This is a genomic window from Robiginitalea aestuariiviva (assembly GCF_029537735.1).
Taxonomy (GTDB): Bacteria; Bacteroidota; Bacteroidia; order Flavobacteriales; family Flavobacteriaceae; genus Robiginitalea; species Robiginitalea aestuariiviva.
Genome location: NZ_JARPUQ010000002.1, coordinates 542703 through 658045 on the forward strand (window position 1 = coordinate 542703; position 115343 = coordinate 658045).

At 56.1% G+C, this 115343-nt stretch carries 105 protein-coding genes and 1 tRNA gene (1 of these 106 only partly in view); 42 read left to right on the plus strand and 64 right to left on the minus strand.

Going from position 1 to position 115343, the window contains the following annotated elements:
• Positions 1 to 110: 110 nt before the first annotated feature.
• From OZ410_RS09245 to OZ410_RS09310, 14 genes are all read right to left on the minus strand, one after another.
• A complete protein-coding gene (locus tag OZ410_RS09245) occupies positions 111 to 452 on the minus strand; it encodes a hypothetical protein (RefSeq protein ID WP_277707667.1) in 342 nt (113 codons plus the stop codon).
• Positions 453 to 698: 246 nt separating this feature from the next.
• A complete protein-coding gene (locus tag OZ410_RS09250; RefSeq protein ID WP_277707668.1) occupies positions 699 to 1112 on the minus strand; it encodes a DUF6326 family protein in 414 nt (137 codons plus the stop codon).
• A 1298-nt stretch (positions 1113 to 2410) separates the two neighbouring features.
• Positions 2411 to 2824 carry a YxiG-like protein gene (locus OZ410_RS09255; RefSeq protein WP_277707669.1) on the minus strand — a complete coding sequence of 138 codons (414 nt, stop codon included), beginning with the start codon at positions 2822 to 2824 and terminating at the stop codon, positions 2411 to 2413.
• A 606-nt stretch (positions 2825 to 3430) separates the two neighbouring features.
• The gene (locus OZ410_RS09260; RefSeq protein WP_277707670.1) at positions 3431 to 4084 is read right to left on the minus strand and encodes a DMP19 family protein; all 654 of its coding nucleotides are present in this window, start codon (positions 4082 to 4084) and stop codon (positions 3431 to 3433) included.
• 642 nt (positions 4085 to 4726) lie between these two features.
• Positions 4727 to 5176, minus strand: coding sequence for a hypothetical protein (locus OZ410_RS09265; protein ID WP_277707672.1), 450 nt, complete (start codon positions 5174 to 5176; stop codon positions 4727 to 4729).
• Positions 5177 to 5800: 624 nt separating this feature from the next.
• Entirely contained in the window at positions 5801 to 6331 is a 531-nt protein-coding gene (locus OZ410_RS09270; RefSeq protein WP_277707673.1) for a hypothetical protein, read from the minus strand.
• A 210-nt stretch (positions 6332 to 6541) separates the two neighbouring features.
• Positions 6542 to 6916 carry a hypothetical protein gene (locus OZ410_RS09275; protein WP_277707674.1) on the minus strand — a complete coding sequence of 125 codons (375 nt, stop codon included), beginning with the start codon at positions 6914 to 6916 and terminating at the stop codon, positions 6542 to 6544.
• Between the two features lie 180 nt (positions 6917 to 7096).
• Positions 7097 to 7444: a hypothetical protein gene (locus OZ410_RS09280; RefSeq protein WP_277707675.1), complete on the minus strand. Its 348-nt coding sequence runs from the start codon at positions 7442 to 7444 to the stop codon at positions 7097 to 7099.
• 267 nt (positions 7445 to 7711) lie between these two features.
• Positions 7712 to 7978, minus strand: coding sequence for a hypothetical protein (locus OZ410_RS09285; protein ID WP_277707676.1), 267 nt, complete (start codon positions 7976 to 7978; stop codon positions 7712 to 7714).
• A gap of 208 nt (positions 7979 to 8186) precedes the next feature.
• Positions 8187 to 8624 carry a DUF4844 domain-containing protein gene (locus OZ410_RS09290; protein ID WP_277707677.1) on the minus strand — a complete coding sequence of 146 codons (438 nt, stop codon included), beginning with the start codon at positions 8622 to 8624 and terminating at the stop codon, positions 8187 to 8189.
• 152 nt (positions 8625 to 8776) lie between these two features.
• Entirely contained in the window at positions 8777 to 8983 is a 207-nt protein-coding gene (locus OZ410_RS09295) for a hypothetical protein (protein WP_277707678.1), read from the minus strand.
• 188 nt (positions 8984 to 9171) lie between these two features.
• Positions 9172 to 9561 (minus strand): helix-turn-helix domain-containing protein, encoded by a 390-nt coding sequence (locus OZ410_RS09300; RefSeq protein WP_277707679.1) that lies wholly within the window; start codon positions 9559 to 9561, stop codon positions 9172 to 9174.
• Positions 9562 to 9641: 80 nt separating this feature from the next.
• Positions 9642 to 10793: a tyrosine-type recombinase/integrase gene (locus OZ410_RS09305; RefSeq protein WP_277707680.1), complete on the minus strand. Its 1152-nt coding sequence runs from the start codon at positions 10791 to 10793 to the stop codon at positions 9642 to 9644.
• A gap of 54 nt (positions 10794 to 10847) precedes the next feature.
• Positions 10848 to 11279 carry a GNAT family N-acetyltransferase gene (locus OZ410_RS09310; RefSeq protein WP_277707681.1) on the minus strand — a complete coding sequence of 144 codons (432 nt, stop codon included), beginning with the start codon at positions 11277 to 11279 and terminating at the stop codon, positions 10848 to 10850.
• Positions 11280 to 11467: 188 nt separating this feature from the next.
• Here OZ410_RS09310 and OZ410_RS09315 point away from each other — a divergent pair, with 188 nt between their 5' ends.
• A complete protein-coding gene (locus OZ410_RS09315; protein WP_277707682.1) occupies positions 11468 to 14314 on the plus strand; it encodes a TonB-dependent receptor in 2847 nt (948 codons plus the stop codon).
• A 60-nt stretch (positions 14315 to 14374) separates the two neighbouring features.
• Here the strand turns inward: OZ410_RS09315 and OZ410_RS09320 are convergent, their stop codons facing one another.
• A complete protein-coding gene (locus OZ410_RS09320) occupies positions 14375 to 14809 on the minus strand; it encodes an iron chaperone (RefSeq protein WP_277707683.1) in 435 nt (144 codons plus the stop codon).
• Between the two features lie 195 nt (positions 14810 to 15004).
• Positions 15005 to 15077: transfer RNA gene (locus OZ410_RS09325), tRNA-Lys, on the minus strand.
• A 143-nt stretch (positions 15078 to 15220) separates the two neighbouring features.
• Here OZ410_RS09325 and OZ410_RS09330 point away from each other — a divergent pair.
• Positions 15221 to 15736: a shikimate kinase gene (locus tag OZ410_RS09330; RefSeq protein WP_277707684.1), complete on the plus strand. Its 516-nt coding sequence runs from the start codon at positions 15221 to 15223 to the stop codon at positions 15734 to 15736.
• Here the strand turns inward: OZ410_RS09330 and OZ410_RS09335 are convergent.
• Genes OZ410_RS09335 through OZ410_RS09345 form a run of 3 tightly spaced genes read right to left on the minus strand, consistent with a single transcriptional unit; the run spans position 15728 to position 17174 of the window.
• The gene (locus OZ410_RS09335) at positions 15728 to 16225 is read right to left on the minus strand and encodes a phosphoribosyltransferase family protein (protein ID WP_277707685.1); all 498 of its coding nucleotides are present in this window, start codon (positions 16223 to 16225) and stop codon (positions 15728 to 15730) included. The two genes, OZ410_RS09330 and OZ410_RS09335, sit on opposite strands and share 9 nt — an antisense overlap.
• 6 nt (positions 16226 to 16231) lie before the next feature.
• On the minus strand, positions 16232 to 16816 hold the full coding sequence (locus OZ410_RS09340; RefSeq protein ID WP_277707686.1) for a methyltransferase domain-containing protein: 585 nt from the start codon (positions 16814 to 16816) through the stop codon (positions 16232 to 16234).
• A complete protein-coding gene (locus tag OZ410_RS09345; protein WP_277707687.1) occupies positions 16803 to 17174 on the minus strand; it encodes an RNA-binding S4 domain-containing protein in 372 nt (123 codons plus the stop codon). The genes OZ410_RS09340 and OZ410_RS09345 overlap by 14 nt, the downstream gene beginning before the upstream one ends.
• 74 nt (positions 17175 to 17248) lie before the next feature.
• Between OZ410_RS09345 and OZ410_RS09350 the strand changes: the two genes are divergently transcribed.
• The gene (locus OZ410_RS09350; protein ID WP_277707688.1) at positions 17249 to 18211 is read left to right on the plus strand and encodes an FKBP-type peptidyl-prolyl cis-trans isomerase; all 963 of its coding nucleotides are present in this window, start codon (positions 17249 to 17251) and stop codon (positions 18209 to 18211) included.
• 73 nt (positions 18212 to 18284) lie between these two features.
• Here OZ410_RS09350 and OZ410_RS09355 read toward each other — a convergent pair whose 3' ends face one another.
• The 3 genes from OZ410_RS09355 to OZ410_RS09365 all read right to left on the minus strand — a co-directional run bounded on the left by OZ410_RS09355 (position 18285) and on the right by OZ410_RS09365 (position 20776).
• Complete coding sequence (locus OZ410_RS09355; protein ID WP_277707689.1) at positions 18285 to 18872, minus strand: outer membrane beta-barrel protein; 588 nt, start codon at positions 18870 to 18872, stop codon at positions 18285 to 18287.
• An 82-nt stretch (positions 18873 to 18954) separates the two neighbouring features.
• On the minus strand, positions 18955 to 19911 hold the full coding sequence (locus tag OZ410_RS09360; protein ID WP_277707690.1) for a transketolase family protein: 957 nt from the start codon (positions 19909 to 19911) through the stop codon (positions 18955 to 18957).
• Positions 19912 to 19930: 19 nt separating this feature from the next.
• Positions 19931 to 20776 carry a transketolase gene (locus OZ410_RS09365; protein WP_277707691.1) on the minus strand — a complete coding sequence of 282 codons (846 nt, stop codon included), beginning with the start codon at positions 20774 to 20776 and terminating at the stop codon, positions 19931 to 19933.
• A gap of 144 nt (positions 20777 to 20920) precedes the next feature.
• On the opposite strand from OZ410_RS09365, the gene tgt reads away from it, so the two are divergent.
• The 5 genes from tgt to OZ410_RS09390 all read left to right on the plus strand — a co-directional run bounded on the left by tgt (position 20921) and on the right by OZ410_RS09390 (position 27201).
• The gene (tgt, locus tag OZ410_RS09370; RefSeq protein ID WP_277707692.1) at positions 20921 to 22069 is read left to right on the plus strand and encodes a tRNA guanosine(34) transglycosylase Tgt; all 1149 of its coding nucleotides are present in this window, start codon (positions 20921 to 20923) and stop codon (positions 22067 to 22069) included.
• 5 nt (positions 22070 to 22074) lie between these two features.
• A complete protein-coding gene (locus OZ410_RS09375; RefSeq protein WP_277708362.1) occupies positions 22075 to 23154 on the plus strand; it encodes an LptF/LptG family permease in 1080 nt (359 codons plus the stop codon).
• An 82-nt stretch (positions 23155 to 23236) separates the two neighbouring features.
• Complete coding sequence (locus OZ410_RS09380; protein WP_277707693.1) at positions 23237 to 24190, plus strand: acetyl-CoA carboxylase carboxyltransferase subunit alpha; 954 nt, start codon at positions 23237 to 23239, stop codon at positions 24188 to 24190.
• A gap of 169 nt (positions 24191 to 24359) precedes the next feature.
• Entirely contained in the window at positions 24360 to 25913 is a 1554-nt protein-coding gene (gene dnaB, locus OZ410_RS09385) for a replicative DNA helicase (protein WP_277707694.1), read from the plus strand.
• Positions 25897 to 27201, plus strand: a complete 1305-nt coding sequence (locus OZ410_RS09390) for an asparagine synthetase B (RefSeq protein WP_420917751.1) — start codon at positions 25897 to 25899, stop codon at positions 27199 to 27201. The genes dnaB and OZ410_RS09390 overlap by 17 nt, the downstream gene beginning before the upstream one ends.
• Here the strand turns inward: OZ410_RS09390 and OZ410_RS09395 are convergent.
• Both OZ410_RS09395 and OZ410_RS09400 read right to left on the minus strand, forming a co-directional pair.
• Positions 27198 to 27794 (minus strand): GNAT family protein, encoded by a 597-nt coding sequence (locus OZ410_RS09395; RefSeq protein ID WP_277707697.1) that lies wholly within the window; start codon positions 27792 to 27794, stop codon positions 27198 to 27200. The two genes, OZ410_RS09390 and OZ410_RS09395, sit on opposite strands and share 4 nt — an antisense overlap.
• A 12-nt stretch (positions 27795 to 27806) precedes the next feature.
• Positions 27807 to 28610, minus strand: coding sequence for an HAD family hydrolase (locus tag OZ410_RS09400; protein WP_277707699.1), 804 nt, complete (start codon positions 28608 to 28610; stop codon positions 27807 to 27809).
• A gap of 85 nt (positions 28611 to 28695) precedes the next feature.
• On the opposite strand from OZ410_RS09400, the gene OZ410_RS09405 reads away from it, so the two are divergent.
• The gene (locus tag OZ410_RS09405; protein ID WP_277707700.1) at positions 28696 to 29118 is read left to right on the plus strand and encodes a secondary thiamine-phosphate synthase enzyme YjbQ; all 423 of its coding nucleotides are present in this window, start codon (positions 28696 to 28698) and stop codon (positions 29116 to 29118) included.
• Between the two features lie 48 nt (positions 29119 to 29166).
• Here OZ410_RS09405 and rplT read toward each other — a convergent pair whose 3' ends face one another.
• The 5 genes from rplT to OZ410_RS09430 form a co-directional block, all read right to left on the minus strand.
• Positions 29167 to 29511 carry a 50S ribosomal protein L20 gene (gene rplT / locus OZ410_RS09410; protein WP_277707702.1) on the minus strand — a complete coding sequence of 115 codons (345 nt, stop codon included), beginning with the start codon at positions 29509 to 29511 and terminating at the stop codon, positions 29167 to 29169.
• Positions 29512 to 29601: 90 nt separating this feature from the next.
• The gene (gene rpmI / locus OZ410_RS09415; protein ID WP_277707704.1) at positions 29602 to 29799 is read right to left on the minus strand and encodes a 50S ribosomal protein L35; all 198 of its coding nucleotides are present in this window, start codon (positions 29797 to 29799) and stop codon (positions 29602 to 29604) included.
• 41 nt (positions 29800 to 29840) lie between these two features.
• A complete protein-coding gene (gene infC, locus OZ410_RS09420) occupies positions 29841 to 30353 on the minus strand; it encodes a translation initiation factor IF-3 (RefSeq protein WP_277707706.1) in 513 nt (170 codons plus the stop codon).
• Between the two features lie 71 nt (positions 30354 to 30424).
• Positions 30425 to 32365 (minus strand): threonine--tRNA ligase, encoded by a 1941-nt coding sequence (gene thrS / locus OZ410_RS09425; protein ID WP_277707707.1) that lies wholly within the window; start codon positions 32363 to 32365, stop codon positions 30425 to 30427.
• 78 nt (positions 32366 to 32443) lie between these two features.
• Complete coding sequence (locus OZ410_RS09430) at positions 32444 to 32683, minus strand: DUF6095 family protein (RefSeq protein ID WP_277707708.1); 240 nt, start codon at positions 32681 to 32683, stop codon at positions 32444 to 32446.
• A 109-nt stretch (positions 32684 to 32792) separates the two neighbouring features.
• Between OZ410_RS09430 and OZ410_RS09435 the strand changes: the two genes are divergently transcribed.
• Entirely contained in the window at positions 32793 to 33935 is a 1143-nt protein-coding gene (locus OZ410_RS09435; RefSeq protein ID WP_277707709.1) for a glycerate kinase, read from the plus strand.
• On the opposite strand, the gene OZ410_RS09440 is transcribed toward OZ410_RS09435, so the two are convergent.
• The 5 genes from OZ410_RS09440 to OZ410_RS09460 form a co-directional block, all read right to left on the minus strand.
• Entirely contained in the window at positions 33922 to 34818 is an 897-nt protein-coding gene (locus OZ410_RS09440; protein ID WP_277707710.1) for a DUF4249 family protein, read from the minus strand. The two genes, OZ410_RS09435 and OZ410_RS09440, sit on opposite strands and share 14 nt — an antisense overlap.
• Positions 34819 to 34826: 8 nt before the next feature.
• Entirely contained in the window at positions 34827 to 35726 is a 900-nt protein-coding gene (locus OZ410_RS09445; protein WP_277707711.1) for a DUF4249 family protein, read from the minus strand.
• Positions 35727 to 38129 carry a TonB-dependent receptor gene (locus OZ410_RS09450; protein ID WP_277707712.1) on the minus strand — a complete coding sequence of 801 codons (2403 nt, stop codon included), beginning with the start codon at positions 38127 to 38129 and terminating at the stop codon, positions 35727 to 35729.
• Positions 38130 to 38208: 79 nt separating this feature from the next.
• Entirely contained in the window at positions 38209 to 40431 is a 2223-nt protein-coding gene (locus tag OZ410_RS09455) for an NADP-dependent isocitrate dehydrogenase (protein ID WP_277707713.1), read from the minus strand.
• Positions 40432 to 41054: 623 nt separating this feature from the next.
• On the minus strand, positions 41055 to 42323 hold the full coding sequence (locus OZ410_RS09460; RefSeq protein WP_277707714.1) for a carboxypeptidase-like regulatory domain-containing protein: 1269 nt from the start codon (positions 42321 to 42323) through the stop codon (positions 41055 to 41057).
• Positions 42324 to 42477: 154 nt separating this feature from the next.
• Here OZ410_RS09460 and OZ410_RS09465 point away from each other — a divergent pair, with 154 nt between their 5' ends.
• The 3 genes from OZ410_RS09465 (at position 42478) to OZ410_RS09475 (ending at position 45969) form a co-directional block, all read left to right on the plus strand.
• The gene (locus OZ410_RS09465; RefSeq protein ID WP_277707715.1) at positions 42478 to 43740 is read left to right on the plus strand and encodes an aminotransferase class V-fold PLP-dependent enzyme; all 1263 of its coding nucleotides are present in this window, start codon (positions 42478 to 42480) and stop codon (positions 43738 to 43740) included.
• A 109-nt stretch (positions 43741 to 43849) separates the two neighbouring features.
• Complete coding sequence (locus OZ410_RS09470) at positions 43850 to 44338, plus strand: DoxX family membrane protein (protein WP_277707716.1); 489 nt, start codon at positions 43850 to 43852, stop codon at positions 44336 to 44338.
• Positions 44335 to 45969 (plus strand): Gfo/Idh/MocA family protein, encoded by a 1635-nt coding sequence (locus OZ410_RS09475; RefSeq protein WP_277707717.1) that lies wholly within the window; start codon positions 44335 to 44337, stop codon positions 45967 to 45969. The genes OZ410_RS09470 and OZ410_RS09475 overlap by 4 nt, the downstream gene beginning before the upstream one ends.
• Positions 45970 to 46559: 590 nt before the next feature.
• Here OZ410_RS09475 and OZ410_RS09480 read toward each other — a convergent pair.
• Positions 46560 to 49019, minus strand: coding sequence for a M14 family zinc carboxypeptidase (locus tag OZ410_RS09480; RefSeq protein WP_277707718.1), 2460 nt, complete (start codon positions 49017 to 49019; stop codon positions 46560 to 46562).
• Between the two features lie 124 nt (positions 49020 to 49143).
• Here OZ410_RS09480 and bshC point away from each other — a divergent pair, with 124 nt between their 5' ends.
• A complete protein-coding gene (bshC, locus tag OZ410_RS09485; RefSeq protein WP_277707719.1) occupies positions 49144 to 50748 on the plus strand; it encodes a bacillithiol biosynthesis cysteine-adding enzyme BshC in 1605 nt (534 codons plus the stop codon).
• A 54-nt stretch (positions 50749 to 50802) separates the two neighbouring features.
• Complete coding sequence (locus OZ410_RS09490; protein WP_277707720.1) at positions 50803 to 52176, plus strand: pyridoxal phosphate-dependent decarboxylase family protein; 1374 nt, start codon at positions 50803 to 50805, stop codon at positions 52174 to 52176.
• On the opposite strand, the gene OZ410_RS09495 is transcribed toward OZ410_RS09490, so the two are convergent.
• Positions 52165 to 52719, minus strand: coding sequence for a pyridoxamine 5'-phosphate oxidase family protein (locus OZ410_RS09495; RefSeq protein ID WP_277707721.1), 555 nt, complete (start codon positions 52717 to 52719; stop codon positions 52165 to 52167). The genes OZ410_RS09490 and OZ410_RS09495 overlap by 12 nt on opposite strands.
• A gap of 361 nt (positions 52720 to 53080) precedes the next feature.
• Here OZ410_RS09495 and guaA point away from each other — a divergent pair, with 361 nt between their 5' ends.
• The 4 genes from guaA to OZ410_RS09515 are packed head-to-tail and all read left to right on the plus strand — an operon-like array spanning position 53081 to position 57669.
• Positions 53081 to 54610, plus strand: coding sequence for a glutamine-hydrolyzing GMP synthase (gene guaA / locus OZ410_RS09500; protein ID WP_277707722.1), 1530 nt, complete (start codon positions 53081 to 53083; stop codon positions 54608 to 54610).
• A 1-nt stretch (position 54611) separates the two neighbouring features.
• Positions 54612 to 56753 (plus strand): LysM peptidoglycan-binding domain-containing protein, encoded by a 2142-nt coding sequence (locus OZ410_RS09505; protein WP_277707723.1) that lies wholly within the window; start codon positions 54612 to 54614, stop codon positions 56751 to 56753.
• On the plus strand, positions 56750 to 57154 hold the full coding sequence (locus tag OZ410_RS09510; protein ID WP_277707724.1) for an OsmC family protein: 405 nt from the start codon (positions 56750 to 56752) through the stop codon (positions 57152 to 57154). Before OZ410_RS09505 ends, OZ410_RS09510 begins: the two co-directional genes overlap by 4 nt.
• A 29-nt stretch (positions 57155 to 57183) precedes the next feature.
• Positions 57184 to 57669: a DUF922 domain-containing protein gene (locus OZ410_RS09515; RefSeq protein ID WP_277707725.1), complete on the plus strand. Its 486-nt coding sequence runs from the start codon at positions 57184 to 57186 to the stop codon at positions 57667 to 57669.
• 4 nt (positions 57670 to 57673) lie between these two features.
• On the opposite strand, the gene OZ410_RS09520 is transcribed toward OZ410_RS09515, so the two are convergent.
• Positions 57674 to 58543 (minus strand): hydroxypyruvate isomerase family protein, encoded by an 870-nt coding sequence (locus tag OZ410_RS09520; protein WP_277707726.1) that lies wholly within the window; start codon positions 58541 to 58543, stop codon positions 57674 to 57676.
• A 47-nt stretch (positions 58544 to 58590) separates the two neighbouring features.
• Here OZ410_RS09520 and OZ410_RS09525 point away from each other — a divergent pair, with 47 nt between their 5' ends.
• The 4 genes from OZ410_RS09525 to OZ410_RS09540 all read left to right on the plus strand — a co-directional run bounded on the left by OZ410_RS09525 (position 58591) and on the right by OZ410_RS09540 (position 63171).
• A complete protein-coding gene (locus OZ410_RS09525) occupies positions 58591 to 58836 on the plus strand; it encodes a DUF3820 family protein (protein WP_277707727.1) in 246 nt (81 codons plus the stop codon).
• A gap of 49 nt (positions 58837 to 58885) precedes the next feature.
• A complete protein-coding gene (locus tag OZ410_RS09530; RefSeq protein WP_277707728.1) occupies positions 58886 to 60505 on the plus strand; it encodes a CTP synthase in 1620 nt (539 codons plus the stop codon).
• A gap of 99 nt (positions 60506 to 60604) precedes the next feature.
• Positions 60605 to 62449, plus strand: coding sequence for a membrane protein insertase YidC (gene yidC, locus OZ410_RS09535; protein WP_277707729.1), 1845 nt, complete (start codon positions 60605 to 60607; stop codon positions 62447 to 62449).
• Positions 62450 to 62607: 158 nt separating this feature from the next.
• On the plus strand, positions 62608 to 63171 hold the full coding sequence (locus OZ410_RS09540; protein ID WP_277707730.1) for a DUF6515 family protein: 564 nt from the start codon (positions 62608 to 62610) through the stop codon (positions 63169 to 63171).
• A gap of 240 nt (positions 63172 to 63411) precedes the next feature.
• Here the strand turns inward: OZ410_RS09540 and OZ410_RS09545 are convergent, their stop codons facing one another.
• A complete protein-coding gene (locus OZ410_RS09545) occupies positions 63412 to 64806 on the minus strand; it encodes a fasciclin domain-containing protein (RefSeq protein ID WP_277707731.1) in 1395 nt (464 codons plus the stop codon).
• Positions 64807 to 64950: 144 nt separating this feature from the next.
• On the opposite strand from OZ410_RS09545, the gene mnmA reads away from it, so the two are divergent.
• Complete coding sequence (gene mnmA / locus OZ410_RS09550; RefSeq protein WP_277707732.1) at positions 64951 to 66141, plus strand: tRNA 2-thiouridine(34) synthase MnmA; 1191 nt, start codon at positions 64951 to 64953, stop codon at positions 66139 to 66141.
• Positions 66142 to 66159: 18 nt separating this feature from the next.
• Positions 66160 to 67104, plus strand: coding sequence for an NAD(P)H-dependent flavin oxidoreductase (locus OZ410_RS09555; protein WP_277707733.1), 945 nt, complete (start codon positions 66160 to 66162; stop codon positions 67102 to 67104).
• Between the two features lie 5 nt (positions 67105 to 67109).
• Here the strand turns inward: OZ410_RS09555 and OZ410_RS09560 are convergent, their stop codons facing one another.
• The 10 genes from OZ410_RS09560 to OZ410_RS09605 form a co-directional block, all read right to left on the minus strand.
• Positions 67110 to 68840, minus strand: coding sequence for a tetratricopeptide repeat protein (locus OZ410_RS09560; protein WP_277707734.1), 1731 nt, complete (start codon positions 68838 to 68840; stop codon positions 67110 to 67112).
• A 134-nt stretch (positions 68841 to 68974) separates the two neighbouring features.
• The gene (locus OZ410_RS09565; protein ID WP_277707735.1) at positions 68975 to 72409 is read right to left on the minus strand and encodes a HEAT repeat domain-containing protein; all 3435 of its coding nucleotides are present in this window, start codon (positions 72407 to 72409) and stop codon (positions 68975 to 68977) included.
• Positions 72406 to 74607: a M28 family metallopeptidase gene (locus OZ410_RS09570; protein WP_277707736.1), complete on the minus strand. Its 2202-nt coding sequence runs from the start codon at positions 74605 to 74607 to the stop codon at positions 72406 to 72408. Before OZ410_RS09570 ends, OZ410_RS09565 begins: the two co-directional genes overlap by 4 nt.
• A gap of 71 nt (positions 74608 to 74678) precedes the next feature.
• The gene (locus OZ410_RS09575; protein WP_277707737.1) at positions 74679 to 75953 is read right to left on the minus strand and encodes a Zn-dependent hydrolase; all 1275 of its coding nucleotides are present in this window, start codon (positions 75951 to 75953) and stop codon (positions 74679 to 74681) included.
• Between the two features lie 119 nt (positions 75954 to 76072).
• On the minus strand, positions 76073 to 77407 hold the full coding sequence (locus OZ410_RS09580; RefSeq protein WP_277707738.1) for a DUF58 domain-containing protein: 1335 nt from the start codon (positions 77405 to 77407) through the stop codon (positions 76073 to 76075).
• Between the two features lie 11 nt (positions 77408 to 77418).
• Entirely contained in the window at positions 77419 to 78438 is a 1020-nt protein-coding gene (locus OZ410_RS09585; RefSeq protein ID WP_277707739.1) for an AAA family ATPase, read from the minus strand.
• Between the two features lie 3 nt (positions 78439 to 78441).
• Complete coding sequence (locus OZ410_RS09590; protein ID WP_277707740.1) at positions 78442 to 79647, minus strand: DUF4350 domain-containing protein; 1206 nt, start codon at positions 79645 to 79647, stop codon at positions 78442 to 78444.
• Entirely contained in the window at positions 79631 to 80359 is a 729-nt protein-coding gene (locus OZ410_RS09595; RefSeq protein ID WP_277707741.1) for a DUF4129 domain-containing protein, read from the minus strand. The genes OZ410_RS09590 and OZ410_RS09595 overlap by 17 nt, the downstream gene beginning before the upstream one ends.
• Positions 80356 to 81309: a hypothetical protein gene (locus OZ410_RS09600; protein WP_277707742.1), complete on the minus strand. Its 954-nt coding sequence runs from the start codon at positions 81307 to 81309 to the stop codon at positions 80356 to 80358. The genes OZ410_RS09595 and OZ410_RS09600 overlap by 4 nt, the downstream gene beginning before the upstream one ends.
• Positions 81278 to 82258, minus strand: a complete 981-nt coding sequence (locus OZ410_RS09605; protein WP_277707743.1) for a stage II sporulation protein M — start codon at positions 82256 to 82258, stop codon at positions 81278 to 81280. The genes OZ410_RS09600 and OZ410_RS09605 overlap by 32 nt, the downstream gene beginning before the upstream one ends.
• 37 nt (positions 82259 to 82295) lie before the next feature.
• Here OZ410_RS09605 and OZ410_RS09610 point away from each other — a divergent pair, with 37 nt between their 5' ends.
• Positions 82296 to 83018: an RDD family protein gene (locus OZ410_RS09610; protein WP_277707744.1), complete on the plus strand. Its 723-nt coding sequence runs from the start codon at positions 82296 to 82298 to the stop codon at positions 83016 to 83018.
• Position 83019: 1 nt separating this feature from the next.
• A complete protein-coding gene (locus tag OZ410_RS09615) occupies positions 83020 to 83634 on the plus strand; it encodes a trimeric intracellular cation channel family protein (RefSeq protein WP_277707745.1) in 615 nt (204 codons plus the stop codon).
• Positions 83635 to 83637: 3 nt separating this feature from the next.
• Here OZ410_RS09615 and OZ410_RS09620 read toward each other — a convergent pair whose 3' ends face one another.
• Positions 83638 to 84369: a peptidylprolyl isomerase gene (locus tag OZ410_RS09620; protein WP_277707746.1), complete on the minus strand. Its 732-nt coding sequence runs from the start codon at positions 84367 to 84369 to the stop codon at positions 83638 to 83640.
• Between the two features lie 76 nt (positions 84370 to 84445).
• On the opposite strand from OZ410_RS09620, the gene OZ410_RS09625 reads away from it, so the two are divergent.
• Both OZ410_RS09625 and OZ410_RS09630 read left to right on the plus strand, forming a co-directional pair.
• Positions 84446 to 85009 carry an NUDIX hydrolase gene (locus OZ410_RS09625; protein ID WP_277707747.1) on the plus strand — a complete coding sequence of 188 codons (564 nt, stop codon included), beginning with the start codon at positions 84446 to 84448 and terminating at the stop codon, positions 85007 to 85009.
• Positions 85010 to 85034: 25 nt separating this feature from the next.
• Positions 85035 to 85847, plus strand: coding sequence for a lysophospholipid acyltransferase family protein (locus OZ410_RS09630; protein WP_277707748.1), 813 nt, complete (start codon positions 85035 to 85037; stop codon positions 85845 to 85847).
• Here the strand turns inward: OZ410_RS09630 and OZ410_RS09635 are convergent.
• From OZ410_RS09635 to xerD, 4 genes are all read right to left on the minus strand, one after another.
• On the minus strand, positions 85844 to 86494 hold the full coding sequence (locus tag OZ410_RS09635) for a hypothetical protein (protein WP_277707749.1): 651 nt from the start codon (positions 86492 to 86494) through the stop codon (positions 85844 to 85846). The two genes, OZ410_RS09630 and OZ410_RS09635, sit on opposite strands and share 4 nt — an antisense overlap.
• Positions 86495 to 86498: 4 nt before the next feature.
• Positions 86499 to 86993 carry an RNA polymerase sigma factor gene (locus OZ410_RS09640; protein WP_277707750.1) on the minus strand — a complete coding sequence of 165 codons (495 nt, stop codon included), beginning with the start codon at positions 86991 to 86993 and terminating at the stop codon, positions 86499 to 86501.
• A gap of 103 nt (positions 86994 to 87096) precedes the next feature.
• Positions 87097 to 88506, minus strand: a complete 1410-nt coding sequence (locus OZ410_RS09645; protein WP_277707751.1) for an amidohydrolase — start codon at positions 88504 to 88506, stop codon at positions 87097 to 87099.
• An 83-nt stretch (positions 88507 to 88589) separates the two neighbouring features.
• Complete coding sequence (xerD, locus tag OZ410_RS09650) at positions 88590 to 89492, minus strand: site-specific tyrosine recombinase XerD (RefSeq protein ID WP_277707752.1); 903 nt, start codon at positions 89490 to 89492, stop codon at positions 88590 to 88592.
• A gap of 122 nt (positions 89493 to 89614) precedes the next feature.
• Here xerD and OZ410_RS09655 point away from each other — a divergent pair, with 122 nt between their 5' ends.
• Positions 89615 to 90130, plus strand: a complete 516-nt coding sequence (locus OZ410_RS09655) for a porin family protein (RefSeq protein ID WP_277707753.1) — start codon at positions 89615 to 89617, stop codon at positions 90128 to 90130.
• A 98-nt stretch (positions 90131 to 90228) separates the two neighbouring features.
• On the plus strand, positions 90229 to 90645 hold the full coding sequence (gene aroQ / locus OZ410_RS09660) for a type II 3-dehydroquinate dehydratase (protein WP_277707754.1): 417 nt from the start codon (positions 90229 to 90231) through the stop codon (positions 90643 to 90645).
• On the opposite strand, the gene OZ410_RS09665 is transcribed toward aroQ, so the two are convergent.
• The 5 genes from OZ410_RS09665 to OZ410_RS09685 form a co-directional block, all read right to left on the minus strand.
• A complete protein-coding gene (locus tag OZ410_RS09665) occupies positions 90623 to 90919 on the minus strand; it encodes a DUF3817 domain-containing protein (RefSeq protein ID WP_277707755.1) in 297 nt (98 codons plus the stop codon). The genes aroQ and OZ410_RS09665 overlap by 23 nt on opposite strands.
• A gap of 13 nt (positions 90920 to 90932) precedes the next feature.
• A complete protein-coding gene (lpdA, locus tag OZ410_RS09670; RefSeq protein ID WP_277707756.1) occupies positions 90933 to 92324 on the minus strand; it encodes a dihydrolipoyl dehydrogenase in 1392 nt (463 codons plus the stop codon).
• Positions 92325 to 92435: 111 nt separating this feature from the next.
• The gene (locus OZ410_RS09675) at positions 92436 to 92975 is read right to left on the minus strand and encodes a DUF1572 family protein (protein WP_277707757.1); all 540 of its coding nucleotides are present in this window, start codon (positions 92973 to 92975) and stop codon (positions 92436 to 92438) included.
• On the minus strand, positions 92972 to 93463 hold the full coding sequence (gene msrB, locus OZ410_RS09680; RefSeq protein ID WP_277707758.1) for a peptide-methionine (R)-S-oxide reductase MsrB: 492 nt from the start codon (positions 93461 to 93463) through the stop codon (positions 92972 to 92974). Before msrB ends, OZ410_RS09675 begins: the two co-directional genes overlap by 4 nt.
• Positions 93464 to 93576: 113 nt before the next feature.
• Positions 93577 to 94140, minus strand: coding sequence for a collagen-like protein (locus tag OZ410_RS09685; protein WP_277707759.1), 564 nt, complete (start codon positions 94138 to 94140; stop codon positions 93577 to 93579).
• Between the two features lie 331 nt (positions 94141 to 94471).
• On the opposite strand from OZ410_RS09685, the gene OZ410_RS09690 reads away from it, so the two are divergent.
• The 6 genes from OZ410_RS09690 (at position 94472) to OZ410_RS09715 (ending at position 104699) form a co-directional block, all read left to right on the plus strand.
• Positions 94472 to 96406, plus strand: coding sequence for an alpha-1,4-glucan--maltose-1-phosphate maltosyltransferase (locus tag OZ410_RS09690; RefSeq protein ID WP_277707760.1), 1935 nt, complete (start codon positions 94472 to 94474; stop codon positions 96404 to 96406).
• Positions 96407 to 96412: 6 nt separating this feature from the next.
• A complete protein-coding gene (locus OZ410_RS09695; RefSeq protein ID WP_277707761.1) occupies positions 96413 to 98062 on the plus strand; it encodes a maltokinase N-terminal cap-like domain-containing protein in 1650 nt (549 codons plus the stop codon).
• A gap of 12 nt (positions 98063 to 98074) precedes the next feature.
• Positions 98075 to 99967 (plus strand): 1,4-alpha-glucan branching protein GlgB, encoded by a 1893-nt coding sequence (glgB, locus tag OZ410_RS09700; RefSeq protein WP_277707762.1) that lies wholly within the window; start codon positions 98075 to 98077, stop codon positions 99965 to 99967.
• Positions 99968 to 100066: 99 nt separating this feature from the next.
• Positions 100067 to 102466 (plus strand): glycoside hydrolase family 31 protein, encoded by a 2400-nt coding sequence (locus tag OZ410_RS09705; RefSeq protein ID WP_277707763.1) that lies wholly within the window; start codon positions 100067 to 100069, stop codon positions 102464 to 102466.
• A 45-nt stretch (positions 102467 to 102511) separates the two neighbouring features.
• Entirely contained in the window at positions 102512 to 103318 is an 807-nt protein-coding gene (locus OZ410_RS09710) for a M48 family metallopeptidase (protein WP_277707764.1), read from the plus strand.
• Positions 103319 to 103376: 58 nt separating this feature from the next.
• Positions 103377 to 104699 (plus strand): MFS transporter, encoded by a 1323-nt coding sequence (locus OZ410_RS09715; protein WP_277707765.1) that lies wholly within the window; start codon positions 103377 to 103379, stop codon positions 104697 to 104699.
• A 56-nt stretch (positions 104700 to 104755) separates the two neighbouring features.
• Here the strand turns inward: OZ410_RS09715 and OZ410_RS09720 are convergent, their stop codons facing one another.
• From OZ410_RS09720 to OZ410_RS09740, 5 genes are read right to left on the minus strand one after another with little or no spacing between them, the layout of a single operon-like run.
• Positions 104756 to 105487 carry a head GIN domain-containing protein gene (locus tag OZ410_RS09720; RefSeq protein ID WP_277707766.1) on the minus strand — a complete coding sequence of 244 codons (732 nt, stop codon included), beginning with the start codon at positions 105485 to 105487 and terminating at the stop codon, positions 104756 to 104758.
• Between the two features lie 25 nt (positions 105488 to 105512).
• A complete protein-coding gene (locus tag OZ410_RS09725; RefSeq protein WP_277707768.1) occupies positions 105513 to 106253 on the minus strand; it encodes a head GIN domain-containing protein in 741 nt (246 codons plus the stop codon).
• Positions 106254 to 106256: 3 nt separating this feature from the next.
• Complete coding sequence (locus OZ410_RS09730) at positions 106257 to 107357, minus strand: DUF4097 family beta strand repeat-containing protein (RefSeq protein ID WP_338156653.1); 1101 nt, start codon at positions 107355 to 107357, stop codon at positions 106257 to 106259.
• A complete protein-coding gene (locus OZ410_RS09735; protein ID WP_277707769.1) occupies positions 107329 to 107883 on the minus strand; it encodes a hypothetical protein in 555 nt (184 codons plus the stop codon). Before OZ410_RS09735 ends, OZ410_RS09730 begins: the two co-directional genes overlap by 29 nt.
• Positions 107880 to 108440 carry an RNA polymerase sigma factor gene (locus tag OZ410_RS09740; protein ID WP_277707770.1) on the minus strand — a complete coding sequence of 187 codons (561 nt, stop codon included), beginning with the start codon at positions 108438 to 108440 and terminating at the stop codon, positions 107880 to 107882. Before OZ410_RS09740 ends, OZ410_RS09735 begins: the two co-directional genes overlap by 4 nt.
• Positions 108441 to 108655: 215 nt before the next feature.
• Between OZ410_RS09740 and lon the strand changes: the two genes are divergently transcribed.
• On the plus strand, positions 108656 to 111106 hold the full coding sequence (gene lon, locus OZ410_RS09745; protein ID WP_277707771.1) for an endopeptidase La: 2451 nt from the start codon (positions 108656 to 108658) through the stop codon (positions 111104 to 111106).
• A gap of 53 nt (positions 111107 to 111159) precedes the next feature.
• Complete coding sequence (cmk, locus tag OZ410_RS09750; RefSeq protein WP_277707772.1) at positions 111160 to 111852, plus strand: (d)CMP kinase; 693 nt, start codon at positions 111160 to 111162, stop codon at positions 111850 to 111852.
• 48 nt (positions 111853 to 111900) lie between these two features.
• On the opposite strand, the gene OZ410_RS09755 is transcribed toward cmk, so the two are convergent.
• Positions 111901 to 112281, minus strand: a complete 381-nt coding sequence (locus OZ410_RS09755) for a LysM peptidoglycan-binding domain-containing protein (protein ID WP_277707773.1) — start codon at positions 112279 to 112281, stop codon at positions 111901 to 111903.
• 264 nt (positions 112282 to 112545) lie between these two features.
• Here OZ410_RS09755 and rpsA point away from each other — a divergent pair, with 264 nt between their 5' ends.
• The 3 genes from rpsA to OZ410_RS09770 all read left to right on the plus strand — a co-directional run.
• On the plus strand, positions 112546 to 114387 hold the full coding sequence (rpsA, locus tag OZ410_RS09760; RefSeq protein WP_277707774.1) for a 30S ribosomal protein S1: 1842 nt from the start codon (positions 112546 to 112548) through the stop codon (positions 114385 to 114387).
• Positions 114388 to 114536: 149 nt separating this feature from the next.
• Positions 114537 to 115076: a bifunctional pyr operon transcriptional regulator/uracil phosphoribosyltransferase PyrR gene (pyrR, locus tag OZ410_RS09765; protein WP_277707775.1), complete on the plus strand. Its 540-nt coding sequence runs from the start codon at positions 114537 to 114539 to the stop codon at positions 115074 to 115076.
• A 3-nt stretch (positions 115077 to 115079) separates the two neighbouring features.
• Positions 115080 to 115343, plus strand: partial view of an aspartate carbamoyltransferase catalytic subunit gene (locus tag OZ410_RS09770; protein WP_277707776.1) — the 5' end (the start) only. Its footprint extends 666 nt past the window's final position; only the first 264 of its 930 coding nucleotides appear in the window; its start codon is at positions 115080 to 115082; the stop codon falls past the right edge of the window.

The following is a 115343-nucleotide window of genomic DNA, read 5'->3' on the forward strand; positions in this document are numbered from 1 at the left end:
GTTAATATGCGTTAATTTTCGGTTTGGCACAGACGTTAGCAATTCCCAGTGGATTCGGACGTAGTCGAATCCGCTGTAATTGCGGTTATACATTGTTGGTTACAGTATTTTTATTTTTCAGCCAATTCTTTTTCATCAGTTTCATCAGGTGAGAATCGTGCAATTAACATTGGTGTCAAAATACAAACAATTCCAATTATTGATTTCAATCCGAAATCTCCTATGAAATTCATTACAATTAGATAAATTCCGCAAGTCAGAAAAATTATATTCACCAGTTTTTTGTCCCAAACAAAACCTCCAACCAAGTATGCGATTCCGATTAGAGTGAACATTCCAGCGTTCAGAATTTGATTCGTTACGTCACTGTAATTCAGAAACCAATTTGATATTTTTCCGATTAAAACAATTCCGATAAGTATTAGGAAAAAATTATGTAATATTTTTTTCATTTCGATTGCGTTTTGTTTTGATATTGTAGCCAACGCCCCAGGGTATGCATCCGTAGCGACTGCAGCGGAAAGGATTTGCCTTAAAAAGGCTCTGCGGCAAAACCCCATTGGGTTAGGATGTTTCCGGGCGTAAATTGATTATTCTTAAATGTAGGAATTTTTCGGGTGGGGAAGATGCAGCCATGGGGCATACCCATTGTTGGCTACAGGCTTTTATTCCTTTTGTAATCTAGCATTGGATTGTTCCTAAGCCTTTGATACTTCTTTAGGCCAATTCCACGCATGCCATACAATCATGGTCGTTAAAATACTTTCTAAAAAGGCTAAAAACACATAAAACAGATACCATTCATTTGTCGAAAGAACACCGATAATCACCATCATTATTGTAAATAATGAACCAAATATGATATTGAGAATTCGATTTATTTTCGATTGAAGTATCACTGAGCCTGCTACCATCACTGAAGAAATCGCCAGAATTATTGATGCTATCAGTAATTTGACTGGATTGTCTAGATTATTCTCACCTGAAATAAGACTTTCTACTTTATCTGGCGTATAAAGTTCGAAGTAGTCACCATATAAGTAGCATAAAGTAACGGAAGTCCACAACGCAGCGAGTTTGATTTTAATATTAATCTTTGGGTTCTCTAGCATATTTATTCACTTCTTAATATTCGTCTTTTAGTCTATATACTGAAATAGACCGCAAAACTTAAGAAATGGTTGCCTGAATTGTGAATTTAGTTGGATACTAGGCTTGTAGCCAACGCACCCGGGTATGCATCCGTGGCGACTGCGGCGGATAGGTTTTGCCTTAGAACGGCTCCGCGGCAAAACCCCGCTGGGTTAGGATGTTTCCGGGCGTAAATTGATTATTCTTAAATGTAGAAATTTTTCGGGTGGGGAAGATTCAGCCATGGGGCATACCCGATGTTGTGGTTAGTTTTTTAATTCATAATTGTATAAATCACTTGTCATATAAAATCTCCAATTCCAGAATTTAAAAGGATTCCTCTTAAACGTTCTATAGATTACAGTGTCTTTCGTTTGCGGATTGTTCTTTAAATAATCTTGAAAGCGATATTCCATTGATTCAACTTTATTCTTGTTATCAACAATCGTGTATTGAAACTCCGAGTTCTTCGTCTCAAAATGGTATTGCCTGAACATGCCCTCAATAAAGATTCTAACCGGAAGGATATTACTTAAGAGCATAATAATTACAGCTACAAGTACAAGATAACCAGTGTTTCTACGTCGACTCATTATTGGAAATTAACCACAACGCACCCGGGTATGCGACCGTTCCGGACTGGCTTGTTTTGCGCCCAGGGCGGCGCCTTTTTTCCTTTTGGGGGCCGCACTTCAGGTGGGATGAAAAAGATCCTACTGAAGGCGCCCAAAGGATGGCGAGCAAAACAAGCTTGGAATAGAAGCTTCCCAGGTTTGATTTAAGGTGAATTTAAAGAAAAATCTTTCAGGATAGGATGAAACCGGAATGGGGCATACCCGTTGTTAGCTGTAGGCATTAAAAAAAGGAAAAGACTTATCCAAAAAGCCAGATCACAAAAGCGAGTAATAGCACAATCGTGAGGGCACCTATAATAGAATTCCACTCCTGGCCTAATATCTGATTATAGGTAAACTTATTTCTTAAGAAAAGCCATTTGATTCGGGCGCCAAATCGATTAACATTATCAATAATGTAATCCTGGATTAGGGCAGCTATTAAATCGAGCATTCTTTATGGGGCTTACAGCTAACGCACCCGGGTATGCCCACGTGTAGGATTAAGGCTTATGTAGCGCCAATGGATGGAGCCGTACGGACGGCGAGCGGAATAAGCCAGGACGTGATCTTTCCGGGTTGATTACTCTTGAAAGTTAGGAAATTCTTGCCGATGGAAGACTACCGAAATGTGGCATACCCGGTGTTATGTACTGGCCGCGTCGCTAGGGGTAGAAAAAAGCTTTGTTGATCAGACTATCATTATTATTGATTTTTTGAAGTCCATATTCGGAATAAATGAATTTCATTCTATAGATCTCAGTCTCTAATTCAACGCTATAAAGCCTTATTCCAGAACCTTTTTCCCAGGATTTGGTCTCGTTATTATTTGGAATATCCTTAAACCCTGGGTATGCAAGAGTCCAATTACCATCCCAATCAAGATTCTCGAAGTCTTTGTGCTTTACTTCATAGGTAAGTTCAAAACAGTCCTTGAATTTGAGAATATATTGACCTGCTTTACCCTCAGTCCAATTTGTCTCGATTAGAAAAAAATAGTCTCGGTTATTTGAATGGAATCCATGACGAAGGATTGCCACATCAAAAATTTCATCTAACTTGATTTTAGGGCTGCTCATTTTTTGGCTTGTACATAACGCACCCGGGTATGCATCCGTGGCGTTTGCAGCAGGTAGGTTTTGCCTTAGAACGGCTCCGCGGCAAAACCCCGCTGGGTTAGGATGTTTCCGGGCGTAAATTGATTATTCTTAAATGTAGGAATTTTTCGGGTTGGGAATATGCAGCCATGGGGCATACCCGGTGTTGTGTGCAGTTTTAAATTTATTAATTGAGGTTTGAAATTTGAATTATCATTGAAATATCATAGATAATAGATATTAAGATAATTGCTCTCTTAACTCCTTTTCCATGCTTTTTTGTCCATTTCACATAATCTTTTTTTCGTTTTTCTGCTACGCTCCATTTTCCATCGGCATACCTAAAACCAAAATACGCGAGAAAGGAAAAAAAGATGATACCTATTATTGAATATATCAGATTTGGTTCCATTTTTTGGGGTTATACATTAGCACGTTTCAAATTGCATCACAACGGTCTCGGCTATGAGTAGTTGCGTGGTTTAGCACTAAACTTTGCAAGTACGCACCAAGTTGGAAATTCCGCAGGAATTTCCAAAGTAGGCGGGAACCAGCAATTACTTATAGCCATTGTTAGCCACTGTGTTTTTATTCCGTTATAAACTCGTTTTTATTTTCTCTAATGTACTTTATTCTTAATTCTCCAATTTTCTCGGAATCATAAAGGTTATAAAATTCAGTATCCAAATCATTGAGCGGATTGTCTTTATAGGATTCGCTAAAACTTTCCATTGTTCCATCGTCAAATTCTTCAAGTCGTTCCTTATTTTCAGAGTAAATTTTATTCGCTCGTTTTGTTAATTCCGAAAACTTTTCAGCTCCAATTGTCATAAATCCAACTTCCGCCATTTCTGCATATTGTCCGCTCGAATTAAAATAGAATTGGTTAAATCCACCATTATTGACTTCTCCTTCGATTATCCAAGTAGAGAAGAATGCTTGCTGTCCTTTTGAAAGTTTTTTTACATTATTTAATTCGTTTTCATAGTCATCTCCGATAATCTCGTAAATATTGTCAAAAATTGCTTGCTCAAGCTTGTCATCAGAAATTGAATCCAAAATTTCAGTTGTCAGTTCCTTATAGATTTTCCGATTTTTGAATTCATCAATACTATTTTTGGACTGTTCAAGAAACTGTTCAAATTCAGCATCTTTTTTAGTTTCAGGTTCATTCTTTCCTTTACAGCCAAAGAAATTTAAAATTGAAGTTAAAATCATTATCGTTATTATTCTTTTGCTCATTGATTGGCTTACATTGTGGCTAACGCACCAGGGTATGCGACCGTTCCGGACTGACTTGTTTTGCGCCCAGGGCGGCGCCTTGTTTCCTTTGGGGAATGTACTTCAAGCTGGACGAAAACATCCTACTGAAGGCGCCCATAGGATGGCGAGCAAAACAAGCTTGGAATAGAAGCTTCCCAGGTTTGATTTAAGGTGAATTTAAAGAAAAATCTTTCAGGATGGGATGAAACCGGAATGGGGCATACCCGTTGTTACCTAACGGACCTCCTCCAAGCCATCGCAAAGAATGGCATAAGTAAGGATTAAGCCAGGCCTACCAGATATAAGACCTGCCAGAATTATATGGTTTGCTTGAATTAGAAAAGCATCTTGCTTTTTGAGATGAAGCCTCTGTATAGGCTTCTTAAGTTGCCAGTACTTCAATGATGCCTAAAAGATGGAAGGTATGGTAGGTAACGCACCAGGGTATGCATCCGTGGCGACTGCAGCGGACAGGTTTTGCCTTAAAACGGCTCCGCGGCAAAACCCCGCTGGGTTAGGATGTTTCCGGGTGTAAATTGATTATTCTTAAATGTAGGGATTTTTTGGGTGGGTTAGCTGCAGCCATGGGGCATACCCGATGTTGGCACCAGTTAAATAAATTCAATCTGCACAAACCACTCGTTTGATTAGAAACCATTGTTCAGATTGAAGTTTAAAGTAATAGTATGCGCAAACGTTGGTTTCAGTTGCCTCAAAAGCTACTACCCGTTCTCCTGAATTCTCCATTTTAAGACTGAAATTGTCATAAATGGTTCTAATTGTTGTGGGGGTATGAGTAGTATCAATTAAAATCACTTGTTTCCAATCTTCTTTCGTCCAATAGATGCAATTTGAATCTTCATCACCAGGATAATCACAATCCGATAGAGGGAACTTAATTCTTGAAAGCTGGAATTCTTCAATTTTCGAAAAGTCTTCTAAGAAGATTTTGAAATTCTCTCCTTGAGGAACTTCTTCAAGTGATGAAACCTGCTTCAGTTTAGCCTTTTTTTCACTGCCTGAACATGAAAGAAGCAGAAGTAATAAAATGTGAAAAATGATGCTTCTCATATTGGTGCCAACGCACCAGGGTATGCGACCGTTCCGGATTGGCTTGTTTTGCGCCCATGGAGGCGCCTTGGTTCCTTTGGGGGATGCACTTCAATCTGGACGAAAAAAATCCTACTGAAGGCGCCCAAAGGGTGGCGAGCAAAACAAGCTTGGAATAGAAGCTTCCCAGGTTTGATTTAAGGTGAATTTAAAGAAAAATCTTTCAGGATGGGAAATTACCGGAATGGGGCATACCCGTTGTTACCTAACGGACCTCCTCCAAGCCTTCGCAAAGAATGACTTAAGTGTGGGTTAAGCCAGGCCTACCAGATATAAGACCTGCCAGAATTACATGGTTTGCTTGAATTAGAAAAGCATCTTGCTTTTTGAGATGAAGCCTCTGTATAGGCTTCTTAAGTTGCCGGTACCTCAACGATGCCTAAAAGATGGAAGGTATGGTAGGTAACGCTCCCGGGTATGCATCCGTGGCGACTGCAGCGGATAGGTTTTGCCTTAAAACGGCTCCGCGGCAAAACCCCGCTGGGTTAGGATGTTTCCGGGTGTAAATTGATTATTCTTAAATGTAGGAATTTTTCGGGTGGGGTAGTTGCAGCCATGGGGTATACCCGATGTTGTGGTTTGTTCTTAATGAAATGTCAAGGCTTGCCTTTTTTCCCTTATCCACTTCATATCCTCCAGGATGTACGTATCCAAAACATCGGCTCCAATCGCTTTCCCGCCTTGAGAATTCTTATTTCGAGTGGCAAATGAAAACACCAGGAGAGCCTTTGATTCCGAAATGAAAATTGGCTGCGAGCAGGTAATGATCTTATAGCTGTCTTCTAAGGCTCTTCGATTGTCGGTATTTACCATTTGAAGCAGGTCAGCGATATCCGGGCAACTGGTGCCATCCCAAGGGCTGGACAAAACTTTTTTGATTTGGTTTAACTGAGATTCCGTGAGGGCAGACACTTGATTGATGTCCTCAATAAGGAATGTACTTTCACCATTCCTTATTTGTACCACCAAAGTGTCCTGATAATTCTCAAGAAGATCCTGGAATGCGACTTTATAAATTTCTGACTCCTTGCATGATTCTATTTGCCCTTGTAAGTAGGAACCGAAAAGAAGCAAGAAGAAAAGGGAAATACATCTTATCGCATATGACTCCTTCACGTTTAACGGATCTAAAGAAATAAACCACAACGCACCAGGGTATGCATCCGTGGCGACTGCAGCGGACAGGTTTTGCCTTAAAACGGCTCCGCGGCAAAACCCCGCTGGGTTAGGATGTTTCCGGGCGTAAATTGATTATTCTTAAATGTAGGAATTTTTCGGGTGGGGAAGATGTAGCCATGTGGCATACCCGATGTTGGCAAATGTATTTTACCTATTCATTTTAAGCATTCCTACTGCGGCAATGCCCAAACCTCCCAAAGCAGGGCCATATGCAATAATGAATTGATCACCAAGGTCAATAACTCCAAAATAGGTAAGAAGAGTAAGCCCAACTCCAAGGATTGTTACTATAAGGCCTCCTAAGAACATTAATTTGCCTTTTGATTTTTCAGCGTCAGCTACCTCCATTCGATGTAGGTCACGATCAACGCGATTTACAATTATCTCGATGTCTTCGGGATCCATGATCCGTAGCTTTAATTCCTCCCTTAATTTGGAATACTCCAAGCTTCCTGAGCGAATTTTGTCACAGTATTCAGCTACATATTCCCTTCTAGACTTAGCCATATAAATATTTGCCAACGCACCAGGGTATGCATCCGTGGCGTTTGCAGCGGATAGGTTTTGCCTTAAAACGGCTCCGCGGCAAAACCCCGCTGGGTTAGGATGTTTCCGGGCGTAAATTGATTATTCTTAAATGTAGGAATTTTTCGGGTGGGGGAGATGCAGCCATGGGGCATACCCGATGTTGTAACACGTCTTTTAATCAGTCGTTAATGTGAATATTCTAATAATCATAAATATCCAAAATCCGATTGCAGGAAAGGATAGCCCTATTAAAGTCCATTTTTTATTCGAATCTTTCCAAGTATTCCAATGCTTTAATGTTCGCCCAATTACCGCTAATCCGAGTCCAAGTGCAGTAGCCAAAGAAGGTAGAAAAAAGATAAAGTTGAATGTGAAATTATGAGGTCCATAACCTTTGTTAAATCCGAGTAATGGTTCCCTGAAATAATTAACGACAAGAGCAATCGTAAGGATTCCCAGGCTTGCAATAGCCATTCGAGCTGTCCACTTAATCTTGATTAAATGTCTTTGAGCAAGTTCCAAAATAGGGTTTCGATAAATGTGTTACAACGCCCCAGGGTATGCGACCGTTCCGGACTGGCTTGTTTTGCGCCCAGGGCGGCGCCTTTTTTCCTTTTAGGGATGCACTTCAAATTAGACGAAAAAGATCCAACTGAAGGCGCCCAAAGGATGGCGAGCAAAACAAGCTTGGAATAGAAGCTTCCCAGGTTTGATTTAAGGTGAATTTAAAGAAAAATCTTTCAGGATGCGATGAAACCGGAATGGGGCATACCCGATGTTGGGCAATGTTCAAAGAAATAAGATTACTACAACGGCGGTTAGAATTACGATTGCCAGAATAATTAGATTGAGTCGGTCCTTTAATTGATTTTCAGCAACAAGCTTTTCTTTGATCTCTTGAACAACCTCTGGATCTGATTCTGGAAAATCTGAGCTCTTAAAATCTTCTTTGTTTTTACGCGCCCGGAAATAGGTGTTACGCGAACCTTTAAGTGCATCCCGATTTTCACGGGTTCGCTTCATTGCATCTCTAGAAAAACCTGCACCTCCGGTCATATCTGCTTAAACAATATTGCCCAACGCACCAGGGTATGCATCCGTGGCGACTGCAGCGGACAGGTTTTGCCTTAGAACGGCTCCGCGGCAAAACCCCGCTGGGTTAGGATGTTTCCGGGCGTAAATTGATTATTCTTAAATGTAGGAATTTTTCGGGTGGGGAACATGTAGAGCCATGGGGCATACCCGATGTTGTAGTACGTTGTTTTTATTCCTCGGAAGGGTCGAAACCATACAAGAACTTATTAAGTCTTCCGCCAGAACTTTCCAAACCAACAATGTCCATTAATTCTTCAAAATATAGACATACACGCTCACGATCCTCAGTATCTAATTCCAAGTAAATCTCCCGGAAACGATCCAGTCCTTGATCAATGGCTTTAAGATACTTCTCCTGTGTCGGATCCTTCCCTTCAGCAACTTTCTGAAAATCTTCGGCGGCAAGATTTATCTTTTCTGTAAATATTGGTCGAAGTTTTTCCTCTGCAATTCCAGGATAGTAAGAACCCTCTTCTTGGATAAATTTTTCCTTCATTTTGAACTCCTCAAACATTTCAGATTGACTTTTGGATGTCATCATAGAATCTTGGCTGTAAGAGGTATTGAAATAAGCAAATAGAACTAAAATAATTGTGAAGTTTCTCAAGTAATTTATTTAATGTACTACAACGGTTCCGGCTATGGCCCGGCGCCTCATAGCACAGACCAACCCCGGATTGATTAATAAACCCTAATGTAGGAAAATTTCCCAAGCCTTGGCCGGCGATGGGCTATAGCCGTTGTTGTACGCTGGCTTCTTTATTTTTTTGATTCCCTGAATTGATATTCATTCTCAACAAAAACCAAATAATGAGACATTCCCAGAACATCATTATTCCCTTTGATTTCCACCGAATACCATTTTTCATTTCTGACAGTATACGGGTTGTCCCAATCAATTTCCACATAATCAGGCATTGCTTCCCGTACACTTTCAATTTTCATTCCACTTTCAAGATTATCCATCCATTCAATTGTATCGTTATAGTAATCTTTACAACTGATGATTAACATAAATAAAAGCAAGAGGATGAGTAACTTGGTCCGATTCACATTTAAATAGCTTGCGTACAACTAGTTTTATGCAATTAAAGATAACGTTTATCCCCAAACCACCCCCTCGGGATAACGAAAGGATTAATGGTTGAAAACAGTTAGATGAATTGCAGGTCAGCGAGTTCTTTGCCAATACGTTGAATGCCTTCCAGGATGCGGCGCGTTTGCCGGGCCGAGGGTTTTTTAAGGCCACGCACATATTGGGAAAGCAGGGAGGGAGACATCCCAATGCGATGGGCTAAAAATGAAGCATTCAGTACCCGGTAGTACTGGAAGAACTGCTGCAGATCCAATTGCAGTTTAAGGTTCCGTTCGGTTACCACAAAACCCTTGTCATAATAGTAGAGGTTTAAAGCTTCCAGTACATGCTGGTACAATTCCCGTACATCTTTGCCTGTTGTAAAAACGGGAAGGTCTGTTGTATAGGCGGAATACCCCGTATCGGTACATTCCACCACAATATGGATGTTCTTCTTTAAGGGCTTCATAGGAGGTCCGTCAGTCGGGCTGGATTAAGCAGGCGAAGCGCTTGGCTACATTTCATACAAAGGTAAATAAAAATTTACTTTTATTCGTTCAGCCATAAGGGGTTTGAGGGAGTTTGGGTTGTTTTCGCTTCGTAGATACGGTCCAGCGGGCTGCGGATGTTCAGCAGGTCCTGACGGGAAACGTGGGTATAGACCATGGTGGTTTCCGGGCGGGAGTGCCCCAGCAATTCCTGAATGTAGCGGATGTCTACCCCCTGTTCCAGCAGGTGGGTGGCGTAGGAATGCCTCAGGGTATGGGGGGTGATGCGCTTCAGGATGCCCGCCCGCCGGGCGTTTCGTTTTAAAAATACCCGGATGCTGGTGGCGCTGTAGGCTTTGCCCCGTATGCCTTCGGCAAAATAGGTCTCAGGCTGGTAGGTGGCCAGGTAGTTTTCCAATAAGGGGACCAGCCGCTCAGCCAGTACCACCCGCCGGTCTTTGCGGCCCTTGCCATTCTGCACAAAGAGCTGGCGGCGGTGCAGGTCCAGGTGCTCCAGGCGCAGGGCCAGTACCTCGCCCACGCGCAGGCCGCAGCCGTAGATCAGGGCGGTGAGGGCACGATGCTTCAGGTTGCGGGTATGCTGCAGCAGGCTCAGGATTTCCGCCGTGCTCAAGACCGAGGGCAGTTTCCGGCTTTTTCGGGGCCGCACCAGGCCCTCCGGGTTCAGGGGGCAGTCCGGCAGGAATACCGAGAATTGCTTCAGGGCGCTAATGGCCTGGCGGTGGGTGCTGATGGAGATGCTGCGCTTCAGCACCAGCCATTCCAGGAAGGCTTCCGCATCCGTATTGGAGGCGGCTTCCGGGGGCTTCCCCTTTAAAAAAAGCAGGAACTGGGCCACCAGGGAGGTGTACGTGGCCACGCTACTTTCGCTATAGCGCCGGGCTTGCAGGAAATTGCGGAATTTCTCTGCCAGGGGTGGGTGCCTGGGCAGGGGTTTAGGAAGGGATTCAGGGGCCGGTCTGGCCCTGGGCGGCAGGCGGGATTCCACAGCATACCCGCCAGCCTTCAGGTGGCGGATCAGCTCCGGGGCACTCCCCGGGTCCGGCAAGTACCAGTGCCCCAAATCCGGGTCCCAGCGCGTACCGGGAAAGCTTTTGATGTATTCCTTAAGGGCGTGGGTATACCTGAAGGTGATCCGAAGGTGCTCCCGCCCTTCATACAGAAAGGCAGACAGGGTAACGGTATGGGCCATGGCAGCGCTTTGGCCCAAGATAGGCCCGGGCCCTGCAGGCCCATTGCAGGAAGGTTAATCCTGCAGGGGCAGGCGCATGAGTTTGCTGTCTTTTTCTAAAAAGCCCAATCCCGCGTAAAGCCGGTGGGCAGGCAGGCGGTGGTGCCCTGTATACAGGAGTATTTCCCGGGCCCCTGCCGCGCGGGCCACTTCAATGAGGTGTTCCATAAGCCGGCGGGCAATACCCTTGCCCCGGGCCTCGGTATCCACCACCACATCTTCTACCCAGGCCTTGCAGCCGGACAGGACGGTGTAGGTGCACAGGGTGGCCATGCCCAGAATGCGTCCCTGCTCCCGGCAGACCAACAAGGTAGGGGGGTGGGGGTGATCCAGTACGGCAGCCGGGTTTTGGGGGGTGAGTTTCGGGTTTAATTGCCGGAACAATGCCCGGATTTGTTCCCTATCCGCATCGGTCAGGTGTTCGGGGTGCAGTTGTTGGATTTCCATGCCCTAAGATACCTTATTTAAGCATAATCCGGGGGCTTTAGGGGGTTGTATAAGGCTTTAAGGCGCTTAACATCAAGTAGATGAATTTTTTTCAATATCTGTACGATTTAATTGACTATTTTGTTAACGAAAACTAAAAAAACTACTGTATGAGCAATGAAATTCTTAAAACAAGCCGCACAAATTTAATGGTGCTGGTCCTGTTCTGCCTGCCGTTTTTTGCGGCGGCGCAGGAGGTGACCGGTACCGTTACCAGTTCCGGAGACAACCAGCCCTTACCCGGGGTTAATATTGTCGAAAAAGGGACTCGCAACGGTACCACAACGGATTTTGACGGAAACTTCAGTATTACCGTTAGCCGCTTCCCGGCTACCCTGGTGGTTTCCTTCATCGGATTCTCTACCCGGGAGGTTATGGTAAACGGCCCGGGCAGCATTAGCGTTCAGCTGGATGAAGGTGTGGCCCTGGATGAGGTGGTCATGGTAGGGTCGCGTGCCGTGGCCCGGTCCAGTACGGACACCCCCCTGCCGGTAGATATGGTTGGGGTAAAGGAACTGCAGAACACGGGGCAGGTCTCTTTTGACAAGTCCCTGCAGTACAAGATCCCTTCCTTTAACACGGTGCAGACGCCGGTAAACGATGCCACCTCCCTGCTGGATCCGTACGAGATCCGGAATATGGGGCCCAGCCGGACGTTGATCCTGATCAACGGGAAGCGGAAGAACCTGAGTGCCCTGTTGTACACCCAGACCTCTCCAGGTCGTGGGGAAACCGGGGCGGACATCGCAGCCATCCCGACCGATGCGATCAAGCGGGTGGAAATCCTGCGCGACGGCGCCTCGGCCCAGTACGGGTCCGATGCCATTGCCGGGGTAATGAACATCATCCTGAAGGATAACGCAGAGGGCGGGTACGCCTCCCTGCGCACCGGGGTTTCCAGTGAGGGCGACGGGGAATCCTTTGCCTTTGCCATTAACAACGGCACCTCCATTTTTGACGACAAGGGCTATATCAACTACACCGTAGACCTCTCGTCCATCGGGCAGTACAACCGCCCCGGTACGGTAAACGCCGCGGGTGAGATTGCCGACTTTACCGGGGGCACCGCCGGAGACATTGCCTTTGTAAACGAGTTCCTGTCACGCAAGCCGGATGCAGGCAACATTAACGGGTCTCCCGAGACCACTGCCGCCAAGTTCCTGGTGAACGGGGGGGTAGACCTGGGCGAGGCTGCCGAGATGTACTTCAACGCTGCCTATGTTTACAAAAAGGTAAACAGCTTTGCCAACTACCGGACCCCGTACTGGAGAACCATTGAGTCTTTCCCATACCTGGGGAACTTTTTCCCGGGAGACAACCCCAACAACCAGGGTTCCTATACCGATGCCTATGGGAATACCTTCCAGGGCAATGGCTATGACGGGTATGTTCCCACCTTCGACGGAGACCTGAACGACTACAACGCCACAGTGGGCTTTAAGGCCAATAGCAATGGCTGGTATTACGATGCCAGCATGACCGTAGGGGGCAACCGCCAGACCTACCGGGTGCGCAACTCCCACAACCGCAACGAGGTGTTCTCCCCGGCCGTTTTTAACGACGCCAACGGCAATGGGGTGGTAGATGCCGGGGAACTGATCCCCAGCTCCCGCCTGTACCAGGAGAACTCCCAGATCAGCTTCGACCCGGGAGGGACCCAGTTTAACCACGTGGTGGGGAACATCGACATTTCCAAATCCCTCTCCGACCAGGTGAGTATTGGTTTCGGGGCCGAGTTCCGCAGCGAGAACTTTACCATCATTGAAGGGGAGCTTTCTTCTTACGACGGCGGGGGTGCAGACTCCTTTGCCGGGAACCGGCCGGAGAATTCCGGGAAATTCAACCGCTACAACTTCGGGGGATACTTTGACCTGGCCTGGGATGTGACGGAAGATTTCCTGCTGAACGGGACCATCCGTACGGAGAATTATTCCGATTTCGGGAATGCCTTTGTTTGGAAGGTGAGCTCCCGCTACAAGCTGGCAGACGACAAACTCACCCTGCGCGGGTCCTTGTCTACCGGTTTCCGGGCGCCCACCCTGCACCAGATCTTTACCCAAAAGGCCCAGTACAGCTTTGTGCCCGGGCAGGGGATCCAGGTAGGTGGCCTGGTGAGCAACGTCTCACCCCAGGCGCGTTTGCTGGGAATTCCTCAGTTGGATGCGGAGGAGTCCACCAACTTTACCGTTGGGGTAGGCGGAAAGATTTCCAACAACTTCAACTTTACCCTGGACTACTATAACATTTCCGTGAAGGATCGTATTGTGCTGGGTACCGAGATTGGCCCCTCCGGGGACGCGGGGAACCCGCTGGATGTGCTGCTGGCCAGCAACAACCTGAGCGATGTGAGCTTTTTCTCCAACGCCCTGGATACCAAAACCTCCGGGATTGACCTGGTGGCCAACTACCGGAACATTGGCCTGGGGGCTGGCACCCTTGGGTTTAACCTCTCTGGGAACTATACCATCCAGAACGAGCGGGATGGGGACGTGAAAAACATCCCCCTGGTGGAAAATGCCGGGCAGTCCGTGGTGAATGCCACCCAGGAAGCCCTGTTCTTTACTTCCCGCCCGCAGACCAAGTGGATTCTGGGGACCAATTACGACATCGGCAAGTTCGGGTTCACCCTGAACAATACCTATTTCGGAAAAACCACCTTTCGTCAGCAGGGGCTGGATTCCAACCTGTACACGGAGTTCACCCCCAAGATGGTAACGGACCTGAGCGTGAACTGGGATGCAACGGATAAGGTATCGGTGCTCTTCAACATCAACAATCTGTTGAACGTGCTGCCGGAATGGGAGTTTAAGGCGGATAATGCTGCAGGGCAGGCGATCATTGACGATACGTCTACCAATTCCCTGGGGATTACCCCCATCCAGGAACAGAGCAACCTGATTACGTTTAACCAGCGCTATTCTCAGATGACCTACGACGGCTACCATTTCAGCCAGTTAGGTACCCTGTTTAACCTGGCCATTACGTACCGGTTCTGATACCTTAGGGGGAAGCCCCTTACCAGAAGTAATAACCCGACAGGAAACTGTCGGGTTTTTTTATGGGTGTTCTCCAAGCTGGGCTGCCCGAAAGCGTACCATCCCGGAAATCAGGGCGTAGGGTATGGGCTGTTTCCAGGGGAATTGCACCGAGCCCTTCCCTTGTTTGTAAGGGCGGAGTTGCTTCGCAAAGGCCGTATGTCCGTTGGGGGTGGCATAGAAGCCCAGGTGATTTTTAAAGGCCGCAAAATACACCAGGGGCTTACCACCCAGTTTGTACGCCGGCATGCCGTAGGCTATCCCTTCCGTTGCCCCCGGTGCCGCTTGCCGGATGGTTTGGCGCACCTGCTCCAGGATGGCCCGCAGGGGCTCGGGCCGGGCCTGGATATATGCGGTTACGGTTTCGGGTTTGGCGGGCATATCGAGCAGGGTGGGAACGGAAAGATACGCGGAATTTTTTTGCAGATAGCCCATCTTCAAAAGCTCCCGTAGCATCGGTGGCTGGGGTTGGCCTCCCTTCGGTCGCCCGACCCAGCGGTCCCGTCCTGCAACCTCGTAGCTATTGGGGCAAAACCAGCACAGCCAATGGCTGTGCGGTTTTTTCGTTCCTTCCGCATCGCTCAAATAAATTTGGCGCTGCTCAGAAACGAAAAAACCCGCCTCATCTGAGGCGGGTTTTGCGCTTGATCGTGACCCGGCTGGGGCTCGAACCCAGGACCCTCTCCTTAAAAGGGAGATGCTCTACCAACTGAGCTACCAGGTCATGCTGTCAAAAAAAAGAACCGGGGTGCGGTTCCGAGGGTGCAAATATAAAATCATTTTGTCACATTTCAAGGCTGGGGCGCATAAATTTCACCTTTGCCCAAAAAGGCGGATATTTGACGCGGAAACGCAAACCTGAAAACCATGCTCATTGCCCTGGTAGGCTATATGGGAAGCGGAAAATCCACGGTGGGCCAGGCCCTGGCCAAAGACCTGGGGTTGCCCTTTCTGGACTTCGACAGCTTTATCGAAAACCGGCTTGGTCAAAGCATCCCGGAGATCTTTGCCGCCCGGGGAGAACTGTTCTTCCGACGCACAGAGCATGAACTCTTAAAGGAACTTCTGGCCGAGGGGCCCCAGCTGGTCCTGGCCCTGGGCGGGGGTACCCCCTGCTATGCCGGGAATATGGACCTGCTTCTGCAGCATACCCCCCATGTGGTATACCTGCAGCTCTCGGTAGGCGCCCTTACCCGGCGCCTGGAAACAGGGCAGGCCCAACGGCCGCTCATTGCCCACATATCGGCCGAAGAACTCCCGGAATTTATCGGGAAGCACCTCTTTGAGCGCGCCCCCTTTTATGCGCAGGCGCCCATTACCATACGCGTGGAAGGGCAGGGGGTAGCTGCCGTGGTGGCGGAAATCAAGAATTTGTTAGTCTAGGTACACCCCGTGGTTGCGGGGGGCAAAGTCTACCCGCACGTGCTCGTGCAGGGAGGTAGAGAGGGATACCCCTTTAAAATCGGCCTTAACCGGGTACCGCTTGTGGTTGCGGTTTACCAGCACCGCAGTTTTGATCTGTTTGGTAGGGGTCTTCAGAAAGTGGTGTACCGCGTAAATGAGCGTGCTCCCGGAATTCAGCACATCGTCTATGATCACCACGGATTGCCCGGCATACTGTTCGGGTTTCAGGGAGGTGGTTACCCCACTGGTCAGGGGGTCCTTTTTGTCCATCTCTACCTGGCACAGCAAAATGTCCGCGTCGGTAATCTGCTCCAGGGCTGCCTTGATCTTTTTGGTGAGTTCCAGGCCGCCCCCGCGAATCCCCGCCAGCACAATGACCGGTTCTTCCACATTGGACTCGTAGATCTGGTACGCCATGCGGCGGATTTTGTACTGGATTTGCTGGTGGGTCAGGATGCGGTTTTCCATGGGGCTCTATTGCTTCTCAAAGATAAAAAAGAGTTCGTTTCCCGCCCGGGGTGGAATGGAATTCGTGGCGGTTTCCAGCACTTTGATGCGAAACCCCTCCTGGAAGTACTCCCGGTACTCTGCCGCGGCCCCGCCAAAAGGCGGTCCCTGTTCGGTCAGGGGGAACTGAAACAGCAGCCCGGCCAGCTTGCCGCCGGGGGCGAGCAGCCCGTGCATATGGCGGGCGTAATCCGGGCGGCGCTCCGGGGGCAGGGCGCAGAAAAAGGTGTGCTCCAGAATCAGGTCGAAAGGCCCGCCTGCATAGGCGAAGAAATCCGTTTGCACCAGGGCGATTTCCGGCATTTCCGGCACCCGGGCCCGCAGCTGCTCCAGGGGCGGGCGGGCAATGTCCAGTACGGTCAGGTTTCGGAAGCCCTGCTGCCAGAGGTATTCAGCCTCGTACCCGTTCCCGGCCCCGGGGATCAGGATGCGCAGGCTGGGGTCTGCCAGCTGGTCCGCATAGGCGGTCAGGGCCGGGGCGGCGTACCCGATGTCCCATCCGGTGCGCCCGTCGGCGTACCGCTCTTCCCAGAAGGCCTTATTCAGCATCATCTGTAAACGATTCCAGGTCCCTGCGGTCTTTTTTGGTGGGCCGCCCCGTGCCTTTTTGGCGGTAGTACTCCTGGCTACTGCGAATCAGCCGGTGTTCCTCCAGGGTTTCGGCCGGGGTGGTGTCCTGCCGGTAGAGCCCCACCCATTTGGCTCCCACCCGCTGCTCCGGGATCTCCAGTACGGTGAGTTGCATTTCCAGCTGGTTTTTGCGCAGGGTAATCTTATCTGTGGGCAATACTTCCCGCGAAGGCTTGCAGGGGTCGCCGTTGATGCGGACCTGTCCTTTCCGGCAGGCTTCGGTGGCCTGGTTCCGGGTCTTGAAATACCGGGTACACCACAGGTATTTGTCAATGCGCATGGGCCAAATCTTTTGTTAAGGAGTTCCGCAAAAATAGGGGAAAATAGTATCTTGCGGCTCGAAAGAAATTGGCTATGACCTGGAAAACCTTTGGCTTGGGGCTTGTGGCTGCGGCCCTGCTGACCGGCTGCAAAAAAGATGAAAATAACGTTTTGCAGGGCGAAGTGGTGCCCCCGCGGGACCTGAGCGAGGTGGCTGCGGAAGACGAAGCCACCCTGCAGGAGTTTCTGCAGACCCACTTTTACAACTACGAGGAATTCCAGACGCCCCCGGCGGATTTTGACTACAAGATCCGTATCGATACCCTGGCCGGCGACAATGCCGGGAAGACGCCCCTGATTGACCAGGTGCAGTCCCGCAGCATACAGGTAACCGAACAGCAGATCGGGGTCGGAGACTCCGAAACCCCCATTTCCCATACCCTGTATTACCTCACTGCCCGCGCGGGTCAGGGGGTGAGCCCCACCATCGGGGATTCGGTGCTGGTGCGCTACGAGGGCACCTATCTGGACGGGCGTGGTTTCGATTCCAAACCCAATTTCCTCTGGCAGGAATTGCCGTATTTCCTGCGGGGCTACCAGCAGGGCATGACCGAACTGCGATCCGGAACCCTGGAACAGTTGGTGGTAAACCCGGACGGGACCAGCAATATTGAAAACCGGGGCATCGGGATGGTGATCCTGCCTTCCGGTCTGGGGTACTTTAACGATTCCGGTACCGGGATTGCGGCCTACTCCCCCTTGATCTTCAAGATTGAGCTGGGGCTGGTAGTGGAAAACACCGATGCGGACGGGGACGGCATCCCTACCTGGATGGAAGACCTGAACGGCAATGGCTACCTGTTTGACGACAATACGGACGAAGACGAGGAACTCAAGGCCTTTACCGCCATCCTCCGCTCCAATTTTGTGGATGCGGACGACGACGGGGATGGCACTCCCACCCGGGACGAGATTGTGATCGACGCCCAGGGGAACATCAGTTTCCCGGATACGGATGGGGACGGTACCCCGGATTACCTGGACAAGGATTCCTGATCTGCCCCCAGCTAAAGCATAAAAAAATCCCTGCCGCACGGCAGGGATTTTTGTTTTCAGATCCCGGATAGTTCTAGAGCTTCAGGGAGAAGCTCAGGATCAGCTGGTCCGGGCGGGTATCTACCCGGCTGTCGCTCACCTGGGTAATATTGGTATTGATAAAGCGGGCCTCGTTCTCGCTGAAGCCGCGCTCGTAGCGCAGGTCAATCCCGAGTTTCCCGAGGTTGATCCCGGCCCCCAGGTTCAGGCCTACGGTAAAGTCGTTTTCCACGTCGTTTATGGAGATGCCGTCAAATTCCGTGTCCAGGATTACCTGGAAGGCCGGCCCGCCAAAAACGTGCAGGGGGCCGATCACTTTAGCGCCCAGCAACACGGGCACATCCAGCTTGCTCATGTTGAAGTCGTCTCCCTCGTAATCGGACTTGGTGCGGGTGTAAATCAGTTCGGGGCGCAGGTAAATGTCGTTCCCCACCTTGCCCCAGACCCCCAGGTGGTACCCCACATTGCGGTCCGGGTTGCGCGCGGCTTCCCCGGCGGATTCAAAATAATCGCCATTGGCGTTGTAGTTCAGACCGGCTTTGATCCCGAATCCGGGCCCGGCTTGCGCGTGGGCTGCCCAGGTAAAGGCGGACAGCAGGCCTAGCAAAAGCATACGTTTCATAAGCATTTTCATTTAGCGGGCCCTGGCAATCGCTCCGGGCCCTGGGGTTACAGCCCCCTCATGCTCAAAAACGATACCAAAATCAGCCCTTCCGTTGTAAAGCTTTAAAAACGGCCGCTTCGATGGCTTTATTGTTCAACCCGTATTTCTCCATAAGCTGTTCCGGGGTCCCGCTTTCGCCAAAGCGGTCCTGTACAGCCACAAACTCCTGGGGGGCAGGGTGGTGGGTAGCCAGTACCCGGGCCACGCTCTCGCCCAGGCCGCCCAGCATATTGTGTTCCTCGGCCGTTACCACACAGCCCGTTTTGGCCACGGACTTCAGGATGGCCGCCTCGTCCAGGGGTTTGATGGTGTGGATGTTGATCACCTCTGCGGAAATACCCTGCCCTTCCAGGGCTTCGGCCGCAATCAGGGCCTCCCATACCAGGTGGCCGGTGGCCAGGATGGTTACGTCTTTGCCTTCCTGCAGCATCAGGGCCTTCCCGATTTCGAAGGTTTGGTCCGCCGGGGTGAAATTGGCCACCTTGGGCCGGCCAAAGCGGAGGTAAACCGGGCCGTGGTGCTCGGCTACCGCCAGGGTGGCGGCCTTGGTCTGGTTAAAATCGCAGGGGTTGATCACGGTCATGCCCGGCAGCATCTTCATAAGCCCGATATCTTCCAGGATCTGGTGGGTGGCCCCGTCCTCGCCCAGGGTAATCCCGGCGTGGGAGGCACAGATCTTTACGTTCTTGTCCGAATAGGCCACGGACTGGCGAATCTGGTCATAAACCCGGCCGGTGGAGAAATTCGCAAAGGTGGTGGTAAAGGGGATGTAACCGCCTATGGTAAGCCCGGCGGCCAGGCCAATCATATTGGCTTCGGCAATGCCCACCTGGAAGAAGCGCTCCGGGTTCTCGTCAATAAAGGTCTCGATCTTCAGGGAGCCCACCAGGTCTGCACACAGGGTAACCACTTTGGGGTTGGTGCGCCCCAGTTCGGTCATCCCGGCCCCAAAGCCGCTGCGGGTATCTTGTTTTCCTTGGTCTGTATAGCGTTTCATCGGTTGGTACGGGTTTGGATTAGTAATCGCCCAGGGTTTCCGGGTTTTGCGCCAGGGCGGTGGCCAGCTGCTCGTCGTTGGGGGCCTTGCCGTGCCAGGCGTGGGTGTGCATCATAAAATCCACCCCATTGCCCATTTCGGTGGTCATCACCAGGGCTACCGGTTTGCCTTTCCCGCTGCGGGTTTTGGCTTGCTGCAGGGCGCCTACCACGGCGGCCATATCGTTCCCGGCATCCAGTTCCATCACGTCCCACCCAAAGGCTTCCAGCTTGGGGCGCAGGTCGCCCAGGGCCATCACCTCCTCGGTGGGGCCGTCAATCTGCTGCCCGTTGCGGTCAATGGTGGCAATGAGGTTATCCACCCCCTTGCTGCCGGCGTACATAATGGCTTCCCAGTTCTGCCCTTCCTGCAGTTCCCCGTCTCCGTGCAGGCTGAATACCAGGTGGGGATCCTTGTTCAGTTTCTTGGCCAGGGCCGCGCCTATGGCTACGGACATGCCCTGCCCCAGCGAGCCGGAGGCAATGCGCACCCCGGGCAACCCTTCGTGGGTGGTGGGGTGGCCCTGCAGGCGGGAGTCGATCTTGCGGAAGGTATGCAGCTCTTCCACCGGGAAGTAGCCCTTGCGGGCCAGCACGCTGTAGAACACGGGCGAGATATGCCCGTTGGAAAGGAAGAAGACGTCTTCCCCAACGCCGTCCATATCGAATCCGGGTTTGAGTTCCATGATCTCGTGGTAAAGGGCCACCATGAATTCGGTACAGCCCAAAGACCCGCCGGGGTGGCCCGAGTTCACGGCGTGCACCATGCGGAGGATGTCCCGCCGCACCTGGGTGGCCAGGGCCTCCAGTGCTTTAATATCAGCCATAAAAAGGAATTTAACCCTTCAAAAGTAAGCGCATTCTGCGGCCCCTGCAACCGGAGTTTTTACAACTTATTAACGAACACCAGCCCCGGTAACTTTACCGATTTCTTAAGACGGTATGCCGGGGAGTTGTGTATCTTTGGCGCCATGTCCGCACCCGCATCCCCGGCATTTGAACTCCAGCATACGGACCCGGCCACCAAGGCCCGGGCCGGCCTGCTGCAAACGGCCCACGGCCCCGTGCAGACCCCAATCTTTATGCCGGTGGGCACCGTGGCCACCGTTAAAGGGGTGCACCAGCGGGAACTGCGGGAAGACATCAACCCGGACATTATTCTGGGCAACACCTACCATTTGTACCTGCGGCCGGGCATGGAAATCCTGGAACAGGCCGGGGGCCTGCACCGGTTTATGAATTGGGACCGCCCCATCCTGACCGACAGCGGGGGTTACCAGGTGTACTCCCTTTCCGGTACCCGGAAGATTGTGGAAGAAGGGGTGAAGTTCAAGTCCCATATTGACGGTTCCCGCCATTTTTTTACCCCGGAATCCGTGGTAGACCTGCAGCGCAGCATCGGAGCGGACATCATCATGGCCTTTGACGAATGCACCCCCTATCCCTGCGACCGCCGTTATGCCGAACGCTCCATGCACATGACCCACCGCTGGCTGGACCGCTGTATGGCCCACCTGGAAAAAAGCCCGCCCCGGTACGGGTTCGAGCAATTGTTTTTTCCCATTGTGCAAGGCTCCGTTTATACGGATCTGCGCCGGCAGTCCGCAGAATACATAGCCGAAGCGGGCGCCCCGGGCAATGCCATCGGGGGGCTTTCCGTGGGGGAACCGGCCGAGGAGATGTACGCCATGGCCGAGGCGGTCTGCGACATCCTCCCGGCGGATAAACCCCGCTACCTGATGGGGGTGGGCACCCCCTGCAACCTGCTGGAAAACATCGCCCTGGGGGTGGACATGTTCGACTGCGTAATGCCCACCCGCAATGCGCGCAACGGCATGCTCTTTACTTCCGAGGGTACCATTAACATCAAGAACAAGAAATGGGAGGCGGACTTTTCGCCCCTGGACCCCATGGGGCATACCTTTGTGGACTCGGAATACACCCGGGCCTACCTGCGGCATTTGTTTGCCGCCAATGAGTATCTTGGCAAACAGATTGCCACCATCCACAACCTGGGCTTCTACCTCTGGCTGGTGCGGGAAGCGCGCCGCCGGATTCTGGACGGCACCTTTGCCCCCTGGAAGGCGGAAATGGTGGCCAAATTGGATAAACGCCTATAGGCATGATGACCATCCTGGACTGGTACATATTGCGCAAATACCTGACTACCTTCGGGTTGCTGTTGCTGCTGTTTGTGCCCATCGGCATCATGCTGAACCTGGCCGAGCAGATCGGCAAGATGATCGACAACGAGGCGCCCCTGTCCGAGATCCTGGTTTATTACGGGAATTTCACCATCTATATCGGCAGCCTGCTGTTCCCCATCCTGCTGTTTTTGGCCATCATCTTCTTTACCTCCCGCCTGGCCAACAACACCGAGATTGTGGCCATCCTGAGCAGCGGGGTTTCCTTTGGCCGTTTCTTGCGGCCCTACTGGGTGGGGGCGGGCATCATTGCGGTGGCCATGTTCCTGCTGGGGATGTTTATTGTGCCCTCGGCCAGCAAGGGCTACAACGAATTTCGCTTTAAGTATTTGAAAAAAGGGGGGCAGGACCGGGAAACCAGCAACATCTTTACCCAGCTGGGGGATTCCGATTACATCTATGTGAGCAAATTTGACCCCGCCCGGCAGATCGGGTACAACTTTACCTATGAGCATTTCGGGGAAGACGGGCAGCTGGAATACAAGATAGCCGCGGCCAACATCCGCTGGGTGCCGGCAGACAGCCTGTACCGCCTCACTTCCTACAGCCGCCGGAACCTGCGCGGCAATACGGAGCACCTGGAAACCCGCCGCCGTCTGGATACCCTCTTTGCCTTCCGCATAGACGACCTGACGCCGGTCTCCTATATTGCCGAGACCAAGAACCTCTTTGAGCTGAACGAATTTATCGCGGACCAGAAACGCAAGGGAGCCTCCAACGTAAATACCTATGTGCTGGTGAAATACCGGCGCTGGGCCCTGCCCGTATCGGCCTTTATCCTGACCATTATCGGGGTGGCCGTCTCCTCCATGAAGCGTCGGGGCGGGCTGGGGGTAAACCTGGCCTTCGGGATCGGGGTGGCTTTTATTTACATCTTCCTGGACAAGGTCTTTGGCACCCTGGCCGAGCAGAGCGGCTTCCCGCCCCTGCTGGCGGTGATCCTCCCGAACATTTTCTTCGGATTGGTGGGGCTTTACCTGCTGCAGAAGGCCAAGCGCTAGTCGCTGATTTTACCCGCCTCCCTCCGGGAGTTTGGGAATATCCTTTATCTTTGCCCACACAACAGACCAAACGAGAACCTTCATGGAATACCTGGATTTTGAACTGCCCATCAAGGAACTGCAGGACCAGCTGGAGAAGTGCCAGCTGATCGGGGAGGAAAGCGACGTAGACGTAACCGAGACCTGCAAGCAGATCGAGAAAAAGCTGGACGAAACCCGCAAGGAGATCTTCAAAAACCTCACCCCCTGGCAGCGGGTACAACTCTCCCGCCACCCCAACCGGCCCTACACCATGGACTATGTGCGGGCCCTTTGCGGCGATAGCTGGCTGGAACTCCACGGAGACCGTACCGTGAAGGACGACAAGGCCATGATTGGCGGCCTGGGCAAGATTGGCGACCAGAGCTTTATGTTTGTCGGCCAGCAAAAGGGATACAACACCAAAACCCGCCAGTACCGCAATTTCGGGATGGCCAACCCGGAGGGCTACCGCAAGGCGCTGCGCCTGATGAAGTCCGCCGAGAAATTCGGCATTCCCGTGGTGAGCTTTATCGACACCCCCGGGGCCTACCCGGGTATTGAAGCCGAGGAACGCGGGCAGGGCGAGGCCATTGCGCGCAATATTCTGGAAATGACCCGCCTGAAGGTGCCCATCATTGTGGTGATTATAGGGGAGGGGGCCTCCGGTGGCGCCCTGGGCATTGGCGTAGGCGACCGCGTGCTGATGCTGGAGAATACCTGGTACTCCGTAATCTCCCCCGAATCCTGTTCCTCTATCCTGTGGCGGAGCTGGGAGTACAAGGAGCAGGCCGCAGCGGCCCTGAAACTGACCGCCACGGATATGAAGCGCCTGAAACTCATCGACGAGATTGTGCGGGAACCCGCAGGGGGCGCCCACAGCAACCGGGAGAAGGCCTTCGAGATCGTAAAGAACAAGATTGCAAAGCACTATCAGGAGCTGCAAAAGTTATCACCAGAAGAACTGGTTGCCCAGCGCATGGATAAGTATGGCAGTATGGGCGTCTTTAAGGACTGATGCCCGCGCCTGCGGCCCTTACCGTATGAACCGGAGCCCCATGCTCCGGTTTTTTTTCGGATATCAACATAAAAGCGTAACTTATTAACACCCCAATTGTGGATGGACGGTGGATATCCAAGAGGAAACCGCCGCCTGTGCCTCGGGTGAAATTCCTACTTTTAACCTCATGGAAAAATCGAGCCCCGTAACCGGACACCGCATCGGAAAACCCAGCATCATTCCGCTGGAGCGCGGCAAAATACCGCCGCAAGCCGTTGATTTAGAGGAGGTTGTTTTGGGCGCGATGATGATCGACAAAAAAGGGGTGGACGAGGTGATCGACATCCTGCACCCGGATGTCTTTTACAAGGAAGCCCACCGCTACATCTACGAGGCCCTGTTCAAGCTCTTTGAATCTTCCGAACCGGTGGATTTATTAACCGTTTCGGCCCAACTCAAGAAGGATGGGCGCCTGGAAGCCGTCGGGGGCGATTTTTACCTGATCAAACTCACCCAAAAGGTGGCCTCTTCGGCCCACATCGAGTACCACGCCCGGATTATCCTGCAGAAATACATTCAGCGCTCCCTGATCAAGATCTCCAGCGAGATCATCGAGGACGCGTACGAAGAGTCCACGGACGTCTTTGACCTGCTGGACAATGCAGAAGCCAAGCTCTATGAGGTAACCCAGGGGAACCTGAAACGGTCCGCCGAGACGGCTCAGAGCCTGGTCATGCAGGCCAAGCGGAAGATTGAGGAAATTTCCAACAAGGAAGGCCTGAGCGGGGTCCCGTCCGGCTTCGATAAGGTGGACCAGCTCACCTCCGGCTGGCAGCCCAGCGACCTGGTGATCATAGCGGCCCGCCCCGGGATGGGGAAAACGGCCCTCACCCTGTCCATGGCCCGGAACATTGCGGTAAACGCCAACATCCCCGTAGCCTTCTTTTCCCTGGAGATGTCTTCCGTACAGCTCATCACCCGTCTGATCTCCAGCGAAACCGGCTTGTCTTCCGAAAAGCTGCGGACCGGCCGCCTGGAAAAGCACGAATGGGAGCAACTGAACGTTAAGGTAAAGGCCCTGGAGAAGGCCCCCCTCTTTATAGACGACACCCCGTCCCTCTCCATCTTTGACCTGCGGGCCAAGGCGCGCCGCCTGGCCTCCCAGCACAAGATCAAGCTCATCGTAATCGACTACCTCCAGCTCATGACCGGGGGCGCCAGCCAGAAGGGCGGCAACCGGGAGCAGGAGATCTCCACCATTTCCCGGAACCTCAAGGCCCTGGCCAAGGAACTGAACGTACCGGTGATTGCGCTCTCCCAGCTTTCGCGGGCCGTGGAAACCCGGGGCGGCAGCAAGCGGCCTATCCTCTCGGATTTGCGGGAGTCCGGGGCCATTGAACAGGATGCGGACATCGTGTCCTTTATCTACCGGCCGGAGTACTACAAAATTGACGAGTGGGACGACGAGGAACGCACCCCCACCCAGGGGCAGGCGGAATTTATTGTGGCCAAGCACCGGAATGGCGGGCTGGATAATATTAGGTTAAAGTTCATTGGGCATCTCGGTAAATTTGATAATTTGGATGACTTTGATTCTCCGTTCGAGTTTCAATCCAAGATGAATGCCGAGGGTGAGAACCCGTTTGTGGCCAAGGATTTCCCCAATGCCGACCAGGCATTCGGCAGTTCCATGAACGACCACCCGGAGGCCGAGCCGGATGACAATGACGTACCTTTCTAAACTTCACTTTTTTCGCCCCCGCTTCTGCCGGGCAAGCCTTTTTCTTTTCATTTTCCTGCTGGCCTTCGGGTCGGTCCGGGCTTCAGTTTTGCTGATCCCCATGGATGCCGAAAGCCAGGAAAACCACCTGAAAGCCTACGGCATTACCTTCTGGGTACTTTCCCAGCAACAGAAGGTGCAGTGGCTGCTCAATTACCGGGGCGGGTCCTTCCTGCTCCCGGACGGGGAACTGATCCGCAACGAATGCCGCATTCGCGGGGTGTCCTTCGAGATCCTGCCGGATGCCAGCGCCCAGCAGATCCTGGATGAGATTTCCAGCCCCGCCCGCAACCAGGAAGCGGTGATCCTGGAGAAAGCCCCGCGTATTGCCGTGTATTCCCCCAAGGACAACCCGCCCTGGGACGATGCCGTAACCATGGCCCTGACTTATGCGGAGATCCCCTATGTGACCGTATACGACCGGGAAGTGCTGGAAGACAAGCTGCCCCTTTACGACTGGTTGCACCTGCACCACGAGGACTTTACGGGGCAGTACGGGAAGTTTTACGGGGCCTACCGGGCCACCCCCTGGTATATTGAAGGCAAGCAGCAGGCCGAGGCCCTGGCGGCCGAACTGGGCTACGCCAAGGTTTCGCAGGAAAAGGGGGCCGTGGCCGAGAAGATCCGGCAATATGTGATCGGGGGCGGGTTTATGTTCGCCATGTGTTCGGCCACGGATTCCTTTGATATTGCCCTGGCGGCCGCCGGGGTGGATATCTGCGAACCCATGTTTGACGGGGACCCTTCCACGCCCAACTACCAGCAGCGCCTGGATTTCTCAAGGACTTTTGCCTTTACGGATTTTGTGCTGGAGCGCAGCCCGGTGCGCTATGAGTTCTCCTCCATCGACATGACCAGCCGGCGGGACGACGTGCCCCCGGAATCGGATTATTTCACGCTTATGGACTTCTCGGCCAAGTGGGACCCGGTGCCCACCATGCTCTGTCAGAACCACACCGCTTTGGTGAAGGGTTTTATGGGGCAGACCACGGCCTTTAACCGGGGGCAGGTGAAGCCCACGGTGATGGTGCTGGGAGAAAACCGCCTGAACGGGGAGGCCCGCTACATCCACGGGGTTAAGGGGCGCGGCTTTTTTACCTTTTACGGGGGGCACGACCCGGAAGATTACCAGCACCGGGTGGGCGACCCCAAGACGGAACTCTCCCTGCACCCGAACTCCCCGGGGTACCGGCTCATTTTGAACAACGTCCTCTTCCCGGCAGCCAAGCAGAAAAAACAGAAAACCTAGGCCCCGTTTTTACACAGGCAGACCAGGGGGTACCCCAGGTCTTCGGTGCGGTGGGTCACCTTAAAGCCAAAGGCTTCGTAATAGCGCACGTTCTCCGGGGTGGTGGTCTCCAGGGCAATGGGTATATCTATATCCCGGTAGGCTTTCATGGCTGCCAGGGCCAGGCGCAGGCCCTCCCCGCGACCGCGGACTTCGGGGCGCACCCCCAGGATCAGCGGATAGATATGAGGGGCTGCAGGGCGCAGGCGCCGCAGCCGGCGTTGCCGGCGCAGGATTTGGGGCACCCGCCTTAACCCGATTACCCGCAAGGCCAAACCGGCCTTGGCCCAGGCCAGGCGCAGCCGCGGCCATAACCCGGGCTTTTGATCCGGGAATTCCACCAGCAGGCAGGCCTGTCGGCTGGGCGACAGCCATACCTTTCCCTGGTAAAACCCGCGCAGGAAGAGGTAGCGCATCAGGCGCTGCAGCCGTCTGTGGCGCCCGGGCCCTTCCCCGATCAGGTGGTTGATGGCATTGGGCATGGTCTCGCCTGAAAAGGCGCTTTCCAGGATGTCTGCCACCAGTTGCTCGTCTTGCAGGGTTGCCGTTTCCATAACTTTAATTCATCAGGAGTGCTGCCGCACCAGGGTTTCCAGCATCTGCTCCACCCCATAGGCATCATTGCTGGCGGTATGGAAGCGGGCCGCCTGTTTTACATTAGGGTGGGCGTTGGCCATGGCCACGCTGTAATCCGAAAGGGCCATCATTTCCAGGTCGTTATTGAAATCCCCGAAAACCATCACCTGGTCGCGGCCCAGGCCCCGTTCCGCCAGCAGGCGTTCCAGGGCGTGCCCCTTATGGGCCTCGGGGTGGGATACATCCACCCAGTGGTTGCCGGAGACCTTTACCTTCAATTCGGATTCCAGGTCCCGGAAGGCGGGGTAAATGTGGCGTTCCGAGCTTTCAAAATGGTAGATAGCCACTTTCAAAACCGGTTCTTCCACCGCAATCAGGGTATCCGTCAGGGTATAGTCCGTATAGTATTCCTTCAACAGGGTCAGGAAGTCTTCGGAGGTGCCCCGCACAAAGGCGCCGGAGGCGGCGCAGAGCACCGGGTGGGCATTCCCAACGCTATACGCCCGGTCCAGAATGGCCCGCAGGTGCTGGCGGGGCAGGGGGGTGGTGAGCAGGGTCTGTTCCCGGTACCGCATCAGGGCGCCGTTTTCGGCGATAAAGACAATGCGGTCCCTTAGGGGGTGCAGTTTGTCCACCATGCTGTGGTACTGCCGGCCGCTGGCGGCCACCAGCTCAATCCCCCGGGCTTCCAGTTCCTGGTACAGCCCAAAGAACCGGTCGCTCACCTCGTGCCGTGAATTCAGCAGGGTGCCGTCCATATCGGTAACTACCATTCGGATGTTGCTCAGGTCCATAGCAGGGGTTTGCGGGTGCAAAGGTATTTTTTATCCGTAACTTCAGGCAGGGAATTTAAAAATATCCCCCAGAACGCCCAACCCTATGGCCTGGATTCAGCGCGAATTCCGACTCCCTCCCTTTCGCAGGGGCTTCCACCTGATCACCGATGCGGTGACCGGGCAGCTCCCCGAATTGCAGGAATTTTCCGTGGGCTTGCTGCATGTCTTTGTGAAGCATACTTCAGCCAGCCTTACGGTAAACGAGAACGCGGACCCCACCGTCCGTATGGACTTTGAAAGCCATTTTAATGCCACGGTACCGGAGAACGCTCCCTACTACCGGCATACCCTGGAGGGGCCGGACGATATGCCGGCCCACCTGAAGGCCTCCCTGCTGGGCCACAGCGTGCAGTTGCCCGTGCGCCGGGGGCGGTTATGCCTGGGTACCTGGCAGGGGATTTACCTCTGCGAACACCGGGATGCCGCCAGTGGGAGGTACCTGGTGCTTACCCTTTGGGGGGAATAAAAAAACCCCGGCGCATGGCCGGGGTTTTCCGAGATATCCTGTTGGGATTTATTTTACCTTGTCCACAATGGCTTTGAACGCATCCGGGTGGTTCATCGCCAGGTCTGCGAGTACCTTGCGGTTCAGCTCAATGTCGTTCGCTTTCACTTTCCCCATAAACTCCGAGTAGGACATGCCGTGGAGGCGGGCTCCGGCATTGATCCGGGCAATCCACAGGGCGCGGAAGCTGCGTTTTTTGTTACGGCGGTCGCGGTAGGCATACACCATCGCTTTTTCTACCGCATTCTTGGCAACGGTCCAGACGTTCTTACGCCGGCCGAAATACCCCTTGGCCTGCTTCATCACTTTTTTGCGGCGGGCTCTAGAGGCAACTGAATTTACTGATCTTGGCATTTTGTGTTACGTTTTTTTGTAGCAGGCGCTCCCGGGGTTACGGGAATCTTTAGGGCCTGGCTCCAGGGTTAAACTTTTACCGGCTGCAGCTTACTTAAGCCGCAGTTGTTCCATGATGCTTTGCTCATCGGCCTTATCCACCAGGGTGCTGTGCGTGAGGCGCAGTTTGCGCTTCTTCGACTTCTTGGTAAGGATGTGGCTCTTGTAAGCGTGCTTCCTTTTGATCTTTCCAGAACCGGTAAGCTTAAAACGCTTTTTGGCACTGGATTTGGTTTTCATCTTGGGCATTGTCTCGCTTGTTACAAGTTACTATATCGGGATATCTCGAACTATTTCTTGTTGGTTTTGGGGGCGATGAACATGGTCATCCGCTTCCCTTCCAACTTGGGCATCTGCTCTACCTTGCCGAAGTCCTCCAGGTCCTGGGCCAGGCGAAGGAGCAGAATTTCCCCTTTCTCCTTATACACGATGGAACGTCCTTTGAAGAACACAAATGCCTTTAATTTGGCACCTTCCTTCAGGAATTTTTCCGCGTGTTTCTTTTTGAAATCGTAATCGTGGTCGTCCGTGTTGGGGCCGAACCGGATTTCCTTGACCACCACCTTGGTCGCTTTGGCCTTCATGGCCTTTTCCCGCTTTTTCTGCTCGTACAGGAACTTTTTATAGTCCATGATCTTGCAGACGGGCGGGTCCGCAGTGGGGGAGATTTCAACCAGGTCTGTCCCGATTTCCTCAGCTTTGCTCAGAGCTTCCTTAATGCTGTAAACACCCATTTCGACATTATCCCCGACCAGGCGTACCTTGGGCGCGGTGATCTTGTCGTTAATCTTGTGAGGGTTCATGTTTTCCCTCTGAGGTCTGGGCCGGAATCTTCTTCGTATTGCTATGGCTAAAGGGTTTTAAATTCTACCTGTTAAAATGTTTTTAGGGTACCGCTTATCTCCTTGGTGATCAAGTCGGCAAAGGCGTCGGGGGTTATAGCCCCGAGGTCTTCCCCGCCATGACGGCGTACGGAAAGGGTACCGTCCTGCATCTCCTGGTCGCCTACAATCACCATGAAGGGGTATTTCCCCATTTCGGCTTCCCGAATCTTTTTTCCCACGGTTTCACTGCGGGCATCCAAGAGGGCGCGAATTTCGTGATTTTCCAGCGATTTTAAAACTTTTTCGGCATATTTTTCATGCTTCTCACTGACGGGCAGTACAATAGCCTGTTCCGGGGTCAGCCAGAGCGGGAAATTCCCGCCGGTGTGTTCCAGCAGCAGGGCCACAAAGCGCTCCAGGCTGCCAAAAGGCGCACGGTGGATCATCACCGGGCGGTGCAGTTCGTTATCGCTGCCCTTGTAGGTGAGGTCAAAACGCTCGGGCAGGTTGTAGTCTACCTGTATAGTCCCCAGTTGCCATTGGCGCCCCAGGGCATCTTTCACCATAAAGTCCAGCTTGGGCCCGTAAAATGCGGCTTCCCCGGGTTCGATCACAAAGTCCAGCCCCTTTTCGGTGGCCGCATTGATGATGGCTTGCTCCGCTTTCTCCCAGTTGTCCGTATCCCCGATGTATTTCTCAGGGTTTTCGGGGTCGCGCACCGAGACCTGGGCCGTGAAATTTTCAAAGCCCAGCGACCCCAGCACATACAGGGAGAGGTCAATCACGTTTTTAAACTCCTGGTCCAGCTGCTCGTGGGTACAGAATATGTGGGCGTCGTCCTGGGTAAAGCCCCGGACGCGGGTAAGCCCGTGCAGCTCCCCGCTTTGTTCGTACCGGTATACCGTACCGAATTCCGCATACCGCTTGGGAAGTTCCCGGTAAGAGAAGGGTTTAGCCCGGTAGATCTCGCAGTGGTGCGGGCAGTTCATGGGTTTCAGCAGGAATTCCTCATCTTCCTTGGGGGTGTGGATGGGCTGGAAGCTGTCCTCCCCGTATTTGGCGTAGTGCCCGGAGGTCACATAGAGTTCCTTTTGGCCAATATGGGGCGATACCACCATTTCGTACCCGGCCTTTTTCTGGGCCGCCTTCAGGAACTGCTCCAGGCGTTCCCTGAGGGCCGCCCCCTTGGGCAGCCAGAGCGGCAGGCCCTGGCCCACGCGGGGCGAAAAGGTAAAGAGCTCCAATTCCCGACCCAGCTTGCGGTGGTCCCGTTTTTTAGCCTCTTCCAGCAGCTCCAGGTATTCGGTAAGTTCCTTCTGTTTCGGGAAACTGATGCCGTAGACCCGGGTGAGTTGGGGGCGGTTTTCGTCCCCCCGCCAGTAGGCCCCGGCTACGTTCAGGATCTTAAAGGCCTTGATCAGGCCGGTGTTGGGGATGTGGCCCCCCCGGCACAGGTCCGTGAAGGTATCATGGTCGCAGAAGGTGATGTCCCCGTCCTGCAGGTTCTCGATCAGCTCCAGTTTGTAGGGGTTCTCCTGTTTGCGGTAAAACGCCAGGGCATCGGTCTTGGAAACCTCACGCATCTTAAAATCGTGTTTGCCGCGGGCAATTTCCAGGGCCTTCTTCTCGATGGCCGGGAAGTCTTTTTCGGATACGGTGTGCTCCCCAAAGTCCACATCGTAGTAGAAGCCGGCATCAATGGCCGGGCCAATGGTGAGCTTGATCCCGGGGTAGAGTTCTTCAAGGGCCTGGGCCATGACGTGGGAAGAGGAATGCCAGAAGGCCTTTTTCCCCTCCTCGTCGTTCCAGGTGTAGAGCACCAGGGCCCCGTCTTCCTCCAAAGGGGTTACGGTTTCTACCTTGCGGTTGTTGAAACGGGCACTGATAACATTCCGGGCCAGGCCTTCGCTGATGCCCCGGGCCACATCCAGAGGGGTGCTCCCTTTGGGGTGGCTTACTTTCTTGCCGTCGGGCAGGGTGATTTCGATCATATCGGTAGGCGTGATGCGGCTCCAAAGATACGCTGCTCCCGCGTCCTATACAACCGCAAAAGGGATGGGTTTGGGGGGTTAGCGGCCCTTTGCGGGGGCGTCCGCAAAGAGGGCCCGCATCAGGGTGCGGATGCCGCGGAACCCCATAAAAATGGCACCTCCGGCCAGCAGCAGCCCGATTATCAAAACAGGAATAAATAACGGATGGTCCTCATTCTTAAAGGCCTGATACAGGAATACCGGCCCGGCAAAGAGCAACAGCAGGGTAATCAGCAGGCGGCGCAGGCCTTTCATCAAAAGGGTTTTGTCGGTGGCCAAGAAACAGGTTTTTCACAAAGGTAGGGGTTTTGTGCCAACGCCCTTTGCCCGCGGCGCGTTTCCTGCCGATAGGTTATCTTTAGGGGGCAACGCCAAACCCCATCGCCTTATGCATATTGTGCTGATCCCGGACAAATTCAAAGGTTCCCTCACCGCTGCCCAGGTACGAGAAGCCCTGATGGCCGGGGTGCGCACGCACCTGCCCGAGGCGCGCTTCACGGCTTTTGAAGCCTCGGACGGGGGAGACGGTTTCCTGGATGCCGTGGCAGCCGTACGCCCGCTGCAGCGGCTGGAGGCCACGGTTTCGGACCCGCTGGGCCGCCCTGTGAAAGCGGCCTTTGGATGGGACCCTGAACAGGGAGAAGCCTTTGTGGAAATGGCGGCTGCCTCCGGCCTGGTATTGCTTTCTGAAGCAGAGCGCGATGCGATGCGAACCCATACCCGGGGCACCGGGGAATTGATCCGGGCCGCTTTGGATGCTGGGGCGCATACGGTATATGTGGGCCTGGGGGGTAGTGCCACCTCGGACGGGGGTACCGGCCTGGCTGCTGCCCTGGGGTACGCCTTTCTGGATGCCAGCGGCAAAACGGTGGAACCCTGCGGGGGGAACCTCTCCCGTATGGTTGCCATCCGGCCTCCTGAAGGCCCGGTACTGCCGGAAGGCACCCGCATTTTTGCCGTAAACGATGTGTCCAACCCCCTTTGGGGGCCCAACGGGGCAGCCCGGGTCTACGCCCCCCAGAAAGGGGCGGGACCGGAGCAGGTACGATTGCTCGATGCAGGGCTGCGCCACCTGGACGCCCTGGTGCAAAGGGACCTGGGGTCCGACCAGGGGAAGTTGGCAGGCGCCGGGGCAGCCGGGGGTACGGCCTTTGGCCTGCGCGCCTTCCTGGGGGCCGAATTCCTGTCCGGGACCCATTACCTCTTCCGGATTACCGGCTTTGCGGAACACCTTACCGCAGCGCCGGTAGACCTGATCCTGACCGGGGAGGGCAAGATTGACGGGCAAAGTCTGCAGGGGAAACTACTGGATGGGGTATTACAGGAAGCGGCCCCCAGGGGGATCCCTGTGGTGGCGGTATGCGGGGCCTGCGATGCCCCGCTGGAAGACCTGAAGGCCCTGGGCCTGAAAGACCTCCTGGTTACGGCAGACCCCGGCAGGGACCTGGCCTGGAATATGGCGCACGGGTTTGAGCAGGTGCAACGCACCATGGCCGCCTATGCCAGCCGCCACCTGCCTATTGGATCGTAATCTGGGCGCGGTCCACTTCCACGATGGCAAAATAGCCCAGGGGGAAGGTGTCGGGCCGGCCGGTATTGTCAAAGAGGTCGCGGTTGTCGATATCGGTCACATCCACCAGGTTGCCCCGCACTGTAGCGGCCGGGGTCTGGAAGGGTCCCTGCTGGTCGCTTTGGACAATGAGTTCATCCATGTAGGCATAAAAGGCCGCATCCGCCCCCATCAGCTCCACCGTCTTTACCGTTCCCGGCTCAATGGGTTCCTCGTAGAAATATGAAAACTGGAAGAACTGCCCCTGGTAGAAAGTGTCCTCGGTTACCAGGAACAGGCCGGGGTCAAACTGGAACAGGTAATGGTCCACGGTAGTCCCGGGGTCTGTAAAGGCCACAATCACCTCGGTTTCGTCTCCCTCCAGCAGGGTAGCGCGCCCCTGCACCAGAAAATCGATGGGTGCCACGGGCTGGTACCAGGTTTGCGCCAGGTATTGCCGCCCCCGGTGCCGCAGCTGAAGGGTAAACCGCACCTCTGCATTCAGGAAAACCGTGGGGATGCGCTGGTCGAAGGTGGCGTTGGGGTCCGGGATGTACACCCCGCTACCCGGGGTTTCCTCGGCCAGGGAGGAGGTAAAGGATTCGATGAGTTGGTCCCCATCGAAGCGTTCTACCTGAATCAGGATGTTTTCGGCCTGGGTTACCGGTACCGGCTCGAAGAACCCAGCCGATTCCCGCAAGGTGATCCGGACGGGCACATAGGCTTCTGCAGGGTCCACCCGGATCAGGCCGTCCACAATCAGCCGGGGTTCGGCCTCCGGGGTGTCCACCTCGATCACGTCTTCGCAGCCACTGGCAAGGGGTAGCCAGAGCAAAAACAGCAGGAGGAAGCGTCTGGACAACATAAGGCGGGTTATGGAATAGTAATGGAATCCCGGAATTCCTGTACGATGGCAAAATAGCCCAGGGGGAAGACCTCGGGTTGCCCCGTACTGTCAAAGCGGTCGATGTTGTTCAGCCCGGTCACGTCAAACACATTCCCCCGTACCGTGGCCACGGGGGTCTGGAAGGGGTTGTTCTGGTCCTGAGATTGTTGTACCAGCAGGTTCATGTAGTTATAGAACTGTTGGTCCGCCCCCAGGATGCCCACCTCCAGGACGGTGCCCGGGGCAAAGCTTTGGTCGTAGAAATAAGAGAAGCCAAAGGTCTGCCCTTTGTAAAAGGTATCTTCCGTGGGCAGGTATTCCCCAAACCCCAGGTCCAGGATGTAGAAATTGTCCTGGTCCGGCAGGTCCGTATAGGTTACCTGCAGTTCCGTTTCGTCTGCTTCAAAGAGGGAATCCTCGCCCAGGGCCAGCTGGTCGATAGGGACGGAGGGCGCGTAACGGGTCTGTGCGGCATACCTTCGTCCGTTCCTGGTGATGACCAGGGTGTAGAGTGCGTCTTCATTCACGATACTGGTGGCAATGCGCTCGTCTACATCGCCGGGTACCACTACCGGGATGTAGACCCCGTTGCCTTCCGGACTCAGCTCCAGTTCCGAATTGCCCGTTTCCACGCTGCCGTCCGCCTTGAAGACCTGCAGGATGATGGTCACCTCCTCGGCATCGTCTACCGGGCGGATCTCCCCGAAGAAGGAAGCTGTTTCGCTCAGGCGGATGGCTACCGGCAGGTACTGCTGGGTGGTGTCTACCCGGATAAGCCCCTCCACGATCAGCCGGGTCTCGGTTTCCGGGGTTTCCACCTCGATCACGTCCTCGCACCCCGTCAGGCCCAACAGGGCCAGCACTGCTATCCCAATCCACTGTTTCATCTAAAAACGGAAATTATAGGTTACCGAGGGCACGATCCCGAAGATGGAGGTTCGGATGGCTTCGTTCCGCCCGGTATCCTGGTTTTGCCTGAAATTGATGGACGCCGCATTATAGCGGTTGTATACGTTGTAAATGCTGAACACCCACTCGCCCTTTACCTTCTTTCCCGGGCGGATGGGCCGCAGCGTGGCCGCTATATCCAGGCGGTGGTAGTCCGGCAGGCGCTGCACGTTGCGCAGGCCGTAGTAGGGTACCACCAGCCCTTCAAACTGGAATTGCCCCACCGGGTAATTGGTGGGTTGCCCGGACTGGTAGATGAAATTGGAGTTGAGGCTCCAGCGGTCGCTGAGGCGAAAGCTCCCGTAGACCGAAACGTCATGGCGCTTGTCATAAGGGGTGTAGTACCACTGCCCGAAGTTGATGCCGGGCTCCTCTACGGTGCGCCCGGTGTCCGTCAGGGTGTTGCGGCCCGGGGTGCGCTGTTCGGATTTGGACAGGGTGTAGGCCAGCCAGCCGGTAAACCGCCCCGTGTTTTTGCGCAGCAGCAGCTCCCAGCCATAGGCCCGGGCTTCCCCGTTCAGGATCACCTGCTCAATGGCCTCATTGGCAATCAGGTTGGCCCCGTCAATGTAATCGATGCGGTTGTCCACCGTCTTGTAGAACACTTCGGACTCCAGGCTGTAGGCGCCCCCGCCAAAATTCCGGAAATACCCCAGGGCGTACTGGTCCAGCAGTTGGGGGCGGGTATAGGGCCCGCTCGGGGTCCACACATCCAAAGGGGTAGGGGAGTTGGTGTTGGACAACAGGTGGAGGTACTGGGCCATGCGGGTGTAGCTGGCCTTCACGGAAGCCCGGTCACTCAGGGTATAGGCCACGGAGAGCCTGGGCTCCAGATTCAGGAATTTCTCCAGGGTTTGGAAGCGGTCGGCGCGTAAGGTATCTATCGGGGTACCCTCCTGGTAGACCAGGCTGAATTCGTCAAAATCCACCGGGTTGTCATTCGCATATACGTAGAACTCGTCCTGCCCCAGGCGGTTAAACTGGCTAATGCGCAGCCCATATCCCACACTCAGCTTTGGGGTCAGTTCCTGGGTTACATCGGCATAAATGGCATTTTCATTCGCGTATTTTTTGACCAGCTGTTCCTCCACAATCCCGGAGGAGGGCTTGTTGGGGCTGATGCGCCCCGGGTTAAAGACGTAGTAGGTGTTGTGCATCCCGTAATTCAGCTGGAAGCTGTCGCTCAGGTAGTGTTTCAGGTCGTATTTCAGGTTGAAATTCCGGATGCCCGAATTCCACTCAAACCCTACAAAATCCAGCTCCAGCCCATAGTAATAGTCGGAGTAGATCAGAGAGAGGTTTGAAAAGAGTTTGTCTGAAAACAGGTGGTTCCACCGGAAATTCACCACCGCGTTCCCGTAGGTGTTCACAAAGAGGTCGGCAATACTAAAGAGGTCCCGCCCGAAATACCCGGAGAGGTAGAGGTTGTTGCGGGCGTTGATTCTATAGTTCAGCTTGGTATTCAAATCGTAGAAATACGCCTTGTTGTCCAGGTCAAACAGGGGCAGGAACAAATGGGCGTAAGAAGCGCGACCCCCCACCAGGAAGGCGGACTGGTCCTGTACAATGGGTCCCTCGGCCAACAACCGGCTGGCCACAGCCCCGATCCCGCCATTCATCCGGAAGGCTTTGCTGTTCCCCTCCTTCTGGTAGATGTCCAGCACGGAGGAAACCCGCCCCCCGTACCGGGCCGGGATCCCGCCCTTGAAGAGTTTTACATCCTTGATGGCATCGGGGTTAAAGACGGAGAAAAAACCAAAGAGGTGGGAAGAGTTAAAGATGGTGGCCTCGTCCAGCAGGATCAGGTTCTGGTCTGCGGCCCCGCCACGCACGTTAAAACCGCTGGAGGCTTCCCCGGCATTGGTAACTCCGGGCAGCAGCAAAATGGATTTGATCACATCGGCCTCGCCCAGCACCACGGGGATGTTCTTGATGGTGGCCGCCTGCAGGGTGGCCACACTCATCTGGGGTTCCCGGATGTCGAGTCGCTCCGCGTCGTCGGTTACCACTACCTCCTCCAATTCCTCGGCCTGGGGTTCCAGGCTCAGGCTCAGGCGGCGGTCCTGGTCAAAAACGATCTCCCTGCGCACCTCCTGGAAGCCCAGGTAGCGGAAAACCACCTGGTAGGTGCCTTCCGGCAGGGTCAGGGAATAAAAGCCATATTCGTTGGTAACGGCCCCGGATCGCAGTTCCGGGACCAGGATGCTCACCCCGATCAGGGTCTCGCCCGTGCCCGCTTCGGTCAGGGTGCCACTTAGGGTATACCGGTTCTGGGCCAGCAGGCCTGTGGAGAGCAGGAGCATAAGCCCGGGCAGGAGTTGGTTGCAAAGGAAGCGCTTCATGCGGCGGTTTAGGGAGGTAGGTGGTCTGAGCCTTAAAAATAACAAAGCCCCGGTTCTCCGGGGCTTTTTTAACGTTTTCTTAGTCCAGCTGGGCCAGGATGCCGTTCAGCGTCTGGCTGGGCCGCATGGCCCGGTCGGTCAAGCCCGGGTCCGGCAGGTAATACCCGCCAATGTCCTGCGGTTTGCCCTGGGCATCCAGCAGCTCCTGCAAAATGGTATCGCAGGCCTTGCGCATGGCCTCGGCTACCGGACGGAAAATACCGGCCAGGGCGGCATCGTCTGCCTGGGCGGCCAGGGCCTCGGCCCAGTAGAGCGCCAGGTAAAAGTGGCTGCCGCGGGTATCCAGCTCCCCGGTTTTTCGGGAGGGGGAGCGGTTTTCCTCCAGGAATTGTTCGGTGGCCACGTCCAGGGCTGCGGCCAGGATGCCCGCACGGGGGGTGTCGTTCTTTTGTCCGTAGTGCTCCAGGGAAACGGCCAGGGCCATGAATTCCCCCAGGGAATCCCAGCGCAGGTGGCCTTCTTCCAGGAATTGCTCCACGTGTTTGGGTGCAGAACCCCCGGCTCCGGTTTCAAACAGCCCGCCCCCGTTCATCAGGGGGACAATAGAGAGCATCTTAGCGCTGGTGCCCACTTCCAGGATGGGGAAGAGGTCCGTCAGGTAATCCCGCAACACGTTTCCGGTAACGGAGATGGTGTCCTGCCCTTTGCGGATGCGTTCCAGGGTGTACCGGGTGGCTTCTACCGGAGACATCACCCGGATGTCCAGTTCCCTGCGGGTGGCTTCCGGCAGGTAGGCGTCTACCTTGGCGATCAGTTCCCGGTCGTGGGCCCGCTCCGGGTCCAGCCAGAAGACGGCCGGGGTCTGGGAGAGGCGGGCGCGTTCCACAGCCAGCTGAATCCAGTTTTGCACAGGCAGGTCCTTCACCTGACACATCCGCCAGATATCCCCTGCGTGCACGCTGTGTTCCAGCAGGGTGTTGCCCGTGGCCGTATCCACCACCCGGACCACACCGTCTCCGCTGATCTCAAAAGTCTTATCGTGGGAGCCGTATTCCTCGGCTTTCTGGGCCATCAGCCCCACGTTGGGCACGGTGCCCATGGTGCGGGGGTCCAGGGCCCCGTTGGCCTTACAGTCCGCAATGGTAGCTGCATAAACCCCGGCATAGCTGCTGTCCGGGATCACGGCTTTGGTGTCCTGCGCTTTACCGTCTGCATTCCACATCTGCCCGGAGTTCCGGATCATAGCCGGCATGGAGGCATCGATAATCACATCGCTGGGTACGTGCAGGTTGGTGATGCCCTTGTCGGAATTTACCATGGCCAGGTCCGGCCCGTCTTCCAGGGCCTGTTCGATGGCCCCGCGAATGGCCTTGGCCTGGGCTTCGGGAAGTTTGTCCAGGTCTGCTAGCAGGCTTTCCAGCCCGTCGTTGGCATTGATGCCGGCGGCCTCCAGGTCGGCCCCGTAGCGTTCAAAGACCGATTTAAAATAGGTGCGCACCACATGGCCGAAAATGATGGGGTCTGATACCTTCATCATGGTGGCCTTGAGGTGGACCGAAAATAATACGCCCTGGGCCCTGGCTTCTGCCACCTGTTGCTCCAGGAAGGCCAGCAGGGCTTGTTTTTCCATCACACTGGCGTCGATGATCTCGCCTTCAAGTACAGGAAGGGATGCTTTCAGGGTCTGTGTGCTGCCGTCGGCACCCACCCATTCAATATTCAGGCTGGTGGCCTGCCCCAGGGTTACAGACTTTTCGTTGGATTTGAAATCCCCGGACGTCATGTGGGCCACATGGCTTTTGGAATCTGCCGTCCAGGCCCCCATGCTGTGCGGGTTCTTTCGGGCGTAGTTTTTTACGGGTTTCGGGGCGCGGCGGTCGGAGTTTCCTTCCCGCAGGACCGGGTTTACCGCACTGCCCTTCACCTTGTCGTAGCGCGCTTTGATGGATTTTTCCTCGTCGGTGCGGGCTTCTGCCGGGTAATCGGGCAAGCCGTATCCCTTTTGCTGCAATTCGGCAATAGCTTCTTCCAGCTGCGGGATGGAGGCACTGATGTTCGGGAGTTTAATGATATTAGCTTCCGGTTGCTTGGCCAGTTCCCCCAGGAATTCCAGGTCGTTTTCCACGCGCTGGTCTTCGGTCAGGTATTCGGGAAATACCGAAAGGATTCGCGCAGCCAGCGAAATATCCTTGGTGGTTACCTGTATCCCGGCATTTTGTGCAAAGGCCTGTACGATGGGAAGGAAGGAGGCTGTGGCCAGGGCCGGGGCCTCGTCAGTTTTGGTGTAGTGGATGGTCGCCATGAATCAGATCGGGTTAAAGCGCTGCAAATATACAACTTTCGCAATGCTTGTGAACCCGTTTGGCAAAAGCGCTGAAACACAATCGGAATGCATTGCCCTGGGTGCCCAAAAAGCGAAAGCCATATCATTGCAACGGGTACATTGATATGGCTTCCTTAAACAGCTTGCAGCTTTTTTTGCCGAACCTTGGTCCTGCTTTGCAACCATGGGTTGCCTGCGTGGCTGTCTGACGTTTGGCGCTGCCGGCATTTGCACAAAGGTTTTGTGCGTTTCCGGTAGTTCCTTTTCGTTGCTTAGCACGGTCTATCTTACATGGTAAACCGGAGTTTTCCGCGTAACATACAGGTGCCCACCTTTGCCAGTGACTACAGCCCTCCGACATCGGCTCGAATGTTTGCTTACGGTAGGATCTACCGTTGGCTTGCATTCTATTCAACTTTACAAAGAACGTCTGCTTCGTAGTAATCGTTACACATGTATCATGGACTGATTACCGGTTCGATTACGTAGCCTAAAGTAGACGAATAATCCTCATTTCCAAAATTATAGCCCAAAAAACAATTGACACCTTATGAACCGCAGATATCAACAATTGTTCATAACCAAATCGATTCAGGAGGAGGTCAGCGGCGATCCTCACGCCGCAGTTGCCGCTGGATCTTGCGGATGGCAGATTCAATGGATTTGTCCGGCTCTATTATATTGTATTCCCCCCAGAAATCCGGATCGGAAAAGCCTTCTGCCGCATCGCTCAGGATTATGGAGGATTTCACCCGGTCGCGCAACCGGGGTACAATCCCGTCCGGGTTGGGTTCCCAATCCGTCACGGCCATCTCCAGGCTCAGGCTGTAAACCGAGTTAAAGAGCCTGCGGTCCCAGTCAACCTTGAATTCCAGCAGGGCGTTGCTATAGGAATAATACCATCGCCCGTCCTGTTCCCGATAGTCTACCCGATAAGAGATCTGGGTAGGGGTTACCTGCACATTGGCCGGCTTGCGGCGCACAAACATCCTGCTGGCCATGGCCTCGTCCGTGATGTTCAGGGAGTATATGGCGCTGGTAAGCACCTTGCGTTCGGCATCGATATACAGCCGCCCGCGGAACATGGGTTCCAGGATGGACTCCCGCTGCCGGAAACCAATTACGTAAACCAGGCGGTCGTCCACGGTCGTATTGCGCTCATAAAAGAACTGGTAATCGTCTATGTATTCGGCAGACAGGAGGTAGTCCGGATACTTCATCACATCCACAAAAAGGGCATTAAAAGGGCCGCCCTGCAATTTCAGGGCTACCGTGTCCAGGCGGGAGTAATCCGTGCTTTTACGCGCCTTGTAGAGTTCCACGGCATCCTGCCGGTCCGAGGTGTAGGGCGCTTTGTAGATCTGTACCACGGCTTCGGCCAGGGAGGCATTCCGCCGCCGTTTTTTGATGGTTTCCCGGTAAAAGGCGGTCATTTTAACCGGCTTGTCCAGGTAGTTTTCCCCTTTTTTGCGGAGGGCGTCCTTTACCAGCTGGGTGGCATCGGCCGGGGCGGCCACGTTTACTTCAGGCAGGGAAGTCACAGAAACGCTCAGCGATATTTCAAGGGGTTCCCGGCCGAAGGCCGATAAGGGGATCTGCCGGCTTCGGTACCCCAGGTAGGTCACTACTATGCGCCCTTCCTCCAGGTCCGGCGGGACCTTCAGCAGGAATTCACCTTCGGCGTTGGTCACCGTGGTGAGGTTTTGTCCTTCCAGGGCCAGGGAAGCAAAGACCAGGGGGTCTCCGTTTTGCGAATCCACCACCACGCCCTGCAGGGCCCTGTAATCCTGGGGCTCCCCAGAGGCTTCCTGGGAGCGGGCCGGATACCAGGCCAGGCATCCGAGCATTATGAGGGTCATCAATCGTTTCACAGCAATTCATTTACGGGTAGGCCCGGGATGGGAACCCGGGAAGTTTCCTACTCTAAAGGTACTCAATTTTTGGTTTTTCTTCAAGGGGTTGGGCCCATGGGACAGGCTGTAATTTCCAGGATTTCTTATCTTGGGGGGAACCAACCTGAACCCAATGGACAAACGCCATTTCCTGAGGCACCTGGGGGTCGCCACCCTGGCCTCGCCCCTGCTGCTTTCCGCCCTCCCATCCGGGCCGGCTGTGGAAGAGCCCTGGCCGGACCCCTCGGACGAAGCCGCATTCTGGGCCCGCGTGCGCCTGGATTATGAACTCAAGCCGGACTACATCAACCTCGAGAGCGGATATTACAACATCATTCCCAGGCCCACCCTCCAATATTTCCTGGAGCAGGTGCGAATGGTGAATTACGAAGGTTCCCATTATATGCGTACCGTGCAATGGGAAAACAAGAAACAGATGGCGGCCCGACTGGCTGCCCTGATAAATGCACCGGCAGATACTGTGGTAATTACCCGCAATACCACTGAATCGCTGGACCTGGTTATTGGCGGATACCCCTGGAAACAGGGCGATGAAGCCGTTTTTGCCGAACAGGATTACGGCGCCATGCAGATGCAGTTCCAGCAGGTGGCTGCCCGTCATGGGGTGGTCAACCGGGTAGTTTCCCTGCCCCAGCACCCGACTTCGGATGAGGAGATCGTCGCCCTGTACGAGGCGGCCATTACCCCCCGCACCCGCTTGCTGATGGTGTGTCATATGGTGAACATTACCGGGCAGATCCTTCCGGTTCGCAAGATATGTGACATGGCTCACCGCCATGGGGTGGAGGTCATGGTGGACGGGGCTCACAGCGTGGCCCACCACCAGGTAGACCTGCAGGCCCTGGATTGCGACTATTACGGCTCCAGCCTCCACAAGTGGCTGGCAACCCCCCTGGGGGCCGGCCTGCTATACGTGAAAAAGCCACACATTTCGAAAATATGGCCGCTTTTGGCCGAACACCACCGGGAGCCCTCGGATATTGGAAGGCTAAACCACACCGGGACCCACCCGGTGCATACGGACCTGGCCATTGCGGCGTCCCTGGATTATCTGGAGCGCCTGGGCCCGGCCCGGAAAGAGGCACGGCTCAGGGCCTTGCAGCGCTATTGGACGGAGCAGCTCCGGGGCGTGTCCGGAGTGCTGGTCAATACCCCGGAAGACCCGGCCCGCCATTGCGGTATCGGGAATGTGGGGATTGAAGGCATGGATCCGGTAGCCATGGCAAAAGACCTTTTGGAGCACCACGGCATCTTTACGGTAGGGATCCGGGATGCGGGGGTTTGGGGCTGTCGCATCACCCCCAATGTCTTTACAACCCACGCGGAACTGGACCAACTGGTAGAAGCAGTCACCCAGATGGCCCGTACCCACTAACACGCTTAAAAACCTGATCCTTATCATACAAATTGCAACAGCCCTCCCGTACCTTGGAGGCTTGAAACCCAACCAAAAACCATTCTGAAACCCTAAAACCGCTTATATAATGACCACAATCCAAAACAACCCGAAGCTGGCCACGGGCCTGGTATTGCTTCGGGTCTTTATCGGCTGGCATTTCCTTTACGAGGGAATCGTGAAGGTCTACAACCCGGACTGGACCAGTTTCGGGTACCTGGCCTCGGCCCAGGGGCCCTTCAAGTCCGTTTTCGGGGCCCTGACCTCGGAAGCCGTGCTGCCCTGGGTAGATACCCTTAACTGGCTGGCCCTGGTGTTTGTCGGCATCACCCTGATCCTGGGGGTGTTCGAGAAAGCCGGAGCCGTGGCAGGCATGGTCCTGCTCGCCCTGTATTACCTGGCACACCCGTCCTTTCCCGGGCTGGAGCAGCTCAATGCCGAAGGCAGCTACTGGCTGGTAAATAAGAACCTAATTGAAATGGTGGCCTGTTACGTCCTGTTCCTGCAGCCCACCGGGGGCTGTTTTGGCCTCCAACGTGTTTTAAATGCATCCAAAACCAAAACTGAAAAATCATGAGTTGGACCCGAAGAGAAGCCCTGCTGGGCCTGGGGGGAATCCCCATCCTGGGAGCCATTTGGTGGGCCGGAGCCCGCGGGACGGTCGGCAAGCGCCGGGAGCGCGAAGCCATCCTGGAAACCCTGAACATACAGCCTTCCCTGCCGCCGGCCGTACCGGCCATTGGGGGAGAACCGGTTAAAGTCGGTATTATTGGCTTTGGCATCCGGGGCGAACAGCTCTGTCGTGCCCTGGGGTATGCCACAGACGAATGGGTGGCTGCCATGGAGGAGGCCACCGCCCTGGCCAAAGAGGAAGGTCGCCCCTTTACCGCCCTGGAGGATTTCCGAAACCAGGACCCCCTGAACGTTCGAATTGTGGGGGTATGCGATATTTTTGATGCGCGTGCCCAAAAGGCCATGAAATCCTTTTCCACGGAAGAACAACAGGTTAAACGGTATAGAACGTATACGGAAATGATCGGCAGCGGGGAGGTGGAAGCCGTGGTGGTGGCCACCCCGGACCACTGGCACGCCCCCATTGCCATGGAAGCCCTGCGCAATAATGTGCATGTGTATGTGGAGAAGCCCATGACCCACAATCTTTCCGAAACCTATGAATTAAGGGATGTGGCCCTGGCCTCGGATGCCATCCTGCAAGTAGGGCACCAGCACCGGCAGACCCTGAGCTTTAAAACGGCCCAGGACATCATTGGCAAGGGCATATTGGGGCATGTGTCCCTGATAACCACCAATACCAACCGGAACGATGACAACGGGGCCTGGAATTATGCGATCGACTCGCAGGCGAACCCGGATACCATAGACTGGGCTCAGTTTATCGGCAATGCGCCGGAGATCCCCTTCAATAAGAACCACTTCTTCCGCTGGCGGAAATGGTGGGCCTACGGTTCCGGCCTCTCCGGTGACCTGCTCACCCACGACTATGACCGGTTGAATTGCGTGCTGCGGATGGGTATCCCCCAATCCGTTACGGCTTCCGGAGGCATTTACACCCACCGGGACGGCCGCAACGTGCCGGATGTGCTGCAGGCCAATATGGAATTCCCGGATTTCAGCACTGGCAGCAGCCAGGCCAATGGCAAGGAGAAGGGGATGACCTTTGTCTATAGCGCCACCCTTGGCAACGGCTTTAACCGCCCCACCATGCTTATGGGGCACGACGGCAGCATGGAGTTAGGCAACCGCCTGACCATCTGGCCGGACGGGCGTTCCACTCGTTTCGCGGAATATCTGGAGGCAGGCAAAATGCAGCCCCAAAGCCCGATTTACCATTACAACCCTGCCGCCACGGCCCTGGATGGGGTCTCTTCGGCCACTTCCCAGTACTTCGCGGATAAGGGCCTGATGTGGACCTATATTGACGGCCGACGGGTAGACTCTACCTTCCTGCACATGCGGGAATGGCTGAGCGCTATCCGCAATAACGGGCCGGTAAGCTGTGGCATTCAGGAAGGTTTCGAGGAAGCCATTACTGCCCATATGGTTGGGCTTTCATGGAAACTCGGACGCCGGGTAGAATGGGATGCAGAAGCCCAGCGCGTAAAGCCCATAGACGAATTGGATCTGGATGCTGCCCTGCTTGAAAGCCCGCCCGGAGTAGGTCAGTACGCGCCAGATGTGGTGACCTGATCCACAAGCAAAGGACACATGATTAACCAAGGCCCGGGGATCAGGCCTTGAGGTTTAAAGATGCATGTGATGTAAGGCTCAAAGCGCCCGGGAAGCTATATTCCCCGGTGTTTTGGGCCTTATCTTTTTGGGTTTTGGGAGATTGTGAATTATGATGCAGATTGGGCCTGGGCGGGGGAAAGGCCCCAAATCCCCGGACCAAAGATCGTCGGTAATCTCGCAGTTGCCTTGCATGCCTGACGGAAAGAATATGGGGGGACTGTCTTCTTAAACGGGTTTTTGGGGTAGTGGAAAGGCCCCAAATCCCCGGGGGCAAGTTCGGTTTTTACCCTGCAATGGCAATGCTGCGGCAGCCTAGATAAATGGGGATCTTTGGGCCAAAACGAAAGTTGGAGGCAGGGGAAAGCCCCCAAAACCCCGGGTGCAAACTAAGTTTTGATCCTGCAACAGCCTTGCATTGATAGGATTTATGCAGGGAAGGATAGGGACTACAACGTTATTAGGGAAAAGGGGAAAGTGCCCCAAAACCCCGGGTGCAAACTAACCGCTAACCCTGCAACAACCCATCGGAAACCCGGGATTCCCCAGGCTTAATCCAGCATAAACAGGGCATTGGCAAAGAACAGCTTCCCGTTCTCCCAGAATCCCCGGAAAAGGGGGTTGTCGGCCAGATATACCACCTGCCCGCGCCCATGGGCTTCCACCCCAAACACCAGGCTGCCGGAAATGTCCTTTAGGGCTTCGCTGCCGGCAAACCCGGCCACGGGTCTGGCATTGGGTTCCAGGTACGCCACAGTGCCGGAGGCAAGCCGTTCGTAAGCGCGGTTACCCAGTTTCAGGCTAAAGTAGGAGTCTGCATACCCAAAGGCCAGGGGGTGGGTGGGGTCTACCCGGGTCTGGAAAACGGCCCCAGTGATGGCCGATTTTATGCCTTCCCGCCGTCCCTGCGCGTAAGGGGTGATGGCATCCGTATCGGTTGCCTGAGGCCCTCCGGCCTTGGCGCGAACCCCGAAACCCTGTTCCCCGCCCAGGGCATCCAGGGCTTCCCCCATGGCGATCAGGCGCCCGCCCCCTGCAACCCATTGTTTCAGGCGGCCCTTGCGCTCTGGAGTCAGAAAGCGGCGGTAGCCGCGCCCCCCGGGTAATACCAGCACGTCATAATTTTCCAGTTTGGCCCGGTCCCAGAAGTCGGCATCCAGTACCGTAAGGGGGTAGTGGAGCTGTTGTTCAAAGAAGTGCCATACCTCCCCGAAACGCAAAGTTGAGGTGGGTTCTCCCGCCAGTACCCCAATCCGGGCTTTGGGGATCATGCCCACTGAACGGGAACCAAAATCCGAGCCGGCATCTACAAAGCCCCCGCTCACAGGGGTAAGCGGTTTGCTATGGGCCAGGGCAATTTTCTTAAGGGTGGCAGTAAATCCGGGGTGGTTTCTATTGTCTCCTTTTTGGATCAGCAGGGTGCCCGGTGCCCAGGCCTGCCCTGCAGTCTCCATGGGGTGGGTGATCCGTCGCACGCGGATCCCTTCCTGCAGCAGGGCGGCCAGAAAACGGGCATCTGCCATGCTGTTCCAGTCGGTCAGGTAGCCGTAAGCACTTTCCGTAAAGGCTGGTTTCACCTGCGGTTCCCGGGTTTCTAAGGTGTGGGGCACTTCCGCTTCGGAGGCCAGGGCATCCAACCCGTAGGCATAGGGGAGGGACCAGGCGGTGATGTCGTAGGTCAGGGAATCGCTCAGGCGGGCATCGGGTTCAAAAAGGACCTTCACCAGGCGACCCTTGGGCTGGCGGGTGGGCACCACCAGGGCGTCGGCATCCAGCCGCATACTGCCCGCTGCCTGGTTCCGGTAGTTAAAGCCGCGGGCTGTACCGGGGCGGGCATGCCCATACCGGATGTTGTGACGGTTCAGCAATTCGGTCAGGGCGTCCAGCTGGTCCGGGTTGCCGCGCATTACATAGCTTTTGTATTTGAAATTCCCCGGGTTGGCGTAGTAATTCCGGAACTCTGAGGTCAGGGCCCCGGCATTTCCGGCGGCTACCTCAACCGTACTGAGTCCGGTGGTCAGGTGATGGGCAATCCGGTCTTTCAGCGTCAGGGTATCACCCGTAGCGGTAATGACCCCCAGGCCAGCCACGCCGCCACCCCCTTGCTCGTAAGTCATGCCTATAGCCCCGTTGTAGGTGGGGTAGGTGTCCCCGTAACTGGGGTAAAACAGGTCAAATACCTCCTTGGTGAAATAATACCAGCCGTTGGCGTCAAAATACCGGGCATGGTTGCGCCCTATGGTTTCCTGGAAACGCCGTTGGAACCCGGTAATCACTTCGTGGTAAGGCTCGGCAGCCGGGGCAAAGTAGTAGGGGGCATTCATACTTTGTTCGTGGAAATCCACATGGATATGCGGCATCCATTGCTGGTATTTGGCCAGGCGCTGGCGGCTCTCCACCTGGGTAAGCCAGGCCCAGTCCCGGTTCAGGTCGAACATGTAATGGTTGCTGCGCCCGTTCCACCAGCCTTCCTGGTGCTCTTTACTCTCCGGATTGGGCTGGTAGGGGGTATTTTTATATTGGTTGTACCAGTTTACATATCGGTCGCGCCCATCCGGGTTAATACAGGGATCCAGAATTACCACAGCGTGCTCCAGGTAGTCCTGGCGCGAGGTCAGTAATTCGTACAGGGTCTGCATGGAGGCCTCTGTGCTGACACTTTCATTTCCGTGTACATTGTAGCTGAGCCATACAACGGGGATATCCGATTTTCCCTGGCCTTCCAGGGCTTTCAGGTGCTCCTGCCGGATGGTCTCCAAATTTGTCATATGGGTTGAGGAACCGACAATGGCCACCATCAGCGGGCGGCGTTCATTGGTTTTTCCATAGGTTTCCAGCCGTACCTGCCCGGGCCGGGCTGCGGCCACATGCCGGTAGTACTCCACCACCTCGTGGTGCCGCGTAAACTGGGACCCCAGGGGGTATCCTAAAAATTCTTCAGGGGATTGCAGGTCTTGTCCGGCCGCCTGCCAGCTTAGCAAAATGGCAATCAGGTAAAGCAAGTGTTTCATGGTATCGGGTAAATGAACTTCAAAACTACGGAATCCGCCAAAACCCCCGGTCGGACCATCTTAACTTATTTTTTAAGAATTGTCCGCCACCGGTACCTTATCTTTGAGCCGCTGAAACCATTCCATGCGCGCAGAAGGCATCCCATTCACGCAAACCGGGTTTTTCTCGGACCTCATCACGGACTACCTGCAGGATTCCCCCAGCCTGGCCCCTTATTACCACCGCCGGCCGGACCTCACGGCTTTTAAGGAGCAGCTGCGTGAAAAAGCAGGGCAGTACCCCATGGCGCATCGGGAAGTTCTGTCAGAAGTGTTGCAGGAGCAGTACCGGGGCGTGGATATTTCCGAGGCCACGGCCGGGCACCTGGAGGTCCTGACCTCCCCGGATACCTTTACGGTGGTTACCGGACACCAGCTGAACCTCTTTACGGGCCCCCTTTATTTCCATTATAAAATTGCTTCTGCCATTGTGCTTTGCCGGCAATTGAAAGAAGCCTTTCCTGAGCGGAACTTCGTGCCGGTTTACTGGATGGCCACAGAGGACCACGACTTTGACGAGATCAGCCACTTTAATGTAAACGGGAAGGAATTCCGATGGAACCGCCCTTCCGGAGGAGCTGTGGGCCGCATGGATACCCAGGGGCTGGAAGCCGTGGAGGAGGCCTTGGGCCAGGAACTCGGTGGCGGTAAGGCGGCCCGGGAATTGCAGGAACTTTTTCATGAAGCCTACCTGAAACACCCCAACCTGTCAGCAGCCACGCGCTACCTCGCCAATAAGCTCTTTGGAGCCTATGGGCTGGTGATCCTGGATGCGGACCACCCCAAACTGAAGGCCCTTTTCACCCCCTATATGCAGGAAGACCTGCTACAAAACCGGGCCCATGCCGTGGTAGGGCAAACGGCCAAAAACCTGTCGGAAGTCCGGGATACCTATCCGATACAGGTAACCCCCCGGGAGATCAACCTGTTTTACCTGGACCAAAACGGGCGGCACCGCCTGGTACGGGAGGGGGATACGTACGGGGTGCTGGATACCGACCTGCGCTTCACCCGGGAAGCCTTGCTGGAAACCCTGGACCAACATCCGGAGCGGTTTTCCCCCAATGTGATCCTGCGGCCGCTCTACCAGGAGGTGATCCTGCCCAACCTTTGCTACATTGGAGGTGGTGGGGAACTGGCCTACTGGCTGGAGCTGAAGGATTTCTTCGATGCCAGCGGCCAGGCCTTTCCCATCCTGCTCTTGCGCAATGCTGCCCTGGTGCTTTCTGAGAAACAGGTGGGGAAGGCTGAAAAACTGGGCGTTTCCCTGCAGGAATTGTTCCTGGACAAGAACCGGCTGATCAACCGGAAAATCCGCGAAATTTCCAACATCGATATCGATTTTACCCCCCAGCGGGAACACCTGCAGCAGCAATTTAAGGCCCTGTACCACCTGGCCGACCAGACCGATCCGACCTTCCTGGGGGCTGTAAAAGCCCAGGAAGTGAAACAACTCAAAGGCCTGGATAAGCTGGAAAAGCGCCTCCTTAAGGCGCAGAAGCACAAGCTGGCCGACCATGTGGAGCGCCTCTCCGAACTCCACCATGCCCTTTTTCCCTATGGCAATCTGCAGGAGCGCAGCCGTAATTTTGCGGAGGCCTACCTGGAAATCGGGGCCGACTGGCCGGGTATCCTCCTGGACCATTTTGAGCCCCTTGGCGGGGAATTTACCCTGCTTATTTATCCCTGATTGCGCCATAAAGCCGACCCCGGCGCCGTATCTTTGCCCCAAACCTTTTGCGGCATGCATACCATCGATTTGGATACGGTCGAAATGACCCTTGACGTCATGAAATACGCCATCGGGCGGATTACCAACAACCAGCCGGAACTGGGCAGCCCCCGCAGCGAGGCGGAGCTGCTTGAAGCGGTGGGAGAGACCATTACCCCCGAAGGCATAGGCGGGGAAAAGGCATTTGCGCTTTTCAAGGATGTGCTGGTCAAAGCCACGGTTCCCATAGACCATCCGCGCCACCTGGCTTTTGTACCGGCCGCGCCATCCCGTGCGGCTGTCCTCTTTGACCTGGTCACCTCAGCCTCCTCCATCCACGGGGCCTACTGGATGGAAGGCGCAGGGGGTATTTTTTGCGAAAACCGCGCCATGGACTGGCTGGTCTCCCTGACCGGCATGCCCAAAGGTGCCTTCGGGGTATTTACCAGCGGGGGCACAGCGGCCAACCTCTCCGCCATGGTGGCTGCTCGGGAAGCCTGGCGTAAAAAAGGGGGGGAGTCCCGCCGCAAGGGGATTATCATTACCTCTATCGGAGCCCACAGTTCCATTAAAGCCATGGCCAAGGTGATCGATGCCGAGGTAAAGCTGGTGCCAACAGAAGACCTGATGCGCGGTTCGGAACTGCAGGAGGCGATTTCGGGCATGCCCCCGGAAATGCGGGAATGCCTGTTTGCCGTGGTGGGTACCGGGGGTACCACCAATGCCGGGATCGTGGACGACCTGGACGGTATAGCCGAGGTCTGCCGGAAGGAAAATCTCTGGTTCCATGTGGATGCCGCCTATGGAGGGGGTGCCCTGCTGGCCGATTCAGTCCGCCATCTTTTCAATGGAATCGAAAAAGCAGACAGCGTGACCATTGACCCGCACAAATGGCTGTTCTCCCCCTACGACTGCGGGGCCGTGATCTACCGCGACCCGGAACTGGCGCGGGAGGCCCACTCTCAGGAAGGCTCTTACCTGGATATTTTTAAGGACGAAGGGGCCCGGGGTTTTAACCCGGCGGACTACCAGGTCCAGCTCACCCGCCGCTTGCGGGGACTGCCCCTATGGTTTTCCCTGGCCATGCACGGCACCAACCAGTACAAATGGGCGGTAGAACGCGGTATTACCCTGGCCCAGCAGGCGGCCGGGCAGATTCAGGCCCACCCGGACCTGGAGCTGGTGCGGGAACCCAGTTTGTCTTGTGTGCTGTTCCGACGCAGGCACTGGACCCCATCCCAGTATACAGACTGGACCTACCGCAACCATAAGGCAGGCCTGGCCCTGGTTGCGCCAACCCAATGGCGCGGGGCTTCAGGGATGGAAACCGTGCTGCGTTTCTGCTTTATCAATCCGCATACCACCGAGCAGGATATTTCGGTGATCCTGGAAACTCTAGGGGACTAGGTATTCACTGTTCCACGCCTGTTTTTCCTTGGAAAACCGGACGCGTAAGTGGTCCGGCTTCACGAGCTTCAGGTACTCGATCTTAAAGGGGAAGATATGGACGATGCCAAAAAAGTCGCTGGTCTCCTTCTGCATATAATCAATGCGGTGGGGGTCTGTGATCTCTGTGCCCGGGGACTGTAGGGAGGTATAGTCCCGGCGCGCACCCGCCTGCAGGCGGGCCCAGCATTCCTGTAGGACGGACTCGGACCGCTCCCGGTGGGCCAGGCCCTCTATGCGGACCTGCAACTGCTTGCCGGGGTTGAATAGCAACAGGCTCACCCGGTTGTTTTCCTTGAGGTGCAGGATTTTTTTGGACCGGGTATCCGTGTAAAAGGAGATGCGCATTTCTTCCGGGTCGAAGGCGCGCAAGACTATGGTACGCTGCCGGGGCAGGGTTTCCAGGCCCACGGTGGCCAGGGTGCCATACCGGAAGGGATGGGTTTTTTTATGGGTGCCGGCGTGTAATTCGGCAGTAATTTCCTGCCAGATGGAGGTGTTCATACCGGGGGGTTTTTATATAAAATTAAAAAAAAAATGCATGCAGGGGTAGGGTATTTCCCCCCGGGGTTGTTATAGTATCAAAAGTTGCTGAGAAAGAGGAAATCAAAACCGCTTCCCGCGGTACCGGGAGGCGGTTTCTTCCCAAAACACCAGTGTTTTGACTTAGCCCTTTTTGTGTCATAATTAAATTCATGTGTTTAGGTTGGTTTTGCCCCGCCATGCGGGGGAAAAGGAAAGCCCCGGCAGCAGTGCCGGGGTTTTTTCTTTGGGGTAAAGTTTCAGAAGGCGGCCTGTAGATATCCTGGTGATAATTTCTTGTGAAAGGGGGGCAGGTCCTTGGCCTATTTTGCTATTTTTGGCCATGCAAAACAACGTTCTGATCCTCGACTTCGGTTCCCAGTATACCCAATTGATCGCACGGCGCGTTCGGGAGCTGAACATCTTCTGCGAAATCAAACCCTACAACCACCTCCCGGAAAACCTGGACGAATTCAGCGCGGTGATCCTTTCGGGATCCCCCTTTTCGGTACGGGCCGAAGATGCGCCCCACCCGGACCTTTCCGACATCCGCGGCAAAAAACCCATCCTGGCCATCTGTTACGGCGCCCAATATGTAGCGCACTTCAGCGGGGGCAACGTGGCCCCTTCAAAGACCCGCGAATACGGACGGGCCAAGCTGGCCCATGTGGAAGCCGACCCCTTCCTGAAGGATATCGAGGTGGGCTCCCAGGTATGGATGAGCCATAGCGATACCATCCAGGAACTGCCGGAAGGCGGCCAGCTGCTGGCCAGTACCCACGACGTAACCAATGCCGCTTTTAAGGTAGAGGACGAACGCATCTACGGGATACAGTTCCACCCTGAAGTGTACCACACCACCCAGGGCAGCACCCTGTTGAAGAATTTCCTGGTAGACATTGCCGGGCTCGAGCAGACCTGGACCCCGGATGCCTTTGTGGAAACCACGGTGGCCGAGCTCAAGGCGGAAATCGGGCAGGAGAAGGTAATCCTGGGCCTGTCCGGGGGCGTAGACTCCACGGTGGCTGCCGTGCTGCTGCATAAGGCCATCGGCTCCCACCTGCACTGCATCTTTGTGAATAACGGCCTGTTGCGCAAAAACGAATTCGAGGAGGTGCTGCACCAGTACGAAGACATGGGGCTTAACGTAAAAGGGGTAGACGCTTCGGCACGCTTTTTGAACGAACTGGCGGGAGTGGAGGACCCCGAAAAGAAACGCAAGATCATCGGGCGGATTTTTATCGAGGTTTTCGACGACGAATCGCATAAAGTCGAAGACGCCAAATGGCTGGGGCAGGGCACCATTTACCCGGACCGGATCGAATCCGTTTCGGCCAGCGGGGGCCCGTCGGCCACCATCAAGAGCCACCACAATGTGGGCGGCTTGCCGGATTATATGAAGTTGAAGGTGGTGGAGCCTCTGAAAATGCTGTTTAAGGATGAGGTGCGGCGCGTAGGGGCCAGTCTGGGGATCCCGGACGAGCGCCTGGGGCGCCACCCGTTCCCGGGCCCGGGCCTGGCCATCCGCATCCTGGGGGAAGTGACCCCGGAGAAGGTGGCCATCCTGCAGGAAGTGGACCATATTTTTATCCAGGGTCTGCGGGAATGGGGCCTGTACGACCAGGTCTGGCAAGCCGGCGCCATGCTGCTCCCGGTGAACAGCGTGGGGGTGATGGGCGACGAGCGGACTTATGAAAAATGCGTAGCTTTAAGGGCCGTGGAGAGCACGGACGGGATGACTGCCGACTGGGTAAACCTCCCGTACGACTTTCTGCAGAAGACCTCAAATGACATTATCAACAAGGTGCCCGGGGTGAATCGCGTAGTCTACGACATCAGCTCCAAGCCGCCGGCCACCATAGAATGGGAGTAACATGAAGTTTGCCTTCCGGTATGCCCTGCTGGGGCTTTTTGGCCTTTTGATCAGTTGCGGCGCCATGGCCCAGCAGCAATTCCGAACTCATGCGGTACAGCAGGGGGAAACCCTGTATTCCATCGCTAAACGCTACGGGCTTACCCCGGACGACCTGGTCCGATACAACAAGGAACTCGAAAACGGGCAGCCCCTGCGCCCCAACACTATCCTGGTGATCCCCAGAAGGGAAACCGAACCCGCTGCCCAGCAGACCACAGCGGTACAGGACACCACAGACTTTTCCAGCCCTATTGGGTTTACTACCCACCGGGTACGCCGCCGGGAGACCCTTTATGGCATTACCCGCCAATACGGGATTGAGGAGAGTGAACTCAAGCGCTTTAATCCCGAGTTGTACGCAAACCCGCTGGACCGGGGCATGGTCTTGCGGATCCCGAAATTTGCACCCGGGTACCGGGAGCAGCTCGAGCTGGAATCCCAGCTGGGTGAATATACCGTGCAACCGAAGGAAACGCGCTGGAGCATCGCCCATAAGTTCGGGATTACGGTAGACAGCCTGGTGCGCCTGAACCCGGAATTACCCGGCAGCACCAGCTACCTGGCCGCTGGCCAGCAATTGCGCGTGCCCAAGGCTGACGCCCCCTCCGCCCTCACCCAGCAGAGCGAAGTATATCGCGCTTATACCGTACCGCCCAAGCAGACCTTGTTCAGCCTGAGCCAGGAGTACGGGATTTCCCGGGAGGAGATCATTCGCCTGAACCCGGAAATTATGGAACGCGGCAACCTGCAGGAAGGCATGGTGCTGCGCCTGCCCGAACCCAAACGCGATACCCTGGGGCTAAACACGGACCGCTTTGTGTTCTATGAGGTGAAGCCCAAGCAAACCGAATTCTCCCTCACCCGTAAATTCGGGCTGGGCTGGTCCGAATTGCGGCAGCTGAACCCGGACCTGGCCACCGGTCTCAAAGCGGGGATGGTGTTAAAAATTCCCCGGGAAAATACGGCAAACCTGGAAGTCAAAAATGCCCTGGTGCTGGACGCCTTTAACCTGCGCGACAGCATCAACACGGGCAATATCCCGCGTCTGCTGGTGCTTTTGCCCTTCCGCCTGGACCGCCTGGACCTCCAAAACCCGGAGGAGACCTACAAGCGGATATCCCAGAACAACGCCCTGACTTACAGTCTGGGGATTTATACAGGACTGATGGTAGCCATGGACAGCATTGCCGAGATGGGGGTTTCCGTGGAGGCCAAAACCCTGGATACCCAGCTGCGGCCGGAGCGGGTACGCCAGCTGGTGATGCAGGAAGACCTGAGCCGGTACAGCGCCATCCTGGGGCCCCTGGACCCGCGTGCCGTTGGCGACGTGGCTTCACGGGCGGCCGAACTGGACCTGCCGGTCATTGCGCCGGTACCCCTGCCGGAAGCCCTGCCCACTGAAAATGTGTTTTATACGTACACGGACGATGCCCGCCTGCGCCACCATATGCTGGAGTATATGAAGGAGCAGGTTACGGATCAGAAAATATTTATCATTTCGGATCAGGCCAACCGGGATACGGAAGGGGAGATTCTGGAAGCCTTCCCGGCTGCGGAACTGGTGGCCTTAAAGCAGGATGATGAAAACATTTCTCTGGATATGGAGGACTTTCTGGAAAGCCTTTCGCAAACCCAGGAAAACTGGATCTTCGTGGAAACCGACAACTTCCGCATTGCTTCCAGCGTAACTTCCATCCTGAATTCGGCTAATACGGAGGAAACCCCGGTGCGCATGTTTACCACAGACCGCAAGGCCTTCGATAATGACGTGGTGGCGGCCACCCACCTTTCCAACCTGAAATTCACCTTCCCCTCCGTATATCGGGAAACCGGGGAATCTGCCTTTGCACGGCGCTACCGCCAGCGTTTTGGGGGCGACCCCAACCGCTACGCGGTACGCGGGTTCGACCTGGGAATGGACCTGCTGTTGCGACTGGCATACAAACCAGACCTGTTCCAGGTGGCGGATCAGATCGGGGTGACCCGGTACAGCGGTAATATGTTCAACTATGTGAAGGAGCTGCAGGACGGCTATTACAACACCGCCTCGTACATCCTGATGTACGACGGGCTCCGGATCCGAGAAATACAAGGACCATGACATCCAAAGTCGTATACCTGGGCGGGCTCAGGACTGAAAATACTCACCTGGCCTCCGGGGCCACCTATATTACCGATGCCCCTGTGGATAACCACGGGAAAGGGGAGGCTTTCAGCCCTACCGATACCGTAGCCACAGGGGTGGCGAATTGTATGCTGACGGTTATGGGGATTAAGGCACGGGACCTGGAGGTAGACCTGAGCGGCGCCACAGCAGAGGTCACCAAAACCATGGCGGCTAATCCCCGTCGCATTTCCAGGGTAGAAGTTCGTGTAACGCTGCCCGGAGGCGTTTCGGAGCGGAACCGCAAGGTCCTGGAACAAACCGGGCGCACCTGCCCTGTGATCATGAGCCTGCACGAGGCCATCGAAAAGGACATCACCTTCCATTGGCAGGACTGAGATACCTCGGAATTTTCCTATGGGGTCTAATGGCCCTGCAGGCACAGGAGGAACCCGCCATCCGCTGGGAGCCTGGCCTGGAGCTATCCTGGTCCGATTTCAGGGGGACGCCCCCGGAAAGCCGTCGCATAGCTGCTACTACGGCCAGCGGTATTTCTTATGCGTACAACGCCACCTGGAATGGCCTGGGTTATGTCCTGGACCTGGAGGTGGAGGCCCATTTTTATCCTGAGAAATCCTGGTACCACCCGGAAATCTGCGACCAGGGGGTCCTGGCCCACGAGCAGTTGCATTTCGACATTACCGCCCTGTTTGCCCGCCGCCTGCGGGCACGCCTGGAAAGCCGGGTCTATGGGGACGACCTGCAGGCCGAAGTTCGCCATATGTTTGCGGAGCTCAACCGGGAGTTGGCCGCCTTCCAGGAGCGTTACGACCGGGAAACCGATTTTTCCAGGGACCCTGAAGCCCAGGGGCGCTGGGGGGAGGAAGTAGCAGCCTTGCTGGCTGTGGAATAACCCTTTAGATATCGCAGATGGTTACCCCCTGCTTCAGGGCGGCGATCTTGTCTTCCCAACTGGGGATGAATTCCTGGGCTACATGGCCTGTGAAGCCCGTATCGGCAATGGCCCGCATAATGGCGGGGTAATACAGTTCCTGAGTCTCGTCGATTTCGTGGCGGCCCGGGTTACCCCCGGTGTGGTAGTGCCCGAAATAGGGGTGGTATTCCCGGATGTTCCGGATGACGTCCCCTTCCATGATCTGCATGTGGTATATGTCATAGAGGAGTTTAAAGTGCTCCGTGCCCAGGCGGCGGCAGAGCTCTACCCCCCACAGGGTATTGTCGCACATATAGTCCTTATGGTCTACCTTGGAGTTGAGGAGTTCCATCTGCAGGACCACCCCGTATTTTTCGGCTACAGGCATGATGCGGGAGAGGCCTTCCACGCAGTGTTGCAGGCCCACCAGGTCGTCCATGCCAAAGCGGTTCCCGCTAAAGCAGATCAGGTTGGTATACCCGGCTTCGGCAATCAGGGGAATCTTTTCGGTGTAATCCGCCACCAGTTCGTCGTGGAGTTTGGGATTGTTCCACCCGTCCACAATCCCTTTGCCCGCTCCCCAGCACATGGAGGCGTGGATGCCGTGTTTCTTCAGCAGCGGAAATTCTTCTGGGCCCACCAGGTCAATGGCGGGGATCCCCAGTTCCACCAGGTGGCCCAGGAAGGTATCCAGGGGGATGCTGCCGTAACACCAATAGCAAACGCTGTGGTTGATCCGGTTCCCTGCCGGCCTGGCCGCTGGGGTTTTGGGGGAGGAGGCGCCCAGGGCGCCGGTGCTGATCAGGGCGGCCGATGCGGCGGCCCCTTGTTGCAGGAAGTTTCTGCGTTTCATATCGTGGCTATTGGTTGCATTTAAAGATAGTATTTTTACCCCGACCTATGGATGTCCCCGGAATTTCACGAAAACACCTGCTGGCCCTGGCCCACGCCCGAATGCCCTACGGCAAATACAAGGGCCGCTACCTGACGGACCTGCCCCTGCCTTATCTGGTGTGGTTCCGGCAGCAGGGTTTTCCCAAGGGTGCCCTGGGGCAACAGCTGCAGGCGATATTTGAAATCAAGGAAAACGGACTGGAGGGGTTGCTCCGTCGCCTCCGGGAAGAATTTCCCCGGGAATCGCCCTGATTTCCTCGGGCAATTTGTATCTTTGAATCCCGTAACACTCATTCCCCACATGGCAGCTACCAAATACATCTTCGTTACGGGAGGCGTTTCCTCTTCGCTCGGCAAAGGCATCATTGCCGCATCCCTTGCAAAACTCTTACAGGCCCGGGGTTACCGGACCACCATCCAGAAACTGGACCCCTACATCAACGTAGATCCGGGCACCCTGAACCCCTATGAACACGGGGAGTGCTATGTTACGGACGACGGGGCGGAAACCGACCTGGACCTGGGCCACTACGAGCGGTTCCTGAACATCCGCACCTCCCAGGCCAACAACGTCACCACCGGGCGCATCTACCAGAGCGTGATCGAGAAGGAGCGCCGGGGCGAATTCCTGGGGAAAACCGTACAGGTGGTACCGCATATCACCAATGAAATTAAAGAGCGGATCCAAAAGCTGGGCAACAGCGGGGAATACGACATGGTCATCACCGAAATTGGGGGTACCGTGGGGGATATTGAATCCCTTCCGTATATAGAAGCCGTACGGCAGTTGCTCTGGGAGCTTGGGGATGGGAACGCCATTGTGGTCCACCTGACCCTGGTGCCCTACCTGTCTGCTGCCGGGGAGCTGAAGACCAAACCTACCCAGCACTCCGTGAAAACCCTCATGGAAAGCGGGATCAAGGCCGACATCCTGGTATGCCGGACCGAGCACGAGCTTTCAGACGAAATCAAGGAGAAGCTGGCCCTGTTCTGCAATGTGAAGAAAGAGGCCGTCATCCAGTCCATAGACGCTTCCACCATCTATGAGGTGCCCGTGATGATGCAGGCAGAAGGCCTGGACCGCGTGGCCCTGGCCAAGCTGGATTTACCCCAGCTGCCCGAGCCGGACCTGACCCAGTGGAATGAATTCCTGCAGCGGCTTAAGCACCCCCACCACACCGTTACCGTAGGGCTAATCGGGAAGTATGTGGAACTGCAGGATTCCTATAAGAGTATACAGGAGGCCATTATACATGCCGGGGCGGCCAACGAGGTTAGGGTGGAGGTGAAGTCCATCCACTCCGAGCACATTAGCGACAACAACCTGGAATCCAAGATGAAAGGCCTGGACGGCGTTATTGTGGCCCCCGGGTTTGGCGAGCGCGGGATTGAAGGCAAGGTGAAAGCCGTGAAATACGCCCGGGAGCGCGGGATTCCGTTTTTGGGGATCTGCCTGGGCATGCAGATGGCCGTGATTGAATTTGCCCGGGATGTACTGGGGCTGGAAGGCGCCAATTCCACCGAGATGAATGAGAAAACCGCCCACCCGGTCATTGACCTGATGGAAGCCCAGAAGACCATCGTGAACAAAGGCGGGACCATGCGCCTTGGGGCCTGGGACTGCGAACTCTCCGAAGACACCCTGGTACAGCGGGTCTATGGCGGGGCCTCTACCATTTCGGAACGCCACCGCCACCGGTACGAATTCAACAACGACTATAAGGCAGCCATGGAAGAAGCGGGCCTGGTATTTTCCGGTATCAATGCGGAAACCGGCCTGGTGGAAATCGTGGAGATTCCGGGCCACCCCTGGTTTATCGGGGTGCAATACCACCCGGAATACAAGAGTACGGTAGCCAACCCCCACCCGCTTTTTGTGGGATTTGTGGAAGCGGCCCTGCGCTTTAAGGCCGAAAGTTAGCCCGCCACAATGGCATAAACTCCCCAATTGGGCCTATATTTGCATCGGTTTTTGCCCGCGGGCGCCCCTGCCTGCCAACAGCCTAATACCTGACAATCCATGGAAGAAAAGAAACTGGATCTCAATTCCATTATTGGCTTTGTGCTGATTTTCGGAATCCTCATTTACTGGTTCTACACCACCCAGCCCACCCCTGAAGAGCTGGAGGCCCAGCGGGCCGAACAGGTGCAGGACTCCCTGGCCCAGGCCGAAAAATCCCAATTGCAACCCGCCCAGCAGGCTGTTGCAGCCCAACCCCTATCGGATTCCCTGGCTGCCGATGCCTATGCCCGGCAGGTTGGGGAATTTGCCTTTACCGGGGTACAGGAGGGCGTAACCCGCCTGGAAAATGAAGTTTTGTTGCTGGAGGTCTCCAATAAAGGCGGGCAGGTGGTGCGCGCCCAGATGAAGCAATTCGTAAACCATGACTCCCTGCCCGTAGACCTGATCCGGGAAGGGAATTCGGATTTTAACCTGCAGCTCACCACCCGGGAAAACCGGGTCCTCAATACCCGCGACCTGTATTTTGAACCGGAAGTGCTGCAGGAAGGGGATACCCGGGTGTTGTCCATGAAGGCCAAGGCCGGGGCAGACCGCTACCTGGAATTCCGCTACAGCCTGAAACCCGGGCAGTACCTGATGGATTTTGACCTGCGTTCCCAGGGCCTGAGCTTGGGGGGCGATGCCGTGGGCCTGGACTGGAAGCTATCCGCCATCCGCCACGACCCCAGCGTGATGTATGAAAACCGGTATACCCGCCTGACGTACCGCCACAATGGAAACGACATTGACAAGCTGGCAGCCAACGGGGAAGACGACGATACGGAAACCGAGGTGCGCTGGATGTCGTTTCGCCAGCACTTCTTCAGCTCTATTTTAGCCGCCGCAGAACCCCTGCCTTCCGTACGCATGACGTCGGAAGACCTGGTCGACGGGGAAAGTAAGGAAACGGCCTTCACCAAGACTTTTGGGGCGGAAACGGCCCTCCCCTTAACCGGGGGAGAGCTCAGCCGCCGGATGTTCTGGTATTTCGGCCCTACGGACCTGGATGTCCTTAAGCAATACGAAGACCTGTCCCTGGCGGATTCCATCCCATTTGGCTGGGGGATCTTCGGGTGGATCAACCGCTATATATTCACGCCCTTTTACGGTTTTCTAAGCTCCTTCCTTCCCTTTGGGATCGCCATTGTGGTGATGACCATTATCGTGCGGATCCTGATGTCTCCGGTCACTTATAAGTCCTATCTGTCGCAGGCCAAGATGCGGGTATTGAAACCGGAGATCACGGAAATTAACGAGCGGCTTAAAGATAATGCCATGAAGCGGCAGCAGGAGACTATGAAGCTCTACAACAAGGCCGGGGTGAGCCCGATGAGCGGGTGTGTGCCGGCGGTGTTGCAGCTACCCATTTTCTATGCCCTGTTTATGTTCTTCCCCACCAGCTTTGCCCTGCGGCAGAAGTCCTTCCTGTGGGCCGAGGACCTATCCTCCTACGATACCGTAGCACAGCTGCCCTTCAGCATTCCTTTTTACGGGGACCACATCAGCCTGTTTCCCATCCTGGCGTCCGTGGCCATCTTCTTCTATATGATGATGACCACCGGGCAGCAGATGCAGACCCAGCCCGGGATGCCCAACATGAAATTTATCATGTACCTGTCCCCCCTGCTGATGTTGTTCTTTTTCAACAACTACGCCAGCGGGCTTAGCCTGTATTATTTTGTGTCCAACCTGATTACCATCGGTATTATGCTGGTGATCAAAAACGTGATCCTGGACGAAGACAAGATCCACGCCCAGATCCAGGAACAGAAGAAAAAGCCCCGCAAGGAGAACCGCTTCCAGCGCAAGATGCGGGAGATGATGGAAGAGGCTGACAAACAGAAGAAAGGCGGGCGCAAATAAAGACGTGCCTGCGGAAAGCTCAAAGCCTCCCCAAACCGGGGAGGCTTTTTTTATGGCTTTTAGACAGCTGTAAACGTGCCGTTCATCGATTTTTCGGCAGGCCAGTTAAACGCAGGCGCCGTCTTCGACATCCAAAAGGCAAACGAAAATATATAGCTATGAAAAAGATACATTTCCTTTTGGCAGCCCTGCTCGGCATCCTGATGCTGCTGCCCGCTGAAGGGGAGGCCCAGGCCTCCCGAACCGTAACGGTGGTCAAGGTGAACCGCCAGCACCCTGTAAAGCGCACGGTGCGTCGTAAAAAGCGCAAGGTACGGCGGCGCGCCTTCCGCACCCTGCGCCAGTTGCCTGCAGGAACCCGGGCCATCCGCTACCGCAGCGTGGCATACTACCCGGTAGGGGGCAAGTATTACGTGGCAAGCAAGGGCGTGTATGTTCGGACCTTCCCGCCCCGCGGATTCCGGGTGCGTACGCTGGCTGTTGCCCCGGTACGCGTGGTGGTTGCCCGCAAGCCCTTCTGGTATGCCCAGGGGGTGTTCTACACCCGGGAAGGGTCGGAATACGAAGTGGTGGACGCCCCGGTGGGTGCAATTGTCCCCGAGTTGCCGGACGAGGCAGAACCCCTGGACTGGGATGGGGTTTCGGCCTATGAACTGAACGCGGCGGTATACCGGGAAGTGGATAACGGCTTCGAGGTTATTGACCTGTTGGACGAAGATTGAAATGGCACTGGCCAGAACCAAAAAGCCCCTCCGGAAGGAAGGGCTTTTTGTTTGGATGATCAGCTATGTCTGATAAGATTTGGGACCCGCAATATGCACCCCAATCCACGAGGATCAAAAGAAAAGTTGTCAAGTAAGGAAATTTGTATGCGAGGGTAAGGTTCGCCGGGGTATGATTTCCGGGTAAAAAAAAAGCCATGCGCGGGGGCACATGGCTTTTTTGATATATGGGGGGAAACTTTAGTTACTCGTATCGGGGATCAGGACCTGGTTCAGCACATGAATTACACCGTTGCCGGCCTGTACATCCACCGCAATTATACCAATACCGGCATTGCCGGAGCCGTCGGTTACGTCGGCAATGTTCATGCCGTTATCCGTACCCGGCAGGGTAATGGTGATGTTATCCCCTTCCAGGGTGGGGGCTACAGTGTCTCCGTTGGGGGTCAGGTCTGCAGACCGTACATTGCCGGACACCACATGATGGTAGAGCACAGAAGTCAGCAGGTTTTCATCGATATCCGTTACCCCGTTCCAGTCCGGGTTGCTGTCCAGCAGGGCCTGGAAAGCGGTATCGGTGGGGGCAAAGACGGTAAAGGGGCCTTCTCCGCTCAGCACGCCCACAAAATCAGTGGCCGGGGTGCCTTCGGTGAGGGCGCTTACCAGGGGTGCAAAGGTGGGGTCTGCCGCCGCAAAGGTTACTACGGTGGGGATGTCGATCACGGCATCCACGGCATGGATTACGCCGTTGGTGGCTACCACATCGGCCACGGCCACACTGCTGCTGCCGTTTATGGTTACGCCGTTGTCAATATTGATGTATGCACTCAGGGCGTCGCCGTCTGCATTGGTACCCAGCGTATTCACGTAGGAGTTACTGAGCCCGGAAGAAAAGGCTGCGGCTCCGGCCACCACATGGTTGGCCAGGATGTTCCCGATGTCGTTCCCATTAGGATTGTTAAAAGCCGCAAAGGCATCATTTACAGGTGCAAATACGGTAAAGGGCCCGTCTCCGGAAAGCAGGTCCGTGTAGGTAGTATTGCCGCCGGCAGTTAGGGCGGAAACCAGGGTGGAGAAGGCATCATTGGCCACGGCGTGGTCTACGATATTGGGCAGGCCAATAACGGCATCTACAATATGTACCACCCCATTAGACGCTTCAAGGTCTGCGGTGACCACACCGGATACTCCATTAATTTCAACTCCGGCCTGGGTATTTACGAACAGGCTCAGGTTGGCGCCGCCAGGGCCAGCAGTGGATGCTGAAGACACATAGCCCGTGCTCAGGTCTGCAGCGCGGAATTCCCCGGCAACCACGTGATTGAGCAGCACCTGGGTAAGTAATTCGTCCGGTACGTCCTGTACACTGGTAAAACCATTTTCGGAGAGAAAAGCGGCAAAGGCATCATTGGTGGGGGCAAATACGGTAAAGGGCCCTTCGCCCTCCAGGGTAGAAACCAGGCCGGCTTCCGTCAGCGCAGCTACCAGGTTGGTCAGGTCGCCACTGGAAACAGCCAGTTCCGCTATGTTAGGGGTAAGTTCGGGCATTGTGGTGTCGCCCTCGTCGTCGGAGCAGGCACCCAGGACCAACAGGAGCCCTGCCAGCAGGAATGGGTAAAAAAGATTCTTTTTCATAGCAATTTTGTTTTCATAGTGTTTAACGAAAGTATAAATAAGATAAACAAAATAAATGCAGCTTAATAATACTTTAACACGCAGAGGCTCAATCCGGGCCCTGCAGAACCGGCGTTTTATTTCGTAATTTTGCCCTGCAAAAGCATGAAGAAAGTAGTAGTAGGCCTCTCCGGAGGGGTAGACAGCAGCGTGGCGGCCTTGTTGCTTCAGCAACAGGGCTACGAGGTCATTGGCCTGTTTATGAAGAACTGGCACGACGATTCTGTGGTGATATCCCGGGAGTGCCCCTGGCTGGAAGACAGCAACGACGCCCTGATTGTGGCCGAAAAGCTGGGGATACCCTTCCAGACCGTGGATCTGAGTGCGGCCTACAAGGAGCGCATTGTAGATTATATGTTCCGGGAGTACCAACAGGGGCGCACCCCAAACCCCGATGTGCTCTGCAACCGGGAAATCAAGTTTGATCTCTTCCTTAAAATGGCCCTGCAACTGGGGGCGGATTACGTGGCTACCGGCCACTATTGCCGGAAGGATGCAGTTACCGGCACAGACGGCCAGCCGATATACCGCCTGTTGGCCGGAGCCGACCCGAATAAGGACCAATCCTATTTCCTCTGCCAGCTGGACCAGGAACAGCTTTCCCGGGCCCTGTTTCCCATAGGCCACCTGCAGAAAAGCGAGGTGCGGGAAATAGCAGCGGCCCACGGGCTGATTACGGCCGGGAAGAAGGATTCCCAGGGGCTTTGCTTTATCGGCAAAGTTCGCCTGCCCGAATTCCTGCAACAGAAACTCCAGCCCAGGGAAGGGGAGATTGTGGAGGTGCCTGCAACGGCGTCCCAGTACCAGGTGCAACCCCCTGCCTTTGCCAATCGGGCCGAGGAACTGGCTTATTATGCTGAAAAAACTTCCTATGCCCCGGAGGATGGGAAGGTAGTAGGACGTCACCAGGGGGCCCATTATTTCACCATCGGCCAGCGCAAGGGGCTGGATGTGGGGGGCACCCCGGAACCCCTCTTTGTGATCCAGACGGATGTGGAACGCAACATTATTTATACCGGACAGGGCAAAGCCCACCCCGGATTATATCGAAGGGCTTTATTCGTAAAGGATGCAGACCTGCATTGGGTACGGCCGGACCTGGCCCTTGCCCCGGATGGCAGTATGGAGGTGCAGGCCCGCATTCGCTACCGGCAGGAATTGCAACAGGCCTGCCTCTATAAAATAGAAGGGGGGCTGTATGTGGATTTTGCACAACCCCAGTCCGCCATTACCGAAGGGCAGTTCGTAGCCTGGTACCTGGGGGAAGAGCTCGTGGGATCCGGAGTGATTGCCTGAATGTAAACCAATACGACCATGCCTAACCGCATTACCCAACTTTTCGGGATACAGTACCCCATTGTTCAGGGGGGGATGATCTGGGCCAGTGGCTGGCGCCTGGCCTCGGCCGTTTCCAATGCCGGTGGGCTGGGCCTGATCGGCGCCGGGAGCATGTACCCGGATGTGCTGCGCGAACACATTCAAAAATGCCGGCAGGCTACCTCCCGGCCTTTTGGGGTGAACGTGCCCATGCTCTATCCGGATATTGAGCAGTTGATGGCCATTATACGGGAAGAACAGGTACCTATTGTATTTACCTCTGCCGGCAACCCCCGTACCTGGACGGCCCAGCTTAAGGCTGCGGGCATTACCGTGGTCCATGTGGTTAGCAGCGTCAAGTTTGCCCTGAAGGCCCAGGAGGCCGGGGTGGATGCCGTGGTGGCCGAAGGTTTTGAGGCCGGGGGGCACAACGGCCGGGACGAAACCACCACCCTAACCCTTATTCCCGCCGTACGGGAGCAACTCCACCTGCCCCTGATCGCCGCTGGAGGCATCGGTAGCGGGCGGGCCATGCTGGCCGCCATGGTGCTGGGTGCAGACGGGGTACAGGTAGGCAGCCGTTTTGTGGCCAGCGAGGAAGCTTCTTCCCACCCTGCCTTTAAACAGCGGGTAGTAGAAGCCGGGGAAGGGGATACCCGCCTTACCCTGAAGGAACTGGCGCCTGTTCGCTTGTTGAAAAACCCCTTCTACCAGGAAATTGAAGCGGCCTATGCGCGTTGTGCCACCCCGGAGGAGCTCAAGGCCCTGTTGGGCCGCGCCCGTGCCAAAAAAGGCATGTTCGAAGGGGACCTCGAAGCCGGGGAGCTCGAAATTGGGCAGGTTTCTGCCCTGATCCACAACATCCTGCCTGCCGGGGAGATCGTCCGTAACATGATGCATGAATTCCACCAGGCCAGCCGGGAGGTCCCGGGCTTGCTGTAACGGGTTTACAGCACAGATCTTTGGATATTCAGATCCGCGTGTTTCCAGATGTCCCGGAATGCTGCGGCCGCCTGAAGGGCTTCGTCCGTTTTTCCCTGGGCTTCAAGGGCCAGTTGTAACCCCTTTAAAGACCATCCATTCTTTCTCAGTCGTTTCAGGTCTTCCCGGTATACGGCTTCAGCTTCGGCGAATTTCCCCAGATCCATCAATACCGCCCCCAGGTTCTGTCGGGGCGGGATATGCCATGCCGAGGGTTCCGTGTAGGTGAGGGCATCTTCAGCAGCAATGGCTTCCTGTAAATGTTGGATGGCCTCTTCCCCGCGCCCTTCCAGGGCCGCCAGTTCCCCGGCCACCACCCCGTGGGCCACCCGGGCCAGTCGTTCAGAGGGGTTGTAAGGGGTGGCGATAAACGCCATCATTTCCGGATCTTCTATGAGTCCGGCAATCGCTTCCAACTCCTCCCGGGCTTCCCCGGGTTTGCCTTTGCGTATAAAAGCCATCCCGCGGGCGTAGTGGCGCATCAGCCTCAGGTGCTTGACCTCCTTTGCGGGTTCCGGGAAGGTGAGGATATCATTCCATTTCCCGAAACGAATGTATGCCAACAGGGGGGTTGACGCAAAATCCTGCAGGAAGGGGAGGGTAGTCATTTCCCCCACAGGGACTTTTTCGGCGGTTTTTCTGGCCGCCCAGATCGCTGTTTCGCTCTCGCCGATCAGGCTGGATGCCGACCAGAGGAAATGAATGTTGTGCGGATAATAGGTAAGGGGGTAAAGCCCCTGGGCAAAACACTGGGCAATATAGTCCTCGTCTGCCCCGATGGCTTTCCGGTTTACGCGAACCGCATCCTTGTAACGGCCCACCCTAATATAGATATGGGAGGGCATATGGACCAGGTGTCCTGCAGCGGGCATCAGGTCCTCCAGGCGTTCCGCACTGGGAACCCCCAGGTCCGGGAACGGGAGTTCCACCAGGTGGATGTAGTAATGGTGAGCCCCCGGGTGGTCAGGACTTAGGGCAATGGTACGTTCCAGGGCCTTTTGGGCTTCCAGGGTATGTGGCATGGGCGCTCCGGATGGCTTCCAATAATTCCAGGGCATGGTATTCAGGATGGAAGCGGCATAAAGGGTTAGCACCTCCGGGTGGTCCGGGAATTCAGAGGCAACACCTCCCATGGCTTGGCGATAGGCCTCATTTAGTGTGGCTGTTGGCACTTCCGGGTCCGGACTGTACCTGGCATTCAGGGCCAGAATCAGGGCCTGCTCCAGCGGCGTGGCGCGATCCAGCAACGCATTGGCTTTTTGCAGGGCATCCCAGGCCTGTTGGCGGCGTTCGGCAACGGGTTCCGGATCATTGATGTTTGGCCCCAGGGCATAGGCCTGGCCCCAGAAGGCCATGGGGTTGCGCGGGTCCAGCCGACCGGCCTCCAGGAAGGCCCGGTGCCCCTCGGCATGGTTAAAGGCATAGGTAAGGCGGATTCCCTGGTCAAAAAAGGCCTGGGAGCGTGCGTTTTGGGTTGTCACTTCAAAATGGTGGTTGCCCAGGTTCTCAAATAACGGGGCAATCTGCCGGGTACTGTCTATAGGCCCAAGCAGAAATTTGGCCACGGTGCACTTGATGTTTCCCATGGACGCAGCAGCGCGTTTGGGGAGGATTTCTTCGGTTGGTTTAGGGAGCAAGACCGCCAATAGCAATAGCAAGGCCAGGGCGACCCAAATCAGGTTGCGATTTGTTTTCAAGGGGTATCGGTTAGGTGGTTATCCGGGGGAACGCCTGCGCCCCCCTGAAAGCCTCAGGGGGCGCTAAAAGGTCTCAATTCCCTCAAGATAGTAAAAATACCGTACCCTTTCTCCTAATCCATTGAAATACAGGATCAGGGATTGCCTTTCAGGCTCCCCAAATACTCCATAAGGTCGCGCAATTCCCGCCGGCTGATGACCCGGCCCATGGGCGGCATGGCCGAGGGCTGGTTGGTCCGTTTGGCCACGCGGGATACCGGGATGCGCAGGGGTTCGGCCTCCTCGCCCTGCAGTACCAGGGTCTGGGGGTCTTCCTCCAGCAGCAACCCGCTGATTTGCTGCCCGTCGGTCAGGGTCAGGCTTACGGATCCGTAGCCCGGGGCTATTCGCGCGTTGGGATTGATCAGGGATTCCAGGATTTCTTCCCTGCTAAGGACGCTGGCAATGGAATCCAGGGCCGGGCCTACCTGCCCGCCGGCGCCATTAACGGCATGGCAGCGCACACACTGGGCGGCCGGGTTGCTGGTAAAGACGGATTGCCCGGCCCACCAGCTGCCGCCGTAAAGGGTTTCCTGGAAAGAATCCACGGAGTATCCGCTGTTTTTTAGGGTTTCCAGGCCGGCCATCAGAGCGGGAGACCCGGTGGCTTCCACCGCTTCGATCAGGTCCAGGATAGCCCCGGGGGCTATACGGTCCTTTGTGGCATCTTCCAGCAGGCTGCCCAGCACCGGTTCGCTTTTTTCCAGGGGCATTTCCGCCAGGGTAGCCAGCATGGCCTGTTGTTCGCCTACGGAACCTTCTTTAAAAATAGGTGTTACGATCCCCGGCAGGGCATCGGCAGGCAGGTCCAGTACTGGCAACAGGCTAATGGCCGTGGTGCGAACCCCGTTGTAGGGGTCTGCAAGCCCTTTGCGCAGGTAGTCTCCGATCCTCTCGTCCGGCAGGCTCCTCAGGGTTTGCAGCAGGGCGGCCCGGGTAGCTCCGTCCGAATGGCGGTCAAAGAGTTCCCGCAGGCGGGCATTGTGGCCGGTAATCCCCAGTTCCCGGATCACCTGTCCGGTTCCGGCCAGGATAGCCGGGTCGGTACTGGCCAGTAGGGAAGGAATCTGGTCGGAAACCTTGCCGGTAACCAGGGCGGCATCGCGCTCAGCAGGGCCGCGGTAGCGACCGGTAACCCGGTCCAGGACTGAGGGGTTGGCCCAGCTGCCCAGGGCCGCCAGGGCTTCGCCCCGTAGGACGGCTGGCACATCTTCCCGTTGGGCATAGGCCAGCAGGCGGTCCAGGTCTTCTTCTGTCCCGGTGCGCAGGGCGGCGTTAATGGCTCTTCGCATCAGGGGCTCGGAATCCAGGCCTTCACGGTCAAGCAGGGCCGCCAGGGCAGGCAGGGCCTCCGGGATGGACCAGTCGTCGTTGATGGCCCGCGCGGCTTCTGCCAGGATGTAGGGATCCGAATCCGAAAGGAAACGGGTGATCCCCGGGTGTTGCAACCGGCGCAGGACCAGTACCCCGGCCAGGCGGAGGCTGGGGTTCGGTGAAGTGGCCAGGGCCAGGATAGGGTCAACTTCCCCGATACGGGAAAGGGCCAGGACGGCGGCGTGCCGCAGGTATACGTCCTGGTCGTCGTTTGCAGCCAGGAGTTCAATCAGGGCTTCTACAGCTGGCGCATAGGCCAGGCGCCCCAGGGATTGGGCGGCGAAAAACTGGACTCTCGGGGGCTGGTTTTCCAGCAAGGGGAGCAGGGCTGCGCCGGCTTCGGCATAGCGCACATTCCCCAGTACCTTGGCGGCCTGGGCCGTAAGTTCGGGATCGTCGGATGAAAGCAGGGGCAGCAGGATTTCAGCCAATTCCGGCTTGGACTCGGCCAGTTGGCCGATACCCCAGATGGCGTGGATTTTCGCCAGCGGATGCGCACTGTTTTCAAGGACCTCCTTAAAGGTCTGGTAGCCACGGCGCCCGCGGCCGGCCAGTTCAAACTGGGCCATTTGCCGTACCCGCATGTCTGCATATTCCAGCAGCCCGGCCAGGGTTTCCCGATCCTGGTCCCCGTAATCCAGCTGGATCAGCCGGCGGGTTTCGGTCCGTTGAACGGCCAGGTCGTCTTCCTCCGGGGTTACGTCCAGTTTCCAGACGCGCCCGGCATTTTTGGTATTCCACCCGTTAATCCAGTCGGCCAGGTACAGGGCCCCGTCCGGGCCAAAGCGGATCCCGGTAGGCAGTACGCCGCTCAATACATCCGCTTCGGATTTCAAAGCAAAGCCGGCCCCCTGGGGTTGCAGGTCGAAGGCCCAGATATGGGAGCGTGCAGGGTCGCCAATAAATTCCACCAGGAAGAACTTGTCCTGCCAGCGGCTGCCCAGGGCTGTGCCCGGGTTGTAGACCATGCCGGTGGGGCCGTTATGGTAATTCTGGATGGGCGGGATAATGTAGGCAGCCTGCCCTTCCCAGCGGGGGAGGTAGAGCTTTTCGTCCATCCACACCTTGTAGCTGTTGTTTTTGGGGTCGGTATACTTGCCGAACTGCCAGTTGGTCCGCCAGCCGGAATCCGAGCCCTCCACCAGGTACACCAGGCGTTCGCTTTCGCCCTGGTGGTCCCCGTCGTTGTCCGAGGTAATCAGGTTGCCATAGGCGTCAAAGACAAACTCGTGGGTATTGCGCAGCCCGCGGGCAAAAACCTCAAAATGGCTCCCGTCCGGGTTACAGCGTACAATCACCCCCTGGTTGGGGTAATGGTGCTTGCTGCCGTCCCGGGCCGTAATGCTGGCGCCAATATCGCCTATGCCCCAGTACAGTTTCCCGTCCGGGCCCATGATGGCCCCGGACATACCGTGGCCCCCAAAACCGATGTGCACCATAAAACCGGTGGCCAGGGATTCTTTGGTATCCAGTACTTCATCTCCGTTGGTGTCTGTTAGGCGCCACATATCCGGGGCAATGCCCACGTAAATGGCATCGTCCTGTACCAGCAGGGCCCCGGCCACATCGGAGACCTCTTCGTGAAAATCGCTCAGGATGCGCGTGGCAACATCCGCCGTCCCGTTTCCGGATCGGTCTTCCAGGCGCCAGACCTCGTCTTCTTCCACCCGCAGGTCCCTCCAGTCGTGAATTGTATCCTGGTTCAGATCCTTGAGCCACTCGTTTTCCGCGCTTTTTTCCGGGGCAAAGGTTTCCTGTAGGAAGGCCCGGCGGTCCTCCACCGATTGCAGGCCAATGGAAGCGGTCATCCAGTCGCGGTGCCCGCGGATATCGAATTCGGAGTTTTTCTGGCGGTTGGTCCGCGTCAGGTAAATACGCCCCCAGCGGTCAATGTCCATGGCCACCGGGTCAGGAGCCAGGGAATCCGAGGCCCAAAGGCTCAGCTGCATCCCGTCGATCACCCGGGCCGCCACCGAGGTGCGGGCTTCCTGCGCAAGGGGCTCGGCAATACTATCCGGCTGGGCGATCACCAGGGGGGTCTCCAGGGGTTTATCCGGGGTAAAATCGCATGCGGCAGACAGAAAGGCCAGGCCTATCAGGGCCAGCCATCCCATTTTGGAAATGGAGAGGTTGGAAAGCGGTATCAGGGTTTTCATTTGGGCGTATTGAGATCGTTTTGGAGTTGGGTCAGGTATTGGGCCATCCCATTTAGGGTAGTGGCCAGGTGCTGGATCTGGGACTGGGCTTCTCCCCAGTTGTGCTGTTCGATGGCTTCGCGTACCCCGGGCAGGGTTTTTACCCCATACCCGGTGTAAAAGCCGGGGGCGTAGATCTGGTGCTTGTACCAGGGCCGCCGGGGCAAGCCTTCTGCACGCGTTAGCTGGTGTTCTGCGGCCATGAGTTTGCGGTTTACCGCCTCCCGCTGTTTTGGGGTCAGGGCATGGGCCCGTGCAAGGTCCAGGCCATCCACGGTGGTGTGGAGTTGGGCCAGGGCATTCTGCAGGGGCGAGAAGTCCAGGTAAGGGATGGCGGGTTTTGCTTCGGCCGCTGCCTGGGGCCGGGTAGGGTCTGCCGCCAGGTTATAGGCCTTCCGGGCTACCAGGGCATTGTGTTGGGTTACTTCCTTTCGAAGGGATTCGGCGGTTTCCATTACCTGCTCCAGGTAGGTTTCCAGGGTGTGCTGCCAGGGCTTGAAATCCAGGGGCAACACCTCCGCATTGGCCAACCGGAGCACCACGCGGCCTGCGGTTTGGGCCAAAGCCACCCCATAGGCAAATTCCGGGTCCTTAAACCGCTTGTAGTGGGTATAGGTATCGTAAATGGTATGGTATTCGCCCCCGGCATTTTCCCCTCCAAAGCCCAGGTTCAGGGCAGCGATGCCCGCATGCTGGATAAAGGGCGTATAGTCCGACCCGGAGCCCAGGGCAGAAAGGTTGAAGCCGGCTTTGCCCCCGCCCACCAGGATGCGGGCATCCCGGCGTTCCAGGATGCTCACCCCGGTCTGGGGGTCGGTTACCGCCCCGGCTACCTCGGCCACCAGGGTCTGCAGGCTGTGGGAGCCGCCGGCACCGAGGAAGCCTCGGCCATTGCCGTCGGTGTTGATATAGGCCACTGCCTTTTCCTGTAGTTCGGGCAGGTGGTCTTCGACCCATTCGGTAGACCCGATCAGGCCGGGTTCTTCCGCATCCCAGGCGCAATACACCAGGGTCCGTGCCGGGCGTTGCCCCTTTTGGGCCAGCATCCCCACAGCTTTGGCTTCGGCCATCAGGGCCACCATCCCGCTCACGGGGTCTGCCGCTCCGTGCACCCAGGCGTCGTGGTGGTTCCCCCGGATCACCCATTGGTCCGGGTACTGGGCACCTTTAAGGGTAGCAATGACGTTGTGGGCCGGCTGTAATTTCCAGTCAAATTCCAGTTTCAGGCGTACCCGGGCAGGCCCCGGCCCGATGTGGTAGGTCAGGGGCAGGGCGCCCTTCCAGCTTTCCGGTGCCACCGGCCCGCCAAGGGCCCGCAGCAGGGGTTCTGCATCTGCATAGGAAATGGGGAGTACCGGGATTTTGGTAATGGTGGGGGCCTCTTCGCGTTTCAGGCGTTTGGCCCTGGCAGTAGCGCCATAGCCCGGGGTGAGCACATCCCCCGGGTAGAGGGGCATGTCCATCACGGAGCCTCGCTGCACCCCGGTGGCATTCTTGAACGCTCCTTCGGGGTAAACATCCCCCCGGTAGTAACCATCGTCCTTGGGGTCGGAGTATATGATACAGCCGATGGCCCCTTTTTCTGCCGCCAGTTTGGGTTTGATCCCCCGCCAGGACCCATAGTACTTGGCGATCACGATTTTTCCTTTCACATCAATGCCCTGGCGTTCCAATTCTTCATAATCGCTGGGAATCCCGTAGTTCACAAAGACCAATTCGGCCTCCACATCCCCGTCGGTGGAAAAGGCGTTGTAGGAAGGCAGCAGGGCGTCTCCCTGCTGGGTGTAGGGGTCGCCTTCCACGGGCACGGCTTTCAGGGAAGCCGAAAAGGATTCCGGGGCAGTCATTTCCAGCAGGCGGACCCTGGGGTAGGGGAATAGTACCTGGTAGGTTTCGATGCGGGCGTCGTACCCCCAGGAGGCAAATTGCTGCTGCATCCAGCGGGCATTGGCCTCACCGTAAGGGGTGCCCACCCAGTGGGGTTCTGCCGCCATCCGCTGCATCCAGGACTCCAGGGAGTCGGCGGAGAGCAGGGCGTCAAAGGCTGCTTCGAGTTGGTGCTGGGCCTTGGACTGGTCCGGGGTAAACCCGGTAATCTGCTGGGCGGTAGCCCAGTAGGTGATCCCACACGCCACGGCCAGGAAAAGGAGCTTTTTCATCGGAAGGGTTTGAAGAGGGAAGATAGCAATTTGAACCCAAAGCCAGCCCCTTCAAATGTAAAAAATACACTTTAGTCCCAGCTCTGGTCCAGGAGTAGCAGGGTATGCAGCAATACATCGGCTCCGTGGGCCATATCTTCACGGGAGGTGTATTCTTCCGGGGAATGGCTGATGCCACCATTGCTGGGGACAAAGATCATCCCCACCGGGGCAATCAGGGCCATGTCCTGTGCATCGTGCCCGGCCCCGCTTTGCATGTTGCGGCGCGACAGCCCCAGGGCGTCCGCGGCCTCCTGAATGGTCTGCTGTATTCGCGGGTCGGTCAGGGCGGGTTTCCCGGTGGTGTCCAGGGCTTCAAAGGCAAAGGTGGTACCGCTGTCCTGGGTAATGGCGGAGGCCCGTTCCAGAATACGTTCGTACAGGGCGTCGATGACGGCATCGGACAGGTCCCGGATCTCCAGGCTCAGCACCACTTCTCCCGGGATAACATTGGGGGCCCCCGGGTAGGCAGCAATGCGCCCTACTGTGGCTACCTGTTTCCCGTCCATCCCCTTGGCTTCTTCATTTACCGCCTGTATAAAACGGGCTGCAGCCAGCAGGGCATCCTGCCGCAGCCCCATGGGGGTAGTGCCGGCATGGTTGGCCATCCCCTTCACGGTAACGTCCCACCAGCGCAAGCCTACAATACCTTCTACCACCCCTATGTCTTCTCCTTCCCGGTCCAGGATGCCCCCCTGTTCAATGTGGAGCTCCAGAAAGGCGGCAAAACTCCCTTTGGGCCGGATGGCTTCCTGCAGGCGGGTGGTGTCGCCGCCCAGCCGCTGTATGCCCTGCCCCATGGAATACCCGGTGCTGTTGACCACTTGCAGGGCCTCCGGCTTCAGGGCGCCGGCCATGGCGCGGCTGCCCATTACCCCGCCCTCCTCATTGGAAAAGATGATAAACTCCAGGGGGTGGCGGGTTTGTACCTGGTTTTCCTGTAATACCCGGGCTACTTCTATGGCTGCCAGGCTGCCCACGCACCCGTCGTAGTTGCCGCCGTGGGGTACCATGTCAATATGGGACCCAAGCCCCAGGGGTTTCAGTCCGGCCACCGTGCCCGGGCGCGTGCCGATCAGGTTGCCGGCAGCGTCTGTGCGCACCTGCAACCCGGCCTGTTTCATGAGCCCCGCCACATAGGCGCGTCCCTGGATATCCCCGTCGCTGAAAGCCACCCGGTTCGGTTGCCCGCTGGCATCTTTGCCGTAGGTGGCCAGGGTTTCCAGGGTGCCTTGCAGCCTGTCCTGATTTACGCGCAGCGCCTCTTGGGCGTGGCCGGTAATCAGCCCACAGCAGAAAACGCCCATGAAGAGAGCCAGGATTGTGCGTGCGGGAAAATGGGAAAATGGGAATTGGGTGGTAGTGGACATGAGAAAAACGATTGGTACCGGGCAAGGTACAAAACTCCCTGGGATTCTGCCGGGGTTCAAAGCATCCCTCTGGCCTTGATCTCCAGGTACTTGTTGAGCGTGGCCACCGTCAGGTCTTCCGGGCGGGTGAGAAGGGCCTGTATGCCGTGCCGGTTCAGTTCCCGGACAATACGTTTCTTCTCATACAGGAATTTGCGCGCTATGGTTTGCTGGTAAACGCCGCGCACGTTTTCCGCCGACTGCTGACTAAAGGCCTCCAGTTCCGTGTTCTGGAAGAAGACCACCACCAGCAGGTGCTGGCGCTGCAGGGCTTGCAAATAGGGCAGTTGGCGGCTTAGGGCGTCCAGGGTTTCAAAATTGGTAAAAAGCAACAGCAGGCTACGGTGGCTCAGCTGGCGCTTCACGTCCGTGTAAAGGCGGGCAAAATCGCTTTCGGCAAAGTCGGTATCGATGTGGTACAGGGTTTCCAGCAGGCGTTGCATCTGGGAGCTGCGGCGGTCTGCCGCCACCCGGTTTTCCACGCGCCGGTTAAAGGTCATCAGCCCGGCCTTGTCCTGTTTGCGGATGGCTACCCGGCTCAGTACCAGGGCGGCATTGATGGCGTAGTCCAGCAGGCTCATCCCTTCAAAGGGCATACGCATCACCCGGCCGGTATCGATAACCGCGTAAATGGGCTGGGATTTTTCGTCCTGGTACTGGTTCACCATTAACTGCCCGCGTTTGGCAGTGGCTTTCCAGTTCAGGTTGCGCACATCGTCTCCCGGAATATACTCCCGGATCTGTTCGAACTCCAGGGTATGCCCAATACGGCGGATGCGTTTGAGCCCCAGGTCGGTGAGGCGGTTCGAGATCGCCATCAGCTCGTATTTCCGCAGTTGGAGGAAGGAAGGGTATACCGCCACGGTTTGCCCTCCCGGCGTACTGAAGCGGCGTACCAGCAACCCCAGGGGCGAGCGCACCAGGACGTGCAAAGCGCCAAAAGTATACCGGCCCCGTTCTGTAGGCCGAAGCTCGTATACAGGGGAGTGAGCAGCTCCGGATCCCAGGCGGCCGCTACGGCTGAAATCCCGGATTTGCAGCCGTACGGGCAGCTCTTCGATCAGGGTATACCGCACCGGGAAGAGGTAGGTGTTGCGGAGGTAGAGCTGAACCGGGTTCAGGTCGCCATTGGAAAAGCGTTCGGGCAATTCCCGTTTGGCCTCTACCCGGCCCCGGGACCCGTACAACAACAGGGCATCTGCACCTATGGCAACGCCAAGGGCCAGGGCAACTACCCGGGCCGGACCCATGAGCCCGGGCAGGAGGTAGGCCAGGATAAACAGGCCTGCCAGCCCAAAGAGGAGGGCAAAGAAGCGGGGGCTCAAAAACAGGTTGCGCAGGGTGGTTCGCATCGGCTTCGGGTTTATCGGGGTACTTGCAACCCGTCCAGGATCTGGCGGATCACTTCTGCCGGGGTAACCCCTTCCATTTCCCGTTCCGGGGTCAGGACAATACGGTGGCCCAGCACGTACGGGGCCACGCGCTTGATGTCGTCCGGGGTCACAAAATCCCGTCCCCTCACCGCAGCCTGGGCCTTGGCGGTCAGCATGATGGCAATCGAAGCCCGGGGCGAGGCGCCCAGGTAGAGGCTCCCGTGTTCCCGGGTTTGCCCCACAATGTCCGCGATGTATTCCAGGAGCTGGTCTTTGATCACCAACTGGTGAATACTAGCCTGGTATTCCCGGATTTGTGCCGCGGTGAGTACCGGGGGTACCGTAGCTGTTTCCTCCCGGCCCTGCAGCTGGTGTTTCCGCCTGAGGATCTCCACTTCTTCCTCCCGCCCCGGGTAGCCAATGTCGATTTTGAACAGAAAGCGGTCCAGTTGGGCCTCCGGCAGGCGGTAGGTGCCTTCCTGCTCAATGGGGTTCTGGGTGGCCACCACCAGGAAAGGCGGGTCCAGGGGGTAGGTGACTCCGTCCATACTCACCTGCTTTTCGGCCATGGCCTCAAAGAGGGCTGCCTGGGTCTTGGCGGGCGCCCTGTTGATCTCGTCGATTAACACCACATTGGAGAACACCGGGCCTTTCTTGTATTCAAAATCCCCGGTTTTGGGGTTGAAAACGGAGGTGCCCAGGATGTCGCTGGGCATCAGGTCCGGGGTGAACTGTATGCGGCTGAAGCCCACGTCCAGGGTCCGTGCCAGGAGTTTGGCGGTAAGGGTCTTGGCAATGCCGGGCACTCCTTCAATGAGGGCATGCCCCTCTGCCAGCATGGCGATGATAAGCATCTCCACCATGTCCTGCTGCCCGACCAGGACGCTGCCAAAGGCCTCCTTAATGGCGGTAACGGCCTGGCGCAGGCGTTCCAGGTCTACGCGGTTGGTAAATTCCAGGGGGTTGCCCCCTTCCGGGGCGGGGTTCGGGTTTTCTTCAGTTGAAGCCATGTGTCATAGATTAAAAGGTTCCAGGAGCCGGTGCAGGCGCAGCAGGTCCGATTCGGTATGTGTGGTCTTCCGTTCCAGTTGACGGATGGTTTTCAGCAGGTTTTCGGCAGCGGTTTCCGCCACCCCGGATTTCAGGGCTATGCGGCGGGACAGGCCGCCGTCCTGGTCGTCCCACTTCAGGAAATACTTCGAGCGCAGGGCTTCCCGGAAAAACCGGATCCGCTTCCGGATCAGGTCTGTGGCATCCCCATGCTGGAAATACAGGTCGCCTATGGTCCGGGCAAAGGCCACGGAGGTGTTTTCGGGCGGGGGCATCAGGGGGATGATCCGCTGCTGCCTGCGCGAACGCACCAGCAGGAAAAGCAGGCCCCCGGTCAGGGCCAGGTAATAGGCCCACCGCAGGGCGTCCTGAGCCAGGATAAAGCGCAGGGGCGACTGCACCACCACCCGGCCGCTCTTCATGGAGTTGTCCCAGAACAGGGGGGCGTTGTCCAGGTAAGAGAAAACCCCGGCCGCATAGGGGCCGCCAGGTCCCAGCAGGTGGTAGTTGCCAAAGGCATAAGGGGTGGTGTGCAACAACAGCTGCCCGGCCCCCACGGGCAGGCGGACAAAATTCAACCGTTCCTGGGCTACGGGATTACCCGTTGCAAAGTCTGCCGCTTCAAAACGGACGACTCCCAGGGCAATCGCCCGGGCAGTATCCACAGCGGTAAAATAGGTGCGCAGGTAGCCCTTGTCCAGGGTGGGGTTCAGGCTGTCCCAGGCCCTGCCTTCCAGGCGTACTTCCACGGCCTCCGAGCCAAAGCCGTATTCGGAAGCCACGGTCAGGCCCAGGCTGTCTTCCAGGGTTTGCCCGAAGGTGTGGCTGCTGATCAGTACCGAATTCCCCTTTTGGGTGAAATCCAGCAGGGCATAGGCCAGGGTTGGGTCCATGTCCGCCTGTTCATTGATTACTACCAGGGAGGCCTTGCGGGTGGTGTCGCGGGTGCGCAGCCAGGTATACAGGTCGGTGCTTATAGGGGTAACCCCGGCCTCGGGGAATAAGCCAGGGAGTTCTTGGTAGAGGACGTAGCAGCCAAAAGGATCCCGGGAGGTACGCGTAAAGTCTGGCCGCCAGTTGAGGGGCCGGGGCCGGCTGACTTCGAAAATGCCAATCCCCAGGACCGAAAGGCCGAATAGGAGCAACAGGATTTTACTGCTTTTTTGCATCCAGCGCCGGGGTGTTAGGGGTTTCAAAGAGGTGGGCCACACTCCCGTAGCCTTCCGGGTTCAGGGCCTGTTCCCCATACCAGGTGTATTCGTAAATGCGGGAGGCCTGGGCAAAGGAATGGCGCAGCCCGGCATCCGATATTTCCGAAAGGTAATCCCAGTTGGTTTTTTCCGGGTGGTAGGCTATTCGCCCGGCGCGCTGCAACTGCTGCAGCAGCCGCAGGTAGCGGTACCGGACGGCCATGCGGTAATCCCCGGCCGCCAGGGCGGTCTCCAGCAGGGCATCCAGGTCCGTGGTTTCCAGGGCTTCTTCGGTCCAGATGGCTTTTTGCGGGGCCTCGGCCTCTTTGCGGAACAACTGTCCAAAAGGGGCCTGTATCAGGTAGCGCACCACCAGGTAGATGGCCAGGGCGCCCAAAAGAATATAGATCACGTATTCCAACACGGCTGCCCAGCCGGGGGGCAGTTCCACCCCAAAAGTGTCGAAAAGCCAGCGGCTTACCGCATTGATAAAACGGGCCAGGTAATTTTCCGCTGCCCCTTCCGGCCGCAGGTAATCGAAATCTGAACCGGAATATCGCTCATTCAGGCCCGGCTCAAAGCTGCGTACCTGTCCCGGCCCCAGGGTGTCCGCAGCCACCTCCCGAACCGAATCCGAAACCTGAGCCCCGGCTTGGCGGGGTATGGATATGGGGTCTGAGACTGGGATCAAGGGGTTTCGGGTTGGCCGATCAGTTCAATTTTCCGGCGGGTGTTCAGGTTGTATTTCTTTTCGTGCAGGCTGTTGTACAATACCCCGTTAATCCATTGGGAAAGGGCCTGCTGGAAAAGCCCGGCAATCATCAGAATGCCTACCCCTACGGTAAAGATCAGGGTATCCAGTTCTTCCATGCGCTGCTGGCCCAGGGTTTCAAACTGGTGGAAGGCGTAAATACCAATCAAAACCCCGGGAGCGGTCATCAGCAGGAGCAAGAGGATGTAGTTCAGAATGCCCAGGATAAAATTCACTCCCACACAGGTCCAGAAGGATTTCATCACCAGGTCCCAGCCTTCTCCCAGGGCGCTGCCCAGGCCCTTTTTTTCCGAGATCAGGGCAAAGAGGGAGACCCCCAGCCAGGCGCTTACAAAGAACATCAGGCCGTAATAGGCCAGGGTCCCTACAATCGGGATAAGGGCCAGGATAAAGCCTACCACAAAGGTCATCAACAGGATGCCCATGGCCAGCAGCACAAACAGGATAATGTTTCCCAGTTCCCCGCGTATGCTGCGCCAGAGGGTGCCTGCCGTTGGGGTTTCGCCCCCGGTTTCCTGATAGTGGTTCATATAGGCGCTGGCCAGTGCAAAATTCAGGGCGGCTGCCAGGGCCACAATAAGCACGTAGCCCAGGACGCCCACCATCATAAGGGTACTGCTGGAAGCCACCTCCTCGCTTTCTACGCCCATCTGCATATTCCCAACCCCGTTAATGATACCCGAAAATCCGGAAACCAACAGATAACTGCATAGCATCAACCCGATCATAAACAGGCCGTTATACTGGATAAAAATGTTTGAGAAGGGTTTGAAATGCCGCTTCAGGAACACAAAATACAGGGTGAGGATTTCCCCAAAATCCCGGTTTACCCGAAGGTCAAGGAAGGGGGGTTGGGCTGGGTTTTGCATGGGTCGTGTTTAGGTATCTGGGATAGATGAAATAATAGAACAGGATCAGGCCAAAGCAGGCAGCAATGAGTATAAGCGCCAGCCAGAGGGGCATTTCGGAATAGCGGGTAATAAAACCTTCAATAAAGCCGGCCACCACAAAGAAAGGCAGGGTACTCACCAGGACTTTCAGCCCATCCTTGGCCCCCTGCATAAAGGAATGCCGTCTGGGGTAGGTTCCGGGAAAGAGCAGGCCTTTGCCCATAAGCAGCCCGGCACAACCGGCCACTACGATAACCGAAAGCTCGAATGCCCCGTGAAGCCAGATCTGTTTGTTGGCTTCCACAAAAACCCCTTCGTTGTAAAAAAAGGTGATAAAGGCCCCAACCATCACCCCATTGTTGAACAGGAGGTAGGCGGTGCCGATCCCGGCAGTTACCCCCAGCGCATAGGCCAGCAGGGCTACCCGGATGTTGTGGATGGTGATGCCGAGAAAACTGCCCAGTGCCCCGCCGCTCTTATATATGGCGGTGGGGTTTCCCTGGGCGATGTTGTCCAGGGTGAGGTTCACATAGGCGTCTCCCAGGATCAGGCGTACAAAACTGGCATCGTTAAGGGCGGAAAGCGAGCCGATGGCCGCGGCCAGTACAAAGATGAGCAGGGCCAGCCCCAGGGTACGCTGGTGGGGCCCGAAAAAATGGGGAAATTCATGGGTCCAGTACCGCCACAGCCGGTTCCGGCTTTCCTTTCGGTTCCGGTAGATTATCTGGTGGGCTTCGGATGCCAGGGCATTCAGGTATTCCAGGGTTTTGCTCCCGGGGTAATAGGTCTGGGCATAGGCCAGGTCGTTGGTCAGGTGGATATAGCCATCCGCCAGGGCGTCAGGGGCCAGCCCGCCGCCTTGTTGCAACGCCTTTTCGAATGCGGTCCATTTTTCCTTATTTTGCCTGACAAAAGCTGCTTCGCGCATAGGCTGTAAGAGGGCTTTCGGTTAAAAATAGGATTAAATGGCCAACCTCCAAATAACGACTACCCAAAATGTAAACCTGGAATACACCCTGGCCGGGGTAGGGGAGCGCATCCTGGCCTTTCTGGTGGATGGCGGCATCCTCCTGTTATATGCCCTCTTGGTCAGCCAGATTGCCGATACCATTGGGGTGGTCTTTGACGATGGCTGGACCGGAATTGGCCTGGCCTCCCTGATGATGCTGCCGGCCTTCTGCTACAGCCTGGTACTGCAGAGTATATTCAACGGGCAAACCGTGGGGAAAATGATCCTGAAGATCCGGGTGGTACGGCGGGACGGGGCTCCGGTGCAATTCAGCAATTACCTGGTGCGGTGGATGCTGCGCCTGGTCGATATCTGGCTGTTTTTCGGTTCCATCGGGCTGCTCTCCATGCTCTTCTCGGAAGCCTACCAGCGTATCGGGGATGCGGCCGCCGGCACGGTGGTGGTCAACAACAAGCGCAAAACGCGCATTGACCATACCATCCTGGAGGAACTGGAGCAGGAATATAGTCCTGTGTTCCCCCAGGTGACCCGCCTGAGTGACCGCGACGTTCGCCTGATCAAGGAGATTTACGGGGTGGCCCGGAGGAGCGGGGATTACGGTACCCTGAAGGCCCTCCGGGAAAAAGTGGAAGGCCTGCTGCAGACCGGCTCGGACCTTTACGACAAGCCCTATTTGGACGCCGTGCTCAAGGATTATTCATATTATACCCGGGGCTAGGATGGTTTTCTTCACAACCCTGGATATGTTGGGGACCGCAGCCTTTGCCATTTCGGGGGTGCTGGTGGCCATGGAAAAGCGACTGGACCTCTTTGGGGTAGTCATCGTTGCGGCGGTTACCGCCATTGGCGGGGGTACCCTGCGCGACCTGCTGATCGGCGATGTGCCCGTGCGCTGGATGGCGGACCCCCGATACCTCTACCTGATCCTGGCAACCGCGGCCTTTGCCGTGCTCTTCCAGAGCCGGTTGCGGTACCTGAGGCGATCCCTGTTTTTGTTCGATACCCTGGGCATAGGGTTATATACGCTGGTGGGGATCGAGAAAGGGCTGGCCACGGGCCTTTCCCCTTTAATTTGCGTGGTGCTGGGCACCATGACAGCCTGTTTCGGGGGGGTAATCCGCGATATCCTCTGCAACGAGATCCCGGTGATCTTCCGCAAGGAAATCTACGCCACGGCCTGTATAGCCGGCGGGGCCCTGTACTTTGTCCTGCTGGGGGCCGGCCTGCCCGAGGCCTATGCCTACCTGGCCGGGATTGGCGCCGTAATCCTGATCCGGCTGCTGGCGGTGCGCTTTAAGATTGCCCTGCCCGATATTTACCGCAAGCGCATCTAAGGCTTACTCCAGGACTTCCGCCTTCAGGATGTAGACGTTTTTCATGGGCCACTCCCCGTCGTCAATCTCTACCTGGTTAATGGCATCCACTACGTCCATCCCTTCCACTACGCGCCCAAATGGGGTATAAGAACCATCCAGGTGGTAGGAGCCGGGGTCGGTTACCACAATAAAGAACTCAAAGGGCGAGGCCAGCATATGGGGGTTGTCGATCTCGCTGGAGGGCATGGAAAGCGTGCCCCGGTGGTGCCTGTATCCTTTGCGGGTATCCGGGGGCAGCAGGTAACGCCCAATGGCCTTGCGCTTCAGGGCGGTTTTCAGGTTGTCGGCATTCCCACCCTGAATGATAAATTTCGGCACCACCCGGTGAAACATGGTACTGTCGAAGTATTTTTTCCGGGCCAGGTAGATAAAATTGGCCTTGTGGTAGGGCACATTGTCGTAGAGCTCCACGGTAAAGGCGCCCATACTGGTGGTTAGCCGTACCCGGTTGGCTTTTAGCCCTTTCTGGTATTCAAAGAAAAAGGGGATGGCATTGTCCTCGTCCAGCACCAGGGTGTCTGCGGGGTTTTCCCGCGCTGCGTCCCGGGTTTCACCCGTATCCTTTTTCAGGGTATCCGCAGGGGCGGTATCCCGGGCCTCCACCTTGGCCGGCACGGATTTATTTTGTTCCTTACACCCGCAGAACAGCCCGGTGGCCAGGACGGTCAGCAGGAGGATGTTTTTGATTTTCATGGACTATAACCGTTTTTCCCGTTCGCTTGCAAAAATAAAGAATCTTCCCCTTCCTGGCCGGGAGGCCCATTACCAGATGGCGCCCCAGGTTCGGGTAAAGGAACTGGAGGCCATGGAATCCATCCCGGACCAGGCCCGGCAGGCCGGGGTTATGGCCTTGTTTTACCCGGGCCAGGATACATTGGCCCGTCTGTTGCTCATCGTGCGTCCCACCTATCCGGGGGTGCATTCCGGGCAGGTTGCCTTTCCGGGCGGGGGTCGGGAACCCGAAGATGAGGACCTGTTGCAAACTGCGCTGCGGGAAACCCGTGAGGAAGTTGGCGTGCCCGAGGGGGACGTGCAATGCCTGCGGCCGCTCAGCCCGCTGTATATCCCGCCCAGCAACTATACGGTTAGCCCGCATGTGGGGCTTTGTACGGCGCGCCCGAACTTCAGGCCGGACCCCGAAGAGGTGGCCGGGCTTATCGAAGTGCCGGTGCAGGAGCTTTTGGGGCCGGAAAATATCGTCTCCCGCCCCATGACCACCTCTTATGCCCATCGTATTGAGGTTCCGGCTTTTACATTTCAGGGGCATATTGTATGGGGGGCCACAGCCATGATTTTGAGCGAGCTTCGGAGCCTTTTAAGGCAGGTGGTCTGACCCTAAATTCGTAAATTTACACCCTATGGGACTTTTGAAACGAAATCCGTTTGGCCATATCCTGCTGCTTAAGAAATGGTTGATCCGCATCATGGGGGTACTTACCCACCAGCGCTATAAAGGCTTTAACAAGCTGGAGATTGAGGGCTCTGAAATCCTGAGGTCCCTGCCCGGCGAAAATGTACTGTTTGTGAGCAACCACCAGACCTATTTTGCGGATGTGGTGGCCATGTTCCACGTTTTTAACGCCAGCCTGAGCGGGCGGGTGGACAACATCAAGAATGTGGGTTACCTCTGGAACCCCAAGCTCAACATCTATTATGTGGCGGCCAAGGAAACCATGGGCAAGAGCCTGCTCACCAAGATCCTGGCCTATGCGGGGTCCATCAGCATTGAACGAACCTGGAGGGCAGACGGGGAGAATGTGAACCGGCAGGTGCGTATGAGCGACATCACCAATATCGGGACCGCCCTTAAAGACGGGTGGGTGATCACTTTCCCTCAAGGTACCACGACCCCCTGGAAGCCCATTCGCAAGGGCACGGCCCACATCATCAAAAAATACAAGCCCCATGTGGTTCCTGTGGTCATAGACGGGTTCCGCCGCTCCTTCGATAAAAAGGGGTTGTTCGTCAAAAAGAAAGGCATCCTGCAGTCTATGGTGATCAAGCCGCCGCTGGAGATTGACTACGACGGGGAATCCGTGGAGTCCATTATCGAAAAGCTGGAATACGCCATTGAGCAGCATCCTTCATTCCTTAAGGTTATCCCCAAGGAAGAATTACTTGCCTATGAAGCGGCCCACGAGGAGCGTCGCTGGCGCCCCGGCAGGAATTAGTGGTCCAGCCGTTTCAGTTCCTTGTAGTTGGCATATAGCCTGCGGGTAAGCAACCCGTAAAGCAGGAAATAAATCCCGCCCATCAGGGCGGTAAAGAGGATGGCCAGCACGGCCATGATACCCATCACCAGCCATTTGAGTTGTACCGGGTCCTGGTCTGCATCCGGGTGGAGGTGCAGGGCCCCCACCAGGTTGTCGGAGAAGTACATGCCGGCAATAAAGACCCCGAAGATTACCAGGATCATGCTCAGGCAGAAAATCACGTAGTGCTTAACCGTACGACGGGTCCGGATAATCCGGTCCATCAGTCGGCTGGCATCTTCCAGCACCGAGATTTCCCGGTATCGCATGTAAAACTGCACGATAAAATAGAGCACCACGGCATACTGGATTACCGTCACCACAATCAGCTCGGTCTGTATGCCCAGGTCCCGGGCCACGTCGTAGCCGTTGCCGTTGCGGAAGGAGGGGACCAGGTACAGCAGGTGGGGCACGATAAATTCGATGATGCTGATGTAAAAGATCCACCGGACTAGGGAAGAAGAGCGCTTCCAGATCATACGGTGGAGCTGGTCGAAGGACAGGCGGGGAAGGGCTTCTTCCCGCTGCTGCCAGTCTTTTTTAAGTAAATCCAGTTCGTCCATCATGGCCTTACGGATTGAGAATGGTTCTTAGTTTGGTTTTGATGCGATTCATCTTCACCCGGGCGTTTACTTCGGTAATCCCCAGGGTTTCCGATATTTCGCTATAGCCCTTGTCTTCCAGGTAGAGAAAGACCAGGGCCTTGTCTATGTCTCCCAGTTCCCTGATGGCGTCATACATCAGTTTAAGCTGCCGCTCTTCCGTGGGGTCATACTGTTCTGCGCGGATGCGGTATACCACCGTATCAAAATCCTGGGTTTTGGGCTGCTTTTTAGACCGCCGGTACAGGGTAATGGCCGTGTTAAGGGCCACCCGGTACATCCAGGTGCTGAACTTGGAATCCCCCCGGAATTTCGGGTAGGCCTTCCAGAGTTGGATGGCAATCTCCTGAAACAGGTCGTTGTGGGCTTCCGGGTTGTTCGTATACAGGCTGCAGACCTTGTGTACGATATTCTGGTTGCTTTCCAGCAGGGAAACGAATTGATGTTCGAGTTCCTTCTTCACGCGGGGTTGGAGGTTGTGCCTATAAGTAGCCCGGGGGTGACTTTCGTTACAGTCGGATGAAAAAAAGGGGGGGCATGCCCCCCCGTAAAGGTATTATTTCGGGTCAGTTCCGGTAATCCAGGGCAGGTGCCCGGTCCCCCAAAAGGGATTCATACCGGAAGTCAGGGCCCCTGCGGTTTTCGAATTCCATCCGGGCCTGGGTCAGGATTTCCGGTTGGGACAACAATTCGATGGCTGTCCGGGCCAGGGTTTTGGCGGCAATCATCATCCCTTTAGTACCAATACTGGTGCCCCCGGCGGCCACGGCCTGCCAGCTGTGTGCCGGGGTTCCGGGTACCCAGGTGGCGGCGCGCAGGCCCACGGTAGGCACCACAAAACTCACATCCCCCACATCCGTAGAGCCGAATGCCCGGCTCTCTTCCCGGAACGGGGCTACGGAAGCCGCGGTTGCCTCGTCCAGTTCAATGCCCATGGAGGCCGCAATTTTTTCGGCAAAGGCCTTTTCCTCCGGGGTATAGGTCATCCCGCCCACCTCGGATAGGGTCTGGTGCATGACCTTTTGCAGGGTCACATTGGGGAGGGTTTCGTAAACCCCGTTGATCAATTCGTACTCCATGCGGGTGCCTGTACCCAGGGCAGCCCCTTCGCCGGCCTTTACAATGCGGTCAAAAACTTCCCGGACCACTTCGCGGGTGTTGTGGCGGGCGTAATAGTATACTTCTGCAAAATCGGGCACCACGTTGGGGGCTTTCCCCCCGTCGGTTATCACATAGTGGATCCGGGTTTCCTGGGGGATGTGCTCCCGCATCAGGTTCACCATCATGTTCATGGCTTCCACCCCGTCCAGAGCGGAACGCCCCCGTTCCGGGGCGGCTGCCGCATGGGCGGAAACCCCATAAAACCGGAACTTGGCAGATTTGTTGGCCAGGGAAGCCCCGGCGCTGGCCCCGTTGGCGGCGCCCGGGTGCCAGTGCAGCACGGCGTCCAGCTGGTCAAAAAGGCCGGCTCGGGTCATGTAGACTTTACCGCCCCCGCCTTCTTCGGCCGGGCAACCGTAAAAGCGCACCGTTCCGGCTTTCCCGCTGGAGATCAACCAATCCTTCACCGCAATGGCTGCGGCGGCGGAAGCCGTGCCGAACAAATGGTGGCCACAGGCGTGCCCGGCTACGCCTCCGGCGGATTTCTTCTCGGGCAGCGCCTGCTGGGAAAGCCCCGGCAGGGCATCGTACTCGCCCAGGATGCCGATTACCGGACCCCCGCTACCGTATTCGGCCATAAAAGCGGTGGGTATCCCGGCTATGCCCGTTTCAATCCGGAAGCCCGCGTCCTTCAGGGTCTGTTGCAACAGGGCGGAACTCTTTTCCTCCTGGTATCCCATTTCTGCCCAGTCCCAGATCTGCAGGGCAATGTCTGCATACTTCCCGGCTTTGGCATCCAGCCCGCTCAGGGCCTTGTCCTGGGCGTGCAGCGCCAGGGTGCACAGGGCCAGGCCAAAAGTGTAGATTCGTTTCATTTCGGATGTTGGTTTTGGATTCCTTAAAGATACAAACCCGCCCGGGTTATACAAGCCCCGGAAGGGCTTCGTGGCACACCCCCTTACAGGGATTTCCGGGGGTGGTACCGCTCCACAACCTCGGTGAGGTGGCCCCGGTCCATATGCATGTACACCTCGGTGGTGGTGATGCTCTCGTGCCCCAGCATTTGCTGGATGGCCCGGATATCCGCCCCGTTTTGCAGCAGGTGGGTGGCAAAGGAGTGGCGGAAGGTGTGCGGGCTTACCTTTTTCCCGATCCCGCTGCGGGCAGCCAGGTCACGTACCACGGTAAAAATCATGGCCCGGGTCAGGCGCTTGCCCCTCCGGTTCAGGAAGACCTGGTCCTCATGGCCCTTCTCCGGGCGCCAGTGGGGGCGGATTTCCCGCAGGTAGCGCTCCAGGCAGCGGATGTTGTGTCCTCCTATGGGCACCAGTCGCTCCTTGCTGCCCTTGCCGGTGACTTTGATAAAGCCTTCCTCAAAAAACAGGTCGCTCAGGCGGAGGTCCAGTAATTCGGAAACCCGAAGCCCACAGCCGTACAGGGTCTCCACGATGGCCAGGTTCCGCTCTCCCTCCGGTTTGGACCGGTCTATGGCGGCAATCATCCGGTCGATATCCGCCACGCTTAGCGTATCCGGGAGTTTCCGGCCAATCTTGGGGGATTCGATCCATTCCATGGGGTTGTCTTCCCGGTATTTTTCAAAAAGGAGGTAATCGAAAAACCCGCGCAGCCCGGAAATGACCCGGGCCTGGGAGCGGGCCTGCAGCCGGCTGCCCAGCTCGTGGACGAACCCTTCCAGGTGGTGGCGGGTGGTCTCCAGCGGGCCTACTGCAGGTTCCAGGCTGCAGGCGTAGTCGGCCAGCTTCCGTACATCGCGCCGGTAGTTGCTTACCGAATGCTCGGAGAGGCCCCGTTCCAGGCGGAGGTAATGGATATAATCGGCTATGGCCTGTTCCCACTTCACCTGGTAAAGATAGCCGAATAGTTCTGTGCGAGGAAAAGGAAGAGATACCTGTAATCGCAGGTGGTGTAGGTGAAACCTGTCAGAAAAAATACTACCTTAGAAGTATCACTAAAACAATAAATATGAGACGTATTGTATTGACTGTCATGGCCCTGCTGGGCCTGACTGCCGGGGTTCAGGCCCAGGACATCGATTTTGGGATTACCGCCGGGTACCTGAATGCCCGTGGCAGTATCAAGTCGGACGGCGTAACCATTTCTGCGGATGAATCCGGGATTTACGGGGGGCTGGTTGCCGAATTTTCCGTGGGCAACAAGGTGGGCCTGCAGCCCGAATTGCTCTATGCCAGCATCGATGGCAGCGACGGTATCCTGCTGCCGGTCCTCTTTGAATTCGGGATTGCGCCCAAACTGAACTTGCAGGCCGGACCGCAGTTTGTCTTCTCCCTGGAGGACGTACCGGAAGATTTTACCGGGGTGGAGTTTGACCTGGCCGGTGGAATTGGCCTGGACATTACGGAAGCCTTTTTTGCCGAGGCGCGGTACACCTTCCAGCTGAATAATTCCTATACCGGCCCTGAGGATGTAAAAGTCCGGGGGAATTACCTGTCGGTGGGTATCGGCTACAAATTTTTCTGAACCCTTTCAGATAGCAGAGAAGCGGGGGCCGGGCGCCCCCGTTTTTTTTACCTGGCCGGCAGGGACCCGGCTGGGCTTAATTTCTTAGTTTTATGCCCATGAAGCTGATCATCATCAACGGCCCCAACCTGAACCTGCTCGGCAAACGCGAACCGGAGGTGTACGGCAAGCAGACTTTCGAAGACTATTTCCGGGGGTTGCAGCTGCAATTCCGGGAGGTGCAACTGGAGTATTTCCAGTCCAATATAGAGGGCGAACTGATTTCCAAAATCCAGGAGGTCGGGTTTACCTACGATGGTATTATCCTGAATGCAGCCGCCTATACCCATACTTCAGTAGGCCTGGGGGATGCCGTTAAAGCGGTAGACACCCCTGTAGTGGAGGTGCACATTTCCAATGTAGCTGCCAGGGAGCCCTTCCGCCACGAATCCTATATTTCCGCAGGGGCCCGCGGGGTCATCTTCGGTTTCGGGTTACAGGGGTACGACCTGGCTATCCGGAGCTTTCTGGACTAAGATCCCGTAGCCAGCGGCGTTCTACATAAAAAGTGCCAAAAGGCAGCAGGGAGGCGATTACCAGATAGGCCAGACGTCCAAAGCCCCATTTCCGCTGCCACCACACCCAGGCGGCCAGCAGCAGGTACCCGATAAACAAAACCCCGTGGGCATACCCTATATAGATATTGGGTTCGGCTATACCGGCCCAGTATTTCAGGGGCATACTCAGGGCAAAGAGCAACAGGTAACTGATGCCCTCCAGGATGGCTATTCCTCTGAAGATGGGGAGCATTCCTTGAGAAAGGTTACAGGTGGATCACTTCGTCGTAGGCAGCAGCCACGGCCTCCATTACGGCTTCGCTCATGGTCGGGTGCGGGTGTACGGCCTTCAGGATTTCGTGCCCGGTGGTTTCCAGTTTACGGCCTACCACCGCCTCGGCAATCATATCCGTTACGCCGGCGCCGATCATATGGCAGCCCAGCCATTCCCCGTATTTGGCGTCAAAAATCACCTTGACAAACCCGTCTGCATTCCCTGCAGCCTTGGCTTTCCCGCTTGCGGAGAAGGGGAATTTCCCCACCTTGATCTCATAGCCGGCTTCCCGGGCTTTTTTCTCCGTCATCCCCACGGAAGCTACCTCAGGCATACAGTAGGTACACCCGGGAATGTTGCCGTAATCCAGGGGTTCCACATGCATCCCGGCCAGTTTTTCCACGCAGAGGATACCCTCGGCAGAGGCCACGTGCGCCAGGGCCGGGCCGGGGGTTACGTCCCCGATGGCGTAGTACCCGGGGATGTTGGTTTGGTAGTAGTCGTTTACCAGGATTTTGTCGCGGTCCGTGGCAATGCCCACGTTCTCGAGCCCGATATTTTCAATGTTGGTCTTGATGCCTACCGCCGAAAGCACGATGTCCGCTTCCAGGATTTCTTCCCCTTTCTGGGTTTTCACGGTGGCCTTCACCCCGGCACCGGAGGTATCTACCCCGGTTACCTCGGCGGAGGTCATGATTTTTACGCCCGCCTTTTTAAAGCTGCGCTCCAGTTGCTTGGAGACCTCTTCGTCCTCTACAGGGACAATGTTGGGCATGAATTCCACCACAGTCACCTCCGTGCCCATGGCGTTGTAGAAGTAGGCAAATTCGATGCCGATGGCACCGCTGCCTACCACGATCATTTTCTTAGGTTGGGATTCCAGGGTCATCGCTTCCCGGTATCCGATAATCTTTTTGCCGTCCTGGGGCAGGCTGGGCAGTTCCCGGCTGCGGGCCCCGGTAGCAATGATGATGTGCTGGGCGCCGTATTCGGTTTCCTTGCCGTCGGCCGCTTTTACGCTGATTTTTTTCCCGGGTTTCAGGGTCCCGTATCCCTGGATCACCTCAATCTTGTTCTTTTTCATCAGGAACTGTACCCCTTTGCTCATGCCTTCGGCCACGCCCCGGCTGCGCTTCACCACGGCGTCAAAGTCCTTGTCCGCCCCTTCCACTTTCAGGCCGTAGTCTCCGGCGTGTTGCAGGTATTCGAACACCTGTGCAGATTTCAGCAGCGCCTTGGTGGGGATACAACCCCAGTTCAGGCATACCCCGCCCAGGCTTTCCTTTTCGACAATAGCGGTCTTGAATCCCAGTTGCGAGGCCCGAATGGCCGTTACATAGCCCCCGGGGCCGCTTCCCAAAACAATGATGTCAAAGGTATTCATAGGTGATCTGTTTCTCGATTTTGCCCCGCAAAGGTACGAAACACGCACGAAAAACGGCGGGGGTTTACGGCCCGGGCCTAAGGGGGGTGAAAGGGGTTGGTTCTGTTGGGGTTAAGCCTGGTCTCTAGGTCCCATCATGCGGCGGTTAAAGGCCTCGCTTTGCCCCGGGGGGATACTTAAGGGTTGCCAGGACTCTCCCAGCAACCATTTCCCCAGGTAAATTAATTGGCCCACGTGGGAGGCGTAATGGGCCAGCTGGCGCGTTACGGCAGCCTCAGGGCTATGGGCCTGCCCACGGATATGCAGGCGGGTTTCCGGCGGCAGGCCCTCCAGTTGGTCCAGGGCTTCGAACAAACACTCCCAACCGGCCTCCCACCGGGCCATCAGGACCTTCCGGTCCTGGGCGGGTTCCCGGAATTCCGACTCCCGGTTCCGCCAGGGTTTTTCCCCGTCCTCTTCCAGGAAACGGGTCCAGCGGCTGAGCATATTGCCCGCCAGGTGTTGCACGATAACGGCAGCACTGTTGGAACCCGGCCCGGGGGAGGCAAACAGCTGCGCATCGCTCAGCTGGGACAGGGCCCGGTCGCCCAGGTCCTTGTAGCGCTGGAATTCGGTCCTTGCGCTGGGAATAAAGCCCTGGGTGAGGTTCATTTTTCTGCCGGGACAAAGTTCAGGGCAGCCCCGTTGATGCAGTGGCGCATCCCGGTGGTCTGCCGCGGGCCGTCTTCGAAGACGTGCCCCAGGTGCCCCCCGCAGGTGGCGCAGTGTTCCTCCACCCGCCGCATGCCATAGGTGGTATCGATGCTGTAGGCCACGTTGCCTTCAATTTCACGGTCGAAGCTGGGCCAGCCCGTGCCGGAATCGAATTTATGGGCGCTCTCAAAAACCGGGGTGCCGCAGCCGGCGCACACATAGGTGCCGTCTTCTTTGTTGTACAGCAGGTCGCTGCTCCCGGCATTTTCCGTGCCGGCCTTGCGCAGGATGTAGTATTCCAGGGGGGTAAGCTGGGCCTTCCACTGGGCATCCGTCTTGTTTACGGCAAATTCGGCCTCGCTTTCCTGTGGGTTTGCGGGCTTCTGGGAGTGGCCCTGGCAGGCAAAAAGCAGCACGCCCAGGGCGGCCATCATAAGCTGTTTCATAACCATTTTTTTAGCATTAGTCCGTTGGGAGAGGCTGTTCCTTTCAAAAATAGGGGAAAACGCAAAAACCCACTGCCGGGGCAGCGGGTTTTGACAACACTTTAACGCTCGGTTTACTGCTGGATGCGGGGAATGGTTTGTTCCTTCACGCCCAGGTAATCGAGCACGGACTGCATATTGGAAACGTCCACTTTGCCGCCCAGGCCGTCGGCCGGGAGGATGGCAATCCGGAAAATCTGGTTGTCCGTATCCCCGGGGCTCAGGGTAGCCAGGTCAAAGTCCGACTCCAGGAAGATACTCACGTCCAGAAAGGTATGGTCGTAATTGTACTGCAGGATGCCCTGGTCCAGCAGGCGCGTTTGCGGGAGCAGGCGCCATACATCTATGGGAGCACCCCCGTTGGGCTCGTCCACCGCTTCCCAGCGGATGTATACCAGCACCACATCGGTCTCAAAGACCTCCAGGCCCGGGGCATCTTCGGAAAATACAGAGAACAGGGAGTAGTCGTTGCCCGGGGTAAAGTCTCCGACAATGTCGTAGACGCTGCCCAGGATGTTTACGCCGTCTGCCCCGTCAAGGCCGTCACGGCCGTCAAAGCCGGGAGGGCCTGCCGGGCCTTCGCAGGACAGGGTGGTCAGGGAAATGAGAATCACGAGGAAGGTGCTGAATGTTTTCATAAGGGTTTGTTTTTAACTCCCGGGGGCGGCCCGGGATGGTATTTTCGGATATCCGTTTCAAAAAGCGTTCCAAAAATGCGATGCCGGCCCCTGAATCCGGTAAACATCCCTTGGCGCTGTCTTTTGGTTGTAGCCTTAAAACATCCTGAGAGCAAAAGATTTGGCCGCTTCCAGGAGGCTTTTAGGGCCGTGGCTGCCCGAAGGTTTTTTGGTACAAATATTCACAACGTTACAGCCCCAGTGCCCGTTTGGGCAGCGGATATTTCGGACGTCTCATTGGCTGAAATGTGGAATAATGGCTACATTTAGGGCGCTATCAACTCTATACCCTATGCTACCACAAGAACGTGTGGTCATCGATGCCATACGCCCCCAGCTGGACTGCGGAAAATTCTTTATTAAACGCATTGTAGGAGAGGAAGTCCGGGTTACTGCGGACATCCTTCCCGACGGCCACGACGTTATGCAGGCCGAGGTGCTCTACAAGCATCAGGGCGCACGGACCTGGAAAACCGTGCGGATGGAACCCCTGGAAAACGACCGCTGGGAAGCGGCTTTCCACGTGGAAAAGCAGGGTTTCTATCAATACAAGGTGAGGGGCTGGGTAGACTATGCTCTGAACTGGCAGCACGGCATCGAGGCCAAGATTGCAGACGGACAGCACGTAACCAGCGAATTGCTGGATGGGATACGCTACCTGGAATTCCTCCTGAAAGAGGTGGATAAAAGCGGGCAGGCTTACCTGCAGGACCTGATTAAGGCTTTTGCAGACCCCAGCCGGTACCTGGAAGCTACGGAAGCAGCCGTTTCCGAGCGCCTGCACGGGTGGTTTGTGGAATACCCGGAGCGCAGGCTGGCCAACACCAGTAAGGAATTACAGGTGTATGCCGACCGCCCCCGGGCCGGATTCAGCACCTGGTATGAATTCTTTCCCCGGTCGGCGGCACAGACCCCGGGAACCCACGGCACCTTCGCGGATTGCGAACGCCTGCTGCCACGGGTAGCCGAAATGGGCTTCGACGTGCTGTATTTCCCACCCATCCATCCTATAGGAGAGGTGAACCGCAAGGGCAAGAACAATACCACGAATGCACAGGAGGGCGACAGCGGGGTGCCCTGGGCCATTGGCTCCCGTCATGGGGGGCACCGCCACATCCATCCCGAGCTGGGAACGGAAAAGGATTTTCGCCGGCTGGTGGCCAGGGCACATGACCTGGGGATAGAGGTGGCCATGGACCTGGCTTTCCAGGCAGCACCGGACCATCCCTATATACAGGATCATCCGGAATGGTTTCGCCGCCGCCCGGACGGGACCATGCAATATGCCGAAAACCCGCCCAAGAAATACCAGGACATCGTTAATTTCCACTGGGAATCCGAAGCCTATACCGCCCTGTGGAAGGAGTTGCTGGGGGTTACCCTGCAATGGGTGGACTGCGGGGTGCAGATCTTCCGGGTAGACAACCCCCATACCAAGCCCTACTATTTCTGGCACTGGCTCATTGCCGAGGTGAAGAAGAAGCACCCGGACGTACTCTTCCTGGCCGAAGCGTTCTCCCGCCCCCGGGTGATGCAGCAGCTGGGCAAGCAGGGCTTTTCCCAGTCCTACACCTATTTTACCTGGAGGGTCCACAAACAGGAGATTATCGACTATATGGTAGAACTCACCCAATCCGAAATGCGGGAGTACTACCGTCCCAATTTCTGGCCCAATACGCCGGACATCAATCCCTTCCACCTGCAGGGTACGGGCGAGGCCATGCATATGATCCGGTATGCCCTGGCGGCCACCCTTTCCGGGAACATCGGCATCTACGGACCGGTCTTCGAGTATATGGTTACCGACCCCATGCCCGGGAAAGAGGAATACCGGGACTCCGAGAAGTACGAAATCCGGCATTGGGACTGGGAGCACCAGAACAAACTGACCCACGTGATCACCCGCATCAACACCATCCGCCGGAAGCACCCGGCCCTGCAACAGACCAACAACCTGCATTTCTGCGGGCTGGAAAACCCGGAGATGCTGGCCTTTTACAAATGGGATAGCGGGCGTACCAACGAGCTGCTGGTGGTGATTAGCCTGGATCCCAATACTACCCAACAGGGCATGGTGCGATTGCCCTGGGAAGCCATGGGCGAGCCCCACCGCGGGCTGGAGGTCTACGACCTGATGACCCAGGCCAGCTACCGCTGGGAAGCCGAATGGAACTTTGTGGAGTTGCATCCCAACCTGCCGTTTCATATTTTTCAGATCAGACGATAGTATCCCATGGCCAAAAAGACCCCTTCAACCCCCGCAAAAACACAGGAAGCCCAACCGGAAACCGCCTACCGCTTTGACGTGCCCTGGGAGGGCCTGATGGACCACCCGGAATTTGTCTCGGTTTTCCTGTCGGACGTACTGGAGCGCTATGTACAGCAGCAGCGCTGGTACGGCGGTAAATCCAGTACCCTGAAATACATTGAACTGCAGGAGTATTTCCGCATACAGCAAGGGGCGGAGGTCTATTACGGCCTGTTGCTGGAGGTAAATTTTGAAGAAGCCTTTTACCAGCATTACTTTCTGCCCATCGCCTTTGTCTCCGACCCGGACTTTGCCAAAAAGGACCGCATCCTGCCCGTGGTGGTTGGTGGGGAGGAGGGCTTTATTATCGACGCGGTTAACCTGGAATCCTTCCGCAGGCTGGTGTACGAGCGCATCATCACGGCAGAGCCCAACGACACTACCCGGGTGCGCTACCACAAGAGCGTGACCTTTGAACCTGAGGCCTATGCATCCTCGCGCCTGATGGGCCTGGAGCAGAGCAATACCTCCATCATCATCAATGGGAAATCCGTGATCAAGTTCTTCCGCCGCATCTATGCAGACAAGAACCCGGATTACGAGATGAGCCGTTTCCTTTCCGAACGCAAGGAATACCGGAACACCCCGGCCTACCAGGGGAGCCTGAGCATCATCGATACGGATAACGCCAACATTACCATTGCCCTGATGCAGGAACTGATCGCCAACCAGGGAGATGCCTGGGACTATATGCTCAAGGAGCTGAATAAGATTTTTTCCAACCTGGAGTACAAGGGCATACAGATTGCCCGCCTGCCCGAAACGGAGCTGTTTACCCGGCTTAAAATCCGGGACGTGCCCCCTGAAATTATAGACTGGGCGGGGTTGAAAATCTTCCTGAAACTCCAGAAACTGGCCCAGCGCACCGCGGAAATGCATATTGCCCTGGGGTCCGAATTTGAAGACACGGCCTTTACCCCGGAACACTTTAACGGAGATTATGAGGTCTGGCTGAAGAACCGCCTGCTCTACCAGTTCCAGAACCGCCTGAATACGGTGGAAAACAACCTGGAGCGCCTGGAAGGCAATTCCCTGGCCCTGGCTAAAGAATTCCTGGAGCGCAAGAATGAGATCCGCAAGCGCTTTATGAAATTCGACTGGACCCGGCTGAAAGGGGAACGCCTGCGCGTGCACGGCGATTACCACCTGGGGCAGGTACTGGTGCAGGGCGAGGATTTCTTCCTCCTGGATTTTGAAGGGGAACCCGAAAGTACCATCCGCGACAGGAAGGTGAAACAACCCCCGCTGAAGGACATTGCGGGGATCTTCCGCTCCTTCCACTACGCGGTGTACGCCACTATCTTCAATAATGAAGGCAAATTCCCCTTCGAGCAGCAGGAGTTGTTCCGTGCCGGGGAGTTGCTCTACCGCTATTTTATCGGGGTCTTTCTGGAGACCTACGTGCAACTGATCCAGGACCACAATGTGGACATCGGGTACAGCGCAGAGCGTATATTCCTGCTGAAATACTGCATGCTGGAAAAGGCGGTATACGAACTTGGATACGAAATGAATTCCCGCCCGGACTGGGCGGTGATCCCCCTGGAAGGGATCCGAAGCATCATCAACGACTAAACCTGAAAAAACATGGGAAAAGTAATCCCCCACAGCATATTCTCCGATTTCGACATTGAACTCTTCAAAGCCGGCAAGCATTTCCGGCTCTATGAGAAATTAGGCTCCCGCCTCATGGAGGTGGATGGGGAAAAGGGCGTGTATTTTGCCGTGTGGGCGCCATCGGCCAAGGCGGTTTCCGTGGTGGGCGATTTCAATTACTGGCTGGAGGGGGAACACCCCCTGAACGTACGCTGGGATGCCAGCGGGATCTGGGAGGGCTTTATCCCTGGGCTAAAAAAGGGCACCCTGTACAAGTACAAGATCCATTCCCACCACAACGACATCAAAACCGAAAAGGCAGACCCTTACGCCCGTGCCTGCGAACACCCGCCCAAGACCGCTTCAGTGGTCTGGGAAGACCAGTACGCCTGGAAGGATGAAGGATGGATGGAAAAGCGCGCTGCCCACAACGCCCTGGAAGCGCCCTATTCCGTCTATGAGGTGCACCTGGGGTCCTGGAAACGCAAGGACGGTGACTTCATGACCTACAGGGAACTGGCCAAAGACCTGGTGGAATATGTGAAGGATATGAATTTTACCCATGTGGAATTTATGCCCATTATGGAATACCCGTACGATCCCTCCTGGGGCTATCAGCTTACCGGGTACTTTGCGCCTACCAGCCGCTTTGGGTCCCCCGAGGACTTTAAGTTCCTGGTGGACGCCCTGCACCGGGCCGGTATTGGGGTAATCCTGGACTGGGTGCCTTCGCACTTCCCGGAGGATGCCCATGGCCTTGGGTACTTTGACGGGTCCCACCTGTACGAACACCCGGACCGCCGCCGGGGCTACCACCCGGACTGGAAAAGCCTCATCTTCAATTACGGCCGCAACGAGGTGCGCTCCTTTCTGATCAGCAATGCCCTGTTCTGGCTGGACCAATACCATGCGGATGGCCTTCGCGTGGACGCAGTAGCCTCCATGCTCTACCTGGATTACTCCCGGGAAGAAGGGGAGTGGGAGCCCAATATTTATGGCAACAATGAACACCTGGAGGCGATTTCATTTATCCGGGAACTCAATACTGAAGTCTACGGCAATTTCCCGGGGGTACAGACCATTGCCGAGGAATCCACGGCCTTCTCCATGGTGACCAAACCCGTTAGCATGGGTGGCCTGGGCTTCGGGATGAAGTGGATGATGGGCTGGATGCACGACACCCTGGAGTATTTCAAGAAGGAGCCGGTATACCGCCGCCACCACCAGAACGACATCACCTTTAGCATGACCTATGCCTTTACGGAGAACTTTATGCTGCCCTTTTCCCACGACGAGGTGGTTTACGGGAAACAGTCCCTGCTGTACCGCATGCCGGGGGACGAGTGGCAGCGCTTTGCCAACCTGCGGCTGCTCTTTGGCTATATGTTCACCCACCCGGGCAGCAACCTGCTGTTTATGGGCGGGGAATTCGGGCAGTCATCCGAATGGAACTTCCAGCAGAGCCTGGACTGGCACCTCCTCCAATACGATTTCCACAAAGGGGTGCAGGCCGTGGTACGGGACCTGAACGCCCTGTACCGCGCCCAGCCGGCCCTGTATGAGAAGCAATACAGCCCCGAGGGCTTCCAGTGGATCGACTACGGGGATGCCGAAAATTCCGTGCTAACCTACCTGCGCAAGGGGAAAGCCTCCAAAGACGACCTGGTGATTGCCTGCAACTTTACGCCCGTACCCCGCGAAGGGTACCGCATTGGGGTGCCCAAGACGCGGCAGCTGAAGGAGGTTTTTAACAGCGACGCCGAAATGTATGGGGGAAGCGGGATGGTCAACACCAAGGCGGCCATCGAAAAAACGCCCTGGCACGGGTATGACCGTTCCATTTGTGTGAACCTGCCGCCCCTTTCCGTAGTGGTTTTCCGATAATTATGTAGCCGCAAACGTTATAGTTCATAATTGTCAGGCCCAGGGCTTCATTATCCCGGGCGAATGTCGTTTTTTTGTTGGTTTCTATACCGACCCACTATGATCACCAATACCGAACTCGAGTATAAGGGGAACCTCTATCCGAAGCAGGTTGAAAGCTTCCGGGAGGATTCGGGCAACTTCTACTTTACCAGCGAAAACGGGGTTCTGCTGCAGATTACCGTATTGCGCAACAGCGTCTTGCGCTTCCGATACGCCACCGACCGCATCTTTGAACCGGATTTTTCCTATGCCATTGCCCCGGACGCCAGCCGCGGCTATAATGACCTGAAGCAGGAGGAGACCGAGACGGCCTACCTGATCTTCACCAGCAAGCTGCGCGTGGAGGTGGAAAAGAGCAGTTTGAGGATTTCCATCTCCGACCTGGATGGGAACGTGATCAACGAGGACGAATTGGGTTTCCACTGGGAGGAAAATTACGCCTACGGGGGGAATACGGTCAAAATGAGCAAGGTAACCCAGCCTTCCGAAAGCTTTTACGGGATGGGCGACAAGGCCACTCATTCCAACCTCAAAGGCCGGCGGGTAAATAACTGGGTTACGGACCAGTACGCCTTCAGCAAGGAGCAGGAGCCCCTGTACAAGGCCATCCCGTTCTACATCGGGCTGCATAATAACACCGCCTACGGCATCTTTTTCGACAACTCCTTCTGTACCCATTTCGACTTTTCCCACGAACGCCGGAACATCACCAGTTTCTGGGCGGACGGGGGCGAAATGAACTATTATTTCTTTTACGGCCCGGCCATCTCCAAGGTGGTGCAGGCCTATACGGACCTTACCGGTACCCCGGAACTGCCACCCCTGTGGGCGCTGGGATATCACCAGTCCAAATGGAGCTACTACCCCGAAAAACGGGTGAAGCAGATCACCAACACCTTCCGGAAGCTGCAGATCCCCTGCGATGCCATTTACCTGGACATCGATTATATGGACGGTTTCCGCTGCTTTACCTGGGACAAGAAACACTTCCCCGACCCCAAGCGGATGATCCGGGAACTGGAGGCTCAGGGCTTTAAAACCGTGGTCATGATCGACCCCGGGATCAAGATTGACCGGGATTACTGGGTGTACCAGGAGGCCCAGGAAAACGATTATTTCTGCAAGCGGGCGGACGGCCCCCTGATGACCGGGAAGGTATGGCCGGGGCCCTGTGGCTTCCCGGATTTTACCAACCCCGAAGTCCGGGAGTGGTGGGCCGGGCTGTACGGTGATTTTATCAAGGAATCCGGCCTGCACGCGGTCTGGAACGATATGAACGAGCCGGCCATCATGGAGGTGCCCACCAAAACGGCGCCCCTGGATACCCGCCACGACTACGACGGCCACCCCTGCAGCCACCGCAAGGCGCACAATGTGTACGGGATGCAGATGGTGCGGGCCACCTACGAAGGGGTGAAGAAGTACGTTTTCCCCAAGCGCCCCTTTGTGATTACCCGGGCAGCCTACGCAGGCACCCAGCGCTATGCCTGTACCTGGACAGGAGACAATGTGGCTACCTGGGAACACCTCTGGATTGCCAATGTACAGGTTCAGCGCATGTGCATGAGCGGCTATTCCTTTGTGGGGACCGACATTGGCGGGTTTGCCGAACAACCCAACGGGGAACTCTTTGCCCGGTGGGTGCAGCTGGGGATTTTCCACCCCTTCTGCCGCGTACACTCCAGCGGCGACCACGGCGACCAGGAACCCTGGTCCTTCGATGAGGAAGTCACCAACATTGTACGGAAGTTTGTGGAGCTGCGCTACCAGTTGCTCCCTTATATCTATACCATGTTCTGGAAGTATGTGAAGGAAGGCGTGCCCATGCTGAAACCCCTGGTCTATTTTGACCAGGAAGATGCCCAGACCCATTTCCGCACAGACGAGTTCATCTTCGGGGAGCATATCCTGGTGTGCCCCGTACAGGAACCCAATGCCAAAGGCCGGCGGATGTACCTGCCCCGGGGTAAATGGCATAACTACTGGACCGGGGAAGTCCTGGAAGGCGGCTCTGAAAAATGGGTGGCGGCCGATATCGACAAGATCCCGATCTTCATTAAGGAGGGGGCCATTATCCCCCTGTACCCCGTGCAGCAGTACGTGGGCGAAAAGACCATAGAGCAGCTCCGGCTGAATGTCTACTACAAGCTGGGCGTGGAGCAATCCACCTTGTACGAGGATGCCCAGGACGGGTACGATTACAAAAAAGGCGGCTACAGCCTGCGGAATTTCCGGGTAAGCGGACGCGAAAAGGAAATCATCATCCAGCAGTATAAGGACGGGTCTTATATTACCCCGTACAAGGATATGAAGGTGAACCTGATCGGCCTGCCCTTCCGGATCAAAAGCGTAGAGGTGGACAACCAAAAGGTAGACCTGAAATCCGTGCGTCCCAACGGGGACAACACCATTGTGGTCGACAAGAACTTCGGGGAACTGCACATCTTCGGAAGCTGATTTTTTCGTACATTCCGTATACACTAACCCTATAAATTGGCTCTCATGAAAAACGTGATGCCCCTGCTGCTGCTATGCCTGGCGCTGGCCGCATGTAAAACAAACCCCTTTACCGGGAAAAAGACCCTGAATTTTTACGGCAACAGCCAGATCTTCCCCATGGCCTTTGCCCAGTACGACCAGTTCCTGGAGGAAAATACCGTGTTGGAAGACACCGAGGAAGCCCGTAAAGTGGCACGGGTGGGACGGCGTATTGCGGCTGCCGCGGAGCGGTGGCTTGACGCCAACGGCTACCCCGGCTACCTGAAAGAATACCAGTGGGATTATAACCTGGTTAAGGATTCTACGGTAAATGCCTGGTGCATGCCCGGCGGGAAAATTGTCTTCTATTCCGGAATCATGCCCATCTGCCAGAACGAGACCGGAATGGCGGTAGTCATGGGGCATGAAGTAGCCCACGCCCTGGCAGACCACGGGGCCCAGCGCATGAGCGCAGGTACCCTGCAGCAAATTGGCGCGGTGGGCGTTGGCGTGGCCGTAAACGACCCGGAGAAACGCAATGCCTTCCTGCAGGCCTACGGGCTGGGGACTACCCTGGGCGGGATGCTGCCCTTTAGCCGCAGTCACGAAACCGAGGCAGACCGCATTGGCCTGCAGATCATGGCCATTGCCGGGTACAACCCGGACGAAGCGGCCGAACTCTGGAAGCGGATGAAGGCCCAGGGCGGCCAGGCCCCGCCGGAGTTCCTGAGCACCCACCCCTCCAACGACACCCGGATTGCCAACCTCACGGCCTGGGCCCCTGCGGCCAAAGAAGAGGCCCGTAAGTTCGGGGTGACCACCTTCGAGTAAGGGTCGGGGTTCTTCGAATTATCGTATATTGAAACCATTCACATCGAATGGTTTTTTTATGGCAAAAGCGCTGGCCCTGAAGGGGAGTAAACGGCTATTGCATGCCTGGGCTTTTTACGACTGGGCCAACTCGGTATACAGCCTAACGGTGGTCTCTGCCATCTTTCCCTTGTATCTGGGTGCCCTCTTCCGTCTGGAAGGGGTGGAGGAGGTCGCCTTTCTGGGAGGGAGTATTGCCCGTACCCCCCTAATCAGTTATGTCACGGCAGCGGCCTTTGTGGTAATTGCCATCATCACCCCGCTGCTTTCCGGTATTGCAGACTACCTGGGAAATAAGAAGGTCTTTATGAAATTCTTTTGTTACCTGGGCGGGGTGGCGTGTATGGGCCTGTACTGGTTTACTTTGGATAACCTCCTGTGGGGTCTGTTTTTCTACTTTCTGGGGGTCATCGGGTTTTGGGTAAGCTATGCCATGAACAACTCCTACCTCCCGGATATCGCCTTCCCTGAACAACAGGACCGGGTAAGCGCCCGCGGCTTCTCCCTGGGCTATATCGGCAGTGTGATCCTGCTGTTGCTGAACCTGAGCATGGTATTGAATCCCGGGCTTTTCGGGATTGCGGACCACCCGGAGCAGCCCGCCGCCATCCTGGCCATGAAGTACTCCTTTGTAAGCGTGGGCATCTGGTGGATCGCCTTCAGCCAGTATTCCTTTTATTACCTCCCCAAGGGGAACCGGCGGGAGGGTGCACGCTCCCATATCATCTTTAACGGGTTTCGCGAGCTGCGCTCGGTCTGGCAACAACTTAAGCATACCCGGGCGCTCAAGCGCTACCTGGGGGCCTTTTTCGTGTACAGCATGGCCGTACAGACCGTGATGCTCATTGCCGCCTACTTTGGGGAATCCGAGATTGCCTGGGGCTCAGACGACGAACGCACCCTGGGGCTTATAGGCAGCATCCTGATTATCCAGTTGGTGGCTGTCCTGGGCGCCACCCTCACGGCCAAAGCCTCGCGGGCCTATGGTAACATCCGCACCCTGGTGGTCATCAACTTTTTGTGGGTGCTGATCTGCATCTACGCCTTCTTTGTGCGCCAGCCTGTGGAATTCTATGTGGCCGCCGCCTGCGTGGGGATGGTCATGGGGGGGATACAGGCCCTGTCCCGGTCCACCTATTCCAAGATGCTGCCCGAAACCCAGGACACCACTTCGTTTTTCTCCTTTTACGATGTGGCCGAAAAAATCGGTATTGTGATCGGGATGTCCATCTTTGCCCTGGTTTCCCAATGGAATAACAGCATGCGCCCTGCGGCCCTTATGCTCGGGGTTTTCTTCCTCCTCGGGATTTTTCTGCTCCTCCGCGTACGCGAACAAAAATAACCCCGGTACCGCTGTGCGGCCCGGGGCTATGACTGCTTGTTTTTTGATGTAAGGGCTTAGCCTTTGGTGATGTCGCCGGAACCGGAGGTTTTGGAATCGACCTTTTCGGGGTTCCCCCGATAGTGGATGTCCCCGGAGCCGGAGACCCGTGCCATCAGGGATTCCCGGGCGGTGACATAGATGTCCGCAGACCCGGAAACGTAGGCCTCTACGCGGGCGGCGTCCATGTCGTAGGCATTCACATCGCCGGAACCGGAAATGCGCACCTCCAGGGCGCCCGCTTGCCCGCCCAGTTCAATATCCCCGGAGCCGGAGAGGGTGGCTTCCACCTGTTCGGCTTCCACTTCCAGGGTCATATCCCCACTGCCGGACATGGCCGCCTTAAAGCGCGGGGCTTTGAGTACGGTTTTCCCGACCACATCGCCGGAGCCGGAAAGGCTTACGGCCTCCACCTCTTCTACGGGAACGGTAATAGTAATTCCGCCAGACCGCCAGGAGGAAGGCTCCAGGCGCTTGCCCTTTTCGGTTTTGATGACCAGTTTCCCGTCCTTGACTTCGGTTTTAATATGTTCCAGCAGGTTGGATTCCCCCTTCAGGGTAATACGCCCTTCGCGCCCGCTCACCAGTTCCAGGTCGAACCAGCCGGAGAGGGCAATGGCGTCATAGTCCCCCACGTTGCGGTCTATGGTGACCACGTTGCCGTCGCCTTTGATGCTTTTGCCCCATTGGGCGTTCAGGTTGCAGGATGCCAGCACCAGGGCCAGAATCGGGATCCATTTTGTTTTCATGCGTTCGATTTTTTGATGTTAAGGGTTATGATTTTTTGACGCTCCCGGCCCCTGAGGCCTTGGAGTCTACTTGTTCCGGGTTGCCTTTGTACCTCAGGTCTGCAGCCCCGGATACCCGGGCTTTCAGGCGCTCGGAAGCCGTGATCTGCACATCGGATGCGCCGGACAGATCCGCCTCTGCCTCCCGGGCCTGCAGGTCGTAGGCGCGCAGGTCCGCAGCCCCGGAACCTTCAATCTCAAGGGTGCCGGCCCGGCCGGAGAGTTTCAGGGTAGACGCCCCCGAAATGTCTATTTCCAGGTGGCCGGCCTGTATGTCGAGCTGGGCTTCGGCGGCTCCGGAGGTGCCGGCCCGGAAATGGTCTGCCTGCAGGGGCAACTGGCCAATGAGGTCCGAGGCCCCGCTGGCATGGGCGGCGCTCAGGTCCCGTACCGGGACTTCCACGCGGATGCCGTTTTTATTCCCCCGGGAGGTTTCCAGCTGGTAGCCCTTGCGAACCTTGATGTCCAGCCGGCCGCCGCTTACGCGGGTTTCGATATATTCCATCAGGTTTTCTTCCCCGGTAACCGTCAGGGTGCCTTCGTTCCCGGGTACCAGGTAAACGGTAAAGATGTGGGAGACGTGTACTTCGTCATAGGAACCCACCTCCCGGGTTTCAGTGGTCATCTGCCCGTTCCCCCGGACGCGCTTGCCCCATTGGGCCTGCAGGCCGGAGCCGGCCATGACGGCCAGGAGCAGCAATACCATTCGGATATTCATGGTTTTCATGGTTTAGTTGCGGTTAAAGGTAATGTTGCCGTAATCGCCGGTGATGCGTACGGAGTGGCCGCTGCCGGCTGCCCCGTGATACCCGGAATAGTAGCGGGAACTGTTGCGCTCCTTGCTCACCTGTACGGTTAAGTCTTCCAGGCCTTTCACGCCGGCGTATTCCGAGGTGATCTCGAAATCGAAGGCATAGGCAGGGTCGTAGCCCACCCGGATGCCGGTGTAGTCCGTTCTTATATTGACGTTTCCGGCATCGGCGGCCATGCGGTCAATATGGATGGAACCGTAATCTGCAGTAAGGTCCACGTCCCCGTGGAGGGTCCCCAGGCGGATGTCCATATAGTCTCCGGTGCCCTGTACATTTCCGGCCTCGTCCACTTCAATATGTCCATAATCCCCGGAATAGATAAGGTTCCCCATTTCCAGGACGCGGGACTTGGTATAATCCGTATTCAGGGTCAGGTCTCCCGCTTTTTCGATGGTGTATTCGGAATAATCCGCTGAAATACGGCCGGAGCGCATGTACCCGATATTGGATTTACTGGTATAGTCGAAGCTCAGTTCGTTGTTGCGGCCATGCAGCTCTCCCAGGTCCAGCCGTCCGTAGTCGCAACTGATTTTGGCGTGCCCGTCTATGCGGTCCAGGGTAATGTTGCCGTAGTCGTTGCTCAGGTGGACGGAATGCTTCACCGGGAGGTTCACGGTGTAGTTGATCTGCATGTTCACATTGTTGTTGTTGCCCCACCAGCCCCAGGAGCGTTCCCGGGCCACATGGGTGCGGGCAGAAACCATAGCGGCGTCCGCTTCGAATTCCACGGTAATTTCATCCAGCTTTTGCTGGACTTTTTCCTCGTTGTTGCCGTTGGTGGTGATGTGTACTTCAATCACCACCCGGTTCTCGTTCCAGGAATTCAATACCAGGTTGCCGTAGCTGTTTTGGATCTTCAGCAGGGCATCCGGGTTAACATTAAATTCCTTGCGGATGGTTTTTTCCTTGGTATGGCGGCCGCGAAAGCCGGGGTCGTTTGCCACCGCGGTGCCCAGCCCGGCCAACAGGGCCAGGCAAAGGGGGATCATTTTAAAGGGTATGCGTAGCATGGGTTTCATTTTTTAAAGTTTGAATCTGTTCAATTTGCGCCATAACGTCCTGCAGCAGGTCAATGCGCGTCTGGAAATTGGTCACCATGGCCCTGAGGATCATTTTACTGTTCCCTCCGGCCACCAGATCTTCTTCCAGTTGGCGGTAATCCGTCTCCAGCTCCTCCAATTGCTGCAGGGTATCCTGGATCAGGGGTTCGGTTTCCGGCCCGCTCAGCTGCTCCAGTTCCTGCACTTCCTGCTGAATCAGGTTGGCAAAATAGAAGGAGGTCCGGGAGGCTTCCGGCGAGATTTCGGCTACCTGGGCTTCCAGGCTTTCCACCGGTCGCAGGAAGGTAAGCCCGACGCCCAATAGCAAGGCCACGGTGGCCGCTATCGAGAGGGGTTTCCACCAGCTTCGGCCCGCAGAGCCCGCCCCGCCGTCGGTGTTAAGGCGCTGGCGGAAGCGTTCCCGGTGTCCTGCCGGGGGTTGGGCCTGGTCAAAGGCGCCCTGCAGGTTTTCAAAAAGCGTTTCCAGGGGTTCGTTCGGGTTCATATGCTGGGGGCTTGGGTTAATTTATTCCGCAGGCTTTCCTTGGCCCGGGAGATGGTGGTCCGGCAATTGGCGTAACTGATTTCCATAATCTCGCTGATTTCGTGGTAATCATACCCTTCAATTAAGTGTAAGGTCAAAGAAATTCGGTAGTTGTCTTTCAGCTGCTTCATGGTTTCCAGTACTTTTTGAGCCATTCGTGCCGTACTCCCGTCGGCAGCCTCGGCCACGTCATTATCTTCGACCTTGTACAATACACTTTCCAGTCCCACTTCCCGGTTTTTCTGTTGCTTGCGGTAGTGGTAGATACTGTTGTTGATCACAATGCGTTTCAGCCAGGCCCCAAAGGTTACCTCGCCTTTAAACGTGTCCAGTTTGGTGAAAGCGCTCAGAAAAGACTCCTGCATGATATCTTCGGCCGTTGCAGCGTCCTTTACGATCCGCACGGCCGTGTTGAACATGGCGCTGTAATAGCGGTCGTAAACCTTCATCTGAGCCCTGGAATCCCCTTCCAGACAGGCTTGTAACAGAACATCAGTATGCTCGATCGGGTGGCTCAAAAAGTTGTATTTGTCTTAGAGATGACCCAAGTTACGCTTTGTTACAGTTTAGGGGGCAAAAGTTTTGGCTTGGCACAACAATTGTCGATACCAAGGGACGAGGAAAGGAACAATAGGTGTTAAGATGCTGAAAAACAAAAAGATAAACATTCGCCTTTCCCATGTAGTGTGCAATTATGCTGTCCGCAGGTGACAGAATGACCGAAAAAACCTTTATGGCAACATCAAAATTCATATCTCTTGACAAACTGTCGCTCCAGGACCTGGACCAGGAATCTGAACTGATTCCGCTGCTAACCCCGGAAGACGAGATGGAGATGCACAACGAGGAACTCCCCGAAGTGCTGCCCATCCTTCCCCTGCGCAATACGGTCCTCTTCCCCGGAGTGGTCATCCCCATAACCGCCGGGCGGGATACGTCCATCCACCTGATCCGCGACGCCAACAACGGCTCCAAGGTGATCGGGGTGGTGGCCCAGAAAGACGAATCCGTAGAAAACCCTGGGGTGAAGGACATTCACGCCCAGGGTACCGTGGCCCGCATCCTGCGGGTATTGCAGATGCCCGATGGGAATACCACCGTGATCATCCAGGGGAAAAAGCGCTTTAAAATCGGGGAGATGCTCACCGATAAGCCTTACCTCACCGCTACCGTGCTGGAAGCCCGGGAAGTCCGCCCGAAAGAGGGGGATGTGGAGTTTGCGGCCATTATGGAATCCCTGAAGGAACTGGCCCTGCAAATCATTAAGGACAACCCCAACATTCCCAGCGAGGCGGCCTTTGCCATCAACAATATCCAGAGCGATTCCTTTTTGGTAAACTTCGTTTCCTCCAACCTGAACCTGGAGGTGGAAGACAAGCAGGCCCTGCTGGAAATCGGGGACCTGAAGCAGCGCGCCATGGCTGTGCTGAAACACCTGAACACCGAACTCCAGAAGCTGGAACTGCGCAATGAACTGCAATCCAAGGTCCGCAGCGATATGGACCAGCAGCAGCGGGAGTATTTCCTGCACCAGCAGATGAAAACCATACAGGAAGAACTGGGCGGCCTTTCCTACGATGAGGAACTCGAAGAGCTGGAGCAGCGCGCCCGCAAAAAGCAATGGAGCGAGCAGGTGGCGGACCACTTCGAGAAAGAGCTGGCCAAGATGCACCGGATGAACCCGCAGGTGGCGGAGTATTCCATACAACGCAATTACCTGGACCTGTTGCTGGACCTGCCCTGGGGCGAATATTCCGAAGATCGCTTTGACCTGAAACGGGCCCAGCGCATCCTGGACCGCGACCACTACGGCCTGGAAGACGTCAAACGGCGTATTATCGAATACCTGGCCGTGCTGAAACTGCGCAACGACATGAAATCCCCCATCCTATGCCTCTATGGCCCCCCCGGGGTAGGGAAGACCTCCCTTGGAAAGTCCGTGGCCGAAGCCCTGGGCCGGGAATACGCGCGAATGTCTTTGGGTGGGTTACGGGACGAGGCCGAGATCCGCGGGCACCGAAAAACCTATATTGGGGCCATGCCCGGCCGCATCATCCAGAACCTCAAAAAGGCGGGTACGTCCAATCCGGTTTTTATCCTGGACGAGATCGACAAACTCTCCAGCAGTTACCAGGGCGATCCGTCTTCGGCCATGCTGGAAGTACTGGACCCCGAACAGAACGGCGATTTCCACGATAATTTCCTGGAAATCGGGTACGACCTCTCCAAGGTTATGTTTATCGCCACGGCCAACAACCTTTCCACCATTCAGCCTGCCCTGCGGGACCGGATGGAGATCATCAACGTAACGGGCTACACCATTGAGGAAAAGGTGGAAATTGCCCGCCGCCACCTCCTGCCCAAGCAACTGCAGGAACACGGGATGACCAAAGACCAGCTGAAGATCGGCAAGCGTCAACTGGAGAAGATCGTGGAAGGCTATACCCGGGAATCCGGGGTGCGGGGCCTGGAGAAACAGATCGCCAAGATGGTGCGTTACGCCGCCAAGAACCTGGCTATGGAAACCGAGTACCAGGTAAAGGTGAGCAACGAAGACATCGAGACGGTGCTGGGCCCGCCCCGTATGGAACGGGACAAATACGAAAACAACGAGGTGGCCGGGGTGGTCACCGGCCTGGCCTGGACCAGCGTGGGGGGCGATATCCTCTTTATCGAATCCATCCTCTCCCGGGGTAAAGGCGGCCTGAACATTACCGGAAATCTGGGCAAGGTCATGAAGGAATCGGCCACCATTGCCCTGGAATACATCAAGGCCAATGCCGACCAGTTTGGGATTAAGCCGGAGGTATTCGAAAAGTACAACGTACATATCCACGTGCCGGAAGGGGCTACGCCTAAAGACGGGCCCAGCGCCGGGATTGCCATGCTTACCTCCCTGGTGAGCCTTTTCAGCCAGCGCAAGGTGAAACGCAGCCTGGCCATGACCGGGGAGATTACCCTGAGGGGCAAGGTACTGCCGGTGGGCGGCATCAAGGAAAAAATCCTGGCGGCCAAACGGGCGCGGATCAAGGAGGTGATCCTCTGTGAGGAGAATCGCCGGGATGTGGCCGAGATTAAGGAAGACTACCTGAAAGGGCTGACTTTCCACTACGTTTCAGACATGAAGGAGGTCATTGACCTGGCCATCACCAAACAACGCGTAAAAAACGCCAAGCAGTTATAAGGAAAGGCCGGCCCCCGAGGGGGCCGGTTTCTTTTGAATCCCTATTTTTGAGCATGCGAAATATTTCCATAGCCATAGACGGATACTCCTCTACGGGAAAGAGTACCCTGGCCCGGCAGCTGGCCCGTGAACTGGAGTATGTGTATATCGACAGCGGCGCCATGTACCGGGCGGTTACGCTGTTTGCCCTGCGCAACGGGCTTATCGGGCCGCAGGGCCTGGATGCGGACGGGCTGCTGGCCCGTTTGCCGGAACTCGAGGTGGGCTTCCGGTTGAATCCACAGTCCGGGCGGTCCGAGGTTACCCTGAACGGGGAGAATGTAGAAGGGGACATCCGGACCCTGGAGGTTTCCCGCCAGGTGAGCGAAGTCTCCACCCTGGGTCCTGTCCGGGAAAAGCTGGTGGCCGTGCAACGGGCCATGAGCCGGGACGGGGGCGTGGTTATGGACGGGCGCGATATCGGAACGGTGGTCCTCCCCGATGCGGAACTGAAACTCTTTATGACCGCCAGCCCGGAAATCCGGGCCAGCCGGCGCTATAAGGAGTTGCTGGACCGGGGGGAACAGGTGAAATATGAGGACGTGCTGAAAAACGTGCGCCACCGGGATTACCTGGATTCGCACCGGGAAATCTCCCCCCTGCGGCAGGCCGAAGACGCCATTGAACTGGACAATTCGGACATGGGGTTGAAGGAGCAGTTCGAGCGGGTCCTGGCCCATGCCCGGCGGGTGGCCGAAGCCCAATAAAAAAAGGCGCCTGAACCAGGCGCCTTGCACTACTCAACTCTAAAACCATCAAAGGTTCGGGATCACCAGTACCTGGTCCGGGTGGATCAAATCCGGGTTGGACAGGATATTGGTGTTCGCTTCAAAAATCTTCTTGTATTTCATGGGGTCGCCATAGTAGTGTTTGGCGATCTTGCTAAGGGATTCCCCCCGCTGTACCACGTGGCGGTGGTATACAGAATCGTCTTCTACGGTGATATTCGCTTTGATATCCGAAGGGCTCTCGCCCCCAATGGCCTTGATCTTATCCCAGAGCAGGTTCTTTTCGTACTGGGTATTGGTCATGCCCTTGATTTTCAGCACCCCATCTTCTTCGCGAACATCTCCGTTTTGTACGCCGAGCTTTTCGCCCAGGTCCAGAACGGCCTGATATTTGGATTTAACACTCATTTTAAAAGGAATTTAATGGTTAATATTTAGGCTATCCAAGGTACGAAAACCCCCTGTCTTTTCCCATGGGTGTGCAGAATTTTATATAAGAATGCCGCCCTGCGGCAGAAAAGCTTTGTAAAACCGGGGAATCGTTGTATTTTTGCAGACCTTTTTTAGCTAGGAATCAAGAGGAAAGAGGCCAAAAACACACATCAAAAAAAAACCGCTTCCGAAGGAATTGCGAACTCTTGAAGTACTTTGGAATACAAACACCATCAGCACATGGCTGAAGAAAACAAGGCAGCAGAAACGGTAGAAACCGCCGCTGCAACAGCGCAGGCCCAAGCGCCCGCCAAACAAGAAAACCCGCAGGAATTCCTCGAAAACTTCGATTGGGATAAATACGAGGAAGGCATTGAGCGGGTTGCCGACGAGAAACTGAAGGAATTCGAAAAACTCGTCGAGGAGAATTTTGTAGATACCGCCGATGAGGAAGTGGTGGAAGGGAAAATCACCCACATCACCGACCGCGAGGCGATCATCGATATCAATGCGAAATCCGAAGGGGTAATTTCCCTGAACGAATTCCGCTACAACCCGGACCTGAAAGTTGGGGATACCGTAGAAGTGCTGATCGACATCCGCGAGGACAAGAACGGCCAGCTGGTACTCTCCCACCGCAAAGCCCGTACCATCAAAGCCTGGGAGCGTGTTAACACGGCATACGACAAGGAAGAAGTGGTTACCGGTTTCGTAAAATGCCGTACCAAGGGTGGTATGATCGTAGATGTCTTTGGCATCGAGGCCTTCCTGCCCGGGTCCCAAATTGACGTGAAGCCCATCCGCGACTACGACCAGTACGTAGGAAAGACCATGGAATTCAAGGTGGTGAAGATCAACCAGGAGTTCAAGAACGTGGTGGTTTCCCACAAAGCCCTGATCGAGGCGGACATCGAAGAACAAAAGAAGGAAATCATCAGCCAGCTGGAGAAAGGCCAGGTACTGGAAGGGGTGGTCAAGAACATCACCTCCTACGGGGTCTTTATCGACCTGGGCGGCGTAGATGGCCTGGTCCACATTACCGACCTGTCCTGGAGCCGTATCAACCACCCGAGCGAGGTGGTGGACCTGGACCAGAAGCTGAACGTGGTAATCCTGGATTTCGACGACAACAAATCCCGTATCCAACTGGGTCTGAAGCAGCTTGAGAAGCATCCGTGGGATGCCCTTGGCGATGAGATCAAAGTTGGGGACAAGGTGAAAGGAAAAGTAGTGGTTATTGCCGATTACGGCGCCTTCCTGGAAGTAGCAGAAGGTGTGGAAGGCCTGATCCACGTTTCCGAAATGTCCTGGTCTACCCACCTGCGCAGCGCCCAGGATTTTGTGAAAGTTGGAGACGAGCTGGAAGCCGTGGTCCTGACCCTGGACCGCGAGGACCGCAAAATGTCCCTGGGGCTGAAGCAACTCACCCCGGATCCGTGGACCGATATCACCACAAAATACCCTGTGGGCAGCCGCCACAAGGGAATTGTCCGGAACTTCACCAACTTTGGTGTGTTCGTAGAACTGGAAGAGGGCATTGACGGCCTGATCTACATCTCCGACCTGTCCTGGACCAAAAAGATCAAGCACCCCTCCGAATTTGTAACCGTTGGGGACGAGCTTGAGGTGGAAGTACTGGAACTGGATGTGGACGGCCGCAAACTGAGCCTGGGCCACAAACAGACCCAGGAAAATCCCTGGGATAAATACGAGGAGGAGTTTGGCGAAGGCACCGTTCACAAGGCTGCCATCTCCGAGATCGTGGACAAGGGTGCTATCATCGAATTCAACGATGATATCACGGCCTTTGTACCCGGACGACATATGGAGAAAGAAGACGGCAAGAAACTCGTTCGCGGGGAAGAGGCCGAATTCAAAATCATCGAGTTCAACAAGGACTACAAGCGGGTGGTAGCCAGCCACACGGCTATCTTCAAAGAAGAAGAGCAGCGTAACGTACGCGCTGCCCGGAAGAAGATCGCCTCCATGGCCGATGAATCCAAACCCACCCTGGGGGATGCCAACGATCAGCTCCAGGCCCTGAAGGACAAGATGGAAGCCGCTAACAAGAAGAAAAAGTAAGCGGTACGCTATGCAATACAAAACCCCGGAAAGCAGTTTCCGGGGTTTTTTTTGCCCCATTCCCGCGGGAGGTTTGCGGGATTCCCGATACGGGTGAATTGGGAAGAATTGTATACTTTTGTATCACCAACGCCTAGGACCGGCCCCCTATGAGTCAAAAAGTGCTGCTTTCCGCCAAGGAGATCGAAATTATCCTGCACCGCCTGGCCTGTCAATTGTTGGAAAACCACCTGGATTTTAGCGAGAGTGTCCTGATTGGGTTACAGCCCCGCGGCAGTTTTCTGGCCGTACGCCTCAGGGAACTGCTGGAAAAGGAGTACAAAGTGCGGAAGATCCCCTTTGGCCTGCTGGACATCACGTTTTACCGGGACGATTTCCGCCGGGGCGACAAGACCCTGGCAGCCAGTTCAACCCAGATCGACTTCCTGGTGGAGGGCAAACGGGTGGTGCTGATAGACGATGTGCTTTACACCGGGCGCAGCATCCGCGCAGCCCTCACGGCCCTGCAGTCCTTCGGGCGGCCGGGCAGCATAGAACTGCTCACCCTGATCGATCGCCGCTTCAGCCGCCACCTTCCCATACAGCCGGATTACCGCGGCCGGCAGGTGGATGCCATCAACGCCGAGAAGGTGCGGGTGTGCTGGAAGGAAAACGAGGGGGAAGATGCGGTTTACCTGATTAGCAATTAACCGATGAGCGAACTGAGCGTACGACACCTGCTGGGCATCAAATACCTGAATCCGAAGGATCTGGAGCTGATCTTTCAAACGGCAGACCACTTTAAGGAAGTTCTGGGACGTGCCATCAAAAAAGTCCCTTCCCTAAGGGACATTACCATCGCCAATATTTTCTTCGAAAACAGTACGCGAACCCGGCTTTCCTTCGAGCTGGCCGAAAAGCGCCTGTCCGCGGATGTGGTTAACTTCTCGGCCGCACAGTCTTCGGTGCGCAAGGGG

Bases quoted from the DNA above. Each gene is read 5' to 3' on its own strand.
- OZ410_RS09245 (WP_277707667.1), bottom strand. From the start codon at position 452: ATGAAAAAAATATTACATAATTTTTTCCTAATACTTATCGGAATTGTT.
- OZ410_RS09250 (WP_277707668.1), bottom strand. From the start codon at position 1,112: ATGCTAGAGAACCCAAAGATTAATATTAAAATCAAACTCGCTGCGTTG.
- OZ410_RS09255 (WP_277707669.1), bottom strand. From the start codon at position 2,824: ATGAGCAGCCCTAAAATCAAGTTAGATGAAATTTTTGATGTGGCAATC.
- OZ410_RS09260 (WP_277707670.1), bottom strand. From the start codon at position 4,084: ATGAGCAAAAGAATAATAACGATAATGATTTTAACTTCAATTTTAAAT.
- OZ410_RS09265 (WP_277707672.1), bottom strand. From the start codon at position 5,176: ATGAGAAGCATCATTTTTCACATTTTATTACTTCTGCTTCTTTCATGT.
- OZ410_RS09285 (WP_277707676.1), bottom strand. From the start codon at position 7,978: ATGACCGGAGGTGCAGGTTTTTCTAGAGATGCAATGAAGCGAACCCGT.
- OZ410_RS09295 (WP_277707678.1), bottom strand. From the start codon at position 8,983: ATGGATAATCTTGAAAGTGGAATGAAAATTGAAAGTGTACGGGAAGCA.
- OZ410_RS09300 (WP_277707679.1), bottom strand. From the start codon at position 9,561: ATGAAGCCCTTAAAGAAGAACATCCATATTGTGGTGGAATGTACCGAT.
- OZ410_RS09305 (WP_277707680.1), bottom strand. From the start codon at position 10,793: ATGGCCCATACCGTTACCCTGTCTGCCTTTCTGTATGAAGGGCGGGAG.
- OZ410_RS09310 (WP_277707681.1), bottom strand. From the start codon at position 11,279: ATGGAAATCCAACAACTGCACCCCGAACACCTGACCGATGCGGATAGG.
- OZ410_RS09315 (WP_277707682.1), top strand. From the start codon at position 11,468: ATGGTGCTGGTCCTGTTCTGCCTGCCGTTTTTTGCGGCGGCGCAGGAG.
- OZ410_RS09320 (WP_277707683.1), bottom strand. From the start codon at position 14,809: ATGCTACGGGAGCTTTTGAAGATGGGCTATCTGCAAAAAAATTCCGCG.
- OZ410_RS09330 (WP_277707684.1), top strand. From the start codon at position 15,221: ATGCTCATTGCCCTGGTAGGCTATATGGGAAGCGGAAAATCCACGGTG.
- OZ410_RS09335 (WP_277707685.1), bottom strand. From the start codon at position 16,225: ATGGAAAACCGCATCCTGACCCACCAGCAAATCCAGTACAAAATCCGC.
- OZ410_RS09340 (WP_277707686.1), bottom strand. From the start codon at position 16,816: ATGATGCTGAATAAGGCCTTCTGGGAAGAGCGGTACGCCGACGGGCGC.
- OZ410_RS09345 (WP_277707687.1), bottom strand. From the start codon at position 17,174: ATGCGCATTGACAAATACCTGTGGTGTACCCGGTATTTCAAGACCCGG.
- OZ410_RS09350 (WP_277707688.1), top strand. From the start codon at position 17,249: ATGACCTGGAAAACCTTTGGCTTGGGGCTTGTGGCTGCGGCCCTGCTG.
- OZ410_RS09355 (WP_277707689.1), bottom strand. From the start codon at position 18,872: ATGAAACGTATGCTTTTGCTAGGCCTGCTGTCCGCCTTTACCTGGGCA.
- OZ410_RS09360 (WP_277707690.1), bottom strand. From the start codon at position 19,911: ATGAAACGCTATACAGACCAAGGAAAACAAGATACCCGCAGCGGCTTT.
- OZ410_RS09365 (WP_277707691.1), bottom strand. From the start codon at position 20,776: ATGGCTGATATTAAAGCACTGGAGGCCCTGGCCACCCAGGTGCGGCGG.
- tgt (WP_277707692.1), top strand. From the start codon at position 20,921: ATGTCCGCACCCGCATCCCCGGCATTTGAACTCCAGCATACGGACCCG.
- OZ410_RS09375 (WP_277708362.1), top strand. From the start codon at position 22,075: ATGACCATCCTGGACTGGTACATATTGCGCAAATACCTGACTACCTTC.
- OZ410_RS09380 (WP_277707693.1), top strand. From the start codon at position 23,237: ATGGAATACCTGGATTTTGAACTGCCCATCAAGGAACTGCAGGACCAG.
- dnaB (WP_277707694.1), top strand. From the start codon at position 24,360: ATGGAAAAATCGAGCCCCGTAACCGGACACCGCATCGGAAAACCCAGC.
- OZ410_RS09390 (WP_420917751.1), top strand. From the start codon at position 25,897: ATGACGTACCTTTCTAAACTTCACTTTTTTCGCCCCCGCTTCTGCCGG.
- OZ410_RS09395 (WP_277707697.1), bottom strand. From the start codon at position 27,794: ATGGAAACGGCAACCCTGCAAGACGAGCAACTGGTGGCAGACATCCTG.
- OZ410_RS09400 (WP_277707699.1), bottom strand. From the start codon at position 28,610: ATGGACCTGAGCAACATCCGAATGGTAGTTACCGATATGGACGGCACC.
- OZ410_RS09405 (WP_277707700.1), top strand. From the start codon at position 28,696: ATGGCCTGGATTCAGCGCGAATTCCGACTCCCTCCCTTTCGCAGGGGC.
- rplT (WP_277707702.1), bottom strand. From the start codon at position 29,511: ATGCCAAGATCAGTAAATTCAGTTGCCTCTAGAGCCCGCCGCAAAAAA.
- rpmI (WP_277707704.1), bottom strand. From the start codon at position 29,799: ATGCCCAAGATGAAAACCAAATCCAGTGCCAAAAAGCGTTTTAAGCTT.
- infC (WP_277707706.1), bottom strand. From the start codon at position 30,353: ATGAACCCTCACAAGATTAACGACAAGATCACCGCGCCCAAGGTACGC.
- thrS (WP_277707707.1), bottom strand. From the start codon at position 32,365: ATGATCGAAATCACCCTGCCCGACGGCAAGAAAGTAAGCCACCCCAAA.
- OZ410_RS09435 (WP_277707709.1), top strand. From the start codon at position 32,793: ATGCATATTGTGCTGATCCCGGACAAATTCAAAGGTTCCCTCACCGCT.
- OZ410_RS09440 (WP_277707710.1), bottom strand. From the start codon at position 34,818: ATGTTGTCCAGACGCTTCCTCCTGCTGTTTTTGCTCTGGCTACCCCTT.
- OZ410_RS09445 (WP_277707711.1), bottom strand. From the start codon at position 35,726: ATGAAACAGTGGATTGGGATAGCAGTGCTGGCCCTGTTGGGCCTGACG.
- OZ410_RS09450 (WP_277707712.1), bottom strand. From the start codon at position 38,129: ATGAAGCGCTTCCTTTGCAACCAACTCCTGCCCGGGCTTATGCTCCTG.
- OZ410_RS09455 (WP_277707713.1), bottom strand. From the start codon at position 40,431: ATGGCGACCATCCACTACACCAAAACTGACGAGGCCCCGGCCCTGGCC.
- OZ410_RS09465 (WP_277707715.1), top strand. From the start codon at position 42,478: ATGGACAAACGCCATTTCCTGAGGCACCTGGGGGTCGCCACCCTGGCC.
- OZ410_RS09470 (WP_277707716.1), top strand. From the start codon at position 43,850: ATGACCACAATCCAAAACAACCCGAAGCTGGCCACGGGCCTGGTATTG.
- OZ410_RS09475 (WP_277707717.1), top strand. From the start codon at position 44,335: ATGAGTTGGACCCGAAGAGAAGCCCTGCTGGGCCTGGGGGGAATCCCC.
- OZ410_RS09480 (WP_277707718.1), bottom strand. From the start codon at position 49,019: ATGAAACACTTGCTTTACCTGATTGCCATTTTGCTAAGCTGGCAGGCG.
- bshC (WP_277707719.1), top strand. From the start codon at position 49,144: ATGCGCGCAGAAGGCATCCCATTCACGCAAACCGGGTTTTTCTCGGAC.
- OZ410_RS09490 (WP_277707720.1), top strand. From the start codon at position 50,803: ATGCATACCATCGATTTGGATACGGTCGAAATGACCCTTGACGTCATG.
- OZ410_RS09495 (WP_277707721.1), bottom strand. From the start codon at position 52,719: ATGAACACCTCCATCTGGCAGGAAATTACTGCCGAATTACACGCCGGC.
- guaA (WP_277707722.1), top strand. From the start codon at position 53,081: ATGCAAAACAACGTTCTGATCCTCGACTTCGGTTCCCAGTATACCCAA.
- OZ410_RS09505 (WP_277707723.1), top strand. From the start codon at position 54,612: ATGAAGTTTGCCTTCCGGTATGCCCTGCTGGGGCTTTTTGGCCTTTTG.
- OZ410_RS09510 (WP_277707724.1), top strand. From the start codon at position 56,750: ATGACATCCAAAGTCGTATACCTGGGCGGGCTCAGGACTGAAAATACT.
- OZ410_RS09515 (WP_277707725.1), top strand. From the start codon at position 57,184: ATGGCCCTGCAGGCACAGGAGGAACCCGCCATCCGCTGGGAGCCTGGC.
- OZ410_RS09520 (WP_277707726.1), bottom strand. From the start codon at position 58,543: ATGAAACGCAGAAACTTCCTGCAACAAGGGGCCGCCGCATCGGCCGCC.
- OZ410_RS09525 (WP_277707727.1), top strand. From the start codon at position 58,591: ATGGATGTCCCCGGAATTTCACGAAAACACCTGCTGGCCCTGGCCCAC.
- OZ410_RS09530 (WP_277707728.1), top strand. From the start codon at position 58,886: ATGGCAGCTACCAAATACATCTTCGTTACGGGAGGCGTTTCCTCTTCG.
- yidC (WP_277707729.1), top strand. From the start codon at position 60,605: ATGGAAGAAAAGAAACTGGATCTCAATTCCATTATTGGCTTTGTGCTG.
- OZ410_RS09540 (WP_277707730.1), top strand. From the start codon at position 62,608: ATGAAAAAGATACATTTCCTTTTGGCAGCCCTGCTCGGCATCCTGATG.
- OZ410_RS09545 (WP_277707731.1), bottom strand. From the start codon at position 64,806: ATGAAAAAGAATCTTTTTTACCCATTCCTGCTGGCAGGGCTCCTGTTG.
- mnmA (WP_277707732.1), top strand. From the start codon at position 64,951: ATGAAGAAAGTAGTAGTAGGCCTCTCCGGAGGGGTAGACAGCAGCGTG.
- OZ410_RS09555 (WP_277707733.1), top strand. From the start codon at position 66,160: ATGCCTAACCGCATTACCCAACTTTTCGGGATACAGTACCCCATTGTT.
- OZ410_RS09565 (WP_277707735.1), bottom strand. From the start codon at position 72,409: ATGAAAACCCTGATACCGCTTTCCAACCTCTCCATTTCCAAAATGGGA.
- OZ410_RS09570 (WP_277707736.1), bottom strand. From the start codon at position 74,607: ATGAAAAAGCTCCTTTTCCTGGCCGTGGCGTGTGGGATCACCTACTGG.
- OZ410_RS09575 (WP_277707737.1), bottom strand. From the start codon at position 75,953: ATGGGCGTTTTCTGCTGTGGGCTGATTACCGGCCACGCCCAAGAGGCG.
- OZ410_RS09580 (WP_277707738.1), bottom strand. From the start codon at position 77,407: ATGCGAACCACCCTGCGCAACCTGTTTTTGAGCCCCCGCTTCTTTGCC.
- OZ410_RS09585 (WP_277707739.1), bottom strand. From the start codon at position 78,438: ATGGCTTCAACTGAAGAAAACCCGAACCCCGCCCCGGAAGGGGGCAAC.
- OZ410_RS09590 (WP_277707740.1), bottom strand. From the start codon at position 79,647: ATGCAAAAAAGCAGTAAAATCCTGTTGCTCCTATTCGGCCTTTCGGTC.
- OZ410_RS09600 (WP_277707742.1), bottom strand. From the start codon at position 81,309: ATGCAAAACCCAGCCCAACCCCCCTTCCTTGACCTTCGGGTAAACCGG.
- OZ410_RS09605 (WP_277707743.1), bottom strand. From the start codon at position 82,258: ATGCGCGAAGCAGCTTTTGTCAGGCAAAATAAGGAAAAATGGACCGCA.
- OZ410_RS09610 (WP_277707744.1), top strand. From the start codon at position 82,296: ATGGCCAACCTCCAAATAACGACTACCCAAAATGTAAACCTGGAATAC.
- OZ410_RS09615 (WP_277707745.1), top strand. From the start codon at position 83,020: ATGGTTTTCTTCACAACCCTGGATATGTTGGGGACCGCAGCCTTTGCC.
- OZ410_RS09620 (WP_277707746.1), bottom strand. From the start codon at position 84,369: ATGAAAATCAAAAACATCCTCCTGCTGACCGTCCTGGCCACCGGGCTG.
- OZ410_RS09625 (WP_277707747.1), top strand. From the start codon at position 84,446: ATGGCGCCCCAGGTTCGGGTAAAGGAACTGGAGGCCATGGAATCCATC.
- OZ410_RS09630 (WP_277707748.1), top strand. From the start codon at position 85,035: ATGGGACTTTTGAAACGAAATCCGTTTGGCCATATCCTGCTGCTTAAG.
- OZ410_RS09635 (WP_277707749.1), bottom strand. From the start codon at position 86,494: ATGATGGACGAACTGGATTTACTTAAAAAAGACTGGCAGCAGCGGGAA.
- OZ410_RS09645 (WP_277707751.1), bottom strand. From the start codon at position 88,506: ATGAAACGAATCTACACTTTTGGCCTGGCCCTGTGCACCCTGGCGCTG.
- OZ410_RS09655 (WP_277707753.1), top strand. From the start codon at position 89,615: ATGAGACGTATTGTATTGACTGTCATGGCCCTGCTGGGCCTGACTGCC.
- aroQ (WP_277707754.1), top strand. From the start codon at position 90,229: ATGAAGCTGATCATCATCAACGGCCCCAACCTGAACCTGCTCGGCAAA.
- OZ410_RS09665 (WP_277707755.1), bottom strand. From the start codon at position 90,919: ATGCTCCCCATCTTCAGAGGAATAGCCATCCTGGAGGGCATCAGTTAC.
- lpdA (WP_277707756.1), bottom strand. From the start codon at position 92,324: ATGAATACCTTTGACATCATTGTTTTGGGAAGCGGCCCCGGGGGCTAT.
- OZ410_RS09675 (WP_277707757.1), bottom strand. From the start codon at position 92,975: ATGAACCTCACCCAGGGCTTTATTCCCAGCGCAAGGACCGAATTCCAG.
- msrB (WP_277707758.1), bottom strand. From the start codon at position 93,463: ATGAAACAGCTTATGATGGCCGCCCTGGGCGTGCTGCTTTTTGCCTGC.
- OZ410_RS09685 (WP_277707759.1), bottom strand. From the start codon at position 94,140: ATGAAAACATTCAGCACCTTCCTCGTGATTCTCATTTCCCTGACCACC.
- OZ410_RS09690 (WP_277707760.1), top strand. From the start codon at position 94,472: ATGCTACCACAAGAACGTGTGGTCATCGATGCCATACGCCCCCAGCTG.
- OZ410_RS09695 (WP_277707761.1), top strand. From the start codon at position 96,413: ATGGCCAAAAAGACCCCTTCAACCCCCGCAAAAACACAGGAAGCCCAA.
- glgB (WP_277707762.1), top strand. From the start codon at position 98,075: ATGGGAAAAGTAATCCCCCACAGCATATTCTCCGATTTCGACATTGAA.
- OZ410_RS09705 (WP_277707763.1), top strand. From the start codon at position 100,067: ATGATCACCAATACCGAACTCGAGTATAAGGGGAACCTCTATCCGAAG.
- OZ410_RS09710 (WP_277707764.1), top strand. From the start codon at position 102,512: ATGAAAAACGTGATGCCCCTGCTGCTGCTATGCCTGGCGCTGGCCGCA.
- OZ410_RS09715 (WP_277707765.1), top strand. From the start codon at position 103,377: ATGGCAAAAGCGCTGGCCCTGAAGGGGAGTAAACGGCTATTGCATGCC.
- OZ410_RS09720 (WP_277707766.1), bottom strand. From the start codon at position 105,487: ATGAAAACAAAATGGATCCCGATTCTGGCCCTGGTGCTGGCATCCTGC.
- OZ410_RS09725 (WP_277707768.1), bottom strand. From the start codon at position 106,253: ATGAAAACCATGAATATCCGAATGGTATTGCTGCTCCTGGCCGTCATG.
- OZ410_RS09730 (WP_338156653.1), bottom strand. From the start codon at position 107,357: ATGAAACCCATGCTACGCATACCCTTTAAAATGATCCCCCTTTGCCTG.
- OZ410_RS09735 (WP_277707769.1), bottom strand. From the start codon at position 107,883: ATGAACCCGAACGAACCCCTGGAAACGCTTTTTGAAAACCTGCAGGGC.
- lon (WP_277707771.1), top strand. From the start codon at position 108,656: ATGGCAACATCAAAATTCATATCTCTTGACAAACTGTCGCTCCAGGAC.
- cmk (WP_277707772.1), top strand. From the start codon at position 111,160: ATGCGAAATATTTCCATAGCCATAGACGGATACTCCTCTACGGGAAAG.
- OZ410_RS09755 (WP_277707773.1), bottom strand. From the start codon at position 112,281: ATGAGTGTTAAATCCAAATATCAGGCCGTTCTGGACCTGGGCGAAAAG.
- rpsA (WP_277707774.1), top strand. From the start codon at position 112,546: ATGGCTGAAGAAAACAAGGCAGCAGAAACGGTAGAAACCGCCGCTGCA.
- pyrR (WP_277707775.1), top strand. From the start codon at position 114,537: ATGAGTCAAAAAGTGCTGCTTTCCGCCAAGGAGATCGAAATTATCCTG.